At 72.2% G+C, this 113783-nt stretch carries 104 protein-coding genes and 1 riboswitch (2 of these 105 cut by a window edge); of the genes, 57 read left to right on the top strand and 47 right to left on the bottom strand.

The window, feature by feature from the left end; translation table 11 throughout:
• Nucleotides 1-58, top strand: partial view of a hypothetical protein gene (locus tag ACFZDA_RS25335; RefSeq protein WP_391085698.1) — the end only. It extends 728 nt beyond the left edge of the window; 58 of the gene's 786 nt are visible here — the last part of the coding sequence; its start codon lies off the left edge, out of view; its stop codon occupies nt 56-58.
• A 211-nt stretch (nt 59-269) separates the two neighbouring features.
• Here ACFZDA_RS25335 and ACFZDA_RS25330 read toward each other — a convergent pair whose 3' ends face one another.
• The 3 genes from ACFZDA_RS25330 to ACFZDA_RS25320 form a co-directional block, all read right to left on the bottom strand.
• On the bottom strand, nt 270-512 hold the full coding sequence (locus ACFZDA_RS25330; RefSeq protein ID WP_391085696.1) for a chaplin family protein: 243 nt from the start codon (nt 510-512) through the stop codon (nt 270-272).
• 156 nt (nt 513-668) lie between these two features.
• On the bottom strand, nt 669-1310 hold the full coding sequence (locus ACFZDA_RS25325) for a response regulator transcription factor (protein ID WP_086564108.1): 642 nt from the start codon (nt 1308-1310) through the stop codon (nt 669-671).
• A complete protein-coding gene (locus tag ACFZDA_RS25320) occupies nt 1303-2448 on the bottom strand; it encodes a GAF domain-containing protein (protein WP_391085694.1) in 1146 nt (381 codons plus the stop codon). Before ACFZDA_RS25320 ends, ACFZDA_RS25325 begins: the two co-directional genes overlap by 8 nt.
• Nucleotides 2449-2683: 235 nt before the next feature.
• Between ACFZDA_RS25320 and ACFZDA_RS25315 the strand changes: the two genes are divergently transcribed.
• The 3 genes from ACFZDA_RS25315 (at nt 2684) to ACFZDA_RS25305 (ending at nt 5517) form a co-directional block, all read left to right on the top strand.
• Nucleotides 2684-3382: an SDR family NAD(P)-dependent oxidoreductase gene (locus ACFZDA_RS25315; RefSeq protein WP_391085692.1), complete on the top strand. Its 699-nt coding sequence runs from the start codon at nt 2684-2686 to the stop codon at nt 3380-3382.
• Nucleotides 3379-4422, top strand: coding sequence for an S-adenosylmethionine:tRNA ribosyltransferase-isomerase (locus ACFZDA_RS25310; RefSeq protein ID WP_391085689.1), 1044 nt, complete (start codon nt 3379-3381; stop codon nt 4420-4422). Before ACFZDA_RS25315 ends, ACFZDA_RS25310 begins: the two co-directional genes overlap by 4 nt.
• 366 nt (nt 4423-4788) lie before the next feature.
• The gene (locus ACFZDA_RS25305; protein ID WP_391085688.1) at nt 4789-5517 is read left to right on the top strand and encodes a transglycosylase SLT domain-containing protein; all 729 of its coding nucleotides are present in this window, start codon (nt 4789-4791) and stop codon (nt 5515-5517) included.
• A gap of 107 nt (nt 5518-5624) precedes the next feature.
• Here ACFZDA_RS25305 and ACFZDA_RS25300 read toward each other — a convergent pair whose 3' ends face one another.
• Complete coding sequence (locus ACFZDA_RS25300; RefSeq protein WP_391085685.1) at nt 5625-8171, bottom strand: FHA domain-containing protein; 2547 nt, start codon at nt 8169-8171, stop codon at nt 5625-5627.
• 241 nt (nt 8172-8412) lie between these two features.
• On the opposite strand from ACFZDA_RS25300, the gene ACFZDA_RS25295 reads away from it, so the two are divergent.
• Nucleotides 8413-10392 (top strand): streptophobe family protein, encoded by a 1980-nt coding sequence (locus ACFZDA_RS25295; protein WP_391085683.1) that lies wholly within the window; start codon nt 8413-8415, stop codon nt 10390-10392.
• Between the two features lie 76 nt (nt 10393-10468).
• Nucleotides 10469-11683: a phosphoserine phosphatase SerB gene (gene serB, locus ACFZDA_RS25290; protein WP_391085681.1), complete on the top strand. Its 1215-nt coding sequence runs from the start codon at nt 10469-10471 to the stop codon at nt 11681-11683.
• Nucleotides 11684-11771: 88 nt separating this feature from the next.
• On the opposite strand, the gene ACFZDA_RS25285 is transcribed toward serB, so the two are convergent.
• The 4 genes from ACFZDA_RS25285 to ACFZDA_RS25270 form a co-directional block, all read right to left on the bottom strand.
• Nucleotides 11772-12290: a histidine phosphatase family protein gene (locus ACFZDA_RS25285; RefSeq protein ID WP_391085678.1), complete on the bottom strand. Its 519-nt coding sequence runs from the start codon at nt 12288-12290 to the stop codon at nt 11772-11774.
• Between the two features lie 65 nt (nt 12291-12355).
• On the bottom strand, nt 12356-12562 hold the full coding sequence (locus ACFZDA_RS25280) for a hypothetical protein (RefSeq protein WP_391085676.1): 207 nt from the start codon (nt 12560-12562) through the stop codon (nt 12356-12358).
• Nucleotides 12563-12750: 188 nt separating this feature from the next.
• On the bottom strand, nt 12751-12867 hold the full coding sequence (locus ACFZDA_RS25275; protein WP_086012488.1) for an SGM_5486 family transporter-associated protein: 117 nt from the start codon (nt 12865-12867) through the stop codon (nt 12751-12753).
• A 91-nt stretch (nt 12868-12958) separates the two neighbouring features.
• Entirely contained in the window at nt 12959-14809 is a 1851-nt protein-coding gene (locus tag ACFZDA_RS25270; RefSeq protein ID WP_391085674.1) for an MFS transporter, read from the bottom strand.
• A gap of 91 nt (nt 14810-14900) precedes the next feature.
• On the opposite strand from ACFZDA_RS25270, the gene ACFZDA_RS25265 reads away from it, so the two are divergent.
• Complete coding sequence (locus ACFZDA_RS25265; protein WP_391085672.1) at nt 14901-15593, top strand: FCD domain-containing protein; 693 nt, start codon at nt 14901-14903, stop codon at nt 15591-15593.
• Here the strand turns inward: ACFZDA_RS25265 and ACFZDA_RS25260 are convergent.
• The 3 genes from ACFZDA_RS25260 to fabG all read right to left on the bottom strand — a co-directional run bounded on the left by ACFZDA_RS25260 (nt 15571) and on the right by fabG (nt 17580).
• Complete coding sequence (locus ACFZDA_RS25260) at nt 15571-15921, bottom strand: hypothetical protein (RefSeq protein WP_391085670.1); 351 nt, start codon at nt 15919-15921, stop codon at nt 15571-15573. The genes ACFZDA_RS25265 and ACFZDA_RS25260 overlap by 23 nt on opposite strands.
• Before the next feature lie 181 nt (nt 15922-16102).
• The gene (gene fabI, locus ACFZDA_RS25255) at nt 16103-16870 is read right to left on the bottom strand and encodes an enoyl-ACP reductase FabI (protein ID WP_010037733.1); all 768 of its coding nucleotides are present in this window, start codon (nt 16868-16870) and stop codon (nt 16103-16105) included.
• 5 nt (nt 16871-16875) lie between these two features.
• Nucleotides 16876-17580 (bottom strand): 3-oxoacyl-[acyl-carrier-protein] reductase, encoded by a 705-nt coding sequence (gene fabG, locus ACFZDA_RS25250; RefSeq protein ID WP_391085667.1) that lies wholly within the window; start codon nt 17578-17580, stop codon nt 16876-16878.
• A 273-nt stretch (nt 17581-17853) separates the two neighbouring features.
• Here fabG and ACFZDA_RS25245 point away from each other — a divergent pair, with 273 nt between their 5' ends.
• From ACFZDA_RS25245 to tyrS, 3 genes are all read left to right on the top strand, one after another.
• Nucleotides 17854-19377, top strand: coding sequence for a metallopeptidase TldD-related protein (locus tag ACFZDA_RS25245; RefSeq protein ID WP_391085665.1), 1524 nt, complete (start codon nt 17854-17856; stop codon nt 19375-19377).
• Between the two features lie 82 nt (nt 19378-19459).
• Nucleotides 19460-20854: a metallopeptidase TldD-related protein gene (locus ACFZDA_RS25240; RefSeq protein ID WP_391085663.1), complete on the top strand. Its 1395-nt coding sequence runs from the start codon at nt 19460-19462 to the stop codon at nt 20852-20854.
• A 56-nt stretch (nt 20855-20910) separates the two neighbouring features.
• Nucleotides 20911-22179: a tyrosine--tRNA ligase gene (gene tyrS / locus ACFZDA_RS25235; RefSeq protein WP_391085661.1), complete on the top strand. Its 1269-nt coding sequence runs from the start codon at nt 20911-20913 to the stop codon at nt 22177-22179.
• A 92-nt stretch (nt 22180-22271) separates the two neighbouring features.
• Here the strand turns inward: tyrS and ACFZDA_RS25230 are convergent, their stop codons facing one another.
• Entirely contained in the window at nt 22272-22547 is a 276-nt protein-coding gene (locus ACFZDA_RS25230) for a GlsB/YeaQ/YmgE family stress response membrane protein (RefSeq protein WP_391085659.1), read from the bottom strand.
• Between the two features lie 244 nt (nt 22548-22791).
• Between ACFZDA_RS25230 and ACFZDA_RS25225 the strand changes: the two genes are divergently transcribed.
• Nucleotides 22792-23199, top strand: a complete 408-nt coding sequence (locus tag ACFZDA_RS25225; RefSeq protein ID WP_391085656.1) for a DUF3099 domain-containing protein — start codon at nt 22792-22794, stop codon at nt 23197-23199.
• Between the two features lie 216 nt (nt 23200-23415).
• On the top strand, nt 23416-23634 hold the full coding sequence (locus tag ACFZDA_RS25220) for a hypothetical protein (RefSeq protein WP_306968199.1): 219 nt from the start codon (nt 23416-23418) through the stop codon (nt 23632-23634).
• A 10-nt stretch (nt 23635-23644) separates the two neighbouring features.
• On the opposite strand, the gene moaA is transcribed toward ACFZDA_RS25220, so the two are convergent.
• From moaA to ACFZDA_RS25205, 3 genes are all read right to left on the bottom strand, one after another.
• On the bottom strand, nt 23645-24634 hold the full coding sequence (gene moaA / locus ACFZDA_RS25215) for a GTP 3',8-cyclase MoaA (RefSeq protein ID WP_391085654.1): 990 nt from the start codon (nt 24632-24634) through the stop codon (nt 23645-23647).
• A 171-nt stretch (nt 24635-24805) separates the two neighbouring features.
• Entirely contained in the window at nt 24806-26431 is a 1626-nt protein-coding gene (locus ACFZDA_RS25210) for a cation acetate symporter (protein ID WP_391085652.1), read from the bottom strand.
• On the bottom strand, nt 26428-26784 hold the full coding sequence (locus ACFZDA_RS25205; RefSeq protein WP_391085650.1) for a DUF485 domain-containing protein: 357 nt from the start codon (nt 26782-26784) through the stop codon (nt 26428-26430). The genes ACFZDA_RS25210 and ACFZDA_RS25205 overlap by 4 nt, the downstream gene beginning before the upstream one ends.
• Nucleotides 26785-27040: 256 nt before the next feature.
• Here ACFZDA_RS25205 and ACFZDA_RS25200 point away from each other — a divergent pair, with 256 nt between their 5' ends.
• From ACFZDA_RS25200 to ACFZDA_RS25185, 4 genes are all read left to right on the top strand, one after another.
• Complete coding sequence (locus tag ACFZDA_RS25200) at nt 27041-28570, top strand: S8 family serine peptidase (RefSeq protein ID WP_391085648.1); 1530 nt, start codon at nt 27041-27043, stop codon at nt 28568-28570.
• Nucleotides 28571-28629: 59 nt separating this feature from the next.
• A complete protein-coding gene (locus ACFZDA_RS25195; RefSeq protein ID WP_391085646.1) occupies nt 28630-30150 on the top strand; it encodes a S8 family serine peptidase in 1521 nt (506 codons plus the stop codon).
• A 77-nt stretch (nt 30151-30227) separates the two neighbouring features.
• A complete protein-coding gene (locus tag ACFZDA_RS25190; RefSeq protein WP_391085644.1) occupies nt 30228-30758 on the top strand; it encodes a hypothetical protein in 531 nt (176 codons plus the stop codon).
• A gap of 70 nt (nt 30759-30828) precedes the next feature.
• Nucleotides 30829-31875: a CopD family protein gene (locus ACFZDA_RS25185; protein WP_391085642.1), complete on the top strand. Its 1047-nt coding sequence runs from the start codon at nt 30829-30831 to the stop codon at nt 31873-31875.
• A 23-nt stretch (nt 31876-31898) separates the two neighbouring features.
• Here ACFZDA_RS25185 and ACFZDA_RS25180 read toward each other — a convergent pair whose 3' ends face one another.
• The 5 genes from ACFZDA_RS25180 to ACFZDA_RS25160 form a co-directional block, all read right to left on the bottom strand.
• Nucleotides 31899-32579: a lysoplasmalogenase family protein gene (locus ACFZDA_RS25180; RefSeq protein ID WP_391085640.1), complete on the bottom strand. Its 681-nt coding sequence runs from the start codon at nt 32577-32579 to the stop codon at nt 31899-31901.
• Nucleotides 32576-33460: a sterol desaturase family protein gene (locus tag ACFZDA_RS25175; RefSeq protein WP_391085638.1), complete on the bottom strand. Its 885-nt coding sequence runs from the start codon at nt 33458-33460 to the stop codon at nt 32576-32578. The genes ACFZDA_RS25180 and ACFZDA_RS25175 overlap by 4 nt, the downstream gene beginning before the upstream one ends.
• A gap of 107 nt (nt 33461-33567) precedes the next feature.
• A complete protein-coding gene (locus ACFZDA_RS25170) occupies nt 33568-34182 on the bottom strand; it encodes a hypothetical protein (protein WP_391085636.1) in 615 nt (204 codons plus the stop codon).
• Entirely contained in the window at nt 34179-34526 is a 348-nt protein-coding gene (locus tag ACFZDA_RS25165; RefSeq protein ID WP_391085634.1) for a hypothetical protein, read from the bottom strand. Before ACFZDA_RS25165 ends, ACFZDA_RS25170 begins: the two co-directional genes overlap by 4 nt.
• Before the next feature lie 37 nt (nt 34527-34563).
• Nucleotides 34564-39864: a caspase family protein gene (locus tag ACFZDA_RS25160; protein WP_391085632.1), complete on the bottom strand. Its 5301-nt coding sequence runs from the start codon at nt 39862-39864 to the stop codon at nt 34564-34566.
• Between the two features lie 257 nt (nt 39865-40121).
• On the opposite strand from ACFZDA_RS25160, the gene ACFZDA_RS25155 reads away from it, so the two are divergent.
• The 3 genes from ACFZDA_RS25155 (at nt 40122) to ACFZDA_RS25145 (ending at nt 42283) form a co-directional block, all read left to right on the top strand.
• The gene (locus ACFZDA_RS25155) at nt 40122-41123 is read left to right on the top strand and encodes a DEDDh family exonuclease (RefSeq protein ID WP_391085630.1); all 1002 of its coding nucleotides are present in this window, start codon (nt 40122-40124) and stop codon (nt 41121-41123) included.
• 79 nt (nt 41124-41202) lie between these two features.
• A complete protein-coding gene (locus tag ACFZDA_RS25150; RefSeq protein WP_082319948.1) occupies nt 41203-41436 on the top strand; it encodes a hypothetical protein in 234 nt (77 codons plus the stop codon).
• A gap of 49 nt (nt 41437-41485) precedes the next feature.
• Nucleotides 41486-42283 (top strand): SURF1 family cytochrome oxidase biogenesis protein, encoded by a 798-nt coding sequence (locus ACFZDA_RS25145; protein WP_391085627.1) that lies wholly within the window; start codon nt 41486-41488, stop codon nt 42281-42283.
• Nucleotides 42284-42412: 129 nt separating this feature from the next.
• On the opposite strand, the gene ACFZDA_RS25140 is transcribed toward ACFZDA_RS25145, so the two are convergent.
• Both ACFZDA_RS25140 and ACFZDA_RS25135 read right to left on the bottom strand, forming a co-directional pair.
• Nucleotides 42413-44551 (bottom strand): carbon starvation CstA family protein, encoded by a 2139-nt coding sequence (locus tag ACFZDA_RS25140; RefSeq protein WP_391085625.1) that lies wholly within the window; start codon nt 44549-44551, stop codon nt 42413-42415.
• Between the two features lie 44 nt (nt 44552-44595).
• A complete protein-coding gene (locus ACFZDA_RS25135; protein WP_391085623.1) occupies nt 44596-44808 on the bottom strand; it encodes a DUF3311 domain-containing protein in 213 nt (70 codons plus the stop codon).
• Between the two features lie 168 nt (nt 44809-44976).
• Here ACFZDA_RS25135 and ACFZDA_RS25130 point away from each other — a divergent pair, with 168 nt between their 5' ends.
• From ACFZDA_RS25130 to ACFZDA_RS25110, 5 genes are read left to right on the top strand one after another with little or no spacing between them, the layout of a single operon-like run.
• Nucleotides 44977-46524, top strand: coding sequence for a sodium:solute symporter (locus tag ACFZDA_RS25130; RefSeq protein WP_391085621.1), 1548 nt, complete (start codon nt 44977-44979; stop codon nt 46522-46524).
• Nucleotides 46521-47099, top strand: a complete 579-nt coding sequence (locus ACFZDA_RS25125) for a sigma-70 family RNA polymerase sigma factor (protein ID WP_391085619.1) — start codon at nt 46521-46523, stop codon at nt 47097-47099. Before ACFZDA_RS25130 ends, ACFZDA_RS25125 begins: the two co-directional genes overlap by 4 nt.
• Nucleotides 47096-47428 (top strand): hypothetical protein, encoded by a 333-nt coding sequence (locus tag ACFZDA_RS25120; protein WP_391085617.1) that lies wholly within the window; start codon nt 47096-47098, stop codon nt 47426-47428. Before ACFZDA_RS25125 ends, ACFZDA_RS25120 begins: the two co-directional genes overlap by 4 nt.
• Nucleotides 47429-47461: 33 nt before the next feature.
• Nucleotides 47462-49255: a glycoside hydrolase family 15 protein gene (locus ACFZDA_RS25115; protein ID WP_391085615.1), complete on the top strand. Its 1794-nt coding sequence runs from the start codon at nt 47462-47464 to the stop codon at nt 49253-49255.
• A 5-nt stretch (nt 49256-49260) separates the two neighbouring features.
• Nucleotides 49261-50016 carry an SDR family oxidoreductase gene (locus tag ACFZDA_RS25110; RefSeq protein ID WP_391085613.1) on the top strand — a complete coding sequence of 252 codons (756 nt, stop codon included), beginning with the start codon at nt 49261-49263 and terminating at the stop codon, nt 50014-50016.
• Nucleotides 50017-50068: 52 nt separating this feature from the next.
• On the opposite strand, the gene amaP is transcribed toward ACFZDA_RS25110, so the two are convergent.
• From amaP to ACFZDA_RS25085, 5 genes are read right to left on the bottom strand one after another with little or no spacing between them, the layout of a single operon-like run.
• A complete protein-coding gene (gene amaP, locus ACFZDA_RS25105; protein WP_391085611.1) occupies nt 50069-50647 on the bottom strand; it encodes an alkaline shock response membrane anchor protein AmaP in 579 nt (192 codons plus the stop codon).
• A 5-nt stretch (nt 50648-50652) separates the two neighbouring features.
• The gene (locus tag ACFZDA_RS25100) at nt 50653-51354 is read right to left on the bottom strand and encodes a DUF6286 domain-containing protein (RefSeq protein ID WP_391085609.1); all 702 of its coding nucleotides are present in this window, start codon (nt 51352-51354) and stop codon (nt 50653-50655) included.
• A complete protein-coding gene (locus ACFZDA_RS25095; RefSeq protein WP_391085608.1) occupies nt 51351-51734 on the bottom strand; it encodes a hypothetical protein in 384 nt (127 codons plus the stop codon). Before ACFZDA_RS25095 ends, ACFZDA_RS25100 begins: the two co-directional genes overlap by 4 nt.
• Nucleotides 51731-51913: a hypothetical protein gene (locus ACFZDA_RS25090; RefSeq protein WP_391085606.1), complete on the bottom strand. Its 183-nt coding sequence runs from the start codon at nt 51911-51913 to the stop codon at nt 51731-51733. Before ACFZDA_RS25090 ends, ACFZDA_RS25095 begins: the two co-directional genes overlap by 4 nt.
• A 48-nt stretch (nt 51914-51961) precedes the next feature.
• A complete protein-coding gene (locus ACFZDA_RS25085; RefSeq protein WP_391085604.1) occupies nt 51962-52435 on the bottom strand; it encodes an Asp23/Gls24 family envelope stress response protein in 474 nt (157 codons plus the stop codon).
• An 87-nt stretch (nt 52436-52522) separates the two neighbouring features.
• Between ACFZDA_RS25085 and ACFZDA_RS25080 the strand changes: the two genes are divergently transcribed.
• On the top strand, nt 52523-53239 hold the full coding sequence (locus tag ACFZDA_RS25080) for a nucleopolyhedrovirus P10 family protein (protein WP_391085602.1): 717 nt from the start codon (nt 52523-52525) through the stop codon (nt 53237-53239).
• A 579-nt stretch (nt 53240-53818) separates the two neighbouring features.
• Here ACFZDA_RS25080 and ACFZDA_RS25075 read toward each other — a convergent pair.
• From ACFZDA_RS25075 to ACFZDA_RS25065, 3 genes are all read right to left on the bottom strand, one after another.
• Nucleotides 53819-54622 carry an enoyl-CoA hydratase-related protein gene (locus ACFZDA_RS25075; RefSeq protein WP_391085600.1) on the bottom strand — a complete coding sequence of 268 codons (804 nt, stop codon included), beginning with the start codon at nt 54620-54622 and terminating at the stop codon, nt 53819-53821.
• A 106-nt stretch (nt 54623-54728) separates the two neighbouring features.
• Complete coding sequence (locus ACFZDA_RS25070) at nt 54729-54947, bottom strand: helix-turn-helix domain-containing protein (protein WP_010037790.1); 219 nt, start codon at nt 54945-54947, stop codon at nt 54729-54731.
• A gap of 335 nt (nt 54948-55282) precedes the next feature.
• The gene (locus tag ACFZDA_RS25065; protein WP_391085598.1) at nt 55283-56881 is read right to left on the bottom strand and encodes an ATP-binding cassette domain-containing protein; all 1599 of its coding nucleotides are present in this window, start codon (nt 56879-56881) and stop codon (nt 55283-55285) included.
• Between the two features lie 215 nt (nt 56882-57096).
• On the opposite strand from ACFZDA_RS25065, the gene ACFZDA_RS25060 reads away from it, so the two are divergent.
• Nucleotides 57097-57510, top strand: coding sequence for a VOC family protein (locus ACFZDA_RS25060; protein ID WP_391085597.1), 414 nt, complete (start codon nt 57097-57099; stop codon nt 57508-57510).
• A gap of 17 nt (nt 57511-57527) precedes the next feature.
• Here the strand turns inward: ACFZDA_RS25060 and ACFZDA_RS25055 are convergent, their stop codons facing one another.
• The 3 genes from ACFZDA_RS25055 to ACFZDA_RS25045 form a co-directional block, all read right to left on the bottom strand.
• Complete coding sequence (locus ACFZDA_RS25055; RefSeq protein ID WP_391085596.1) at nt 57528-58928, bottom strand: hypothetical protein; 1401 nt, start codon at nt 58926-58928, stop codon at nt 57528-57530.
• Nucleotides 58929-59150: 222 nt separating this feature from the next.
• Entirely contained in the window at nt 59151-60278 is a 1128-nt protein-coding gene (locus tag ACFZDA_RS25050) for an alpha/beta fold hydrolase (RefSeq protein ID WP_391085594.1), read from the bottom strand.
• A 629-nt stretch (nt 60279-60907) separates the two neighbouring features.
• Nucleotides 60908-61639: a class II aldolase/adducin family protein gene (locus ACFZDA_RS25045; RefSeq protein WP_391085591.1), complete on the bottom strand. Its 732-nt coding sequence runs from the start codon at nt 61637-61639 to the stop codon at nt 60908-60910.
• Between the two features lie 248 nt (nt 61640-61887).
• Here ACFZDA_RS25045 and ACFZDA_RS25040 point away from each other — a divergent pair, with 248 nt between their 5' ends.
• The 13 genes from ACFZDA_RS25040 to cobC all read left to right on the top strand — a co-directional run bounded on the left by ACFZDA_RS25040 (nt 61888) and on the right by cobC (nt 79219).
• Complete coding sequence (locus ACFZDA_RS25040; RefSeq protein WP_391085589.1) at nt 61888-63144, top strand: inorganic phosphate transporter; 1257 nt, start codon at nt 61888-61890, stop codon at nt 63142-63144.
• A 33-nt stretch (nt 63145-63177) separates the two neighbouring features.
• Nucleotides 63178-63399 (top strand): hypothetical protein, encoded by a 222-nt coding sequence (locus ACFZDA_RS25035; RefSeq protein ID WP_391085588.1) that lies wholly within the window; start codon nt 63178-63180, stop codon nt 63397-63399.
• 141 nt (nt 63400-63540) lie between these two features.
• A riboswitch (cobalamin riboswitch) is annotated at nt 63541-63680 on the top strand.
• 100 nt (nt 63681-63780) lie between these two features.
• Nucleotides 63781-64722: a cobalamin biosynthesis protein gene (locus ACFZDA_RS25030; RefSeq protein ID WP_391085586.1), complete on the top strand. Its 942-nt coding sequence runs from the start codon at nt 63781-63783 to the stop codon at nt 64720-64722.
• The gene (locus ACFZDA_RS25025; RefSeq protein WP_391085584.1) at nt 64719-66230 is read left to right on the top strand and encodes a cobyric acid synthase; all 1512 of its coding nucleotides are present in this window, start codon (nt 64719-64721) and stop codon (nt 66228-66230) included. The genes ACFZDA_RS25030 and ACFZDA_RS25025 overlap by 4 nt, the downstream gene beginning before the upstream one ends.
• Nucleotides 66227-69892: a cobaltochelatase subunit CobN gene (cobN, locus tag ACFZDA_RS25020; protein WP_391085582.1), complete on the top strand. Its 3666-nt coding sequence runs from the start codon at nt 66227-66229 to the stop codon at nt 69890-69892. Before ACFZDA_RS25025 ends, cobN begins: the two co-directional genes overlap by 4 nt.
• Nucleotides 69889-71904 (top strand): putative cobaltochelatase, encoded by a 2016-nt coding sequence (locus ACFZDA_RS25015; protein ID WP_391085580.1) that lies wholly within the window; start codon nt 69889-69891, stop codon nt 71902-71904. Before cobN ends, ACFZDA_RS25015 begins: the two co-directional genes overlap by 4 nt.
• Nucleotides 71904-72503, top strand: coding sequence for a cob(I)yrinic acid a,c-diamide adenosyltransferase (gene cobO, locus ACFZDA_RS25010; protein WP_391085578.1), 600 nt, complete (start codon nt 71904-71906; stop codon nt 72501-72503). The genes ACFZDA_RS25015 and cobO overlap by 1 nt, the downstream gene beginning before the upstream one ends.
• A complete protein-coding gene (locus tag ACFZDA_RS25005; RefSeq protein ID WP_391085576.1) occupies nt 72503-73879 on the top strand; it encodes a cobyrinate a,c-diamide synthase in 1377 nt (458 codons plus the stop codon). Before cobO ends, ACFZDA_RS25005 begins: the two co-directional genes overlap by 1 nt.
• Nucleotides 73876-74607 (top strand): precorrin-2 C(20)-methyltransferase, encoded by a 732-nt coding sequence (gene cobI, locus ACFZDA_RS25000; protein WP_391085574.1) that lies wholly within the window; start codon nt 73876-73878, stop codon nt 74605-74607. The genes ACFZDA_RS25005 and cobI overlap by 4 nt, the downstream gene beginning before the upstream one ends.
• Before the next feature lie 55 nt (nt 74608-74662).
• Nucleotides 74663-75481, top strand: coding sequence for a precorrin-4 C(11)-methyltransferase (gene cobM / locus ACFZDA_RS24995; protein ID WP_391085572.1), 819 nt, complete (start codon nt 74663-74665; stop codon nt 75479-75481).
• A 34-nt stretch (nt 75482-75515) separates the two neighbouring features.
• On the top strand, nt 75516-77198 hold the full coding sequence (gene cobJ / locus ACFZDA_RS24990) for a precorrin-3B C(17)-methyltransferase (protein ID WP_391085570.1): 1683 nt from the start codon (nt 75516-75518) through the stop codon (nt 77196-77198).
• A 40-nt stretch (nt 77199-77238) separates the two neighbouring features.
• Nucleotides 77239-78174: a CbiX/SirB N-terminal domain-containing protein gene (locus tag ACFZDA_RS24985; RefSeq protein WP_391085568.1), complete on the top strand. Its 936-nt coding sequence runs from the start codon at nt 77239-77241 to the stop codon at nt 78172-78174.
• Entirely contained in the window at nt 78164-79219 is a 1056-nt protein-coding gene (cobC, locus tag ACFZDA_RS24980) for an Rv2231c family pyridoxal phosphate-dependent protein CobC (RefSeq protein ID WP_391085566.1), read from the top strand. The genes ACFZDA_RS24985 and cobC overlap by 11 nt, the downstream gene beginning before the upstream one ends.
• A gap of 585 nt (nt 79220-79804) precedes the next feature.
• On the opposite strand, the gene ACFZDA_RS24975 is transcribed toward cobC, so the two are convergent.
• Nucleotides 79805-80896, bottom strand: a complete 1092-nt coding sequence (locus ACFZDA_RS24975) for an amidohydrolase family protein (RefSeq protein ID WP_391085564.1) — start codon at nt 80894-80896, stop codon at nt 79805-79807.
• 108 nt (nt 80897-81004) lie between these two features.
• Here ACFZDA_RS24975 and ACFZDA_RS24970 point away from each other — a divergent pair, with 108 nt between their 5' ends.
• The 6 genes from ACFZDA_RS24970 to thpD all read left to right on the top strand — a co-directional run bounded on the left by ACFZDA_RS24970 (nt 81005) and on the right by thpD (nt 86709).
• Nucleotides 81005-82129 (top strand): aminotransferase class V-fold PLP-dependent enzyme, encoded by a 1125-nt coding sequence (locus ACFZDA_RS24970; protein WP_391085562.1) that lies wholly within the window; start codon nt 81005-81007, stop codon nt 82127-82129.
• A gap of 504 nt (nt 82130-82633) precedes the next feature.
• Complete coding sequence (locus tag ACFZDA_RS24965; RefSeq protein ID WP_391085560.1) at nt 82634-83185, top strand: DUF664 domain-containing protein; 552 nt, start codon at nt 82634-82636, stop codon at nt 83183-83185.
• A 338-nt stretch (nt 83186-83523) separates the two neighbouring features.
• A complete protein-coding gene (gene ectA / locus ACFZDA_RS24960) occupies nt 83524-84030 on the top strand; it encodes a diaminobutyrate acetyltransferase (protein WP_391085558.1) in 507 nt (168 codons plus the stop codon).
• Nucleotides 84031-84080: 50 nt separating this feature from the next.
• Nucleotides 84081-85352 carry a diaminobutyrate--2-oxoglutarate transaminase gene (ectB, locus tag ACFZDA_RS24955; RefSeq protein ID WP_391085556.1) on the top strand — a complete coding sequence of 424 codons (1272 nt, stop codon included), beginning with the start codon at nt 84081-84083 and terminating at the stop codon, nt 85350-85352.
• 43 nt (nt 85353-85395) lie between these two features.
• On the top strand, nt 85396-85794 hold the full coding sequence (locus tag ACFZDA_RS24950; protein ID WP_059422332.1) for an ectoine synthase: 399 nt from the start codon (nt 85396-85398) through the stop codon (nt 85792-85794).
• Between the two features lie 6 nt (nt 85795-85800).
• The gene (gene thpD, locus ACFZDA_RS24945) at nt 85801-86709 is read left to right on the top strand and encodes an ectoine hydroxylase (RefSeq protein ID WP_391085553.1); all 909 of its coding nucleotides are present in this window, start codon (nt 85801-85803) and stop codon (nt 86707-86709) included.
• An 84-nt stretch (nt 86710-86793) separates the two neighbouring features.
• On the opposite strand, the gene ACFZDA_RS24940 is transcribed toward thpD, so the two are convergent.
• The 5 genes from ACFZDA_RS24940 to ACFZDA_RS24920 form a co-directional block, all read right to left on the bottom strand.
• A complete protein-coding gene (locus ACFZDA_RS24940) occupies nt 86794-87846 on the bottom strand; it encodes an aminotransferase class V-fold PLP-dependent enzyme (protein WP_391085552.1) in 1053 nt (350 codons plus the stop codon).
• Nucleotides 87847-87941: 95 nt separating this feature from the next.
• On the bottom strand, nt 87942-88664 hold the full coding sequence (locus tag ACFZDA_RS24935) for a DsbA family protein (RefSeq protein ID WP_391085550.1): 723 nt from the start codon (nt 88662-88664) through the stop codon (nt 87942-87944).
• 76 nt (nt 88665-88740) lie between these two features.
• Nucleotides 88741-89211, bottom strand: coding sequence for a GNAT family N-acetyltransferase (locus tag ACFZDA_RS24930; RefSeq protein WP_391085548.1), 471 nt, complete (start codon nt 89209-89211; stop codon nt 88741-88743).
• A gap of 3 nt (nt 89212-89214) precedes the next feature.
• Nucleotides 89215-89823, bottom strand: a complete 609-nt coding sequence (locus ACFZDA_RS24925; RefSeq protein WP_391085547.1) for a DUF1349 domain-containing protein — start codon at nt 89821-89823, stop codon at nt 89215-89217.
• 107 nt (nt 89824-89930) lie between these two features.
• The gene (locus ACFZDA_RS24920) at nt 89931-91460 is read right to left on the bottom strand and encodes an aldehyde dehydrogenase family protein (RefSeq protein WP_391085545.1); all 1530 of its coding nucleotides are present in this window, start codon (nt 91458-91460) and stop codon (nt 89931-89933) included.
• A 132-nt stretch (nt 91461-91592) separates the two neighbouring features.
• Here ACFZDA_RS24920 and ACFZDA_RS24915 point away from each other — a divergent pair, with 132 nt between their 5' ends.
• From ACFZDA_RS24915 to ACFZDA_RS24890, 6 genes are all read left to right on the top strand, one after another.
• Complete coding sequence (locus ACFZDA_RS24915; protein ID WP_020277261.1) at nt 91593-92366, top strand: IclR family transcriptional regulator; 774 nt, start codon at nt 91593-91595, stop codon at nt 92364-92366.
• 3 nt (nt 92367-92369) lie between these two features.
• Nucleotides 92370-92840, top strand: a complete 471-nt coding sequence (locus ACFZDA_RS24910; protein ID WP_391085542.1) for a GNAT family N-acetyltransferase — start codon at nt 92370-92372, stop codon at nt 92838-92840.
• A gap of 80 nt (nt 92841-92920) precedes the next feature.
• The gene (locus ACFZDA_RS24905) at nt 92921-93181 is read left to right on the top strand and encodes a hypothetical protein (protein ID WP_391085540.1); all 261 of its coding nucleotides are present in this window, start codon (nt 92921-92923) and stop codon (nt 93179-93181) included.
• Nucleotides 93178-94476 carry a histidine kinase gene (locus tag ACFZDA_RS24900; protein ID WP_391085538.1) on the top strand — a complete coding sequence of 433 codons (1299 nt, stop codon included), beginning with the start codon at nt 93178-93180 and terminating at the stop codon, nt 94474-94476. Before ACFZDA_RS24905 ends, ACFZDA_RS24900 begins: the two co-directional genes overlap by 4 nt.
• Nucleotides 94473-95135, top strand: coding sequence for a response regulator (locus tag ACFZDA_RS24895; protein WP_391085536.1), 663 nt, complete (start codon nt 94473-94475; stop codon nt 95133-95135). Before ACFZDA_RS24900 ends, ACFZDA_RS24895 begins: the two co-directional genes overlap by 4 nt.
• 55 nt (nt 95136-95190) lie before the next feature.
• Nucleotides 95191-96648 (top strand): penicillin-binding transpeptidase domain-containing protein, encoded by a 1458-nt coding sequence (locus tag ACFZDA_RS24890; RefSeq protein ID WP_391085745.1) that lies wholly within the window; start codon nt 95191-95193, stop codon nt 96646-96648.
• A 72-nt stretch (nt 96649-96720) separates the two neighbouring features.
• Here ACFZDA_RS24890 and ACFZDA_RS24885 read toward each other — a convergent pair whose 3' ends face one another.
• Entirely contained in the window at nt 96721-98178 is a 1458-nt protein-coding gene (locus tag ACFZDA_RS24885; protein ID WP_391085534.1) for a solute carrier family 23 protein, read from the bottom strand.
• Nucleotides 98179-98448: 270 nt separating this feature from the next.
• On the opposite strand from ACFZDA_RS24885, the gene ACFZDA_RS24880 reads away from it, so the two are divergent.
• From ACFZDA_RS24880 to ACFZDA_RS24860, 5 genes are all read left to right on the top strand, one after another.
• On the top strand, nt 98449-99054 hold the full coding sequence (locus ACFZDA_RS24880; protein WP_391085533.1) for a SigE family RNA polymerase sigma factor: 606 nt from the start codon (nt 98449-98451) through the stop codon (nt 99052-99054).
• A complete protein-coding gene (locus ACFZDA_RS24875) occupies nt 99051-99899 on the top strand; it encodes a hypothetical protein (RefSeq protein ID WP_391085531.1) in 849 nt (282 codons plus the stop codon). The genes ACFZDA_RS24880 and ACFZDA_RS24875 overlap by 4 nt, the downstream gene beginning before the upstream one ends.
• 84 nt (nt 99900-99983) lie before the next feature.
• Nucleotides 99984-100817, top strand: coding sequence for a pectate lyase (locus tag ACFZDA_RS24870; RefSeq protein ID WP_391085529.1), 834 nt, complete (start codon nt 99984-99986; stop codon nt 100815-100817).
• Between the two features lie 314 nt (nt 100818-101131).
• Nucleotides 101132-102553, top strand: a complete 1422-nt coding sequence (locus ACFZDA_RS24865) for a prolyl oligopeptidase family serine peptidase (protein WP_391085527.1) — start codon at nt 101132-101134, stop codon at nt 102551-102553.
• A 64-nt stretch (nt 102554-102617) separates the two neighbouring features.
• Nucleotides 102618-103481, top strand: a complete 864-nt coding sequence (locus ACFZDA_RS24860; protein ID WP_391085525.1) for a triacylglycerol lipase — start codon at nt 102618-102620, stop codon at nt 103479-103481.
• A 19-nt stretch (nt 103482-103500) separates the two neighbouring features.
• On the opposite strand, the gene ACFZDA_RS24855 is transcribed toward ACFZDA_RS24860, so the two are convergent.
• Nucleotides 103501-104655: a right-handed parallel beta-helix repeat-containing protein gene (locus ACFZDA_RS24855; RefSeq protein ID WP_391085522.1), complete on the bottom strand. Its 1155-nt coding sequence runs from the start codon at nt 104653-104655 to the stop codon at nt 103501-103503.
• Nucleotides 104656-104902: 247 nt separating this feature from the next.
• Here ACFZDA_RS24855 and ACFZDA_RS24850 point away from each other — a divergent pair, with 247 nt between their 5' ends.
• A complete protein-coding gene (locus ACFZDA_RS24850) occupies nt 104903-107110 on the top strand; it encodes a family 43 glycosylhydrolase (protein ID WP_391085520.1) in 2208 nt (735 codons plus the stop codon).
• 3 nt (nt 107111-107113) lie between these two features.
• Here ACFZDA_RS24850 and ACFZDA_RS24845 read toward each other — a convergent pair whose 3' ends face one another.
• The 6 genes from ACFZDA_RS24845 to ACFZDA_RS24820 all read right to left on the bottom strand — a co-directional run.
• Nucleotides 107114-108271, bottom strand: coding sequence for a dienelactone hydrolase family protein (locus tag ACFZDA_RS24845; RefSeq protein WP_391085518.1), 1158 nt, complete (start codon nt 108269-108271; stop codon nt 107114-107116).
• Nucleotides 108258-109511 carry a polysaccharide lyase family 1 protein gene (locus ACFZDA_RS24840; protein ID WP_391085516.1) on the bottom strand — a complete coding sequence of 418 codons (1254 nt, stop codon included), beginning with the start codon at nt 109509-109511 and terminating at the stop codon, nt 108258-108260. Before ACFZDA_RS24840 ends, ACFZDA_RS24845 begins: the two co-directional genes overlap by 14 nt.
• Nucleotides 109504-110541, bottom strand: coding sequence for a pectinesterase family protein (locus ACFZDA_RS24835; protein WP_391085514.1), 1038 nt, complete (start codon nt 110539-110541; stop codon nt 109504-109506). Before ACFZDA_RS24835 ends, ACFZDA_RS24840 begins: the two co-directional genes overlap by 8 nt.
• A gap of 1 nt (nt 110542) precedes the next feature.
• Nucleotides 110543-111670 carry a pectinesterase family protein gene (locus ACFZDA_RS24830; protein WP_391085512.1) on the bottom strand — a complete coding sequence of 376 codons (1128 nt, stop codon included), beginning with the start codon at nt 111668-111670 and terminating at the stop codon, nt 110543-110545.
• 110 nt (nt 111671-111780) lie between these two features.
• Nucleotides 111781-113097 (bottom strand): polysaccharide lyase family 1 protein, encoded by a 1317-nt coding sequence (locus ACFZDA_RS24825; RefSeq protein WP_391085510.1) that lies wholly within the window; start codon nt 113095-113097, stop codon nt 111781-111783.
• 32 nt (nt 113098-113129) lie between these two features.
• A protein-coding gene (locus tag ACFZDA_RS24820) for a GDSL-type esterase/lipase family protein (protein WP_391085508.1) crosses the window boundary here: on the bottom strand, nt 113130-113783 show its 3' portion. Its footprint extends 147 nt past the window's final position; 654 of the gene's 801 nt are visible here — the last part of the coding sequence; its start codon lies beyond the right edge, outside the window — the gene reads right to left on this strand; its stop codon occupies nt 113130-113132.

Genomic DNA, 113783 nt, shown 5'->3' with positions numbered 1-113783 from the left:
GGCGCAGGTCGCGGCGTACAACTCCGTTGTGGAGGAGCGGGAGCGGGGGGTGCGGTGACTGCCGGTTGTGAAGGTGCTCGGCCTCTGCGCCGGGGCCGGGTGGGTGCGCAGCCCGGCGCAGCGGGGTGCCGCTGCGCCCACCTGTACCGCCCCAGCGGCACGACTGCCCGCAGTTGAGCGGGACGGACGCCCCGCGGAATGAGCGGACCGGCCCCCCAGGAGATCCGGGAGGCCGGTTGTACCTCCGGCTCGGAGACGGAGGTGGGGTGTCAGTGGTTGACGGCGAGGTTGCCGAAGGCGGGGTTCAGGACGCCCACGACGTTCACGCTGTTGCCGGAGACGTTGACCGGGACGTGCACCGGGGCCTGGATGACGTTGCCCGACCCGACGCCCGGGGAGCCCGCGGCCTGGCCGTCGGCGTGCGCGCTGGTGGCGGAGGCCATGCCCGCGCCCGCGGCCAGCAGGCCACCGGTCACCATCGTCACGGCAGCGACCTTCTTCAGGTTCTTCACTTCTGAGCCCTCCTTGCGATTGCCGCGGCAGGCGCCGCAGCACGCACTGGAGAACGGCGGAGGTCCACCGAGGTTGCGCCATATGAGGGACATTCCCACGACAGTATGAATCTCGGTCCGGAAGGGAACCCTCCGTGTTGCCGTGGGAGGAGCGTGTCAGCCGGTCACGCCGTGGCGAACGGCCCACAGAGCGGCCTGCGTTCGGTCGGAGAGGTCGAGTTTCATCAGGATGTTCGAGACGTGGGTCTTGACCGTCTTCTCGGAGAGGACGAGGGCACGGGCGATCTCCCGGTTGGAGCGGCCGTCCGCTATCAGGCCGAGGACCTCGCGCTCCCGCTCGGTGAGCGAACCGGCCCGCCCCGGGCCCGAGTTGGCCTCCTCCTGGGACAACAGGGCGTCGGCGACCTCCGGCTGGAGGAGGATGTGCCCGGCGTGCACGGAGCGGATCGCGCCGGCGAGGGCGTCGGGGTCGACGTCCTTGTAGACGTAGCCGGCGGCGCCCGCGCGCAGGGCCGGGACCACCGTGCGCTGCTCGGTGAAGCTGGTGACGATCAGCACGCGCGCGGGGTTGTCCAGCTCGCGGAGTCTGCGCAGGGCGCCCACGCCGTCCATGCCCGGCATCTTGACGTCCATGAGGATGACGTCGGGCCGCAGCTCCTCCGCGCGGTCGACTCCCTCGGCGCCGTCCGCCGCCTCGCCGACGACCTCTATGTCGTCCTGTACCTCCAGGAAGGTGCGCAGGCCCCGGCGGACGACCTGGTGGTCGTCGACGAGCAGCACCTTGATTGCGTCAGCCACCGGGGACCTCCATCTCGATCGTGGTGCCCTTGCCGGGCGCCGATTCCACGGTCAGCGTGCCGCCGGCCCCGCTCGCCCGGTCCCGCATCGAGACCAGGCCCAGGTGGCGCCCCGCGCGGCGGACCGCCTGCGGGTCGAAGCCGCTGCCGTCGTCCGTGACCCGCAGGAGGGCTCCGCTGCCACGGCGGTCCAGGGTCACGTCCACGTGGTCGGCGCCGGAGTGGCGCAGGGCGTTGTGCAGGGCCTCCTGGGCGACGCGCAGGACGGCCTCCTCCTGGGAGGCCGGCAGGGCCTTCACCCCGCGGCCGGCGAAGGTGACACGCGCGGAGTGGGCGCGGTCGAGGACCTGGATCTGCGTCCGGAGGGTGGCCACGAGGCCGTCCTCGTCGAGGGCGGCGGGGCGCAACTCGACGACGGCGGCGCGCAGTTCGTCGGCGGCCTCGGCGGCGAGGGCCGCCACCTGCTGGAGCTCGCCCTTGGCGCGGGAGGGGTCCCGGTCCACCAGGCGGGCCGCGGCCTGGGCGGTCAGGCGCAGGGAGAAGAGCTTCTGGCTGACCGCGTCGTGCAGTTCGTGGGCGAGGCGGGAGCGTTCCTCGGCGATGGTGAGCTCGCGGCTGCGTTCGTACAGGCGGGCGTTGGTGAGGGCGATCGCCGCGTGCTGGGCGAGGATGCCGAGCAGTTCCTCGTCGTCCTGCGTGAAACCGCAGCTGCCTTCTGGTTTGAAGCAGTTCTTGTTGGCGAGGAACAGCGCGCCGATGACCTCGTCGCCGTCGCGGATGGGCAGGCCCAGGAAGTCGACCAGGTCGGGGTGGGCGCTCGGCCAGCCCTCGAAGCGGGGGTCCTTGCGGACGTCGGCGAGGCGCTCGGCCCTGGCCTCGTGGAGCATCGCGGCGAGGATGCCGTGCTGGCGCGGGAGCGGGCCGATGGCCTTCCACTGCTCCTCGCTGACGCCGTCCACCACGAACTGGGCGAAGCCGCCGTGGTCGTCCGGGACGCCGAGCGCGGCGTACTGCGCGTCGAGCAGCTCGCGGGCCGAGGCGACGATCGTCTTGAGGACGTCGCGCACCTCGAGATGCCTGCTCATGGCCAGCAGCGCGGAACTCACCGCGGCGAGGCCGGACCGGGGACGGTGGCTCATGACCTCACCGTACCGGCGGGCTGTGACAGCGCGGATCGGACCGGTGGCGGCGGGCGCCGGTCCGGTGGGCCTAGGTCGCAGGACCGAGGGGGCAGGCAGGGGTGGCGTACGACCGGGGGCGCCGGGCCGGTGGCGTAGGGCGAAGGGACCCGGTTCTCTGCGGCCCGCGTCCGAGGCGGTCCGGGTGGCCGCGTTCCTACGTTGAGGGCACACGATCACGACGAGGGAGCGGATCATGCCGGTTGCGATCATCACCGGGGCCTCGAAGGGGCTGGGGCGGGCGCTCGCGGAGGCACTGGCCGGGCGGGGCTGGGATCTGGTGCTCGATGCCAGGGGCGCCGAGGCATTGGGGGAAGCGGCGGAGGCCGTCGCCGCGCACGGCACGCGCGTGACCGCCCTGCCGGGGGACGTCACGGTCGCCGCGCACCGGGCGGCACTGGTGTCGGCGGCTGGGCGGCTCGGCGGCGTCGACCTGCTGGTGCACAACGCGAGCGCGCTGGGCGCCGAGCCGCTGGTGCGGCTGGAGGAGCTGCCGCTGGAGGGGCTGCGGCGGGCGCTGGAGGTGAACCTCGTGGCGGGTCTCGGTCTGGTCCAGGAGGCGCTGCCTCTTCTGCGGGCCTCGGGGACGGGCACCGTCGTGGCGGTCAGTTCGGACGCGGCCGCCGAGGCGTACGAGACCTGGGGCGGCTACGGGGCGTCCAAGGCGGCCCTGGAGCAGCTGGTGGCGGTGCTGGCCGTGGAGGAGCCGGGGCTGCGGGTCTGGGCGGTGGATCCCGGGGACATGGCCACGGACCTGTATGCGGCGGCCGTACCGGACGATCACGATCCGCGGCCGGAGCCGGCGGCTGTGGTGCCGGGGTTCCTGCGGCTGCTGGACGAGCGGCCGGCGAGCGGCCGGTATCGGGCTCCGGCTCTGGTGGACGGGGTCCGATGACACTGTCCGTGCGGGTGCCGGAGGAGCTGTCGGCCCGGGTGCCGGTCGAGCAGCGGGGGCCCGGTCTGGACCGGGATGCGGTGCGGATGCTGGTGTCCCGGGGTGCCGAGGTGGCGCATCACACCTTCACGGAGCTGCCGCGGCTGTTGCGGGCCGGGGATCTGCTCGTGGTCAACACCTCGGCCACGCTGGCGGCGGCCGTGGACGGGTGGATCGGGCACGCGCGCGTGGTGGTGCATTTCTCCACGCGTGGGGACGACGGCCGGTGGGCGGTGGAGCTGCGGGAGCCCGACGGGCGGGGCACCACGCGCCCGCGTGCGGGTGGGCCCGCGGGTACGCGGGTGTGCCTGCCGGGCGGTGGGCGGCTGGTTCTGCAGGAGCCGCTGAGCGGGCGGAGCGGCCGGCTGTGGTGGGCGCGGGTGGCCGGGCCGGGGGTGCCGGGGCTGCTGCGGGAGCACGGGCGGCCCATTCGCTACGCGTACACGGAGCGCGACCAGCCGTTGTCCGTCTACCAGACGGTGTTCGCGCTGCCGTCCGCGGACGGGGCGGGCAGCGCGGAGATGCCGAGTGCGGCGCGGCCCTTCACGGCGCGGCTGGTGGCGGAGCTGGTGAGCCGGGGCGTGCAGTTCGCGCCGGTCACGCTGCATACGGGGGTGGCGTCGGCGGAGGCGCACGAGCCTCCGTATCCGGAGCCCTTCGCGGTGTCCGAGGCGTCGGCGCGGCTGATCAACGCCGCGAGGGCCGGTGGCGGCCGGGTCGTGGCGGTCGGGACGACGGCGGTGCGGGCCGTGGAGTCGGCGGTGGGGGCCGACGGGGGCGTGCGCGCGCGTGCGGGGTGGACGGATCTCGTCGTCACACCGGAGCGCGGGGTGCGTGTGGTGGACGGGCTGCTGACCGGGCTGCACGAGCCGGAGGCCTCGCATCTGCTGATGCTGGAGGCGGTCGCCGGGCGTGAGGCGATCGAGCGTGGCTACGAGGCCGCGCTCCAGGGCCGTTATCTGTGGCACGAGTTCGGGGACGTGCACCTCGTCCTGCCGTAGGACGGGCCGTCGCGGGGGCCGTTCAGTCCCTCACGCAGAGCATCGCTTGTGCAACCAGCGGTGAGACCGCGCCCCTCCCGGTGTGAGCCCGCGCATAGGACCCACGTCACGTACGAAAGTACGTAGGAGACATACCCCCACCTTTTGAGCGGCACATACGGTCCAGTCTGCCCCGATTTGCCCCTCCCTGATCCACTATCGGGCATCGTACGTCACACCTTTGCCACGCGATTTTGCGGCCGCTAAGAATTGCTGGCGTCGCTCAGCGCCGTGGGTTCACCTCCGCGGCGTTCGTGTCGGAAACACACCGAGTCCAACGCCGGACGCCGAGCGACTCCCGCGCTATTCGAAGAGGTCCACACCAGCATGCCCAAGAACATCTTCAGCCGTGTTCAGAGTCGTAGCCTGACCCGTCACCACAAGATCGCCATGGCGGGTGTCGCCACCCTCGGCGCCGCCGCCATCGGTTTCTCCGCGGTGCCGAGCGGCGCTTCGACCAAGACCACGACCGAGGCCGCTCAGCCGGCTGCGGTGGCGTTCAGCACCGAGCAGATCAAGGACGTCAAGGCGAGCGTCACGGACCAGATGGCCAATGCCAGCCTGAAGGCGGAGCAGATAGCGGCGAAGAAGAAGGCCGACGCCGCGGCCGCCGCCAAGAAGCAGGCCGCCGCCGAGGCCGCGAAGAAGAAGGCCGAGGCCGCGCGCAAGGCCAAGGAGGCCGCGAGCCGGGCCGCCAAGCGCGCCCAGGTCAAGAAGGCCGCCGCCAAGAGCTACCCGAACAACCTCGACGGCTGGATCCGCGAGTCGCTCGACATCCTGAAGAAGCACAAGATCCCGGCGTCCTACGACGGCATCCACCGCAACATCATCCGGGAGTCCTCGGGCAACCCGCGGGCGATCAACAACTGGGACATCAACGCCATCAACGGCATCCCGTCCAAGGGCCTGCTCCAGGTCATCCCGCCGACCTTCAAGGCGTACCACGTCCCCGGCACCTCCTGGGACATCTACAACCCGGTCGCCAACATCACCGCCGCCTGCAACTACGCGGCGGACAAGTACGGCTCGATGGACAACGTCAACAGCGCGTACTGAGGACGGCGCGGACCTCTCTGCTTCGCTGAACGAACGCCGAAGGGCGGCACCCTCCTGACGGGGTGCCGCCCTTCGGGCGCGGTGGAGCGGTGACTACGTGCCGGTGACTACTTGCGCATGACCTCGGGCTCGTGGCGGCGCAGGAAGCGGGCCACGAAGAAGCCGCAGATCACGCCGAGGGCGAGGAGCGCGCCCATGTCCATGGCCCAGGCCCCGACCGTGTGCTCCCACAGCGGGTCGGTGTCGCCGGCCGTCTCGGGCGGGCTGATCTTGTTGAAGTCCAGCGTGGCGCCGGAGGCGGCGACCGCCCAGCGCGACGGCATCAGGAACGAGAACTGGTTGACGCCGATCGAGCCGTGCAGCGTGAACAGGCAGCCCGTGAAGACGACCTGGATGATCGCGAACATCACCAGCAGCGGCATGGTCTTCTCGGCGGTCTTGACCAGCGACGAGATGATCAGGCCGAACATCATCGACGTGAAGCCCAGCGCCATGATCGGGATGGAGAGCTCGACGAGGGTCGCGCTGCCGAGGACCAGGCCCTCCTCGGGGATCTCCCGGCTGGAGAAGCCGATGACGCCGACCAGCAGGCCCTGGAGGACGGTGATCATGCCGAGCACGAACACCTTCGACATCAGGTACGCCGAGCGCGACAGGCCGGTCGCCCGCTCCCGCTCGTAGATGACCCGTTCCTTGATCAGCTCGCGGACCGAGTTCGCCGCGCCCGCGAAGCAGGCACCGACAGCGAGGATCAGCAGGACCGTCGTGGCCGTGCCGTTCGGGATGATCCGGCCGGTCTGCGGGTTGGCCGGGTTGGGCAGCAGGCCCCGGTCCGCGTCGATGAGCAGGCTCACCGCGCCGAGCACGGCCGGCAGGATCACCATCAGGGCGAGGAAGCCCTTGTCGGACGCGATCACCGAGACGTAGCGCCGCACGAGCGTGACGAACTGGGACATCCAGCCCTGCGGCTTCGGCGGCTTCATCGCCTGCATCGGCGGAACCTGTACGGACTGCGGCGCTACGGCATCGATGTCCGCGGCGTACATCTGGTAGTGCTGCGAGCCCTTCCAGCGGCCCGCCCAGTCGTAGTCGCGGTAGTTCTCGAAGGCGGAGAAGACATCGGCCCAGGTGTCGTAGCCGAAGAAGTTCAGCGCCTCCTCGGGCGGGCCGAAGTAGGCCACCGAACCGCCGGGCGCCATCACGAGCAGCTTGTCGCACAGCGCCAGCTCCGCCACGGAGTGGGTGACGACGAGGACCGTACGGCCGTCGTCCGCCAGGCCGCGCAGCAGCTGCATGACATCGCGGTCCATGCCCGGGTCGAGGCCGGAGGTCGGCTCGTCCAGGAAGATCAGCGACGGCTTGGTGAGCAGTTCCAGGGCGACCGAGACGCGCTTGCGCTGGCCGCCGGACAGGGACGTGACCTTCTTGTCCTTGTGGATGTCCAGCTTCAGCTCGCGCAGCACCTCGTCGATACGGGCGTCGCGCTCGGCGGCCGTGGTGTCGGCCGGGAAGCGGAGCTTGGCCGCGTACTTGAGGGCCTTCTTGACGGTCAGCTCCTTGTGCAGGATGTCGTCCTGCGGGACCAGACCGATGCGCTGGCGCAGCTCGGCGAACTGCTTGTAGAGGTTGCGGTTGTCGTAGAGCACCTCGCCCTGGTCGGCCGGGCGGTAGCCGGTGAGCGCCTTGAGCAGGGTGGACTTGCCGGACCCGGACGGGCCGATGACCGCGATCAGCGACTTCTCCGGGACGCCGAAGGAGACGTCCTTGAGGATCTGCTTGCCGCCGTCGACGGTGACGGTCAGGTGGCGCGCGGAGAACGACACCTCACCGGTGTCGACGAACTCCTCCAGCCGGTCGCCGACGATCCGGAACGTCGAGTGGCCGACGCCGACGACGTCGGTCGGGCCGAGCAGTTGCGTGCCGCCCTTGGGGATCGGCTGGCCGTTGACGTACGTGCCGTTGTGCGAGCCCAGGTCGCGGATCTCCATGCGCCCGTCGGGCGTCGAGTGGAACTCGGCGTGGTGCCGGGAGACCTGGAGGTCGGAGACGACCAGCTCGTTCTCCAGGGCACGGCCGATGCGCATCACGCGGCCCAGGGAGAACTGGTGGAACGTGGTCGGGCTGCGGTCGCCGTAGACCGGCGGCGCCCCCGCGACGCCGCCGGGGCCCTGCTGCTGCGGGATGTGGGCCGCGTGCTGTTGCGGCTGCTGCTGCCAGCCGGCCTGGGCCTGCTGCTGCGGGGCCTGGGCCTGCTGGTAGGGCGCCTGCTGGGCGGGTGCCTGCTGGGCCCAGCCGGGGTTCGCGCCCTGTGCGGCGTACGGCTGCTGCTGCGGCTGGGCCTGCGGCGTGGCGACGGAGGCGGCGGCACCGGAGAAGTCCAGGCGCGGGCCGTCGGTCGCGTTGCCGAGGTTGACCGCCGAGCCTGGGCCGAGTTCCAGCTGATGGATTCGCTGCCCCTGCACGAACGTGCCGTTGGTGCTGCCATGGTCCTCGATGACCCAACTGCGGCCGTTGAAGCTGACCGTGGCGTGACGCCAGGAAACCCTGGCGTCGTCGAAGACGACGTCCCCCTGCGGATCACGTCCGAGGGTGTATGCCCTGGACGGATCGAGCGTCCAGGTACGTCCGTTTGATTCCAGTACGAGTTCCGGCACTCCATGCCCCACTGAGTTGTCCCCCGAGTTACCCCCGACATGGGGAGTCTAGGGATGTCGAACATCGGGAGGAACTATTTCAGTAGCGGCCGCCTGACCGAAAGTCGGGCCTTGTGAAGACCGCGTACGGAGGCATGTGCCGATTCCGTTGACGGGGTTGAAAACGGGCCGGAGAGTGGTATTTCGACGCGAGGGGGACATGCGCGGTGTTCCCGCCGCACAGCGGATCGGGGGGTCTGCCATGAGTGCCGGTACAGGTGTCGGGACGGCGGGGAACGGCACGCGCGTGCCGTGGGGGGACGTGCTGATGTCCGCGGTCGCCGCCGTGAGCTGGGCGTTGATCGGGATGGCGGGTACGGCCGCGCTGGGTCTGCGGCTGCTGGAGGCGGACGCGGCGGGCTCGTTGGGGCCGATGACCGCGGCGGTGGTGGCCCTTGGGGCGGGCGGTTCGGTCACGCCGTCCGGTGATGTGTCCGCGTTCGGCCTCACGGGTGCGCAGGCGGACACGGCCATCGAGTTCACGCCACTGGGGGTGAGCCTGGTCGGGGCGGTGCTGCTGTCGTACTTCTTTCTGCGGTCCTTACGGGCGGCGGGAGTTGTGATATCGCCGGCCGAACTCCTCGCGCGTGCGGGCACGGTGGTCGCGCTGTTCGTGGCGATGCTGGGCGGGCTGGCGTGGGCGGGGCACGACGTCATCACGATCGACGGTGGTGCGCTGGGCCTGGACGGCCTGACGCGCGGGGGCGGTGGAGACGGACTGGAGATTCCCGGTCTCGGGGACCTCGGGGGGTTGCTGCCGGACCGGCTCGGCGACCTGGTCGGCGCGCGGGCGGCGGTCGGATTCACGGTCGACACCGCGCCCACGCTGCTCGGCGGGGCCTGCTGGTCGGCCGGGATCCTCCTCATCGCCCTGCTGGCCTCGCGCCGCACGCCGCTGCCGCGGGGCTGGGAGGCCGTGCACCGGATCGCGCGGCCCGCCGTCTCCGCTGTGGTGACCGTGCTGCTGGTCGCGGTGGCGGCGGGACTCGCGGCGGCGGCGTACGCGGCGACCGGCGACGACCATCCCCGGCGCATCGCCGGCGCGACGCTGCTCGGGGCGCCGAACGGGGTGTGGCTGGGAGTCCCGATCGGCCTGTTCGTGCCGTGGGACGGGCGGGCGACGGGTGAACTGACCCGCCTCCTGCCGGACCCCCTGGACGATCTGCTCACAGTCCGCTCCGACCAGCCCGTGACGCTGGGGCGGCTGGCGGAGCTGGACGGGCGGGTGTGGCTGCTGGGGGTGGCGGCGGCCCTGATGATGCTGCTGGCGGGGGTGTTGACGGCGGTGCGGACGCCGGTGCCCGGTCCTGGGGACGTACGGGGTTCGGGCGCGCCCGGTTTCGCGGGGCGGTGTGCGCTGCGGCTGGGGGTGGTGACCGCGCTGGCCCTGCCGCTGCTCGCCTGGCTGACGGACGTGTCCGTGACCGCCTCCCTGTCCGTCCTCGGCTTCGACGCGTTCGGTGCGGGCATCGACCTGCACGGCCACCTCGGCATGGCCCTGCTGCTGGGCGCGGTGTGGGGTACGGGGGCCGGGGCGACGGGGGCGTTGCTCGCGTGGGCGAGCGGGGGCGCGGGGCGGCGGGCCGCGCGGTTGGCTCGGGGGGTGGAGGTGGCCGGACCAGGGGCGAGGCGGGGGGAGGCCGGGGACGACGCCGGTGCCGGGCGGTCCGGGGGATGGGGCGGGCCAGGTGCCGGTGCCGCTGCTGGTGCCGGTGCCGGTGCCGGTGCCGGGCATGCGACGGGGCCGGGGGCCGGCGCCGATGCCGGATATGCGGCGGGGCCAGGGGCCCGAACCGGCCCGACCGGGTACGACGGCGACGCCGGGCGGTCCCAGGGATGGGGTGGGTCCGGCTCCGGGCGGGTGTCGTCCGATGGGGAGGGGGCCGGGCCCTACGCGCCGGGAGTGCCGTATCGGCCGCCCAACCCGGACACCAATCCGTACCTCCGGGTGCCGGACGAAGTGCGAGAAGCGGAGGACGCGCGCCCGCGCCCCGGCGAACCCGGGGCATCTCACGCACCCCGGTCGGACAGTGACCTCGCTGCTCACCGGGACGGGGACGGGTACGGCGCGCCCACCGTGGCGCGGCCGGCCGGGCCGCCGCCGGTCCGGCCGGACGACGGGCCACCGCCTCCGCCACCCCCTCCCCCGCCGCCGCCCCGGAAACCGGGTGGAGGGAAGTAGGCCCCTCGGAGGGCGCTGTCCGCCAGGCGGACCTCACGGGCGGTACGGCCTGCCCGCCGGATACGGTGGAACCACCATGAGCGCTTCGCAGACCTCGTCCTCCGACGTTCCCACCCTCCTTGTCAAGATCTTCGGCAAGGACCGCCCGGGCATCACGGCCGGCCTCTTCGACACCCTCGCCGCCTACTCCGTCGACGTCGTCGACATCGAGCAGGTCGTCACCCGGGGCCGAATGGTGCTGTGCGCGCTCGTGACCGAGCCGCCCAAGGGGCTCGAGGGCGACCTGCGGGCGACCGTCCACAGCTGGGCCGAGTCGATGAAGATGCAGGCGGAGATCATCTCCGGCCTCGGCGACAACCGGCCGCGCGGGCTGGGCCGCTCCCTGGTCACCGTGCTCGGGCACCCGCTCACCGCGGAGGCGACCGCGGCGATCGCCGCACGGATCACGAAGACCGGCGGCAACATCGACCGGATCTTCCGTCTCGCCAAGTACCCCGTGACCGCCGTCGAGTTCGCCGTGTCCGGCGTGGAGACCGAGCCGCTGCGAACCGCCCTGGCGCCCGACGCGGCGAAGCTCGGCATCGACGTGGCGGTCGTCGCCGCCGGTCTGTACCGGCGCGCGCAGCGCCTGGTCGTGATGGACGTCGACTCGACGCTCATCCAGGACGAGGTCATCGAGCTGTTCGCCGCGCACGCCGGCTGCGAGGACCAGGTCGCCGAGGTGACGGCGGCCGCGATGCGCGGCGAGCTGGACTTCGAGCAGTCCCTGCACGCGCGCGTGGCGCTGCTGGAGGGGCTCGACGCCTCAGTCGTGGACAAGGTGCGCAGCGAGGTGCGGCTGACGCCGGGCGCCCGCACCCTGATCCGTACGCTGAAGCGGCTCGGCTTCCAAGTCGGCGTCGTCTCCGGCGGCTTCACCCAGGTCACCGACGATCTCAAGGAGCGGCTCGGGCTGGACTTCGCCCATGCCAACACGCTGGAGATCGTCGACGGGAAGCTGACGGGCAAGGTCACGGGCGAGATCGTCGACCGGGCCGGCAAGGCCCGGCTGCTGCGCCGGTTCGCCGCCGAGGCGGGTGTGCCGCTGTCGCAGACCGTGGCGATCGGTGACGGTGCCAACGACCTGGACATGCTGAACGCGGCGGGTCTGGGCGTCGCCTTCAACGCCAAGCCGGTGGTGCGCCAGGCCGCGCACACGGCCGTGAGCTTCCCCTTCCTGGACACCGTGCTGTACCTGCTGGGCATCACGCGTGAAGAGGTCGAGGCGGCGGACACGCTCGACACGGCCTGAATCGGCGACACGGGCCGCACCCCGCCAGGCGAGCCCGGCACCGCACCGGTGCCGGGCCCCACTCACGCCGAGTCGGTCGTGGAGTCGGTCACTCGGTCGGCGCCCAGTAGTCCCGCAGCGTGGCCACGCCCGGCTCAAGGCTCTTCCACGAGCCCGTGAAGGACAACAGGGCGAAGGCGGCGGCCGGGAACCCGCGGCGGCTCATCCGGTCGCGGGCATCGCCCTCGGCCGTGCCCCCCAGGATGTCGGCGAGGCCCTGGATGGCCGGGTTGTGGCCGATCACGAGGATGTTCTGCGCGTCGTCGGGGGTCTCGTTGAGCACGGCGATCAGTTCGCCCGGCGAGGCATCGTAGATCCGCTCCTCGTAGACGGTTTTCGGTCGCTGCGGGAACTCCTGGACGGCGAGCTTCCAGGTCTCCCTGGTCCGGACCGCGGTGGAGCACAGGGCCAGGTCGAAGGCGATGCCGGTGTCGGCCAGCCTGCGCCCGGCCTCCGCCGCTTCTTTTCGGCCCCGGTCGGCGAGCGGACGCTCATGATCGCTCACCTGTGGCCAGTCGGCTTTCGCATGGCGGAAGAGGACAATCGTGCGGGGTTCTGCGACGCTCATAAGATCCAGCTTCGCACGAAACAGGCCATGGGGCGCAGGGAGTTGACCACCGGCTTCTGCCGTGCTCAGCGGGCTATCAGCTGCCGGGCCCGCTCGAAGAGGTGGGTGATCACGGGGTCACCGCCGGCCGCCTGGGCATCCGACGGGTTAAGGATCAGCACGAGCAGCGCGACGAAGGCGAGCGTGGGCAGGGCGAGGGCCCACCAGGGCAGCCTGCTGCCGGCGCCGGCCCGGGCCGCCGGATGGGGCCGGGTGTGCGTAGGAGCCGGCATGGGTGCCTCCGCTTCTTCGGATGGTCCGTGGCCCGCGTCTCGCGGTCACACGTCGAAGTTACGGAATCCGGGGCGGCCGGCCCATCCGGAGATCCACCCACTTGACCCTGACCCTCACCCCCTAGGGGACAGGGGGCCAGCCCCACCATGGACGGGGCGGAGCCCGGTGATGGCGGGGCGGAGGCCGGTCACGGCGAGGCGATGGTCGCGATGACGCCGATGATGATGAAGATCGCGAAGAAGGCGCCGAACACGAGCAGCATCTTCTTCTGACCGTGCTGGGGATTCGGGTCGAGCACTGGCATGGGGCAAGTCTCGCACCCGCCGCGGGCACCGGGCGCCCCGGGGTGAGACCAACGGCTGCCCCGGGGCGAGACCAAAGGCTCCGGGGTGGGCTCAGCGGCCCGCCTCCTCCTCCACCGTGCGGTCCCGGCCCGCCAGGAAGCCGACCGCCATCTGCGGGATCATCAGGGCGCTCATCAGCGCGATCGGCAGGCCCCAGCCGCCGCTGTGCTGGTAGAGGACGCCCACCAGGAGCGGCCCCGGGATGGAGATCAGATAGCCGGTGCTCTGCGCGAACGCCGACAGCTGGGCCACGCCCGGGCCGGTCCTGGCCCGCATGCCGACCATGGTGAGGGCGAGCGGGAAGGCACAGTTGGCGACGCCGAGCAGCAGGGCCCATGCCCAGGCGCCGGCGGCCGGCGCGAGGTACAGCCCGGCGTAGCCGGCGAGGCCGCAGACGCCCAGGGCGAGCACGATCGGGCCCTGGTGCGGCAGCCGTGTGGCCAGGCGCGGTATGACGAAGGCCAGGGGCACGCCCATCACCATGGTGACCGCGAGCAGCAGCCCCGCGGTACCCGCGGGCACGCCGGCGTCCCGGAAGATCTGCGCCATCCAGCCCATGGTGATGTAGGCGGCGGTGGCCTGGAGCCCGAAGAAGACGGCCAGGGCCCAGGCGGTACGGCTCCGGGTGATCCGCAGCCGCGGCGCCTCCCCGGCTGCGGACCCGACGGCAGCCGAGCCCGGCTTCTCCCGGTCCCGCGCAGGCCGGTCGCCGTCGGCCTCGGGGTCCCACGCCAGCCGGTCACCGCCGACCTCCGGAGCCCACGCCACCCGGCCGCCGTCTGCCTCCGGAGCCCACACCGACCCGTCACCGTCGGCCTCGGGGTCCCACGCCAGCCGGTCACCGCCGACCTCCGGAGCCCACGCCACCCGGCCGCCTTCTGCCTCCGGAGCCCACGCCGGCCCGTCACCGTCGGCCTCGAAGTCCCACGCCAGCCGGTCACCGCTGACCTCCGGAGCCCACGCCACCCGGCCGCCGTCTGCCTCCGGAGCCCACGCCGGCCCGTCACCGTCGGCCTCCGGAGCCCACACCGACCCGTCGCCGCCGACCTCCGGGCGCACGGCCCGCTCCCCCTGACCGGTCTCCGGGCCCACCGCCCGCTCGCCCGGCCCTGTCTCCGAGCCCCGGCTCCACTCCCCCGGCCCGGACGCGACTCCTGCCGCCTCCCCCGGCCCGGACGCGACTCCTGCCGCCTCCCCCGGCCCGGACGCGACTCCTGCCGCCTCCCCCGGCCCGGACGCGGCCGTGCCCGTCGCACGCCCCCGTACGAACGGCAGCCACGGCAGCACAGCCGCCGCGGCCAGTCCCGCCCACAGGGCGAGGCCCGACTGCCAGCTGCCGCCCAGGGCGTCGGTCAGGGGCACCGTGACCGCGGCCGCGAGGGCCGTGCCCAGGGCGAGCGCCATGGAGTACAGGCCGGTCATGGAGCCGACGCGGTCGGGGAACCAGTGCTTGACGATGACCGGCATCAGGACGTTGCTGACGGCGATGCCCATGAGGGCGAGGGCGCTGGCGGCCAGGAAGCCGGCCGTGCCGCCGGCGTAAGGCCGGATCGCCAGGCCGGTGGCGATGGCGGCCATGCCGGCGCACACCACGGCACCGGCTCCGAAGCGGCGGACGAGCCGCGGGGCCATGACGCCGAAGACGGCGAAGCACAGCGGCGGCACGGAGGTGAGCAGCCCGGCCACGCTGCCGCTCATGCCGAGCCCGTCGCGGACCTCCTTCAGGAGGGCGCCGAGGCTGGTGATGGCGGGGCGGAGGTTCAGCGCGGACAGCACGATGCCGAGGACGAGCAGCCGCATCGTCCACGCACGCGTGGCGGTGCCGCCGGGTTCCCGGGCCTCGTGCGCGGCCGAGCTGCGTACGGTCGGGGGCGTCATCGTCCGGGTTTCCTCGCTAGCCATGCGGCCCATCATAGAATCATAGGATGATTGACTGTCCACTCCGTTCCCTCCGGGGCCGCACTCCGGCGCCCCGGTCGTGCGAAGGTGTGCCATGCCTCTGAGCCATCCCCGACGTTCGGCGCTCTCCGAGCAGGTCATCGCCGCCCTGCGTGCCCAGATCACGTCCGGCGAGTGGCCGGTCGGCTCCCGCATCCCGACCGAGCCCGAGCTGGTCGAGCAGCTGGGCGTCGCCCGCAACACGGTCCGTGAGGCCGTCCGCGCCCTGTCGCACAACGGACTGCTGGACATCCGCCAGGGCTCCGGCACGTATGTCGTGGCGACGAGCGAGCTGGCGGGGGTGATGCAGCGGCGGTTCGCCGGCGCCGACCCCCGGCACATCGCCGAGCTGCGGTCCACGCTGGAGTCGGCCGCGGCCAGGCTGGCCGCCGAGCGGCGCACCGAGAAGGACCTCAAGCAGCTCGACGCGCTGCTGCGGCGGCGTGAGGAGGCCTGGGAGTCGGGTGACGCGGAGGCGTTCGTGACGGCGGACGCGACCTTCCACCTGGCCGTGGTGTCCGCCTCCCACAACGACGTGATGACCGCCATGTACGCGGATCTGGGCGAAGTGCTGCGGGACTGGCTGCGCGAGGACGTCGGTGAGGAGCTGACGCCGGAGACGTACATGGAGCACGCGCGGCTGCTCGACGCGATCCGCACGGGCGACGCGGCGCAGGCGGCGGCGGAGGCCGCCCGCTATCCGTTCCAGTGCCGCCTGGGCGGTTTCAGCCCGCCCGCCGGTGACTGATCCACACGTCGCCGACTTCCTTCCAGCAACGTCCCGTCAGCCGCACGGTCTGCGCGGGCCCGGTCTCCACCGGGGAGCTGTCGGTGTCGATGTCCCACCAGCGGGCGCACTCGACGTGCAGGCTCACGCGGTCGGCCTCGGGGTACGGGTTGTGGCAGTACACGGTCACCTTGGAGCCGGTGACGCGGATGCGGCACGCGGCGCCGAAGGGACTGGCCGACTCGTGGTGGTCGGCGGGCACGCGCGCGTGAGACACGGCTTCGTACGCCAGGGTCAGGACGAGGGCGACGGCGAGGGACAGTGAGGCCGTTCGGCGGGACAAGCGCACAAGGGGACCTCCTCGGCCGTGCTGGGGAGGGGCTCGCGTGGTGAACGCGTACTCCAGGGTGCCCAGTTGTGCGCCTCCTCCGCCCGGCCGGATGAGCCGAACGAGTGACGCCCCGCTCCCCGCGCGCTGCGGGAAACGGGGCGGCGACGACGTACGGGGAGATCGGACTCCGTACGGGAGATCAGGCTCCGATGGCGTGCAGACCGCCGTCCACGTGGATGATCTCGCCGGTGGTCTTCGGGAACCAGTCGCTCAGCAGCGCGACGATGCCGCGGCCGGCCGGCTCGGGGTCCTTCAGGTCCCACTCCAGCGGGGAGCGGGAATCCCACACGGAGGCCAGCTCGCCGAAGCCCGGAATGGACTTCGCGGCCATGGAACCGATCGGACCCGCCGAGATCAGGTTGCAGCGGATGTTCTGCTTGCCCAGGTCACGGGCCATGTAGCGGCTGGTCGCCTCCAGGGCGGCCTTGGCCGGGCCCATCCAGTCGTACTGCGGCCAGGCGTACTGCGCGTCGAACGTCAGACCGACGACGGAGCCGCCGTTCTGCATCAGCGGGAGGCATGCCATGGTGAGCGACTTCAGGGAGTACGCCGAGACGTGCATGGCCGTGGCGACCGACTCGAACGGCGTGTTGAGGAAGTTGCCGCCGAGGGCGTCCTGCGGGGCGAAGCCGATCGAGTGGACGACGCCGTCAAGACCGCCGAGCTCCTCGCCGACGATGTCGGCCAGGCGCCCGAGGTGCTCGTCGTTCGTCACGTCGAGCTCGATGACCTTGGTGGGCTTGGGGAGCTTCCTGGCGATGCGCTCGGTCAGCGTGGGCCGCGGGAACGCGGTCAGGATGATCTCGGCGCCCTGCTCCTGGGCCAGCTTGGCGGCGTGGAAGGCGATGGAGGACTCCATCAGCACACCGGTGATCAGGACGCGCTTGCCCTCGAGAATTCCGCTCATGGTGATCAGTGACCCATTCCCAGTCCGCCGTCAACGGGAATGACGGCTCCAGTGATGTACGAGGCGTCGTCCGAGGCGAGGAACCGCACCGTCGCGGCGATCTCCTCCGGCTGCGCGTACCGGCCGAGCGGGACCTGCTTCACGATGCCGGTGCGCTGCTCGTCGGAGAGCACCGCGGTCATGTCGGTCTCGACGAAGCCGGGCGCGACGACGTTGAAGGTGATGTTCCGCGAGCCCAGCTCACGGGCGAGGGAGCGCGCGAAGCCGACGAGGCCGGCCTTGGAGGCGGCGTAGTTGGCCTGCCCCGCGGAGCCGAGCAGCCCGACGACCGACGAGATCAGGACGACGCGGCCCTTCTTGGCGCGCAGCATGCCGCGGTTGGCGCGCTTGACCACACGGAAGGTGCCGGTGAGGTTGGTGTCGAGGACGGACGTGAAGTCCTCCTCGGACATGCGCATCAGAAGCTGGTCCTTGGTGACACCGGCGTTGGCGACGAGGACCTCGACGGGGCCGTGGGCCTCCTCGATCTCCTTGTAGGCCTGCTCCACCTGCTCGGCGTCGGTGATGTCGCACTTGACGGCGAGGAAGCCCGCAGGGGGCTCACCCGAGCGGTACGTGATGGCGACCTTGTCGCCGGCATCGGCGAAAGCGCGGGCGATGGCGAGGCCGATGCCCCGGTTGCCTCCGGTGACGAGAACCGAGCGGCTCAACGGATCACCCTTTCGATAGCGGTCTGATACCCCGCCCGGGCGCCTGGACGACAGGCGGCGATGACAGGCGGCTTCCCCGAAAACCTATCGGTCCGGGCAGGCCCGCGGACAATCGGGCACCGACAGTGGCGTACGGGACTCACTGTCGGGTCCCTACAGAAACCCCGCGCGACCGGGTCACGAAACTCGTGGCCCGCGCGCGGGCCGAGACGACATGATCGGAGCAGTCACGAAGTACGGCGACCACCCTCACCCCGACAGAAAGAGACGGCGGTGCCTCATACCATCGACGAGGCCTTCACGGCCCTCCCCCTACGCGCCCTCGCCGACGCGGCCCTCGCACGCGCGCGTGCGCTGGGCGCCGAGCACGCGGACTTCCGGTTCGAGCGGGTGCGCAGCGCCTCCTGGCGGTTCCGGGACGCCAAGCCCGCCGGGTCGTCGGACACCACCGACCTCGGGTACGCGGTGCGCGTCGTGCACGGCGGCACGTGGGGCTTCGCCTCTGGGGTGGATCTCACTCTGGACGCCGCCGCCAAGGTGGCCTCCCAGGCGGTGGCCATGGCGAAGCTCTCGGCGCAAGTGATCAAGGCGGCCGGGTCCGACGAGCGCGTCGAGCTGGCCGACGAGCCCGTGCACGCCGACAAGACCTGGATCTCGTCGTACGAGATCGATCCGTTCACCGTGCCCGACGAGGAGAAGGCCGGGCTGATCGGGGACTGGAGCGCGCGGCTGCTGGCGGCCGACGGGGTCGACCATGTGGATGCCTCGCTGCTCACCGTCCACGAGAACAAGTTCTACGCGGACACCGCCGGGACCGTGACCACGCAGCAGCGGGTGCGGCTGCACCCGGTGTTCAACGCCGTGTCGGTGGACGAGTCGAGCGGCGAGTTCGACTCGATGCGCACCCTCGCGCCGCCCGTGGGACGCGGCTGGGAGTATCTGCGGGGCACCGGCTGGGACTGGGACGGCGAACTGGAGCAGATCCCGGAGCTGCTCGCCGAGAAGATGCGGGCGCCGAGCGTCGAGGCGGGCCTGTACGACCTGGTCGTCGACCCGTCCAACCTGTGGCTGACCATCCACGAGTCCATCGGGCACGCCACCGAGCTGGACCGGGCGCTCGGTTACGAGGCCGCCTACGCCGGCACCTCCTTCGCGACCTTCGACCAGCTGAACAAGCTGCGTTACGGCTCGGAGCTGATGAACGTCACCGGCGACCGCACCGCCGAGCACGGGCTCGCCACCATCGGGTACGACGACGAGGGCGTCGCGGCGCAGTCCTGGGACCTGGTGAAGAACGGCACCCTCGTCGGCTACCAGCTGGACCGGCGGATCGCGAGACTGACCGGCTTCGAGCGGTCCAACGGATGTGCCTACGCCGACTCCCCCGGGCACGTGCCGGTGCAGCGCATGGCCAACGTGTCGTTGCGGCCGGACCCGGCCGGGATGTCCACCGAGGACCTGATCGGGGGCGTGGAGCGGGGCATCTACGTCGTCGGCGACCGGTCCTGGTCGATCGACATGCAGAGGTACAACTTCCAGTTCACCGGGCAGCGTTTCCACCGCATCGAGAACGGGCGGCTCGCAGGCCAGCTGCGGGACGTGGCCTACCAGGCGACGACGACCGACTTCTGGGGCTCGATGGCCGCGGTGGGCGGTCCGCAGACCTACGTCCTGGGCGGCGCCTTCAACTGCGGCAAGGCCCAGCCGGGCCAGGTCGCGGCCGTGTCGCACGGCTGCCCGTCGGCCCTGTTCAAGGGCGTCAACATTCTGAACACGACCCAGGAGGCCGGTCGGTGAACGTCAGCTACGGGATCGGCTGGGGGTCCGGGGGTTATCCCCCGGGAAAGCACAGTCTGAACACGACCCAGGAGGCCGGTCGATGAGCGCGCGAACCAGCAAGCCGCACGAGGTCGTCGAGCGGGCCCTCGACCTGTCCCGGGCGGACGGGTGTGTCGTCATCGCCGACGAGCAGTCCTCCGCCAACCTGCGCTGGGCGGGCAACGCGCTGACCACCAACGGGGTCACGCGCGGCCGCACGCTCACCGTCGTCGCCACGGTCGACGGCAAGGAGGGCACGGCCTCGGGGGTCGTGTCGCGGGCCGCCGTGACGGCCGACGAGCTGGAGCCCCTGGTGCGGGCCGCCGAGGCCGCCGCGCGCGGCGCCGGGCCCGCCGAGGACGCGCAGCCGCTGGTGACGGGGGTGGCGCAGGCGCCGGAGTTCACGGAGGCGCCCGCCGAGACCTCCTCCGCCGTGTTCGCCGACTTCGCTCCGGCGCTCGGCGAGGCCTTCGCACGCGCGCGTGCGGGCGGCCGGGAGCTGTACGGCTTCGCCAACCACGAGCTGGTGTCGACGTATGTGGGGACGTCCACGGGGCTGCGGCTGCGGCACGACCAGCCGAACGGGACGCTGGAGCTGAACGCGAAGTCGCCGGACCGGACCCGGTCCGCCTGGGCCGGTCGCTCCACCCGGGACTTCAAGGACGTCGACCCGGCGGCGCTGGACGCGGAGCTGGCCGTGCGCCTCGGGTGGGCCGAGCGGCGTGTGGAGCTGCCCGCGGGCCGGTACGAGACGCTGCTGCCGCCGGCGGCCGTCGCGGACCTGCTGATCTACCAGATGTGGTCGGCCTCGGGCCGGGACGCGATGGAGGGCCGCACGGTGTTCTCCAAGCCGGGCGGCGGTACGCGGGTCGGCGAGAAGCTGACCGAACTGCCGCTGACGCTGCGCAGCGACCCGAACGAGCCGGGTCTGCAGTCGGCGCCCTTCGTGATCGCGCACTCCTCGGGGGGCGACCAGTCGGTGTTCGACAACGGGCTGCCGCTCACGGCCACCGAGTGGATGAGCCGCGGCGAGCTGCGGCACCTGACGACCAGCAGGCACAGTGCCGGGCTGACCGGCCTGCCCGTGGCGCCGGGCATCGAGAACCTGGTCCTGGACGGGGGCGAGGACCGCTCCCTGGAGGAGATGGTCGCGAGCACCGAGCGCGGGCTGCTGCTGACCTGTCTGTGGTATATCCGGGAGGTCGATCCGGCGACGTTGCTGCTCACCGGTCTGACCCGGGACGGTGTCTACCTGGTCGAGAACGGCGAGGTGACCGGCGAGGTGAACAACTTCCGGTTCAACGAGTCGCCGGTCGGGGTCCTCGGCCGGGCCACGGAGGCCGGGCGCACCGAGAAGACGCTGCCCAGGGAGTGGAGCGACTGGTTCACCAGGGCCGCGATGCCCGCGCTGCGCGTCCCGGATTTCAATATGAGCTCTGTCAGTCAGGGCGTATAACCTCGTAGTCGGCTGTCACCCGACTGCCCGAAGATCATCAAGGAGACACGAGAACCGTGACGGACATCGTCGACGAGCTGAAGTGGCGCGGGCTGTTCGCCCTGTCCACTGACGAGGACGCTTTGCGCAAGGCGCTCGCGGACGGTCCCGTCACGTTCTATTGCGGCTTCGACCCGACGGCGCCGTCGCTGCACGTGGGGCACCTGGTGCAGGTGCTGACCGTGCGCCGGCTCCAGCAGGCCGGTCACCGGCCGCTGGCGCTGGTCGGCGGTGCCACGGGCCTGATCGGCGACCCGCGTCCGACCGCGGAGCGCACGCTGAACGACCCGGAGACGGTCCGCGGCTGGGTCGACAAGCTGCGCGGCCAGATCGAGCCGTTCCTGGACTTCGAGGGCGAGAACGCGGCCGTCATGGTCAACAACCTCGACTGGACGGAGAACCTCTCCGCGATCGAGTTCCTCCGCGACATCGGCAAGCACTTCCGCGTCAACAAGATGCTGACCAAGGACTCCGTCGCCCGGCGCCTGGAGTCCTCCGAGGGCATCAGCTACACGGAGTTCAGCTACCAGCTCCTCCAGGGCATGGACTTCCTCCAGCTGTACCGGAGGTACGGCTGCACGCTCCAGCAGGGCGGCAGCGACCAGTGGGGCAACCTCACGGCGGGCCTGGACCTGATCCACCGCCTGGAGCCGGACGCCACGGTGCACGCCATGGCGACGCCGCTGATGACCAAGGCGGACGGCACCAAGTTCGGCAAGACCGAGGGCGGCGCCGTCTGGCTCGACCCGGAGATGACGACGCCGTACGCCTTCTACCAGTTCTGGCTGAACGTGGACGACCGGGACATCTCCAAGTACATGCGCATCCTGTCCTTCCGCTCCCGCGAGGAGCTTCAGGAGCTGGAGAAGCAGACCGAGGAGCGTCCGCGGGCCCGGGCCGCGCAGCGTGCGCTGGCCGAGGAGCTGACGACGCTGGTGCACGGCGCCGGCCAGACGGCCGCCGTGATCGCCGCGTCCAAGGCCCTCTTCGGGCAGGGCGAGCTGGCGGAGCTCGACGAGCGGACGCTGGCCGCGGCCCTGTCGGAGGTGCCGCACATCCAGGTCGCCGAGCTCGGTCCGGTCGTCGACCTGTTCGCCGAGGTCGGCCTGGTGGCCAGCAAGTCGGCCGCGCGGCGCACGGTCAAGGAGGGCGGTGCCTACGTGAACAACGTCAAGGTCGCCGGCGAGGACGCGGTCCCGGCCAAGGAGGACCTGCTGCAGGGCCGCTGGCTGGTGCTGCGCCGGGGCAAGAAGAACCTGGCGGCGGTGGAGGTCACCGGCGCCTGAGCGCGTCAGGACGCGAGGGAGGGGGGCGGTCTCCGGTGCCGGAGGCCGCCCCCCTCTTCTCCTGTTGCCCCGTTGTTACCTCGTCTGCCTCGTCATGCCCTTCGCCTGTCTCCCCTGGCCGCCGTCCAAGCCCGGTCGCCGAGACCGACGAGGATGATCGCCATCGCCAGTTGGAAGACATGCCGCCACCAGTCGATGCCCGCTGTGGCGTCGACACCGGCCGCCCGGGCGATCACGTTGCCGGCGATGCCGCCGATGATGCCCAGGATGACGGTCAGCCACAGGGGGATGTGCTGCTTGCCCGGAATGATCGCCTTGGCGAGCAGACCGAGTACCAGTCCCACGATGATCGCCCACAACCAGCCCATCGCTGCCTCCTCGTACGGCTCGACGTGAGCACTACGCCCAGTGTCGGCCCAGGTGCCCTACGCCGCATGCCGGGGCCGGCCGTACATATCACGGCCCAGGCCCTTCGCCCGGGCCGGACCGGCCCCGGTCTCGTAGCCGACGCAGGCGCGGCGTAACGTGGAAGCTGCCCTGGGCAGGGTCCCCGACCGGCCGAGGGCGGCTACGGGGCGGGGAGCGTGCGATACGGGCGGATGGTGGAATGCGATGCGGAAGCAGCATGGCGGCGGACACGTCCAGGTTTTCCGGATCACCGGCGCCCGGGCAGGGCTTCAGGACGACGTCCGCGGGCGGCAGCGCCGGTATGTGATCTCGATGACGGTCCGCACGATCTCCGTGATCCTCGCAGCCACGCTGTGGAACGTCGAACGGCACGTCGCCGTCGTGGCGTTGGTCCTCGGGCTGGTGCTGCCGTACATCGCGGTGGTGATCGCGAACGCCGGGCGCGAAAACGCGCCGTCTCTGCCGTCCACGTTCGTGGTGCCTCCGCTGCGGCCGATGATCGCGCCGCCCAAGACGCAGGACGGCCCCGCGGAATCCCCCGCGGAATCCGTCGCGGAAGACGCCGTGTCCGGGACGGTGCCGGGGGCACGGGCCGAGTCGCAGGAGCGGTAGGGGCGCTCGGGGGCGGGTCGGCGAGGGCGTCACCTTCCCGCCAAGCTCAAGAAAAGCTCAGATCAATCATGTAGTTCAGGTGCCGGGCTCGGGGTTACCCGTGACATACTTCGTACGCGCTCCGCATCCCCCGTCGGAGCGACGGACCGACGCCGGGCAGCTCCCCCCGTGGCTGCTCGGCGTCGCCTTTTCTGTGTGCAGTGGTGAGACGAAGCTGTGAGTGACGAGACGCCCATCTGTTCCGCGAAGGGCTGCCGTACGGATGCCGTGTGGGTGCTGGCGTGGAACAACCCCAAGATCCATACGCCGGAGCGGCGCAAGACGTGGCTGGCCTGCGAGGAGCATCGCGAGCATCTGTCGCAGTTCCTCGGGGTGCGGGGGTTTTTGAAGGACGTGGTTCTTCTCAAGGAGTGGGAAGAGACCGACCGCCCCTGAGGGCGATCCGCTAACCACCGATCGCTGACATGGGCCGGTCCGGCTGCACGAACGTCGGGTCGTCCAGGCCCGCTCCCGCCTTCTTGCCCCACATCGCCAGGCGCCAGATGCGGGCGATCTCCTCGTCCGGGGCGCCGGAGCGCAGGGCGGCGCGCAGGTCCGTCTCCTCCTGGGCGAACAAGCACGTGCGTACCTGGCCGTCGGCGGTGAGGCGGGTGCGGTCGCAGGCCGCGCAGAAGGGGCGGGTGACGGAGGCGATCACGCCGACGACATGCGGACCGCCGTCGACCAGCCAGCGCTCCGCCGGTGCCGAGCCTCGCGCCTCGTCGCCCTCGGGGGTCAGCTCGAAGCGCGTGCGCAGGGAGGTCAGGATGTCGCCCGCGGTGATCATGCCGTCGCGCTTCCAGCCGTGCTGGGCGTCCAGGGGCATCTGCTCGATGAAGCGCAGCTCGTAGTCGTGCTCCACGGCCCAGGCGAGCAGGTCGGGGGCCTCGTCGTCGTTGAGTCCCGGCATCAGGACCGAGTTGACCTTGACCGGGGTGAGGTCCGCGTCGCGCGCGGCGTGCAGGCCCTCGATGACGTCCTTGTGGCGGTCGCGGCGGGTGAGGGTCTTGAAGACGTCCGGGCGGAGCGTGTCGAGGGAGACGTTGACCCGGTCCAGGCCTGCCGCCTTCAGGGCCGCCGCGGTGCGCTTGAGGCCGATGCCGTTGGTCGTGAGGGACATCTGCGGGCGCGGTTCGAGCGCCGCGACGCGCTCGACGATGCCGACCAGGCCGGGGCGCAGCAGGGGCTCCCCGCCGGTGAAGCGGACCTCCTCGATGCCGAGGGAGGTGACCGCGATGTCGATCAGGCGGACGATCTCGTCGTCGTTGAGCAGGTCCGGCTTGGCCAGCCACTGCAGGCCCTCCTCGGGCATGCAGTACGTACAGCGCAGATTGCACCGGTCGGTCAGCGAGACCCTCAGGTCGGTGGCCACTCGGCCGTAGGTGTCGATGAGCACGTGGGCCCCCTCCCTCGACGTGGATCATGCCCGGAGCGCTTCTTCTCCGACACCTGAAAGCCTACGTGACCCCACTGACATCCCCACAGACCCGATCCCATGACGCGGGACGCGGCCGCGCCGCAGGGACCTGGAGGTTCCTACGACGCGGCCGCGCGAGGGGGTCGGTGCTCAGTGGGCGCCGGTGCCGGTCAGGGACCGGACCTCCAGCTCGGCGTACTTCTTGACGTCCGGCTCTTCCTTGGACAGGACCGTGCCGAGCCAGCCCATGAGGAAGCCGAACGGGATGGAGATGATGCCCGGGTTCTTCAGCGGGAACCAGGCGAAGTCGACCTCGGGGAACATCGCCTTGGGGTCGCCGGAGACGACGGGCGAGAACAGCACCAGGCCGACGGCGACGATCAGACCGCCGTAGATCGACCACAGGGCGCCCTGGGTGGTGAACCGCTTCCAGAACAGGCTGTAGAGGATCGTCGGCAGGTTGGCGGAGGCGGCGACGGCGAAGGCGAGCGCGACCAGGCCGGCCACGTTCAGGTCGCGGGCCAGGGCGCCCAGGCCGATGGAGACGACGCCGATGAAGAGGGTCGCCCAGCGGGCCGCGCGGACCTCCTCGGCGCCGGAGGCCTTCCCCTTGCGGATGACGTTGGCGTAGATGTCGTGCGCGAAGGACGACGACGAGGCGAGGGTGAGGCCGGCGACGACGGCGAGGATCGTCGCGAAGGCCACCGCCGAGATCGTGGCGAGCAGGATCGCGCCCCAGGTCGAGTCGACACCGCCCAGGTGCAGGGCGAGCAGGGGTGCCGCCGTGTTGCCGGACGGGTTGGACGCGATGATCTCTTCCTGCGAGATGAGCGCGGCGGCGCCGAAGCCGAGCGCGATCGTCATCAGGTAGAAGCCGCCGATGATGCCGATGGCCCAGTTCACGGACTTACGGGCGGCCTTGGCGTCGGGCACCGTGTAGAAGCGGATCAGGATGTGCGGCAGACCGGCGGTGCCGAGCACCAGGGCGATGCCGAGGGAGATGAAGTCCAGCTTGGAGGTGCCGGTCGCGCCGTACTGCAGGCCGGGCTCCAGGAAGGCGGCGCCCTTGCCGCTGTTCTCGGCGGCCGTGCCGAGCAGCTCGGAGATGTTGAAGTTGAACTTCAGCAGCACCAGGAACGTGATGAGGATCGTGCCGCCGATGAGCAGCACGGCCTTGACCATCTGGACCCAGGTGGTGCCCTTCATACCGCCGATGGAGACGTAGACGATCATCAGGACGCCGACGAGGGCGACGATCAGGATCTTGCCGGCGTCGGAGGTGATGCCGAGCAGCAGCGAGACGAGGACGCCCGCACCGGCCATCTGGGCCAGCAGGTAGAAGATCGACACGACGATCGTGGACGTACCGGCGGCGGTGCGGACCGGGCGCTGGCGCATGCGGTACGCGAGCACGTCGCCCATGGTGTAGCGGCCGGAGTTGCGCAGCGGCTCGGCCACCAGGAGCAGGGCGACCAGCCAGGCGACCAGGAAGCCGATGGAGTAGAGGAAGCCGTCGTAGCCGAAGATGGCGATCGCGCCGGCGATGCCGAGGAACGACGCGGCCGACATGTAGTCGCCGGAGACGGCGAGGCCGTTCTGGAAGGCGCTGAACTGGCGTCCGCCCGCGTAGAAGTCGGCGGCGTCCTTGGTCTGGCGGCCCGCCCAGATGGTGATGCCGAGGGTGGCCAGGACGAACAGCGCGAACAGGGTGATGATCAGCGGGCGGTGCTCGCTGGCCTCGTTCGCGGCGAGAAGGGTCTGCTGTGCGGTGCTCATGCGCCGCCCTCCATCCGGGACTTGATGGCCTCGGCCTTGGGGTCGAGCTTCGCGGCGGCGTGCCGCGAGTACCACCAGGCGATGAGGAACGTGGTGACGAACTGGGCGACGCCGAGGATCAGGGCGACGTTGATGTTGCCGAACAGCTTGGTGCCCATGAAGCCGCCCGCGTAGTTCGACAGCAGGACGTACAGCAGGTACCAGGCGATGAAGGCGATGGTCAGCGGGAAGGCGAAGGAGCGGTAGGAGCGGCGCAGTTCACCGAACTCCGCGCTCTCCTGCACCTCGCTGAACTCCTCGGGTGAGGGGAGTTTGTGTTGCTCTTTCGAGGGGGGCGGTGCGTCGGTGGCCACGGAGAGTCTCCTCGCGATGACGGAAGCGGTTGTGAACAGGGACGGAGGCGAGTGTCCTCGCGCTCCTTGTCCAACGTCACGGCGGCACGCGAGAACCGGTTCAACCGCGCGCCGTTCTTTCCGAAGTCGTTTCGGCAAAACGTTGCTGGCCAGCGAGAGCGCGGGATAGCTTCGCCCTGCACCACCTCGTCATGTACCTGCCCGAGCACCACCTGTGCCTCGGGCCGGTTTCGTTTCCGGAAGATGTGGAGACCCCATGTCTCACTTGCGTTCCAGACGCCGGCTCGCCCTCGCCGTGCCCGTCGTGCTGTCCCTGACGGCCTCGCTGGGCTTCCTGCCCGCCGCCGCGTCGGCGGCCCCGCAGGCGGAGTCGGCCACCCGGACGGCGGACGCGCCGCAACTGGCGTACGTCGTCAACACCAAGGTGGACCGTCACACGATCGCGTCGGTGAAGAAGGCGATCGGGAAGGCCGGCGGCTCGGTCGTGGCCACGTACGAGCGGATCGGCGTGATCGTCGTCCACTCCTCGAACCCCGACTTCGCCACCACCATCCGCACGGCCCGCGGGGTCCAGTCGGCGGGTGCCACGCGGACGGCGCCCCTGGCGGCCGCGGGAACGAAGGAGGAGGGCGCGGTCGAGTACCTGACGGCCGCTCAGGCCAAGCGCACGCAGGCCGCCTCGGCGAAGACGCCCGAGAGCGAGCCCCTGGAGGCCGACCAGTGGGACCTGCGCGCGATCGGCGCCGACAAGGCCGCGCGGATCAATCCGGGCAGCCGCAAGGTGACCGTCGCCGTGATCGACACCGGCGTGGACGACACCCACCCCGACATCGCCCCGAACTTCTCCGCGTCCCAGTCCGCCAACTGCGCGGGCGGCAAGCCCGACACCAGCGAGGGCGCCTGGCGGCCGTACACCGCCGAGGACTACCACGGCACGCATGTCGCGGGTGAGATCGCCGCCGCGCGCAACGGAATCGGCGTGGCCGGCGTCGCACCTGGTGTGAAGGTCTCCAGCATCAACGTGACCGACCGGGCGAACGGTCTCTTCTACCCGGAGAGCGTGGTGTGCGCCTTCGTGTTCGCCGCCGACCACGGCGTCGAGGTCACGAACAACAGCTACTACACCGATCCGTGGCTCTACAACTGCATGGACGACCCCGACCAGCGCGCCATCGTCGACGCGGTCAACAGGGCGCAGCTGTACGCGCAGAAGAAGGGCACGCTCAACGTCGCCGCGGCCGGCAACTCCAACCACGACCTGGCCTCGGACGCGATCGTCGACGACTCCAGCCCGGACGACTCCACCCCCGTCGAGCGCACCATCGACCCGCACGAGTGCTTCGACGTGCCGAACCAGCTGCCGGGTGTCGTCACGGTGAGCTCGACGGGCGTCGACAACGTCAAGTCGTACTTCTCGACGTACGGCGAGGGCGTCGTGGACGTCGCGGCGCCGGGTGGCGACCGGCGCTACCAGATACCCGACACGCCCTCGAAGGACGGCCGCATCCTGTCGACCCTGCCGAACGGCGCGTACGGCTTCCTCCAGGGCACCTCGATGGCCTCCCCGCACGCATCCGCCGTCGCCGCGCTGCTGAAGTCCAAGCACCCGTGGGCGTCCCCGGCCCAGCTCCAGGCCCTGATGAAGGCACAGGCCGACCGGACGGCCTGCCCCGAGTCGTACGACCAGGACGGTGACGGCACGCAGGACGCGGTGTGCGAGGGCGGCAAGCGCGTCAATGGCTTCTACGGGTACGGCATCGTCAACGCGCTGCGCGCCGTCAGGTGACGCGCGCTTCCAGGACTTTCCGCACAGCCCGCTCGTACCGCGAACGAACTGGAGACACCATGACTGCGCCGCACGCGCGCTACCGCCGCGCCGTCGCGATCCCGGCCGGGATGGCCATGGCCACGGCCCTCGCGTTCCTGCCGAACACCACGGCCACGGCCGCCGACGAGGCGCCCGCGCCGGTCTCGGCCGACGCGGCCCCGCTCAGCTACGTCGTCAACGTCAAGCCGGGTCACGGCACTTCGGCGTACGTGAAGAAGGCCGTCGGCAAGGCCGGGGGCACGATCGTGACGTCGTACGACCAGATCGGCGTCATCGTCGTCCACTCCTCGAACCCCGACTTCGCCAAGACGATCCGCACGGTGCGCGGGGTGCAGTCGGCCGGCGCCACCCGCACCAAGCCGCTGCCGTCGGCGTCGACGGGCGACCTGGGCACGCCGAAGGCGCTGAGCGCGGCCGAGGTCGCCCGGGCCGAGGCCCCGGCCGGGCAGGACCCGCTGGAGCCGCAGCAGTGGGACCTGCCCGCCATCAAGGCGGACAAGGCGCACGAGAAGTCGCTGGGCAGCAAGAAGGTCACGGTCGCCGTGATCGACACCGGTGTCGACGACACCCACCCCGACATCGCGCCCAACTTCGACCGGGGCGCGTCGGTCAACTGCGTCTCGGGCAAGCCCGACACGTCCGACGGGGCCTGGCGGCCGGGCGCCGCGGAGAGCCCGCACGGGACGCACGTGGCGGGTGAGATCGCCGCCGCGAAGAACGGCGTCGGCATGACCGGTGTCGCGCCCGGCGTGAAGGTCTCCGGTATCAAGGTGTCCAACCCGGACGGCTTCTTCTACACGGAGGCCGTGGTGTGCGGCTTCGTGTGGGCGGCCGAGCACGGGGTCGACGTGACGAACAACAGCTATTACACCGACCCCTGGTACTTCAACTGCAAGAACGACCCCGACCAGAAGGCGCTGCTGGACGCGGTCGGCCGGGCCTCGCGCTACGCGGAGAAGAAGGGCGCGGTCAACGTCGCGGCGGCCGGCAACGAGAACTACGACCTGACCTCGGACGAGATCACCGACCCGTCGTCCCCGAACGACTCCACGCCGGGCGACCGGGTCGTCGACCCGTCGAAGTGCCTCGACATCCCGACCCAGCTGCCGGGTGTCGTCACGGTCGCGGCGACGGGCGCGAAGGGCATCAAGTCGTCCTTCTCCAACTACGGTCTCGGCGTCGCCGACATAGCCGCCCCGGGCGGCGACTCGACCGCCTACCAGAAGCCGGAGGCGCCGGCCACGAGCGGCCTCATCCTGGGCACGCTGCCGGGCGGCAAGTGGGGTTACATGGCCGGTACGTCGATGGCGTCCCCGCACGTCGCGGGCGTCGCCGCCCTCATCAAGTCGACGCACCCGTACGCCTCTCCGGCCCTGGTGAAGGCCCTGCTGTACGCGGAGGCCGACGCCACGCCGTGCACGGACCCGTACGACATCGACGCCGACGGCAAGATCGACGCGGTGTGCGAGGGCTCGAAGAACCGCAACGGCTTCTACGGCTGGGGCATCGCGGACGCGCTGGACGCGGTGACCAAGTAGAGCTCGTGTGGAGGTAGTCCGGGCCGGGCGGGGGCACCCGCCCGGCCCGCTCCCTGCCTGGGGCAGGATTCCTTGTCATGGACGTGTACGTGGATCCCTCGACCTGGGCGGCTCAACCGGTACGGCCGAAGTGGCAGTTGGCCCTGCGGTTCGCGGGGAGCGTGGTGTGGTTTCCGGTGGTGTGTGTGCTGTGGGCGGCGGTGCTGGCCGTGTTTCTCGTCGTCGGCATGTTCGCCGAGGTGATCACGGTGTTCAGCAACACCCTCGAACGCGGCTACCTCCGCGCCACGGAGCTGACGATGAACAGGGTCGGGCGCCTGGCCTCCTGGTGCGTGTCCTGGCCGGAGCTGCGCCATGAGGGAGATGCCGAGTACTACAAGGCGCGCGTGGACAAGGCGGTCGCGAAGCGGACCGCCCGGGCCTCGGCTCCGGTCAAGAAGAACAAGCCCCGGCCGCCGGTCGAGTGTGCGATACCGCTGCGGGCCTACCGGGGCGTCGGCGGCTGGTACGTAGCCGAGGTCGCGCTCGCGCGGGGGTGGGAGCTGCGGCCGACGGATGTGCGCAAGGAAGTCCGCCTGTGGTGGTCGGCCGCGTCGAAGGCCGCCTGAGTCGTCAAGGCCGTCCGAGTTCGTTCCCGGGGATTTGCCCAGCCGTGTGAAGGCTGGTGAAGATCTCGGGGTGACCTTGACAAGACCCGTCGCCGTCCTGGTGCTGGCGGCACTGGCCGCGCTGATACCGCTGCTCGGCCCGTCCACCGCGCTGCACGGCACCGGGGAGGCCGCCGCGCCCGGCGCCGGTGGCGTGGCCCTGCTGCGCACGGCGCTGTTCGCGGCCCTGTGCGTACCGCTCGGCGAGCTGTTCGTGAACCGGCTGGCGCGTTCCGTGCCGGGTGCGTTCGTGAACCGGCCGGCGCGTTCCGTGCCGGGTGCGTTCGTGAACCGGCCGGCGCGTTCCGTGCCGGGTACGGAGGAAGCCGCCGGCCGCCCGGTCGTGCCGCGCGGCTGGTCACCGTTCGCGGCAGCCGCCGGCTTCGTCGCCGCGCTCGGGCTGGCCTCGGTCGTGGCGACGGGCAATCTCGTCCCCGACGGCCTGTCGGACATCGACGTCGGCGGGCTCTACGCGTCCCGGGACGGCAAGCTCGCCCTGCTGGAGGTCAACGCGTTCCTCGTGGCGGGGCTGTGTGCCCTCTCGCGCCGGCCGGGCACGCAACTGTGGCCGCTGGCCGCCGTGGTGGTCGCCGAGGCCCTGCGCGCGCACCCCACGACCGAGCACACCCCGCTGACCGGCTCCGCGCTGACGCTCGTCCATCTGACCTGTGCGGCGCTGTGGACGGGTGGTCTGCCGCACGCACTGCGGACCCTGCGGCGGTGGCACCGCCGGTACGGCACCGAGGCGGGCGCGGCCCTGCTGGGGCTCTACGCGCGCGTGGCGACCGTTCTGCTCGCCGCCGTCACCGCGACGGGCGTGTGGAGTTCGCTGCGCCGGATGCCACCGGAGACGGTGCTTCAGCAGCTGACGGCGACGGCGTACGGGCGGGCCCTGCTCGCCAAGGTGCTCCTCGTGGCCGCCGTCGCCGCCCTCGCCCTGTGGGCCCGGCGGCGGCTGCGCCGGGCGGCCGACCCGCTGACCGCCTGTGTGCCGGCCTGGGCGGAGGTCGTCGCGCTGGGCCTGGTGGTCGCCGTGTCCGGGCTGCTGACGGCCCTGCCGCCGCCCATCCGCTGGTGACGCCGGCCATCCGCCGGTGAGCCTCAGGCGGCGCGCATCTCTCCGTACGTGGCGGCCGGTGCCCTGCGTGCGTTGAGCGCCCCGAGCGTGCCGCCGGCCAGCAGGGCTTGGGCGGCGCTGTACGTGAGCATGATCCAGAAGTCGGACCCGGGCGGCTGCGGCCAGCCGGCGACGCCGGTCGCGATGAGCGTGTCGGACAGCAGGAAGAGCGCGCCTCCGAGTCCGGTGAAGAGGCCGAGCCGGATGGCGGCCCTGTACGCCATGGCGGTGAGCAGGAGGCTGTACCCGGCGACGGGCAGCCGCAGGTCCGCGGGCAGGTCCGGCCACAGCAGACCGACGGTGGCGACGAGGGCGGTGGCGTAGCCCAGGGCGAGGAGGGCCGCACGCGCGCGGGGGACGGCGTACCGGCTGCCGTGCCTGGCGAAGAGGACGAGGTAGCAGACGTGCCCCGCCGCGAAGCAGCCCATGCCGGCGAGGAAGGCCGGCTCGGCGCCGGACAGCAGCAGCACGTCCCCGCCCCAGCCGGACAGCAGGGCGGCCACGAGCGCCCGGGGTGCCCGGCGCAGGACGGCCCAGAGCGCCAGCAGCGGCATCAGCAGCGGCTTGGCGACGGCGTGCCCGGCGTCGAACCCGGCCGCGAGACAGACGAGGTCGACGACGACGGCGAGACCGAAGGCGCCGAGCAGGAGCCGGGAGCGGCTCACGCCGACGCGCTCTCGGCGGTCGTCCCGGCAGGGGACACCGGTGCCGCGGCCGGCGCGGGCCCCCACCCCGGCCCCCGGAACACGCGCCCCGCGCGCTCGCGCCAGTCGCGCGCCGCCTTCAGGTCCCTCGCGATGGCCACGTACTCGTGCGTCGCCACCTTCAGCGGGTTGTACGTGTCGATGTTCTTGGTCAGTCCGTACACGGGCCGCACGGTCTCGGCGACGAAGGACCCGAACAGCCGGTCCCAGACGATGAGGATGCCGCCGAAGTTGCGGTCGAGGTAACCGCCCTGGGAAGCGTGGTGGACCCGGTGGTGCGACGGGGTGTTGAAGACGAACTCGAACCAGCGGGGCATCTTGTCGATCCGCTCGGTGTGGATCCAGAACTGGTACACGAGGTTCGCCGAGGAGCAGAACGCCAGCGCGGCCGGGTGAACTCCGGCGGCGATGAGGGGGACGTAGAACGGCCACACGGTCAGAGACGTCCAGGGCTGGCGCAGCGCGGTGGTGAGGTTGAACTTCCGGCTGGAGTGGTGGACGACGTGGCAGGCCCACAGGATGCGGATGACGTGGTGGCCGCGGTGGGACCAGTAGTAGAAGAAGTCCTGCGCGAGCAGCATCAGCGGGACGGTCCACCACAGGACGGGCACGCGCAGGGGCGTGAGTTCGTAGAGGGCCGTGTAGACGGCGACGATGGGGATCTTCCACAGGACGTCGAAGACGAGACTGCCGAGCCCCATGCCGACGCTCGTCGCGGCGTCCTTCGCCTCGTAGCCCGCCGCGTCCTCGTCGGGGTGGAGACGGTAGCTCACCATCTCCACCACGGTGAGCAGCACAAAGGCGGGTATCGACCACAGCACGACATCGGGCAGGTTCGGCATGCCTGAACCGTAGAGCGGCCGTCCCGCCCCGACCAGACGTTGTTACCCACAAGTATGACCGACGGTACGCGCTTGCTTCTTGGCGATCTGTGCCAATGGCGGGGCGGTCAGCACCGCCGCGTCGGCGTGACCGACCGGACCGTGCCGATCGGGACGCTGCGGTACGCGCCGCCCTTCGCCGGTTTGATGGTGACCGCCGTGGCGTCGCTCATCACCAGCTCCCCGCACCGCACGCCGCCGTCCGTGGTCACCAGGACGTACGGCCCGCCCTCCGGGGAGTTCGCGGGATCGTCGACGGGCACGAGCCAGGAGACCGCGATCGCGGCGACGATGGCGCACAGCCCGGCGACGGACAGCCGCCGCGCCCGGATCAGGGCGGCCTGCGTGCGCACGACCTCGTCCAGGACGGCGGCGAGCAGCCGGTCACCGCTCAGCCAGGTCTGCCGGCCGAGCGGACCGTGGGCGGCCCGCACGGCTCCCAGGGCACCGGAGAGCAGCAGCACGAAGGCCAGCACCAGCAGCAGTGCCGTGGTCCAGCGCCAGGCGCCCGGCATGCCCGCGACGCTCTCGCGGCCCTTCAGGACGAAGACCACGCCGACCAGCCCCGTGAGCCCGGTCAGCCCGTTGCGCCAGCCCTCGGCCTGCCGGCGTACGGCGCCCAGCTGGTCGTACTGGAGCTGCTGCCCGAGCTGGGCGAACCGTTTCCTGGCGAGGTCGGTCACGACGCCGCCCCGTGCGCGGGCGGCGGCACCGGGACGTCCCAGAAGGCACCGCAGCCCGAGTCGGGGGACTCCGGCGGCCGCTCGGGGTGGGGGTAGCCGCAGGCGCAGTAGACGGGGATGCAGCCGGTGAGGGGTGCGGGCTCGCTCCGGTCCCGGCGCCACAGCCGCTTGGGCGGACCCAGCACTCCGTAGGCCACCCGGAAGACGGTTGCCGCTCGGCAGGCCGGGCACAGTCCCGTCACGGTGTACCAGCGGCCGTCCTCGGACCGTGCGACGGCGAAGGGCTCCTCCGGGTCGACGGTGACCTCTTGTTCACGGAACTCGGTCGGAACGTGGTCGGGCATGGGTCCTCACAGGGTCGCGTCAGGGGCCTGACGGTTGTCATCGAGCCCGGTAGGGCTCCGCCGGCGGCATCGGGGCCGGCTCGGCGGGACAGTCGGGCGGCAGGACGAGGCCGAACAGCGGCGCGTACCGGGCCAGCCGGTCGTACACCTCGCGGGTCGGCTGCCCGAACTCACGTGCGGCCACGGCGATGCGCTCGGCCGTCACCGCCCCGCTCAGCGCGGGCGCCCGCCCGGTGTACTGCTCGGTGAGCATGATCAGGTCCTGCCAGGCCGGCACCGTGTCCGCGTCCGGTCCCGGCCGTTCCACCAGGAGGGGGAGGCCGAAGGGACGATAGAGCGCGAGCCGGTCCCACGCCTTGGTCAGCGCCCAGCCGAAGCGGGCCGCGACACGCAGCAGTTCGAGCGGGCCCACGGGTCCGTCGCCGACGAGGCCGGGCCGGAACAGCGCGCTGTCGTGCTCGCCGGGCCGGTGCTCGCGCCAGTCGTCGGATCCGCCCTCGGCGGGTTCCCGCCAGGGGGCACCGAGGGGGGCGTAGCGGGCCAGGACGGCCACGCTCTCGCCGAGCGTCGCGTCGTTGACCCGGGCATGGGACACGAGGACGGCGGGGCTCGGACGAGGGCGCCAGCGCGGGGCATAGTCGCCCCGCCAGGGCTGGAGGAAGGCATTCTCCCGCTCCGTCCGCACCGGCGTGCAGCAGGCCAGGACGTCAGCGGCGGTGGGACGCAGATCGGCAGGAGCCTCATCGGCCGGCCGGTCCAGCGCCGAGACGTCGAGCCCGACCAGCGGGCCGAGCGCGGTGAGCCGTTCGATCGCGGAGCCGAGCGTGGTGCGGGCCATCGCCGCGGCATACAGAACGAAGAAGACGTCGAGGCCCTGGCGCACGGCGACGCCCCGGACCGCGTTGCCCAGGCTCATCAACTCCAGCGATCCCTCCGAGTCGTAGTACCCGCGGCGTGACGCCACGTCTCGCCCCGAGCACATGAGCAGGTCCCAGTCACCGGCCGAGACGGCACGCCACTGCTCCACGAGCGCCGGCGCGCGTTCGTCCACGAAGCCCGCCTCGGCGAGTTCCGTGAGCCGCTGCGCCACCAGCGCGCCGTCGGCCCGGACCTTCCGCACGGCCTGCGCCGTCTCCAGCAGGGGCGCGGGGCATCCGGTCGGGTCGTATGGCCAGTTGTCGGTGAATGGGTGGTCGATGACGGCGCCGAGGAGGTCACTGTCGAGCCTGGTGAAGACGCGGTCGGCCAGTTCCCCCGGAGGGGGGACGCGCAGCTGCTGCGCCGCGAGGACATCCGCGAACCGTTCGGGCACCTGGGCCACCGGGATCCCCAGCATCCCCGACGCCCTGGCCAGTTGCCGGAGCGACAGGTCCAGATCGTCGCTGTACGCGGCGATGCCGAGGCTCATCGCGAACTCGGTGCGCTGCTCCCTCGTCCAGGACCTGGGCGGGTCGAACCTGTGGGACCTGGCGGCGGGAACTGCCGCGGGAGCCGGTCCCTCCGCCGGCCAGCCGAGCCACGCATACCGCCGCAGGATCTCCTCGTACGTCTCCCTGGCCGGTGGCGTCCCCGCCTTCCGCATCCCCGGGGCCGTGAACCGGGGGTGCCAGGCCAGCACGTCGAGCTCCTCCTGGGTGGCGATGGCGTCGGCGGGGGCGGCATCGGCGCCTTCCGGCACGTGCAGGGGGAATCCTGCCGCGGCGAACCGCCTGGCCCGCTCCAGGGCCTCCCGCAGGGGCAGGCCCTCCACGACACTGAACCTCCGGAGCACCGCGACCACATCGTGGGCGAAGTGGCTGGCATAGTCCTCGAACAGCAACGCGTCATAGCGCTCACGGCCGAGGAGGATCCGGCGGTCCGTGGCGTCGAGCAGCATCCGGTGCGCCGCGTCGAGTCCGGTGACGGCGGGCACGTCCAGGCCGGCGATGGCGTACCGGCGCAACCGCCTCATGAGTTCTCCCAGCGTGATGCTCTCCTCCGGGGACTGCGGCAGAGCCGCCTGCCTCGTGGCATCGGACAGCCGCAGCTCCCGCGGGCTGACGCCGGCTTCCCAGGACTCGGGCGCGGGATAGCCGTCCACCGACTCCGGCAACGCCAGTGTCTCCCAGGCCCGGTCAGCCAGTTCGATCCCGGCGGCGCGCAGAACCGCCGCCCGCCAGGACAGCACCCCGACCTGCTCCGGCAGGACAGCAGTCATCCCGAAGTCCTTCAGCGGGACCAGCCCCACGTCCAACGGGAAGCACCCCACCCTGCGTAAGTCGAGGACCGTCGCCCGGTCCCAGCCGGTTCTGCTGGTCAGACGGGTATCGGCGGCCAGCAGCCGCGCCGTCACCCGGACCGCCGCGGCCGGGTGCAGACGGGCGAGGGCCCAGAGCCACTCCAGCGTCAGCCACTCCGGCGCCTCGAACGCGCGGGCGGCGCCGAGGAGTTGCTCGTCCACCCACGCGCGGTCGTACGAGAGGATCCTGGTCCTGTCGGTGCTGATGTCCGGAGCGTGCGTCTCGCGCAGGTCCATCACGAAGCCGAAAGGATGCCCGCCGAGGTCGTGCCAGTCCTTGCCGACTCTGTCGTGCCGGTCCAGCTTCCCGGCGCCGGTGCGGAGCCAGGCGACGGCGCTGCTGTCCTCCGAGAGCATGGACGCCGGATCCACGAGGATGCCGTCGGCCAGGAGGCACCCCTTTCCGTCCACCCACCACGCGTCGGGGCCTGCGGGAAGCGGGCGCCGGGCATCACCGAAGTAGTACAGCGCTCCTGGTTCCCACGTCCGCACGGCCTCCCCGTCCCGCTCCACCCGCAGCGCGAACTCGGACCGCCATACCCGCTTGGCCAGCTCCTCGGCCACGTCGATGTCGCCCGACTGGAGGTACAGCCGCACGCGGGTGCCGCCCCCGGGCTGCGCCCCGTCGTTCCTGCGGACCCGGAACAGACTGCCGGTCGAGGCCACGTCCACGCGCAGTCCGCCGTCCGCGTCCGCGCGCCCGTAGTCATCGGTCGCCCGGGTCCAGATGCTGATCTCGTCGGCCAGCATGAAGTAGCTGAACACACCGACGCCGAAACGGCTGTTGGGATAGACCCGCAGGGCCGGGTCCGCGCGGCGCCAGCGGGCCTGTTCCCTGCGGTACTCGCGGGACTGCTCGAAGCGGCGGCCGGCCCGCGAGAAGGTGCCCCGCAGGCTCTTGTGATCCATGCCGACGCCGTTGTCCTCGCACTCCACGTAGGCGCGGCCCTCCGCGTCCGTGCCCTGCCGGAAGACGATCTCGCCCTGCCAGGTGTACGGGACGCTCCCGTCGGCCTTTCCGTAACCCAGCCGGGCCTGCCGGTAGCGGCAGGCGTCCAGGGCGTTCTGGTACATCTCCCGCAGGGCGAGGACCGGGTCGCCGTACAGATGGGTGCCCATGAGCAGTTCGCGCATCTCGTCCTCGGCGAGGCTGAACCGCATCAGCGGGACACCGTAGGCGTCACCCTTGACGGCGCTGTCGTACCGCGGGCGCAGCCGACGGCAGGTGATCCGGTCGGGCACGTGCGCGAGGAGCGCGGCGGGCTGGGCGGAGGTGAGGTACCGGCGCACGGTCTGTACGGCTTCGTCGGCCCAGCCGGCCAGCGTCTCCAGAGCGGCGTGCACCGCGGGGTGCGGACAGGGCAGGTCCAGGTCGAGTGTCTTGCTCAGCCGGTCCCGCGCCCAGCGCAGCTCGCGCACGCTCGCCACGGCCTCGCCGGGCCGCAGCCCGTCGGCGACCCCGATGTTGTCCACCAGAACACCGGGCAGCTGCCGCAGGTCGCCGCCGAGCAGGCCCGCGACGCCGAGCAGCCAGGACAGCTCGCGGGGACGCCAGCGCTCCGTCGTGCCGTCCGCGCGGGCGAGCTCCTCCAGGCGCCAGTGGGCGTCGGCGCGGTCCCGCTCGCCCTGGTTCGGCTCGGTGGGGGCGACCGCGATCTGCCGGCAGACCCGCACGAGTTCGTCGGTCAGTTCCTCGGTGCGGGCCGGTGCGGAGCCGGGACCGAGCAGCGCCTTCGCGAGCGGAGCGAGCAGCTGGGGCGCGTAGGTGTCCCACAGTTGCTCCTTGCCTCCGACGTGCCGGTGCATCAGCCAGGCGGCGACGGCCGCGGCGTCCTCGGCCCGGCCGCGTCCGGCCAGCTCGCGGCCCTTGCGCCAGAGCAGGGCGTGCGCGGCGAAGGTGTGCTCCAGGTCGACGCGTTCGGGATCGCGCCCCAGGGGGCCGGCCTGCGGATCGAGCCGGAAGGGCTCGACCGCCGTGGTCTCCTTGACGCCCATGGCGTACACGGCCTCGCGGACGAAGGGTGCGGCGGCGAGCACCGCGAACTCGCCCGGGTCCAGGAGCGGGCCGCCCTGGGTCTGCGAGGGTGCGAGCAGGGGTCTGAGCCCGCGGGCCAGCACGCGCACCGGGTAGTCGTCGTCCGACCAGGGGTCGGGGACTGGCGCGAACGCGCTGCCGCGCCACTTGGCGCACTCGGCCGTCAACCGTACGAGGACACGCTGGAGTTCGTCGCGTCGCGCGTCACCGCCGCCCTCGACGGCCGACCAGAGTTCGGGGTCGCGGACCGCTGCGGCCCACTCCTCGTGGAGGGTGCGGCCGGCGCAGAGTTCGACCTTGTGGACGGCTTCCGGACCGCTGGGCGCGTAGTGGGCGGTCGGTGTCTGCCGCTGGCGTGCGGCGCGGGCGAACTCGGCGGTCCTGCGGACGGTGTGGGCGATGACGTCGGCGACCGTTCGGGGCGCGGTGTCCGGCTGCAGGGCGTCGGCGAGCGCGCGCGTGAAGTGGCTGCCGAGTTCCTTGTCGGAGCCGCAGGTCTGGCCGGGACCGCAGCCGAAGAGCACGGCCACCCGGTCCCGCCCGGCGGGGAAGTTCGTCGCGGGCCCGCCGTACGACGTGCCGCCCGGGGCGGCTTCCTCGCGGCAGGCGTCGACGGTCAGCAGGACCGTACCGGCCCGGCATCCCTGGAGCAGTTGGGCGAGGTCGAGGCCGATGAGGCTGTCCAGCGCCACCTGCGGGGGCGTGGTCGCCCAGGTGAGTTGGGCGTCCGCGGGCACGAGGTAGTCCGCGCCGTCCACGGACAGCCCGTGTCCGGTGAAGTGGATGAGGACCGTGCCGTCCTCGGGCGCGGTGGCGCAGACCCTGCTGATCGCACTGCGGATCCGGGAGCGCAGGGCGGGCTCGTCGGGGGTCGCCCCGATCCGTTCGACGCTGTACCCGGAGGAGCGCAGCGCCCCGGTCATCAGCTCGACGTCACGTCCCACCGTCTCCGTCAGATCGGGGAACCGCTCCGAGAGTTCGTACTGCGCAGCGGCGACGATCAGCGCCTGTCTGTTCTCCCCCATCAGCCCGCCCGTCCCCCTTCGGCCCCTGTGCGGCCCGGGCAAGAATGGCACAGGAGACCTGCGGCACATCCGGCTCCGCTCCTTGCCCCGCGGCCCCTTCGCCCTCCACCCGCCCCAGCGGACTTCCCGTCAACTGTATTCGGGATGCCCTCGGACCCGGGGACGGAATCCCCCGGTTCGTCTGGCCGGGCCACGGCGGAGGCGGCACGGCACCTGACGGACCTGACTGTCAGTCGCGGCCCGTATCCTCAGTGACCATGCTGGAAGACCTGACGACCGCAGCGTTCTCTCCCACGGCGTGGCCGGCCGCGTATCCCAAGGGGTACGCGGTCGTTGACGTGGAGACCACGGGCCTGGCCCGGGACGACCGCATCATCTCGGCGGCCGTCTACCGGCTGGACGCGCGCGGCGAGGTCGAGGACCACTGGTACACGACCGTCAACCCGGAGCGCGACCCCGGCCCCGTGTGGATCCACGGACTGACGAGCGAGGCACTCGAGGGCGCGCCCCTCTTCCAGGACATCGCCGAGGAGTTCACGGCCCGGCTCGAGGGGCGGGTGCTCGTCGCGCACAACGCCGTCTTCGACTGGCAGATGATCGCCCGGGAGTACGCACGCGCGCAGTGCGAGGCGCCGGTGCGGCAGCGGCTGTGCACCATCGCGCTCTCCAAGGAGCTCGGGCTTCCGCTGCCCAACCACAAGCTGGAGTCGCTCGCCGCGCACTTCGGCGTCGTCCAGCGGCAGGCGCACCACGCGCTGGACGACGCGCGTGTGCTGGCGGAGGCGTTCCGCCCCAGTCTCAGGGCCGCGGCGGCGAGCGGCGTACGGCTGCCGCTGCACGAGTGCCGGCCGCTGACGGAGTGGTCCGACCGCCCGGCCACGCCCCGCATCGGGCAGCAGGCGGGCCCGCGGGGCTACGGCGGCTACCGCCAGACCAGTTGGCGCCCCTCCCGCAAGCGCCCCGCCTGCCCCTACCCCAACCCGGGGCGCTACGAGTCGGGCGGGCGGCTCAAGCAGGGCATGCGGGTGGCCTTCTCCGGCGACACCTCGACCGAGCGGGAGCTGCTGGAGGACCGGGCGACCGAGGCCGGGCTGCATGTGGCGACCAGCCTGTCCCGGCTGACCAGCCTGCTCGTCACGAACGACCCGGACTCGGGCACGTCCAAGGTGGTCAAGGCCCGGCAGTTCGGCACGCCGATCGTGGACGAGGCGGCGTTCGGGCAGCTCCTCGGGGATGTGGAGCCGGCGTCGGAGGGATGACCGTACGGACGGGTGATTGGCGGGCGACTCGCCCGGTGGCCGCTCGCCCCGGCCGGGGCGACGGCTCACCCTGTGGCGCATGGCGACCTGTGAGGTATGTGGCAATCAGTACGGAATGACCTTCGAGGTGCACGCGCAGGGAGCGGTGCATGTCTTCGACTGCTTCGCCTGCGCGATCCACCGCATGGCCCCCATCTGCGAGCACTGCCGGGTACAGATCATCGGCCAGGGCGTGGAGGTCGAGGGCCACTGGTTCTGCGGAGCCCACTGCGCCCGCGCGGAGGGAAAGGTGGGAATTGTCGACAAGGTCTGAACCCGTACCCCGCTGAGAACACCCCACGACCGAGTTGTACGGTCGTGGGGTGTACCGCTTCCTGATGTCCCGGCAGTGGGTGATCCTTACGCTGATCGCCCTGCTTCTCATCCCCACGATGATCAGGCTGGGCATCTGGCAGATGCATCGCTACGAGGAGCGCACCGCCCGGAACCAGCTGGTCACCGACGCGCTGGCGGCCGAGCCGGTGCCCGTGGAGAAGCTCACCGCGCCCGGGCACACCGTCACCAGCAGCGAGCGGTACCGGACCGTGACCGCGAAGGGCCGCTTCGACACGCAGGACGAGGTCGTCGTCCGCCGCCGCACCAACTCCGACGACGAGGTCGGCTACCACGTCCTGACCCCGTTCGTCCTCGACGACGGCAAGGTGCTGCTGGTCAACCGGGGCTGGATCCCCTCGGACGGCCCGAGCCAGACCACGTTCCCGAAGGTCCCCGCACCGCCGGGCGGCCAGGTGACCGTCAAGGGGCGCCTGATGCCGAGTGAGACGACGGCGGCGAGCGGGATCAAGAACCTCAAGGGCCTGCCGGACCGGCAGATCATGCTGATCAACAGCGAGCAGGAGGCCCGCCGCCTGGACGCGCAGGTGCTCGGCGGCTACATCACGCAGACGGCGCCCGAGCCCACGGGCGACATCCCCGAACTGCTGGGCAACCCCGGCAAGGAGGACGCCGCCCTGAACTACGCGTACGCCATCCAGTGGTGGCTGTTCTCCGCCGCCGTCCCGGTCGGCTGGGTGGTCCTGGCCCGCCGCGAGGCCCGCGACAGGGCGCGGCAGGCGGCCGGGGAAGCCGACGCGAGCGAGGCGGAGCCGGCGGCGGTGTGACCCGCGCCGGCCACCCCCGGCCGCGTCAGCAGCAGCGCCCCTGCCGGCACTCCTCCCGGTGCGACCGGTTCAGGACCTCCGCCAGTTCCCGCACGTACCAGCGCACCGCCCGCGCCCAGCGCACCGCCCTCACGTACGGGCTCCCGCCAGCGGCTCGTCCGGCACGTCGAGGCGGGACTCGACGTACGGCGCCTCGGTGACCGGAGTCGAGCCCGGAGCCCGTACCGCCCGTACGCAGACCACCGCGGCGTTGCCGATCACCACGGCGACCAGCAGCAGGAACAGGGCGATCAGCACACCGTCGATCGTGGAGTTGGTGACCACGGTGTGCATGTCGCCGAGGTTCTTGGCGGGCGGCAGGACCTGACCGGCGTCCAGGGCGTCGGCGTACCGCGCGCGCTGGGCGAAGAAGCCGATCTTCGGGTCGGCGGAGAAGGTCTTCTGCCAGCCCGCGGTGAAGGTGATCGCGACGACCCAGGCGAGCGGGACGCCCGTGACCCACGCCCAGCGCAGCCGGCCGGACTTGATCAGGATCGTGGTGCAGACGGCGAGGGCGATCGCGGCGAGGAGCTGGTTCGCGATGCCGAAGAGCGGGAAGAGCTGGTTGATCCCGCCGAGCGGGTCGGTGGCGCCGGCGTGGAGGAAGTAGCCCCAGGCCGCCACGACCAGGGCGCTGCACAGCCAGATGCCCGGCTTCCAGTTGACCCGGCCGACCGGCTTCCACACGTTGCCGAGCATGTCCTGGAGCATGAAGCGGCCGACCCGGGTGCCCGCGTCCACCGTCGTCAGGATGAACAACGCCTCGAACATGATGGCGAAGTGGTACCAGAAGGCCTTCATCCCGGCGCCGCCGAAGACCCCGGAGAAGATCTCCGACATACCGACGGCCAGGGTCGGGGCCCCTCCGGAGCGGGCGATCAGCGTCTGTTCCTCCACGGCTTCGGCGGCCTGGGTGAGCTGGTCGGGGGTGACGGTGAAGCCGAGGCCGGCGACGGCGTGGGAGGCCGACTCCGCCGTCGTGCCGAGGAGGGCCGCCGGGGCGTTCATGGCGTAGTAGAGGCCCGGTTCCAGGGTCGCCGCGGCGATCAGCGCCATGATCGCGACGAACGACTCCATCAGCATGGCGCCGTAGCCGATCATCCGGACCTGGGACTCCTTGCGGATCAGCTTCGGGGTGGTCCCGGAGGAGACCAGCGCGTGGAAGCCGGACAGCGCGCCGCAGGCGATCGTGATGAAGAGGAAGGGGAACAGCGCCCCGGCGAAGACGGGCCCGGCACCCGACGAGGCGAAGTCGCTCACGGCGTCCGTGCGCAGGACCGGCGCCGCGACGACCACGCCGACCGCGAGCAGGGCGATGGTGCCGATCTTCATGAAGGTGGAGAGGTAGTCGCGCGGCGCGAGCAGCATCCACACCGGCAGGACGGAGGCGACGAAGCCGTAGCCGACGAGGCAGAAGACCAGCGTCGTGGGACTGAGCGTGAAGGCGGCCGCGAGCGAGGACCCCTGGATCCAGCTGCCGCCCACGATGGCGAGCAGCAGCAGGGCCACGCCGATCAGACTGGTCTCGACGACCCGGCCCGGGCGGATGACGTGCAGCCAGAAGCCCATGAACAGGGCGATGGGGATGGTCATGGCGACGGAGAAGGTGCCCCAGGGGCTGTGGGCGAGGGCGTTGACGACGACCAGCGCCAGGACCCCCAGCAGGATGATCATGATGGCGAACACGGCGATCAGGGCGGCGGCCCCGCCGGCCCGGCCGATCTCGTCGCGGGCCATCTGCCCGAGCGAGGTGCCGTCCCGCCGCATCGACAGGAACAGCACGACCATGTCCTGCACCGCGCCCGCGAAGATCACGCCCGCCACGATCCACAGGGTCCCCGGCAGATAGCCCATCTGGGCCGCGAGCACCGGCCCCACCAGGGGTCCGGCGCCGGCGATGGCGGCGAAGTGGTGCCCGAGCAGCACCCGGCGGTCGGTCGGGTGGTAGTCGACGCCGTCCTCGAGGCGTTCGGCGGGGGTGGCCCGGCGGTCGTCCGGCTCCAGGACCCGGCGGGCGATGAACCGGGAGTAGAAGCGGTAGGCGATGGCGTACGACCCGAGCGCGGCGATCACCAGCCAGACCGCGGAGATCCGCTCGCCGCGGGCCAGGGCGAGAACGCCCCAGGCGACCGCGCCGAGGAGGGATACGGCGATCCAGAGCAGAATCTGCCGCGTTCTGGACTTTTCCGGCACATCTGGTCCGGATTCGGGCAGGGTTGATGCGGGCATGGCGGCTCCTCACCTCGACGGGTGTGCACAACGGGGGGCGTGGATCAGCGGTGTCGGTCCGTCAGCGCGTACGCGGCGAGCAGGCACAGGCCGCAGCCCGGTACCCACGCGAGCTGGTACCAGTAGAAGAACGGCGTCCCCGCGAGCCGCGGACCGGCACCGGCGTACAGCGGGACCCACAGCAACCCGGCCGCGGGCGCGAGCAGCAGCAGGGCGACGGCGACGCGCCGTAGCCGGGGATACCCGGTGCGTGCCATGACCTGTACTCCTCTCCCGGTCGCTGTCGGTCTGTGCAAGAGTTGCGCGCTCGCCGGAAGTGGTGGACACGGCGTTCGAGAAATATTTCCCGCCGGTTTCCTGTCCTCCGGACGGGCCGTCCGCGCAACTCTCGCCCGAGGGCACAGGCACACCAAGGACGGTGACCCATGGCTGACGGCGCCATGACCGCGACGTTCCTCGCCGTGATCGGCGGGGCGTCGCTGCTCGCCGTCACCGCGCGTCGGCTGCGCCCGGTCGACCGGCTGCCCTCCCTGGAGGGCTGGGCCCTGGCCGACCGCTCCCTCGGCCCGGGCTGGACCTGGCTGCTGCTGGGCGGCACGATCTTCACCGCGTACACCTTCACCGCCGTACCCGGACTGGCCTACGGCAACGGCGCGCCCGCCTTCTTCGCCGTGCCGTACACCGTGATCGTCTGCCCTCTCGCCTTCGTGCTGCTGAGCCGGCTGTGGAGCGTAGCCCGGCGGCACGGCTATGTCACCGCCGCCGACTTCGTGCGCGGCCGGTACGGGTCGCCGCCGCTGGCCCTGGTGGTGGCGCTGACCGGGATCCTCGCCACGATGCCGTACCTGGCGCTGCAACTGCTGGGCATCCGCGCGGTCCTGACGGCTGGTGGCGTGTACCCGCGGGGCGCTGCCGGTGACCTGGTGCTGGTCGCGCTGTTCGCGGGCCTCGCGGTGGCCACGTACCGGCACGGGCTGCGGGCGCCCACGGTGATCTCCGCGCTGAAGGCGGTGGCGGTGTTCGTCTCGCTCACCGCGGTGACCTGGCTGGTCCTCGCCCGGCTGGGCGGGCCGGGCCCGGTCTTCGACGGCGCGGCGCGACGGCTGGGCGGCCCGGCGCTGCTCCTGTCCCCCGCGCAGCAGCCGGCCTACGCCACGCTCGCGCTCGGCTCCGCCCTCGCCCTGATGATGTACCCGCACGTGCTCACCGCCGGTTTCGCCGCCGACGGGCCCCGCACCCTGCGCAAGGTCTCGGTGGCGCTGCCCGCCTGGACCGGGCTGCTCGCGCTGTTCGGCTTCCTCGGCATCGCCGCCCTCGCGGCGGGGGTGCGGGCGCCGCGCGGCGGTGCCGAGGCGGCCGTGCCGATGCTGGTGGACCGGCTGATGCCGGCGCCGCTGGCCGGCCTGGTGTTCGCCGCGATCACCGTGGGGGCGCTCGTCCCGGCGGCGGTGATGTCGATCGCCGCGGCCACGAGTTTCGTCCGCAACGTGTATGTCGAGTACGTCCATCCGACGGCCACGCCGAAGCGCCAGGTCCGGATCGCCAAGGCGGTGTCGCTCACCGCGAAGGTGGGGGCCGTGGCGTTCGTGTTCGGGCTGCGCGATCAGGACGCCGTCAACCTCCAGTTGCTCGGCGGGGTGTGGATCCTCCAGGTCTTCCCTGCCGTCGCCGTCGGGCTGTTCACCGGCTGGCCGCACCCGCGCGCGCTGCTCGCCGGGTGGGCCGTGGGCATGGCGTCGGGGACGTACCTGGTGGTGCGCGAGGGGTTCTCCTCGATCGTGCCGCTCGGCACCGGTGCCCGGCCGCTGGAGATCTACGCCGGGCTCGCCGCCCTGCTGCTCAATCTGGCCGTCACGGTGACCGGCACCGCGGTGCTGACCCGCCTCGGTGTCCCGCGCGGCGCCGATACGACCGGCCTGCCGTCCCGCCTGACCGTCCGGCGACGCCCGGAGACGGGAGCGAACCACCCGTGAGACGCAGACAGAACCCCACGCTGCCACCGGCACCGGCAGCCGCACCGGCCGAGGCCCTCGCTCCCCCGGCCGGCGACGGCGCCGACCTGGAGCGCGAGGCGGGTGTCGCCCGCCTTTTCGAGCTGCACTACTCCTCGATGCTGCGCCTCGCCGTCCTGCTCGGCGCCGACGACCCGGAGAACGTGGTGGCCGAGGCGTACTACCAGATCTACCGCAAGTGGCGGCGACTGCGGGACGCGGCCGCGGCGGAGGCCTATCTGCGCTCTACCGTCTGCAATCTGACGCGGATGCGGATCCGGCACCTTCAAGTCGCCCGCAGACACGAGGAGAACCCGCCGGACGACACGGTCGCCTCCGCCGAGCACGCCGCGCTGCTGCGCGACGACCAGCGCGTGCTGCTCGACGCGCTGCAGCAGCTTCCGCCCCGGCAGCGCGAGGCGCTGGTACTGCGGCACTGGCTGGGTCTGAAGGAGAGTGAGATAGCCGCCGCGATGGGCATATCGGGCGGTTCGGTCAAGACGCACACGGCACGCGGCATCGCCGCCCTGACCCAGGCGATGGAGGCCCGGAGATGACGCATCGAGACGCGACCGGGTCGCACGGCACCAGTCCCGGCCGGTCCGGTCACGGCCGCACCGAGGAGGAGCTCCGCGAGGCGCTCCGGGCGCTGGCGGGCGGGGTGCTCCCCGACCCCGACGCGTACCGCACGGCACGCGGTGAGTGGCTGCGGCGCGAGCGCCGGCGGCGGCTCGTGCTCGCCGTGCTGATCGCCGTCGTCTTCACGCTGGCCACCCTGATCGGCCTGTGGGTGCTCAACCAGGCCCCGTCGGACCCGGGGGTGATCTTCTCCGGCACGCGGGCCCCGATCGCCGACGGCACGTCACTCCCCCGGCCCTCGCCCTGATTGCCGCGCCGACTTGCCGGGAACCCGCAGTGAGTGGACCCGAGCATCGAGGACTACGCGCTCATCGGCGACGAACAGACCGCCGCCCTGGTCGGCACGGACGGATCCGTGGACTGGCTCTGCCTGCCCCGCTTCGACTCGGCTGCCTGCTTCGCCAGGCTGCTGGGCGACGAGGACAACGGCTTCTGGCGCCTCGCCCCGTTGGGGGCGGACCGGTGCACCCGGCGCGCCTACCGCCGTGACACCCTCGTCCTGGACACCGAGTGGGAGACCGCGCACGGGGCGGTCCGCGTCACCGACCTGATGCCGCAGCGCGACCAGGCCCCCGACCTCGTACGCGTCGTCGAGGGCCTGGACGGCGAGGTGACGCTCCACAGCGTCCTCAAGCTGCGCTTCGACTACGGCTCGATCATCCCCTGGGTACGCCGGGCCGACGGCCACCGCGTCGCCGTCGCCGGCCCCGACTCGGCCTGGCTGCGCAGCGAGCCGGAGGTGCGCAGCTGGGGCGAGGACTTCGGGACGCACGCGGAGTTCACGGTCCGCAAGGGCGAGAAGGTCGCGTTCGTCCTCACCTGGCACCCCTCCCACGAGGAGCGCCCGCCGCTCGTCGACCCGTACGATTCGCTGCGCCACAGCGTCGACGACTGGCGGGCCTGGGTGGCGCGCTGCCGCTACGACGGACCGTACCGGGACGCGGTCGTCCGCTCCCTGATCACCCTCAAGGCGCTCACCTACGCCCCGACCGGCGGCATCGTCGCCGCCGCGACCACCTCACTGCCCGAGGAGCCGGGCGGGGTGCGCAACTGGGACTACCGCTACTGCTGGCTGCGCGACTCCACCCTCACCCTGGGCGCGCTGCTGGCGGTGGGCTACCAGGAGGAGGCCGAGGCCTGGCGGAACTGGCTGCTGCGCGCGGTCGCCGGCGACCCGGCGGACCTCCAGATCATGTACGGCGTGGCGGGCGAGCGACGGCTGCCCGAGTTCGAGCTGCCGTGGCTGTCCGGCTTCGCCGGGTCCGCCCCCGTACGCGTCGGGAACGACGCCGTGAACCAGCTCCAGCTGGACGTCTACGGCGAGGTCATGGACTCCCTGTCGCTGGCCCGCGAATCGGGCCTGTCCGCCCAGCCGGACGTGTGGGCGCTGCAGACGGCCCTGATGGACTTCCTGCGCACCCACTGGCGGCAGCCGGACGAGGGGCTGTGGGAGGTGCGCGGCGGCCGGCGCCAGTTCGTGCACTCGAAGGTGATGGTGTGGGTCGCCGCCGACCGCGCCGTACGCACCCTGGAGCGCCATCCGGAGCTGGACGGCGACCTGGACGGCTGGCGCGCGCTGCGCGAGGAGGTGCACCGCGAGGTGTGCGACAAGGGCTACGACCCCGCGCGCAACACCTTCACGCAGTCGTACGGTTCCCGCGAACTGGACGCCGCGCTGCTGCTCATCCCGCGCGTCGGTTTCCTGCCGCCCGACGACCCCCGGGTGATCGGCACCATCGACGCGGTCCGCCAGGAGCTGGACCACGGCGGCTTCCTGCGCCGCTACACCACCGACGGCGCGGACGACTCGGCCGTCGACGGACTGCCCGGCTCCGAAGGCGCCTTCCTGGTGTGCTCGTTCTGGCTCGCGGACGCCCTGCACATGACGGGCCGTACGAAGGAGGCCCGGGAGCTGTTCGAGCGGCTGGCGGGACTCGCCAACGACGTCGGCCTGCTGTCCGAGGAGTTCGACCCGGTGGCCGGCCGGCAGCTCGGCAACGTCCCGCAGGCGTTCAGCCACATCGGCCTGGTGAACACCGCCCTCGCCCTGTTCGGGGCGGACGGGGCAGGATAGGGACCATGGATCTTGGACTGAAGGACCGGGTGTACATCGTCACCGGGGCCACCCGGGGCCTCGGCAACGCCTGCGCGCGTGAGCTCGTCGCGGACGGGGCGAAGGTGGTCGTCTCCGGGCGGGACGAGAAGGGCGTGGCCGACGCGGCGGCCGCGCTGGGCCCGAACGCGGTCGGGGTGGCCGTCGACAACGCCGACCCGGACGCGCCGGCCCGGCTGATCGGGGCCGCGCGGGAGCACTTCGCCCGCTTCGACGGTGTCCTCGTCAGCGTGGGCGGGCCGCCGGCCGGGTTCGTCGCCGACAACACGGACGAGCAGTGGCAGGCGGCGTTCGAGTCGGTGTTCCTGGGCGCGGTGCGGCTGGCGCGCGCCGCCTCGGCCGAGTTGAGGCCGGGGGGTGTCATCGGGTTCGTGCTGTCCGGGTCGGTGTACGAGCCGATCCCGGGGCTGACGATCTCGAACGGGCTGCGGCCGGGGCTGGCCGGGTTCGCCAAGTCGCTGTCCGACGAACTGGGCCCGCGGGGGGTTCGTGTGATCGGTGTGCTGCCCGGGCGCATCGACACGGACCGTGTGCGCGAGCTGGACGCGATGTCGGCGGATCCCGAGGCGACCAGGGCGGCGTCGGAGTCGCGTATTCCGTTGCGGCGGTACGGGGCGCCCGAGGAGTTCGGGCGCGTGGCGGCGTTCCTGCTGTCTCCGGCGGCTTCCTATCTGACCGGGATCATGGTGCCGGTGGACGGCGGGGCGCGGCACGGGTTCTGAGCGGCGCCATTGTCGTCCCGGACGGTCAGCGTGGCGTTTGGGTCCCGGACGGTCAGCTCACCCTCTCCGCACCGTGCTTGACCCCCCGCAGCCGTACCTCCGCCGGCAGTGACGCGAGGCCCGCCGATGTTCTGGCGTGGGTCAGGGCGCCGGTCGTCAGGTCGTGCAGGGCCGTGCCCGGGTCCACGTGCGGTTCCAGGGCGAGTCGTACGCGGGCCTCGGGGGCGCTGCGGCGGCCCCTCAGGTGGGCGTGGGCCCGCTCGACGCCGTCGATCTGTGCCGCGTCCCGGGTGAGGGCGTCCTCCAGGGCCCGGCCGCGCAGCAGGGCTCCCTCGCCGTCGCCGGTGTCCACGAGGACCTCGGCGAGTCGGCGTCGGCGGAGCACCGCGACCAGCCACCACAGGGCGAGCAGCAACAGCACGGCGAGTACGGCGATGACGACCGGCCACCACCAGCCGTCGTCCCGCCAGCGGGTGCGTTCGGCGTTGCTGAGCAGCACGTCGTGGCGGCTGTCGTGGATCCACCACGAGGGCGCCGGAGCGCCGAGGCCGACGGCCAGCACCGAGCCGCCCAGCACCAGCAGGACGAGGCCGACGAGCCCCAGGAACACGCGGTTGACGACCCTGAGCATCGCGGTCACCCCTTCCGGCCGGGCCGCCGGACGCGCACCGACAGCGAGGGCGGCCGGGAGAGTCCCAGTCCGCCGATCGCGTCGGTGAGCACGGCGTCCAAGTCGGTTCGTACGTCGTCCAGTACACGGAAGTGGGACACGGCGCGGGCGTCCGCCCGCCTGCGGCGCACCCGCACCCGTACCGACTGCACGCCGGCCACCTCCATGGCCCGGTCGCGCAACGCGGTCGCGGCGGCGTCCCGGTCCAGTCCGGCGCGTACGTCGGCGTGCGTCCGCCGCATCGGGAGCACGTCGCGCAGGCCGGGCGTGGCGGCCAGGACCAGCAGCCAGAGCCCGAGGACGGCGGCGACCCCGGCTCCGACGAGCACCCAGGTGTCGTCGAGGGGCCGTCGGGCGAGTTGCCGGGCCAGCTCCCGGCGCCAGCTCATGCCGGGCCGGTCGGCGCGCACGGACACGATGTCGTAGAGGAACAGCCCTACGAGCCCCAGGAGCAGCAGGGCGACGATGCCCGCCGGGACACGGCGTGCCGACCAGAAGCGGCCTTCGCGGCCGCCCTCGCTCTCGGATACGGGCGGCGTTCCGTCCCCGCCTGCCCGCGCGGGGCGGTCGGGTCCGGTGCCGCTCTCCGGCTTCTGAAGGACGGGCAGCCGCTGTGTGGTGCTTTCGGGCTCGGGCTCGGGCGGTTCGGTGGCCCGGGGTTCGCTCATCGCGTCCTCCCCTGTACCGTGCCGGGCCCGGCGGCCATGTGCAGCCGCTCCACCTGGACGACGACTTCCGGCACCTGCATTCCCACCAAGGCGCCTACCCGCTCGACGACTCGGCGACGCACCTGGCGGCAGCGCGCGCCGACGTCGCAGGGGTAGTCGAGTTCGACGTGGACACGGACATGTGCGACCTCGTGGTGCACGACGACGGTGGCGGACGGTCTGCCGGCCTCGGACGGCAGCGTTCCGACGGCTTCGAGGGCCGCCTGCGAGGCGATCTTCGCGACGACCCGGTCGGCGATCCGGGTGGCGCCCCGGTCGCCCGGCGGGACGACGGTCAGGGGTCCGTCGAGCTCACCGGCCCCCGCGCTCACGGCCGTCACCGCCGCCGTTCACGGGAACGGAAGAAGTCGCCGAAGTCCATGTCCCCCTCCAGGAACCGGCCGACGACGAAGCCGACGGCGCCCAGCGCCGCCACCAGCAGAAAGGCGCCGAATCCGCCGAAATACCCGGCGAATGCCAGTGCCATGCCGGCGATCATGCCGACGACGGCCATGCTCATGCTGCGCTCCTCAGCTCCTCGGTCGCTGCGCTTGGCGGGGCGGGTGGCTCACTGGATCCGGCGCTCCGGTTCCTCTTCCTCCTCGTCCGGCAGCTTCACGTCGCTCACGGCAATGTTGACCTCGACGACCTCGAGGCCCGTCATCCGCTCCACGGCGGTGATGACGTTCTCCCGTACGTCCCGGGCCACATCGGCGATCGACACGCCGTAGACGACCACGATCTCCAGGTCGAGGGCCGCCTGCACCTCGCCGACCTCGACCTTCACACCGCGCGACACCGACTTCGCGCCGCCGGGCACGCGGTCGCGCACCGCTCCGAAGGTGCGGGACAGGCCGCTGCCCATGGCGTGCACGCCGTCGACATCGCGTGCGGCGAGTCCGGCGATCTTCTCCACGACGCCGTCCGCGATGGTCGTCCGGCCGCGGGAGCCGGGGTCTCCCCCGCCGCGTTTGGCCAGCGGACTCCTGCGCGCCGCCGACGTCTCGGTCTCCCCGCCCCGGTTCTCGGTCATGTCAGTCATCGCCGTTCGTCCTTTTCGGTTGTCGTCCTTCGACCACCGTAAGCACGGTTGCGTGGATACGCGCCTTTGATACGGCAGGCTGGAGGAATGACGGCCGACGGGTGGACGCGGGCAGTGAGACATCAGCTGGGCCTCGGCAGGCTGCTGCCGCTGGGTGATGCGCGGGACGGCGCGTGGATCGCCGAGCGGGCGGCCGAGGCGGTGCTGCGGCGCGCGGCGGGGGACGCTCCGGGCGTGCGCCTCGACGCGCTGCGTGTCGCGCTCGCCGATCCGGCGGACACCGGGAGTCCGGCCGTGCCGGCCCCGCCGAGCGGTCTGCCGCCCGGGCCGCTGCGGGTGACGGCGGAGTTCGCGGCCACGGCCGCGCAGCCGCTGCCGGCGACGGCGTCCCTGCTGCGGGCGACGCTGGCGACGGCCGCGACGCAGCGGCTCGGTCTGACGGTGACGGAGGTGGATCTGCGCGTGACGGGCCTGCTGGACGAGAGGGCGGAACCGCCCGGGCCCGCCGCGCCGCTCCCCGAGCCGCCGCACGCCGCCCAGGCCGGGGGCGGGGACGAGGGTCGCGTCGCCGCCGCCGCGCTCAAGGTCCCGGGCGTACTCCGGCTGACCGGCGCGCTGGGCCACCCCGTGCACATCGAGGAACTCCCGGGCGACACCGCCCTGGCGCACCGCCACGTCCGGCTGGAAGTCGCGCTGCGCGAGGACCACCGGGCGCGCGACGTGGCCCGCCAGGTCCGCACCGCGGTACGGACGACCCTGCCGGACCACCCGACGGTGGCGGTACTGGTGAGCGGGATCGGCTGACGCGAGCCCGGCACCCGGCGGCAGGGGGTGCCGTCGCGTCCGCCCGCGCCGGCCGGCGACAGCACGAGCACGGGTCCCCCGCGGGGCATCCGCCAGGGGGCGTCCACGCCCGGGCGGCGGGCTGGTGCCGTGCCCGCCCACACCGACTCAGCCGCAGCGCGGGCACCGCCTGCTGTGGCGCACCCGCTGCCGCCCGCCAGAGGGCGGGCCACCCGGCAACGCAAGGTTCCACCGCACCCGCCCACACCGGCCCAACCGCAGCGCGAGCACCCGCGCCATGGCGCACCCGTCACCGCCCGCCCGTCAAGGGGTGCGCCACCCGGTAGCGCGAACACCACAGACCGAGGGACACCCACCGCCAGCGCCTGCCAGAGGGCGGCGGCCGTCACCCGGCAGCACAAGGTTCCACCGCACCCGCCCACACCGGCCCAACCGCAGCGCGGGCACCCCGCCCCGTGGGGTGCCTGCCGGAGGGCGCAAGCCGCTCGGCGGCGCGAGGTGCTGCCGCGTCCGACCACGCCGTAACGCCGGGCATCGGGCAGTCGGCGACGGCTTCTTGGGGGCGCCCCGGGGTCCGGGTCAGTCCCCCAAGCCTGCGAGGTCGCGCAGGCGGCGGGACTGGGACTGGCGTTCCGCGGCGCGCTGGGCCTCGTAGGTGCGGTCCTGGGCGCCGCGCAGCAGTGCCTTGGTCTCGACGACCGCGTCGCGGGGCGCGGCGAGCACGGCCGAGACGAGGTCGCGGACCGTGTCGTCGAGCTGGTCGGCGGGCACGGCCACGTTGGCCAGCCCCGTGTGCACGGCCTCGTCGGCCGTGACGAAGCGCCCGGTCACGCAGATCTCCAGCGCGCGGGCGTAGCCGACGAGTCCCACCAGCGGATGCGTGCCCGTCAGGTCGGGTACGAGCCCAAGGCTGGTCTCGCGCATGGCGAACTGCGCGTCGTCGGCGACGACGCGCAGATCGCAGGCGAGGGCGAGCTGGAAGCCCGCCCCGATGGCATGCCCCTGGACGGCGGCGACGGAGACGATGTCGCTGCGCCGCCACCAGGTGAACGCCTCCTGGTACTCGGCGATGGTCGCGTCCAGCTCGGCGTCGCTGCCGCGTGCGAGGTCGATGAACGACGGTTCCCCGTCGAAGCCCTCGGGCGTGAACGCCTGCCGGTCGAGACCGGCCGAGAAGGACTTACCCTCGGCCCGCAGCACCACGACACGGACGGAGCCCGGCAGCTGCCGCCCGGCCTCGGTCAGCGCCCGCCACAGAGCGGGGCTCTGCGCGTTGCGCTTGGCCGGGTTGGTCAGCGTCACCGTGGCGATCGCGTCGTCGACGGTGAGCCGTACGCCGTCCTTGTCGAGTACGGGAACGAGGTCCTTGTCGGGCGAAGCCATGGACGCCTCCGATGTGTGCGGTCAGCTAAGTGACTGCACAGTAACCACCCGGTCGATCAGCCGACCGACCGGGTGGCCACCATCGGAGCCGAGGGGCCACCCGGGGTCAGGCCGTGGCCTTCTTGCCCCGCGTCGCCCCGCCACGCCCTCGCAGCGTGACGCCCGACTCACTGAGCATGCGGTGCACAAAGCCATACGAGCGGCCGGTCTCCTCGGCCAACGCCCGGATGCTCGCACCGGCGTCGTACTTCTTCTTCAGGTCTGCCGCGAGCTTGTCGCGCGCGGCGCCGGTCACCCGGCTGCCCTTCTTCAGAGTCTCGGCCACCCGTGCCTCCTCATGGGAAGTGCGCTCTGGTCTCCTCATGATCACCCCTCCGGGCCTTGATGGCCACCCATTCGGCAAGGTCCGTGAGACAAGGTTGTGACGACGGGAGCGCGTCCCCACAAACGGAATGCGAAATTCCGAAGAGTGATGTCCGTACGCCCGAACGGATTCCCCCGGGAAAGGCCAGGTCAGAAAGGCGTCACGGCCGAGCCCGGAAGAATCGGGGGCTCGGCCGCGAAATCGATGTAGGACACACCTCGGTACGAGGAGATCTCACACAGATGATGGATCACCGCTAGGCCGAATGATCCATACGCCGTTGATCACGCATTCGATCAAGCGAGGGCGACGAGATCCGCGTAGTCGGCGCCCCACAGGTCCTCGACGCCGTCCGGCAGCAGGATGATCCGCTCCGGCTGGAGCGCCTCGACGGCGCCCTCGTCGTGCGTGACGAGGACGACCGCGCCCTTGTACGTGCGCAGCGCGCCGAGGATCTCCTCCCGGCTGGCCGGGTCGAGGTTGTTGGTCGGCTCGTCCAGCAGGAGCACGTTCGCCGAGGACACCACGAGCGTGGCGAGCGCGAGGCGGGTCTTCTCGCCGCCGGAGAGGACACCGGCCGGCTTGTCGACGTCGTCGCCGGAGAACAGGAACGAACCGAGCACCTTGCGGACCTCGACGAGGTCCATGTCGGGCGCGGCGGAGCGCATGTTCTCCAGGACCGTGCGGTCGGGGTCGAGGGTCTCGTGCTCCTGCGCGTAATAGCCGAGCTTCATTCCGTGGCCGGGGACGACCGCGCCCGTGTCGGGCTGCTCGACGCCGCCCAGCAGCCGCAGCAGGGTGGTCTTGCCGGCGCCGTTGAGGCCCAGGATGACGACGCGGCTGCCCTTGTCGATCGCCAGGTCGACGTCGGTGAAGATCTCCAGCGAGCCGTACGACTTCGACAGGCCCTCGGCCATCAGCGGCGTCTTGCCGCAGGGCGCGGGCTCCGGGAAGCGCAGCTTGGCGACCTTGTCGGACTGGCGTACCGCCTCCAGGCCGGACAGCAGCTTGTCCGCGCGGCGGGCCATGTTCTGCGCGGCGACCGTCTTGGTGGCCTTGGCGCGCATCTTGTCGGCCTGCGAATGGAGCGCGGCGGCCTTCTTCTCCGCGTTGGCGCGCTCGCGCTTGCGGCGCTTCTCGTCGGCCTCGCGCTGCTGCTGGTAGAGCTTCCAGCCCATGTTGTAGACGTCGATCTGGGCGCGGTTGGCGTCCAGGTAGAACACCTTGTTGACGACCGTCTCGACCAGGTCGACGTCGTGGGAGATCACGATGAAGCCGCCGCGGTAGGTCTTGAGGTAGTCGCGCAGCCAGACGATCGAGTCGGCGTCGAGGTGGTTCGTGGGCTCGTCGAGCAGCAGCGTGTCCGCGTCGGAGAACAGGATCCGGGCCAGCTCGATACGGCGGCGCTGACCGCCGGAGAGCGTGTGCAGGGGCTGGCCGAGCACGCGGTCGGGCAGGTTCAGCGCGGCGGCGATGGTGGCGGCCTCGGCCTCGGCGGCGTACCCGCCCTTGGTAAGGAACTCCGTCTCCTGGCGCTCGTACTGCTTGAGGGCCTTCTCGCGGGTGGCGCCCTGGCCGTTCGCGATGCGCTGTTCGTTGTCGCGCATCTTGCGGATCAGTACGTCGAGGCCGCGCGCGGAGAGGATGCGGTCGCGGGCGAGGATGTCGAGGTCGCCGGTGCGGGGGTCCTGCGGGAGGTAGCCGACCTCGCCGGAGCGGGTGATGGTGCCGCCGGCGGGCACGCCTTCGCCGGCCAGGCACTTGGTGAGGGTGGTCTTCCCCGCGCCGTTGCGGCCGACCAGGCCGATGCGGTCGCCCTTGGCGACGCGGAAGGTGGCGTTTTCGATGAGGACGCGGGCACCGGCGCGCAGCTCGATACCGGAGGCGGAGATCACGGACAGACTCCAGGGCGGATACGGGGGCGGGATGGGCGGCTGAGGACGTTCCCGCCGTCTAATGCGCGAGGAGAAAGGCCATGAGGGACAGTCTAACGGGGCGGTGCAACCACTTTTTCTGCGTGCGGGTGTTCGGTTCGTCTCGCCGGGTCTCTTCCCGCCGGGCCGGTGTCAGTGGTGGGTGCCAGACTGGGCAGCGGAAGGGAGTGGTCGGTATGGCAGGCATGTCCGGCGGGCGTCCGAGCATCTGCCCCACGCTGCTGTACGCCGACGCGAAGGCGGCCATCCGGCAGCTCACGGAGGCTTTCGGCTTCACCGAGCTGTCGGTGTTCGAGGGCGAGGACGGCGCGGTGATGCACGCCGAGCTGACGCAGGGCAACGGCGCGGTGATGATCGGCAGCAAGGGCACCGGCAGCGTCTTCGACAAGGCGATGGGGCACGGGGGCACGACCGGGGTGTACGTCGTCGTGGACGACGTGGACGCGCACCACCGCCGCGCCGTGGACCACGGCGCGGAAGTCCTGATGCCCCCGACGGACCAGGACTACGGCTCGCGGGACTACATGGCCCGGGACCTCGAGGGCAACGTGTGGAGCTTCGGGACGTACGCGCCGGAGATACCCGGCTGACGGCCCGGCCCGGGGCCTCAGCTGCCGCCGGTGTGCACCTGGAAGGCGGCCCGGCGTACGGCCTTGGCCAGGGCCGGGTCGGGGTGTGCCGCGGCGAGGGCGACCAGGACCTGCACGGTCCGCGGGTGGCCCACGGCCCGCACCTCGTCCAGCAGCATCGGGACGGTCGGCTGTACGGCGGACTCCAGGTGGCGGACGAGCAGCGGCGCCTCACCGTGGTCGGCGACGGCGGCCGCGGTGTCCACCCACAGCCAGGTCGCCTCCTCCCGGGTGAGGACCTCGTGGGCGTCCTCGGGGTCGGTCCCGTCGTGCTCGGCCAGCCACAGCAGCGCGTACGGCCTGAGCGTCGGCTCGTCCAGCACGGCGCGGACGTCCGGCTCGGCGGGGGCGCCGACCACGCGCAGCGCCTCGAAGGCGAGGCCGCGCAGCAGGGCGTCCTCGCCGCGGGCGGCGCGGAGGAGTTCGGTGACGGCGCTGCCGACGGGGCGGGCGGCGAGCCAGGCCCGGTATTCGGCGCGGGCCGCGTTGGGGCGCAGCTGGGCGCAGCCGCGGAGCATGTCCTCGGCGGCCTGCTCGATGTTCCCGGCGGGGCTCTGCGCGGCGACGCAGATCTGTTCCAGCTTGACCCAGACGGCCCAGCTTCCGAGCGGGGTGAGCGTGGCCTGGCCGTCGCCGTAGGTGAGGGCGCCGACGGAGGCGAGGGCGCGCAGGGCCCAGTCGAGGAGCGGGGCGAGCGGGGCGTCGCTGGGCGCCGGTTCGGGCTGCGGCTCGGGCTGGGGGCCGTAGGGGATCTCGCAGCGTGCGGTGCGCAGCTCGGTGACGCGCTGCTCCAGCAGGTCGAGGAGCTGCTCCACGGGGACGGGGCCGGCGGACAGCTGGAGGAACGAGAGCACCTGCGGCATGGCCGAGACGACCTCGGCGACGGCGGCGGGCTCGTGGTCCTCGGGTTCCGGACAGGCGAGCGACCAGGCGTCGAAGAGGGCGACCCAGCCCCGCAGGACGGCACTGTCGTCGCGGTCCCAGGCGCGCAGCCGCCAGCCGGGGCGGGCGCTGTCGCCGTGCACCTCGACGAGACCGGCGAGCCGGGCGGTGTCCCAGTCGGCTCTGACCTGATCCGGGTTCAGGCCCAGCTCGTGGGCGGCCCGTTCGGCGGTCGGGGCGGAGAGGGTGGCCTTGCCGTCGGCGGTGGCGCTGCCGCGGCCGGGGCCGAGCTCGGTGTCGGCCCAGCGGGCGACGCGGGCCGCGTCGGCCAGACCTGAGCGTGCCATTCTGGCCAGCTCCGCCGGTGCCGGGGTGCCCTCCGGGGGGCGCGGCGCGGGGCGGCGCGAGCGCCGCTGGTTCATCGCTGGGGGGGCGGCGGCCAGGGGTCGCGGGCGGACGAGTCGAAGCCTGGAGTCGCGCGGGATACGGGACGTCACGAGGGCAGTCTTCCGGTTGACGGTCCGAAAACCCAAACGGAATGTCACGGCGGGCGACGGGGATGGCCAACGCACGGGGTCCCGTGAGTGGTCGAGGGCCGCGAACAGGCCAGTGGTACGACGCTAAACGGAATCGTCACGACCGGTCAGCGGGGAGGGGGACGGGGCATGGTTGCGACGGGGCGAAGGGCGAGTGAACGGGGGGTGCGGCGAAGCCAGGGGTCACATGAGAGGTGTCAGGAAGCGCCGCAGGGCCTCCTCGTAGGCCCGCGGGTCGGCGTTCCACATGGCTCCGTGGGGCGCGTTGCCGACGGTGCGGAAGGAGACCATGTCGGGGCGGGCGTCGGCGAGCCGGCGGGAGAGCTGCCAGGGGGCGACCGTGTCGTCCGGTCCGTGGAAGACGAGGGCCGGGACCTGGAGCCCGGTGGCGGGGGACGCGCCCGGGACGCGGTCGCCGTACAGGCCGGTGCGGCCCCGTGCGGCGCGGACCGCCAGGGGCAGCAGTACGCCCGGGGTGTGGCGGGCCGCGGCGAGGGCGCGCAGGGTGGTCTCCCAGCTGAGCACCGGGGAGTCCAGGACGAGCCCGGAGACACGGTCGCGCAGCCCCGACTGCGCGGCGGCGCGCAGGGCCATGGTGGCGCCGGTGGACCAGCCGTGCAGGACGACCTGCCGGGCGCCGTGGCGTACGGCGTGGCGGATCGCGGCGTCGAGGTCGCGCCACTCGGTCTCGCCGAGGTGGTTCAGGCCGTCGGGCGGGCGGGGTGCGCCCAGGTCACCGCGGTAGGCGAGGGCGAGCACCGGGACGTGGCTGCGGTGCAGGAACCCCATGACGTTCATGGCGAGTTCCCGGGTGGTGCCGAGACCGTGCACGGCGATCACCCAGGTGTCCCGGGCGCCGGGCACGAACCACGCGGGCAGGGCGCCGAGTTCGCCGGGGATGTCGACGTCGGTGTGTTCGATGCCGAGGGCGGCGCTCGGGTTGCCGACGTACACGTTCGGGGTGAGCCAGGCCTTGTCGCCGGGTTTCAGGGTGCCGTGCGTGACGCTCTCCAGGCGGCGTACGACGGTGTCGGCGGTGTCCGAGGCGCCTGCCAGGACGGGGCCGACGATCGCGTGGGAGCCGTTGCCGGACAGGCCGTAGCGGCCGGGCCGCAGGGCGGCCAGGTCCCGGGTGAGGCTGATCTGCCCCGCGGCGGTGCCGTGCACGGTGAGCCGGGGTTCGGTGGGCAGGGGCCGGCCGGGAGGCGCCTTGAGCGCTGCGTCACTCGCGAACCGTCCGGCGGCCACGGCGGCCGCACCGACTCCGAACAGGGCGGTGACGGCAGCGGCCGTCGCTCTGGCAGTGCGCACGTCCCCAGTGTCCCGGCGGACCGGGCGAGGGACCAGTGGGCGGCAGCGGCGGGGTGACCGTCGCGGGGAAGGGAGCAAGGTGGAGCACAGGGGTGGTCGGCGGTGTGCGGCTGCGCTTGGAGGGCGGGGCACAGGCGGGCGGGCGACGGAGAGAGGGCTGCGCCCGCACGGCGGACGACGGGGAGGCGGCTGCGCCCGCACGGCAGAGCACCGCGAGCGGCGGAGAGCCGGCTGCGCCCCGAGGGCAAGGCAAGGGCGGAGGAGGGAGAGACGAGCGCGCCCGGAGGGCAAGGCAAGGGCGGGCGGCGGAGAGACGGGCGCGCCCGATGGACGGAGCGCGGCGAGCGGCGGCGTGGTGGCAATGCCCGCGGCGAAAACGCTCAAGTCGGCGGCGTCCTCGGGCGCAACGCCGGGGTCAGCGGCGTGACCGGGGCGCCCGGGCTGCGGGGGCGAGGTCGGCCCACGCGCACCATGCCCCTGCATACCCGCGAGGCGGCGGCGCGAGCAGCGCTCGGGGCGGACGCGAGGGTCGGCGGCGCCCCGTGGCATCCCCGGCCGGTGCGCCGAGGCGGCCAGGTCAGAGCGGGCGGCAGAGCCGGCGCTGCGGCACCGGTCGTCCGGGCAGGGCGTCAGCCGCGTTGTCCGTAGCCCCGTAGCCGTTCCTGGACCTGCGCCAGTTGCTCCCCCGACAGCAGGCTCGGGGACAGGCCCGGGACCGAGGTGGCGGTCAGCCACAGGCGGCACATCCATTCCAGCTGGGCCGTGCGGTCGTAGGCCTGGTCCAGGGACGCGCCGTAGGTGATGGTGCCGTGGTTCTTCAGGAGGCAGCCCGAGCGGTCGGCGAGGGCGTGGAGCATGTTCTCGGCCAACTCGTCCGTGCCGTACGTGGCGTACGGGGCGACCCGGACGGGTCCGCCGAGCGCGGCGGCCATGTAGTGGATCAGCGGCAGCTCGCTCACGAGCGTCGAGACGGCCGTCGCGTGCACGGCGTGGGTGTGGACGACGGCACGGGCGCCGGTCGTGCGGTAGACCGCGAGGTGCATGGGCAGCTCACTGGTGGGGACGAGTGTGCCGAGGACCTGGCGGCCGTCGAGGCCGACGCCCGTCACGTCGTCCGGCTCCAGCCGGTCGTAGGGCACGCCCGACGGCGTGACCAGCACCGTGTCCCCGACGCGCACCGAGACGTTCCCGGACGTGCCGACGACGAGTCCGTCGGAGACGGTCCGGCGGGCGGTCGTGACGAGCTCCTCCCAGGCGCGCGCCTCCTCGGGGCGCACATCCCTGCGCCGCGTCTCCCCCACGTCCTGTCCCCCGTCCCGGACGTCCCCCGTGCCCCGCCCGTCGCCTCGTTGCTCAGCCATGCGGCGATCCTGCCAGGCAGGCCCTCAACGCGCGGCCGGGCGGGTCCACTTCAGGCCGGAAGTCGCGCCTACGAAAAGGCGCATACCGGGACAGATAGCGTTGACGTGTATACGAACGCGGTCTCACCCCCAGGACGGAACGGCAGTCCTCGCTTGCGGACACCCCTGCGCCCCTCCCAGTTCATCTTCCGTTCACTCGGGTTACCTACGTTCGACTGGCCAACGACCTCGAACGATTGCCTGGGTAAATGGAAAGCTTCTCGCTGATCCTCGCGATTGTGGTGGTAACCGCACTCGCGTTCGATTTCACGAACGGTTTCCACGACACCGCGAACGCGATGGCCACGACCATTTCCACGGGCGCCATGCGGCCCAAGGTCGCCGTCGCCATGTCGGCCGTCCTCAACCTGGTCGGCGCCTTCCTGTCCGTGGAAGTCGCCAACACGATCTCCAAAGGCCTCGTCGACGAGGCCGGCATCCGTCCCGAGGTCATCTTCGCCGCCCTGGTCGGCGCGATCCTCTGGAACCTGGTGACCTGGCTGGTCGGCCTGCCGTCCAGTTCCTCGCACGCCCTGATGGGCGGCCTGATCGGCGCCACGATCGCCTCGGCGGGCGTCGGCGCGGTCCACGGTGACGTCCTGGTCACCAAGGTGCTGATCCCGGCGATCGCCGCCCCGCTGGTCGCCGGCGTCGCGGCGCTGCTCGCCACCCGGCTGACGTACTCCCTCGGCAAGAAGGCCGACGGCAAGGCCTCCGAGAAGGGCTACCGCGCCGGCCAGATCGCCTCCGCAGGCCTGGTCTCACTGGCCCACGGCACCAACGACGCCCAGAAGACGATGGGCGTCATCACCCTCGCCCTGGTCGCCGGCGGCGCCGTCGCCCCCGACTCCGACCCGCCCACCTGGGTCATCCTCTCGGCGGGTCTCGCCATCGCGCTCGGCACCTACCTCGGCGGCTGGCGCATCATCCGCACCATGGGCAAGGGCCTGACCGACCTCCAGCCGCAGCAGGGCTTCGCCGCCCAGACCAGCGCGGCCACGGTCATCCTGGCCTCCTCGCACATCGGCTTCTCCCTCTCCACCACCCACTCCGTGTCCGGCTCGGTGATGGGCGCGGGGCTCGGCCGCAAGGGCGGTGTCGTCCGCTGGTCGACGGCCACGCGGATGTTCGTCGCCTGGGCTCTGACGCTGCCGGCGGCGGCCCTGGTGGGCGCGCTCGCCGAGTACGTCACCGGCTTCGGCAGCTGGGGCACCGCGGTGGTGGCCGTCTTCCTCGTCGCCTCCAGCGCGGCGATCTGGAAGCTCTCGCGGCGTGAGGTCGTCGACCACACCAACGTCAACGCCGCAGACGAGGCGGAGCCGGCCGGTGTGGTGACCACGGCGATGGCCGCGGTGACCCCGCCGCCGGTGGGCGGCACGGCCGCGGACGAGCCGAGCGCCACGATCCCGGCACCGGAACCGACCCCGGCCGAACGCCGGCCCTCCACCACGACCACCCCGGTCTGATCCGCCCGCTCGGTCACAAGGAGAACCTCTGCCATGAACATCGACTGGGCGGCCCTCGGCTCCGTCTTCGGCGTCAGCCTCGTGGTCACCGTGGCCCTGGTGGGCCTGTTCACCCTCGGCATCACCGGCCTGTCCCGCCGCGAGCGGGCGGCCGCCGAGGGCGGGTCCGCGGGGCTCGCGGTGACGGGCGCGTACGCGTGCTTCGCGGCGTGCGCGGCGGCTGTGGGCTACGGGATCTATCTGATCGTGGCCTGATCACGCTCGATTCCACCGGGCGGCACGGGACTTGGGTCCTGTGCCGCCCGGTTGTCGTGCGGCGGGGGCGCCAACTCGGCGTCGGGGCGCCGGTGTGGGCTTCTGCACACTCTCCCCTCGCAGGTCAACGGCAAGTTGACGGCTGATCCCGGCCGTGGTGGACTGCCGGGGCCAGTACGGCGGCAGGAGAGGAAGCCGGTGGAAGTCCGGCGCGGTCCCGCCACTGTCACCGGGGTAGTGATCCCCGGGAGCCAGGAACTCTCACCGCCGGTCTAGTCGAACCAGGGCGTGGACACCCTGAGTGAGGACATATCGCCATGCGCGGCTGCCGATCGAGGTTCAGTACCCCACCCCTGCCCGCCCCCGCGGCCGGCTGAGCCGATGGGTGCCGGTCGCGTCTTCGCGTACGGCGCCGCCGCCGGTCTGATCGGTGACCTGCTGCTCGGCGATCCCCGCCGGGGGCATCCGGTCGCCGTGTTCGGGCGGGCCGCGGAGGCCGTGGAACGGGTGTTGTGGCGGGACCACCGCGGGTGGGGCGCGCTGCACACCGCGCTGTGCGCCGGAGGTGCCGTCGCGCTCGGGGGTGTCGCCGCGCGTGCCGTACGGGACTCCGCCGTCGCCTCCGTCGTACTGACCGGTGCCGCCACCTGGGCCGTGGTCGGGGGGACTTCGCTCGCGCGGGAGGCACAGGCCATCGGGCGTGCCCTGGAGGCGGGGGACGTCGAAGGGGCCCGGGCGCGGCTGCCGCATCTGTGCGGGCGGGATCCTCAGGCGCTCGACGCCGACGGGATCGCCCGGGCCGTGGTCGAGTCCGTCGCCGAGAACACCTCCGACGCCGTCGTGGGGGCGCTCGTGTGGGGGGCCGTCGCCGGTGTGCCGGGGCTCCTCGGCTTCCGGGCCGTCAACACCCTCGACGCCATGGTCGGGCACAAGTCGGCCCGGTACCGGCGCTACGGGTGGGCCTCCGCGCGGCTGGACGATCTCGCGGGCCGGCCGGGGTCCCGGCTGACCGCCGTGCTCGCGGCTCTGGCAGGAGACGATCCACGGGGAGCGGTGCGCGCCTGGCGTGCCGATGCCGGCCGGCATCCGAGCCCCAACGCCGGGCCCGTGGAGGCCTCGTTCGCGGGGGCGCTCGGGGTGCGGCTGGGCGGGACCCTGTCGTACGGCGGGCGCGTCGAGCACCGGCCCGTGCTCAACGGCGCCGGACGCCCCGTCGCCACCCGGGACATCGCACGGGCCGTACGGCTGTCCAGGCGGGTCGGCTGGCTCGCGCTCGGCGTCTGTGCCGCCGCGCGCCGTATCGCGAAAGGGCGTACGTCATGACGGGCGGTGGGCTTCTCGTCGCCGGTACCACCTCCGACGCCGGCAAGAGCGTCGTGACCGCCGGGATCTGCCGGTGGCTGGCGCGCCAAGGCGTCAAGGTCGCGCCCTTCAAGGCGCAGAACATGTCCCTCAACTCCTTCGTGACGAAGGAAGGGGCCGAGATCGGGCGGGCGCAGGCCATGCAGGCGCAGGCCTGCCGCGTCGAGCCGACCGCGCTGATGAACCCGGTGCTGCTCAAGCCCGGCGGCGAGCGCAGCAGTCAGGTCGTGCTGCTGGGCAAGCCGGTCGGGGAGCTCAGCGCACGCGGGTACCACGGCGGACGGCAGCAGCAGCTGCTCGGGACCGTGCTGGACTGCCTGGAGCGGTTGCGGGGCACGTATGACGCGGTGATCTGTGAGGGGGCGGGCAGTCCCGCCGAGATCAATCTGCGGCGGACCGACATCGTCAACATGGGGATCGCCCGGGGCGCCGGGCTCCCCGTGCTCGTCGTCGGCGACATCGACCGGGGCGGTGTCTTCGCGTCGTTCTTCGGAACCGTCGCGCTGCTGTCGCGCGAGGACCAGAGCTGCGTCGCCGGGTTCCTCGTCAACAAGTTCCGGGGGGACGTCTCCCTGCTGGAGCCGGGTCTCGACATGCTCCAAGGGCTCACCGGGCGGCGTACGTACGGCGTCCTGCCGTTCCGGCACGGGCTCGGCATCGACGAGGAGGACGGGCTGCGCGTCTCCCTGCGGGGCACGGTCCGGGAGTCCGTCGTCGCCCCTCCGGTCGGCGAGGACGTGCTGCGCGTCGCCGTCTGCGCGGTTCCGCTGATGTCCAACTTCACGGACGTCGACGCGCTGGCCGCCGAACCCGGTGTCGTCGTGCGGTTCGTGGACCGGCCCGAGGAACTCGCCGACGCCGACCTCGTCATCGTGCCCGGGACCCGGGGGACCGTCCGGGCCCTGGAGTGGCTGAGGGAGCGCGGGCTCGCCGACGCGCTCGTGCGCAGGGCCGCCGAGCAGCGGCCCGTCCTCGGGATCTGCGGCGGCTTCCAGATCCTCGGCGAGCACATCGAGGACGACGTGGAGAGCCGCCGGGGCCATGTCGAGGGACTCGGGGTCCTGCCCGTGCGGGTGCGGTTCGCCCGCGAGAAGACCCTGACGCGGCCGGCGGGCGAGGCCCTCGGGGAGCGCGTCGAGGGCTACGAGATCCATCACGGCGTCGCCGACGTCACCGGAGGCGACCCCTTCCTGGACGGCTGCCGGGTCGGCCCGGCCTGGGGCACGCACTGGCACGGCTCGCTGGAGTCGGACGGGTTCCGGCGGGCCTTCCTGCGCGAGGTGGCGGCCGCCGCGGGGCGCCGCTTCGTGCCGGCGCCCGACACCTCGTTCGCCGCGCTGCGCGAGGAGCAGCTCGACCGGCTCGGCGACCTGATCGAACAGCACGCGGACACCGACGCGCTGTGGCGGCTCATCGAGTCGGGCGCGCCGCGAGGACTGCCCTTCATTCCACCGGGAGCACCCGCATGAGCACTGTGTTGTTGTTGTCGACCGCCGACACGGACCTGCTGGCGGCCCGGGCCGCCTCCGGCGCCTCGTACCGGATCGGCAACCCGACCCGCGTGGACGTCGCGGAGGAGCTTCCCGCCCTCCTCGACGGCGCGGACATCGCCGTCGTACGGCTCCTCGGCGGCAAGCGGGCCTGGGAGGACGGGCTCGCCGCGCTGAAGGCCTCGGGCGTGCCGACCGTGCTGCTGGGCGGCGAGGCGGTGCCCGACGCGGAGCTGATGGCCGAGTCGTCGGTGCCGGCCGGTGTCGTGGCGGAGGCGCTGAAGTACCTCGTGGAGGGCGGGCCCGCCAACCTCACCGAGCTGGCGCGGTTCCTGTCCGACACCGTGCTGCTCACGGGCAAGGGCTTCGCCGCGCCGCAGCGGATGCCGGAGTACGGCGTCCGGGGCGAGCGCGCGCTGGTCGAGGGCCGGCCGACCGTCGGCGTGCTCTTCTACCGGGCGCACGAGCTCAGCGGCAACACCGCCTTCGTCGACACCCTGTGCGACGCGATCGAGGCGCGGGGCGCCAACGCGCTTCCCGTGTACTGCGGTTCGCTGCGCGGGGCCGACGCGGGGCTGTACGAGATCCTCGGGCGGGCGGACGCCCTCGTCGCCACCGTCCTCGCCGCCGGCGGCACCCATGCCTCGCAGGCCTCGGCAGGCGGTGACGAGGAGGCCTGGGACATCGGCGCCCTCGCCGAGCTGGACATCCCCGTGCTGCAAGGGCTGTGCCTGACGTCCTCGCGGAGCGCCTGGGAGGCCTCGGACGCCGCCCTGTCCCCCATGGACGCCGCGATGCAGGTGGCGATCCCGGAGTTCGACGGGCGGCTGATCACCGTGCCGTTCTCCTTCAAGGAGCGGGTCGACGACGATACGGCCGACGTGCCCGTGTACGTCGCCGACCCGGAGCGGGCCGCGCGGGTCGCCGGGATCGCCGTACGGCACGCGCGGCTGAAGCACATGGCGAACGCCGAGAAGAAGCTCGCGCTCGTCTTCACCGCCTACCCGACCAAGCACTCGCGCGTCGGCAACGCCGTCGGGCTGGACACCCCGGCCTCGGCGGTGCGGGTGCTGGACGCGCTGAAGGAAGCGGGGTACGGGCTCACCGAGTACCCCGCGGGCGGCGACGAGCTGATCCACCGGCTCATCGAGGCCGGCGGGCACGACGTGGAGTGGCTGACGGAGGAGCAGCTGTCCGCCGCGCCCGCGCGAGTGCCGCTGGCGGACTACCGGGCCTGGTTCGACAAGCTCGACCCGGAGCTGAGGGACGCCATGACCGAGGCGTGGGGCGAGCCGCCGGGCAGCCTCTACGTCGACGGGGACGACATCGTGCTGGCGTCCCTGCAGTTCGGGAACGTCGTGGTGATGATCCAGCCGCCGCGCGGCTTCGGCGAGAACCCCATCGCGATCTACCACGACCCGGACATGCCGCCGTCCCACCACTACCTGGCGGCCTACCGCTGGCTGGAGAACAGTTTCGGCGCGGACGCGGTCGTGCACATGGGCAAGCACGGCACGCTGGAGTGGCTGCCCGGCAAGGGCCTCGGGCTCAGCGGCGGCTGCGCCCCCGACGCCGTGCTCGGGGAACTGCCGCTGATCTACCCGTTCATCGTCAACGACCCGGGCGAGGGCACCCAGGCCAAGCGGCGCGGGCACGCCACGGTCGTCGACCACCTGGTGCCGCCGATGGCCCGCGCCGACACCTACGGCGACCTGGCCAAGCTGGAGCAGCTCCTGGACGAGTACGCGCTCGTCTCCGACCTGGACCCGGCGAAGGCCCCGGCGGTGCGCGCGCAGATCTGGACCCTCGTCAAGGCCGCCGAGCTCCATCACGACCTGCATGTCGACGAGCAGCCGGACGACGAGGCGTTCGACGAGTTCGTCATGCACATCGACGGCTATCTGTGCGAGATCAAGGACGTCCAGATCCGCGACGGCCTGCACATCCTGGGCGGCGGCCCGGTCGGTGAGCCGCGCGTCAACCTCGTGCTGGCGGTGCTGCGCGCCTCGCAGGTGTGGGGCGGGCAGGCCGCCGCGCTGCCCGGGCTGAGGGCGGCGCTGGCGCAGCACTTCGGGCTGGTGGAGAAGGAGCTGCTGGCCGAGCCGGGCGCCGCGCTGAAGGTGCCGGCGCGGCTGTCGGAGCTGGTGGCGGGCCCGGCGCGCACCGCCGCCGACGCGATCGACCTGCTGGAGCAGCTGTGCCGGCGGATCGCGGAGGGCATGGAGGAGCGCGGCTGGGCGGTCGCCGAGGCCCCGGCGCTGGTCCGGGAGGTGCTCGGCGGGGAGGTCGCCGACGCCGTGGCGGTGCTGGAGTTCGCCTGCACGGAGGTCGTGCCGCGGCTGGCCAGGACCACCGACGAGATCGGGCACATCCTGCGGGCCCTGGACGGCGGTTACGTCCCGGCGGGTCCCTCGGGCTCGCCGACCCGCGGACTGGTCAACGTCCTGCCGACGGGACGCAACTTCTACTCCGTCGACCCCAAGGCGATCCCGTCCCGGCTGAGCTGGGAGGTCGGGCAGTCGCTCGCGGACTCGCTGGTGCAGCGGTATCTGACCGACACGGGTGAGTACCCGACGTCCGTCGGCCTGACGGTGTGGGGCACCTCGGCCATGCGCACCCAGGGCGACGACATCGCCGAGATCCTGGCGCTGCTGGGCTGCCGGCCGGTGTGGGACGACGCCTCGCGCCGGGTGACCGGGTTCGAGGTGATCTCCCCGGAGGAGCTCGGCCGGCCGCGCATCGACGTGACGGTCCGGATCTCCGGCTTCTTCCGGGACGCGTTCCCGCACGTCGTGGGGCTGATCGACGACGCCGTGCGCACGGTCGCCGAGCTGGACGAGCCCGCCGAGCAGAACTACGTGCGGGCGCACGCGGACGAGGACACCGCCGAGCACGGCGACCGGCGCCGGGCGACGGCCCGGATCTTCGGCTCGAAGCCGGGGGCGTACGGGGCCGGTCTGCTGCCGCTGATCGACGCGCGCAACTGGCGCTCGGACGCGGACCTCGCCGAGGTGTACGCGGTGTGGGGCGGCTACGCCTACGGGCGGGGGCTCGACGGGCGGGCCGCGCGCGGCGACATGGAGACGGCGTTCCGGCGGATCGCGGTCGCCGCGAAGAACGTCGACACGCGGGAGCACGATCTCGTCGACGCCGACGACTACTTCCAGTACCACGGCGGCATGGTCGCCATGGTCCGCCATCTGACGGGCGCGAGCCCCGAGGCGTACGTCGGCGACTCGGCCACCCCGGACCAGGTGAAGACCCGCACGCTGGGCGAGGAGACGCACCGGGTGTTCCGCGCCCGGGTGGTCAACCCGCGCTGGATGGCGGCCATGCGGCGGCACGGCTACAAGGGCGCCTTCGAGATGGCCGCGACGGTGGACTACCTGTTCGGGTACGACGCCACGGCCGGGGTCGTGGACGACTGGATGTACGAGAAACTCAGCGCCGAGTACGTCTTCGACCCGGAGAACCGGGACTTCATGAAGACGTCCAACCCGTGGGCGCTGCGCGGCATCACCGAGCGGCTGCTGGAGGCCGCCGACCGCGGACTGTGGGCGGAGCCGGACGCGGAGACGCTGGAACGGCTGCGTGCCACGTACCTGGAACTCGAAGGCGACCTGGAAGGTGAGGACAAGTGAGCACCCCGTTCCCGTTCACGGCCGTCGTCGGCCAGGACGACCTGCGGCTCGCACTGCTGCTGAACGCCGTGTCGCCGGCGGTCGGCGGTGTGCTGGTGCGCGGGGAGAAGGGCACCGCCAAGTCGACCGCCGTGCGGGCGCTGTCCGCGCTCATGCCGGCGGTGGACGTCGTCCCCGGGTGCCGCTTCTCCTGCGACCCCGCCTCCCCCGACCCCGCCTGCCCGGACGGGCCGCACGCGCCGGGAACCGCCGGGCAGTGCCGTCCGGCCCGGATGGTGGAACTGCCCGTCGGTGCCTCGGAGGACCGGCTGGTGGGCGCGCTGGACATCGAGCGGGCGCTGTCGGAGGGCGTGAAGGCCTTCGAGCCCGGCCTGCTGGCCGACGCGCACCGCGGCATCCTCTACGTGGACGAGGTCAACCTCCTCCACGACCACCTGGTCGACCTGCTGCTGGACGCGGCGGCGATGGGCGCCTCGTACGTGGAACGCGAGGGCGTCTCCGTACGGCACGCGGCGCGGTTCCTGCTCGTGGGCACCATGAACCCCGAGGAGGGCGAGCTGCGGCCGCAGTTGCTCGACCGGTTCGGGCTGACCGTCGAGGTCGCCGCCTCGCGGGAGCCCGAGCAGCGGGTGGAGGTCGTCCGGCGGCGGCTCGCCTACGACGCCGATCCGGACGGTTTCGCGGCCCGGTGGGCGCACGAGGAGGCCGAGGTGCGGGCGCGGATCGTGGCGGCGCGGGAGCTGCTGCCGTCCGTGCGGCTGGGCGACGGGGCGCTGCGGCAGATCGCGGCGACCTGCGCGGCCTTCGAGGTCGACGGGATGCGCGCCGACATCGTGATGGCGCGCACGGCGACCGCGCTGGCGGCGTGGGCCGGGCGTACGGACGTGCTCGCGGAGGACGTCCGGCAGGCCGCGCTGCTCGCGCTGCCGCACCGGCGGCGGCGCAACCCCTTCGACGCGCCGGGTCTTGACGAGGACAAGCTGGACGAGACCCTGGAGGAGTTCTCCGGGGACGACGACCCGGACCCCGACCCGGACCAGGGGCCGGACGGGCCCGGCGGAGGCGGCGGGGACGGCGGGCAGCCGGAGCCCGACGACGGGCCCCGGGGCGATGACACCGGGGCCACGCCCGAGGCCGGGGAGAACGGGCAGCCGCAGCCGTCGGGCGCCGGTGAGCAGTCGGCCGTACGGGCGGCCGAGCCGTTCAGGACCAAGGTGCTGAGCGTGCCCGGGATCGGCGAGGGTGCCGCCGGGCGGCGTTCGCGGGCGCGGACCGAGCACGGGCGCACGACCGGGGCGCGGCGCCCACGGGGCACGCTCACCAAGCTGCACCTGGCGGCGACCGTGCAGGCCGCGGCACCGCACCAGCGGGCGCGCGGGCGGTCGGGGCCGGGTCTTGTCGTGCGCCGGGACGATCTGCGGCAGGCGACCCGCGAGGGGCGCGAGGGCAATCTCGTGCTGTTCGTCGTGGACGCCTCCGGGTCGATGGCGGCGCGGCAGCGGATGAGTGCCGTGAAGGGGGCCGTGCTGTCGCTGCTGCTGGACGCGTACCAGCGGCGGGACAAGGTGGGGCTGGTGACGTTCCGGGGTTCGGGCGCGGATGTCGCGCTGCCGCCGACCTCGTCCGTGGACGCGGCGGCGGTCCGGCTGGAGTCGCTGCCGACCGGCGGGCGTACGCCGCTCTCGGCCGGGCTGCTGCGGGCGCACGACGTGCTGCGGGTGGAGCGGCTGCGGGATCCGGCGCGGCGGCCGTTGGTCGTGCTGGTGACGGACGGGCGGGCCACCGGGGGTCCGGAGCCGGTCGCCCTGGCCGGGCGGGCGGCACGGCTGTTCGCGGCCGAGGGCGTCGCGTCCGTCGTCGTGGACTGTGAGTCGGGGCCGGTGCGCCTCGGGCTCGCCGGGCAGCTCGCCGGTGAGCTGGGCGGCACCGCCGTGACGCTGGACGAGCTGCGGGCCGACTCGATCGCCGGGCTGGTCAGGGATGTGCAGGGGACTTCGAGGAGGGCCGCGTAATGCCGCAGGGACAGCCGAGTGTCATTCCGGACGACGGTCTGACGACCCGACAGCGCCGGAACCGGCCGCTGGTGGTCGTGCACACGGGCGTCGGCAAGGGCAAGTCAACGGCCGCCTTCGGGCTCGCGCTCAGGGCCTGGAACCAGGGCTGGCCGATCGGGGTGTTCCAGTTCGTCAAGTCGGCGAAGTGGAAGGTCGGCGAGGAGAACGCGCTGCGCGTGCTCGGCGCCTCAGGCGAGGGCGGGTCCGTCGCCTGGCACAAGATGGGCGAGGGCTGGTCCTGGGTGCAGCGCGACGCGCAGCTGGACAACGAGGAGAAGGCCCGGGAGGGCTGGGAGCAGGTCAAGCGTGACCTGGCGGCGGAGACCTACCGGCTGTACGTGCTGGACGAGTTCGCCTACCCGATGCACTGGGGCTGGGTCGACACGGACGAGGTCGTGGACGTCCTGCGCAGCCGGCCCGGCACCCAGCATGTGGTGATCACGGGGCGCAACGCCCCGGAGAAGCTCGTGGAGTGCGCCGACCTCGTGACCGACATGTCCAAGGTGAAGCACCCCATGGACGCCGGGCAGAAGGGGCAGAGGGGCATCGAGTGGTGATGTCCTCGTCCGTGCCCCGGCTGGTCGTCGCCGCGCCCTCGTCGGGCAGTGGCAAGACCACCGTCGCCACGGGGCTGATGGCCGCGTTCGCCGCGCGGGGGCTCGCCGTGTCCCCGCACAAGGTCGGGCCGGACTACATCGACCCCGGGTACCACGCGCTCGCGACCGGGCGGGTGGGGCGCAACCTCGACGCGTATCTGTGCGGGCCGGAGCTGGTCGGGCCGCTGTTCCTGCACGGGGCGCGCGGGTGCGACCTCGCCGTCGTCGAGGGCGTGATGGGGCTGTACGACGGGGCCGCCGGGGAGGGGGAGCTGGCCTCCACGGCCCATGTCGCGAAGCTGTTGCGGGCGCCGGTGGTGCTGGTCGTCGACGCGTCGTCGCAGTCGCGGTCGGTGGCGGCGCTGGTGCACGGGTTCGTCTCCTGGGATCCGGAGGTTCGGGTCGGGGGCGTGATCCTGAACAAGGTCGCGTCGGACCGGCACGAGGTGATGCTGCGGGAGGCCCTGGAGCAGACGGGGGTGCCGGTGCTCGGGGTGTTGCGGCGGGCTCCGCAGGTGGACACGCCGTCGCGGCATCTGGGGCTGGTGCCGGTCGCCGAGCGGCGGGGCGAGGCCGTGGAGGCGGTGGCGGCGATGGCCGCGCAGGTCTCCGGCGGTTGTGATCTGGACGCGTTGGCGGAGCTGGCCCGGAGTGCGGGGGTGTTGTCGTGCGAGGCCTGGGATGCGGCTGAGGCCGTTTCCGCGCCCACCCACCACCCGACGCGGCCGGACGGGAAACCGAGGGTCGCCGTCGCCGGTGGTGAGGCGTTCACCTTCTCCTACGCCGAGAACACCGAGCTGCTCGCCGCCGCCGGTGCCGACGTCGTGACCTTCGATCCGCTGCGGGACGAGGAACTGCCCGAAGGGACGCGGGGGTTGGTGATCGGGGGCGGGTTCCCCGAGGTGTACGCCGCCGAGCTGTCCGCCAACGAACCCCTGCGCAAGGCCGTCGCCCACCTGGCGGAGAGCGGTGCGCCCGTGGCCGCCGAGTGCGCCGGGCTGCTGTATCTCTGCCGGGAGCTGGACGGGCGGCCGATGTGCGGGGTGCTGGACGCCGAGGCGCGGATGACCGGGCGGCTGACCCTGGGGTACCGGGACGCCGTCGCCGTCGGCGACAGTGTGCTCGCGGCGGCGGGGACGCGGATGCGGGGGCACGAGTTCCACCGGACCGCCGTGGAGCCCGGGGCGGGGGCCGAACCCGCCTGGGGCCTTCGGGCCCCCCAGCGCCGGGTCGAGGGGTTCGTACGGCGCGGTGTGCACGCCAGCTATCTGCACACGCACTGGGCGGCACAGCCCGGTGTCGCCCGTCGGTTCGTGGAGAGGTGCCGGACGTCATGAGCAGCAGGCTGGTCGGGGTCGGGGTCGGGCCCGGGGATCCGGAGCTGGTGACCGTCAAGGGTGTGAACGCCCTGCGGGAGGCCGAGGTCGTCGTCGTGCCCGTCATGGACACGGGCGAGCGCGGGCGGGCCGAGGCGACCGTGTTGCACTACGTGCCCGAGGAGAAGGTCGTCCGGGTCGTGTTCGCGCTGAACGAGCGGAGCGACCGGGCGCGGCGTGAGGCGGCCTGGGACGCGGCGGGCGAGCGGGTCGCCGAGCTGCTGCGCGCGCACGGCTCCGTCGCCTTCGCGACCATCGGGGACCCCAACGTGTACTCCACGTTCACCTATCTCGCGCAGACGGTCGCCGCGCTGGTGCCGGGGACCGTCGTCGAGACGGTGCCCGGGATCACCGCCATGCAGGACCTCGCCGCGCGGTCGGGCGCGGTGCTGACGGAGGGGACCGAGCCGCTCACGCTGGTGCCCGTCACGGCGGGCGCGACAGTCCTCAAGGAGGCTCTCGCCGGGCCCGGGACCGTCGTCGCCTACAAGTTCGGCCGGCAGGCGCGCGAGGTCGCCGAGGCGCTGCGGGAGACCGGGCGGATGGGCGACGCGGTGTGGGGGTCGGCGCTGGGGCTGACGGAGGAGTCGATCCGGCCGGCCGCTGACCTGGACGGCACTCCCCTGCCCTATCTGTCGACGCTCATCTCCCCCGCGCCGCGCGACGGCGGACGGGGCGGAAAGCTCTGACCCGCCCGTGCATCACCCCGCCTGCCAGAACCCCCCTGTACGAGAGGACCAACCCATGGCCGACGCCCCCACCGGCAAGGTGACCTTCGTCGGTGCCGGCCCCGGCGCCGCCGACCTGCTGACGTTCCGTGCCGCGCGCGCCATCGCCGAGGCCGACGTGGTGATCTGGGCGGCGAGCCTGGTCCAGGCGGAGGTTCTCCAGCACGCGCGCGAGGACGCGGAGATCCTCGACTCGGCGGCCCTGTCCCTGGAGGACGTCGTGGCCGTGTACCGGCGGGCGCGTCAGGAGGGTCTGCGCGTCGCCAGGATCCACTCCGGCGACCCCGCCCTGTGGGGCGGCACCCAGGAGCAGCTCGACCGGTGTGCCGAGATCGGCCTGGCGACCGAGGTCGTGCCCGGGGTGTCCGCCTTCTCCGCCGTCGCCGCGCTCGCGCAGCGCGAGCTGACCATCCCCGAGGTCGCGCAGTCCGTGGTCCTGACCCGGCTCGGCGGCGGCAAGACGCCCATGCCGCCCGGGGAGGAGGTCCGCGAGTTCGCCCGGCACGGCACGACCATGGCGGTCTTCCTCTCCGCGGCCCGCAGCGGGCAGCTCGTGCGGGAGCTGCTGGAGGGCGGTTATCCGACGACGACCCCGGTCGTGGTGGCGTACCAGGCGACCTGGCCGGAGGAGCTGGTCGTGAAGTGCACGATCGGCACGCTGGAGGAGACGGTCAAGGAGCACAAGCTCTGGAAGCACACCCTGTTCCTGGTGGGTCCGGCGCTCGACGCGCACGGGACGCGGTCGCACCTGTACCACCCGGGTCACTTCCACGGCTACCGCAAGGCCGACCCGGAGGCCCGCAAGGCCCTGCGCGAACGGGGCACCCGCACATGAAACGTGTCGAAGACATCGCAGAAGGAGTCGCTCAGTGATCGGCCTCATTTCCGCCACCGCGGCGGGCACGGCCGCGCGGGACCGGCTGGCCGCCGCGTGGCCGGACCGCACGCGCGTGTACGAGGGTCCCGCCGGGGAGGCCGTACGGGCCGCGTTCGCGCAGTGCGAGCAGCTCGTGTGCTTCCTGGCGACGGGCGCCGTGGTGCGGCTGGTGGCGCCGCTGCTGTCCGGCAAGACGGCCGACCCGGGCGTGGTGTGCGTCGACGAGGGCGGCCGGTTCGCGGTGTCCCTGCTGGGCGGGCACGCGGGCGGGGCCAACGAACTCGCCCGGGAGGTCGGGGAGGTGCTGGGCGCCGAGCCGGTCGTGACCACGGCGACGGACGCGGTGGACCTGCCCGGTCTGGACACCCTCGGCCTGCCCGTGGAGGGCGATGTCGCCGGGGTCTCGCGGGCGTTGCTCGACGGTGAGGCGGTGGCGCTGCGGGCCGAGGTGGCCTGGCCGCTGCCGCCGCTCCCGGTGGCCGCCGAGGGGGCGTACACGATCCGGCTGACCGACCGGCTCGTCGAGGCGGCCGAGGGCGAGGTGGTGCTGCGCCCGCCGTCGCTGGTCGTCGGGGTCGGGGCGTCGAAGGGTGCCCCCGTCGAGGAGGTGCTCGGGCTGGTCGAGGGCGTCCTGCGGGAGGCCGGGCTGTGCGCGGCGTCGGTCGCCGAGCTCGCCACCGTCGACGCCAAGGCCGAGGAGCCCGGCATCGTGGAGGCGGCTCGGCGGCTCGGTGTGCCCCTGGTGACGTACTCCGCCGGTGAGTTGGCCGGGGTCGAGGTGCCCAACCCCTCCGACGCGCCGCTCGCCGCCGTCGGCACCCCCTCGGTCGCGGAGGCCGCCGCCCTGGTGCGTGGGGGCGAACTCCTCGTCCCCAAGCGGAAGTCGGCCGCGAGTCCCGCCATGGCGACCTGTGCCGTCGTACGGCGCCCGGGGCGCGGTCGGCTCGCGGTGGTCGGGCTCGGGCCGGGTGCCCGGGACCTGCTGACGCCACGGGCGAAGGCGGAACTCCGGCGCGCTGCCGTGCTCGTCGGACTCGACCAGTACGTGGACCAGATCCGCGATCTGCTGCGGCCCGGCACCCGGATCCTGGAGTCGGGGCTGGGAGCCGAGGAGGAGCGGGCGCGCACAGCCGTCGAGGAGGCACGGGCGGGGCGGGCCGTCGCGCTGATCGGCAGCGGGGACGCGGGCGTGTACGCCATGGCCTCCCCCGCGCTCGCCGAGGCCTGCGACGACATCGACGTGGTCGGTGTGCCCGGCGTGACGGCGGCGCTGGCGGCCGGGGCGATCCTGGGCGCGCCGCTGGGCCACGACCACGTGTCGATCAGCCTGTCCGACCTGCACACGCCGTGGGAGGTCATCGAGCGGCGGGTACGGGCGGCGGCCGAGGCCGACATCGTGGTGACGTTCTACAATCCCCGTTCGCGCGGCCGCGACTGGCAGCTGCCCAAGGCGCTGGGCATCCTCGCCGAGCACCGGGCGCCGACGACGCCGGTCGGAGTCGTGCGCAACGCGTCACGGCCGGACGAGTCCGCCCGGCTCACCACCCTGGCCATGCTCGACCCGGAGACGGTCGACATGATGACGGTCGTCACCGTGGGCAACACCGCGACCCGCGAGATCGCCGGGCGCATGGTGACGCCGCGCGGCTACCGCTGGCAGGAGGAGCCCGAGTGAACCGCGCCGTCCACCACCCCACGTCCGCCGAGGAGAACCTGTGACCACCCCGCCGCCCGCCCTGCTCATCGCCGGCCACGGCACCCGTGACGACGCCGGAGCCGAGGCGTTCCGCGACTTCGTGCGGGAGCTGGGGGCCCGCCACCCGGAACTGCCCGTCGCGGGCGGCTTCATCGAACTGTCCCCGCCGCCGCTGGGGGAGGCCGTCACCGAACTGGTGGAGCGGGGCGTGCGGCGGTTCGCCGCCGTGCCGCTGATGCTGGTGTCCGCAGGGCACGCCAAGGGCGACATCCCGGCGGCGCTGGCCCGCGAGCGGGAGCGCCACCCCGGGATCTCGTACACGTACGGGCGTCCGCTCGGTCCGCACCCGGCGTTGCTGAACGTGCTGGAGCGCCGGCTGGACGAGGCGCTGGGCGGCACGGCGGGGCGCAGGCCGGGTGACCGGGCCGATGTGACGGTGCTGCTGGTGGGGCGCGGGTCGACGGACCCGGACGCCAACGCGGAGGTGCACAAGGCGGCCCGGCTGCTGTGGGAGGGGCGCGGGTACGCGGGGGTCGAGACGGCGTTCGTGTCGCTGGCGGCGCCGGACGTGCCGAACGGCCTGGACCGGTGCGCGCGGCTGGGCGCCCGCCGGATCGTGGTGCTCCCCTACTTCCTGTTCACCGGCATCCTGCCGGACCGGGTGCGGCTGCAGACCGAGGGCTGGGCGGCGGCGCACCCGGAGGTCGAGGTGCGCTCGGCCGACGTCATCGGGCCGGAGCCGGAACTGCTGGACCTGGTCTGGGAGCGGTACACGGAGGCCGTCGAGGGCGATCTGCGGATGAACTGCGACTCGTGCGTGTACCGCATCGCGCTGCCGGGCTTCGAGGACAAGGTGGGGCTGCCGCAGCAGCCGCACTTCCACCCGGACGACGACGGCCACGACCACGGGCACGGGCACGGGCACCACCATGGGGCGCACTCCCATGCCCACTGACGGCGGGCACGATCTGCGGCACCACGGGGACGCGGAGGTCCGGGACGACGGCGGCTCGCTCGTCGACCTCGCCGTGAACGTCCGCGCGGACACCCCGCCGGCGTGGCTGCGGGAGCACATCGCCGCGTCGCTGGACGGGTTGGCGGCCTACCCGGACGGGAGGGCCGCCCGCGCGGCGGTGGCTCAGCGGCACGGCCTGCCGGTGGAGCGGGTGCTGCTGACGGCGGGGGCGGCGGAGGCGTTCGTGCTGCTGGCGCGGGCGCCGAAGGTGCGCCGGCCGGTCGTGGTCCACCCTCAGTTCACGGAGCCGGAGGCCGCGCTGCGGGACGCGGGGCACACGGTGGACCGGCTACTGCTGCGGGAGGAGGACGGCTTCCGGCTGGACCCGGCTGCCGTCCCCGAGGCCGCGGACCTGGTGGTGATCGGCAATCCCACGAACCCGACATCGGTGCTGCACCCGGCGGACGTGATCGCCTCCCTCGCCCGGCCCGGGCGGCTGCTGGTGGTGGACGAGGCGTTCATGGACGCGGTGCCGGGCGAGCGGGAGTCCCTCGCGGACCGTGTCGACGTGCCCGGCCTCGTGGTGCTGCGCAGCCTGACCAAGACGTGGGGTCTGGCCGGGCTGCGGATCGGGTACGTGCTGGCGGCGCCGGAGACCGTCCAGGACCTGGAGCGGGCGCAGCCGCTGTGGCCGGTGTCGACACCGGCGCTGGCCGCGGCGCGGGCGTGCGTGGGGCCACGGGCGGTGGCGGAGGCGGCCCACGCGGCGCACCGCATCGCCGCGGACCGGGCCCACCTGTTGACGGGCCTGGCCCGCTTCGCCCCGGCCGGGCTGCGGGTGGTGGAGCCCGCGCAGGGCCCGTTCGTCCTGATCCGGCTTCCGCACGCGGCGGCCGTACGCGGCCGCCTGCGCGATCTCGGCTACGCCGTGCGGCGCGGGGACACCTTCCCCGGCCTGGACGGGCAGTGGCTGCGGCTGGCGGTGCGAGGCCGCGCGACGACGGACGGGTTCCTGCGGGCGCTGGAGCGTGCGGTGGCGGGCTGACGGCGGCGCGAAAAAGGGTGGCCGGGCCGGTGCCCGGCGGCAACAGGGCCATGCCGCCGACGAGGACCACCCGGTGCAGCCGGCCGCCGCCCGCGGGTACGGGCTCGCCCACCTCTGGACCTGGCCGATCGCGAGGCGGCCGCCGCGCTGGCGCGCCGGCGATCGAGGCCGTCCGGCCCGGGTTCGAGTGCCTCGATGAGATCGATCACCATGGTGGCTCCCGCGCGCCGGTTGCGCTGCATCGTCTCCCACAGGTCGGCCGGCTCGGGACCTTCGTCGGCGGCCCGGCGCACCACCTCGAAGACCTCCGCGGCGCGCCCGCCGATGATGCGGCAGACCTCGGCATAGGCGTTCAGGGTCGCCCGTGGAGTCCGCCCTTCCCGCACCGGCCGGAACCAGGGGCGCTCGGCCACCGGCACGGGCTCGTCGTCGCCCGCCAGTGCCTGGTCCACCACCTCGCGAAGCAACGCGGCCTTGGAGCCGAAGGCGGCGACGGCGGTCGGCCGCGCCACGGCGGCGTCCGCGGCGCATAGTGTTCTTCTTCGCGGCGAGGGGCCGCAGGCCGCCTCGGCCGGCCCCTGGGCCCTACCCGACCACGCGCCCGTTCAGCACCACCCGGCGCGGGGCGGTCAGCACGCTCACGTCCTTGCGCGGGTCCTCGTCGTAGACGACGAGGTCGGCCGGGGCGCCCTCGTCCAGGCCGGGGCGGCCGAGCCAGGCCCGGGCCGTCCAGGTCCCCGCCGCCAGGGCGTCGACGGGCGGGATGCCGGCCGTGACCAGTTCGGCGACCTCCGCCGCCGCGAGGCCGTGGGCGAGTCCGCCGCCGGCGTCGGTGCCGACGAAGACCGGGATCCCGGCGTCGTAGGCGCTGCGTACGGTGTCGTAGCGGCGCTCGTGGAGCCGGCGCATATGGGCCGACCAGCGCGGGAACCTGGCCTCGCCGCCGTCGGCGAGCTGTGGGAACGTCGCGATGTTGACCAGGGTCGGGACGATGGCGACGCCCCGTTCGGCGAACAGCGGGATGAGGTCCTCGGTCAGGCCCGTGGCGTGTTCGACGCAGTCGATGCCCGCCTCGACGAGGTCCTGGAGGGAGTCCTCCGCGAAGCAGTGCGCGGTCACCCGGGCGCCCAGGCGGTGCGCCTCGGCGATCGCCGCCTGGACCGCCCCGCGCGGCCAGCAGGCCGACAGGTCGCCGAGGTCGCGGTCGATCCAGTCGCCGACCAGCTTCACCCAGCCGTCACCGCGCCGGGCCTCCTGGGCGACGTAGGCGACCAGGTCGTCCGGCTCGATCTCCCAGGCGTAGTTGCGGATGTAGCGGCGGGTGCGGGCGATGTGCCGCCCGGCACGGATGATCTTCGGCAGGTCGTCGCGGTCGTCGATCCAGCGGGTGTCGGAGGGCGAGCCCGCGTCGCGGATCAGCAGCGTGCCCGCGTCCCGGTCGGTGAGCGCCTGCTTCTCGGCGACGTCCTGCGGGACCGCGCCGTGCCGGTCGAGTCCCACGTGGCAGTGCGCGTCGACGAGGCCGGGCAGGGCCCAGCCGCGGACGGTACGGATGTCGCGGGCGCCGGCGGGACGGTCGTAGGAGACCCGGCCGTCGACGACCCACAGCTCCTCGCGGACCTCGTCGGGCCCGACGAGCACCCGTCCCTTCACATGCAGCACCGTGCGATCGCTCATGTACGGCACCTTAGTGAGCCGCCGGCCGGCCTGGCCCACCTGGTCCGGGGTCCTGCGGGGGCGGTTACGCTCGTTGCCGTTGTTGCCGCGAGTGAAGAGAGCGCCACCGTGACGCACCCGTTTCTGGACCTGGCCCCGCTCGGTGCGGACCGTTTCGCCGCGATCGAGGACCGTGTGGCCCGGCTGCTGGGCACCGAGCAGGACGTCCTGATCATGCAGGGCGAGGCACTGCTGCCGCTGGAGGGCGCGATCCGTGCCGCGGCCGGTCCGGGCACGACGGCCCTGAACGTGATCACGGGCCCCTACGGGCAGACCTTCGGCGACTGGCTGCGGGACTGCGGGGCGACGGTGGTCGACCTGGCGGTGCCCTTCCACACGGCGGTCACGGCCCAGCAGATCCGGCAGGCCTTCGCCGAGCACCCGGAGATCGACTTCGTGTCGCTGGTGCACGCGGAGGCGGCGACCGGCAACACCAATCCGGTCGCGGAGATCGGCGCGGTGGTACGGGAGCACGGGGCCCTGTTCTATCTGGACGCGGTGGCGTCGATCGGTGCCGAGCCGGTGCTGCCGGACGCGTGGGGCGTGGACCTGTGCGTGATCGGGGCGCAGAAGGCGATGGGCGGGCCCGCCGGTGTGTCGGCCGTGTCGGTGAGCGAGCGGGCCTGGGCGCGGATGGCGGCGAACCCGCGGGCGCCGCGCCGGTCGTACCTGTCGCTGCTCGACTGGAAGGAGCGGTGGCTCGACGGCGGCCGCAAGGCGCTGCCGCACGCTCCGGCGCAGTTGGAGATGCTGGCGCTTGAGGCGTGCGTGGAGCGGATCGAGGCGGCGGGGCCGGACACCGTGATGGCCCGGCACGCCTGTGCCGCGGCGGCCACGCGGGCCGGGGCGGTCGCGCTCGGCGGCGGGCTGGAGCCGTATGTGTACGAGGCCCGGGACGCGGCGCCGGTCGCCACGACGCTGAGGGTGCCGTCCGGGGTGGTGGCGTCGCAGCTGGTGGCCAGGGCGCTCCAGGCGGATCCGGCGGTGCCGCTCGCTGCGGGCGGGGGTGCGCTGGCCAAGGAGATGATCCGGGTCAACCACTACGGGGCGGACGCGACGCCGGGGGCCGTGCGGGCGAGCCTGGCGGCCTTGGGGACCGCGCTCTCGGAGTCGGGCCTGTCGGTGGATGTGACGGGAGCACTGCGGACGGCCGAGCAGACGTGGCAGCAGCCCACGCCCACCACCGGGCGGTAGCCCGGACCCGCCACCGCCAATCCGCGCCCGGCGCCAGGCGAGAGCCCGGATCCACCGTCGGCACCCCACGCCCGCCACCAGGCGAAAGCCGGGCCCCGCCGCCGACAAACCGCGCCCGCCACCGGGCACGAGCCCGGACCGACCCACCGCCGACAACCCGCGCCCGCCCGCCACCAGGCGGCAACCCACGCCCGCCACCGGGCGAAAGCCGGGACCCACCGTCGACAACCCACGCCCGCCGCCAGGCGAAAGCCCGGACCCGCCGTCGACAAACCGCGCCCGCCACCGGGCACGAGCCCGGACCGACCCACCGCCGACAACCCGCGCCCGCCCGCCACCAGGCGGAAGCCCACGCCCGCCACCAGGCGAAAACCGGGACCCACAGCCGGCAGCCCACGCCCGCCACCAGGCGGAAGCCCGGACCCACCGCCGCCAGACCACGCCGCCGCCAGGCGAAAGCCCGGGCCCACCGCCGTTGTCAGTGCACCATGGCATCCTCCCCGTATGACCACTGACACTCCCACCGACACCTCCGCCGACGCCCCCCACACCCTTCCCGACGGCCGTCCCGTCCCGCACCTCACGGGTGGCGAGCGGGACATGCTCGAGAGCTGGCTGGACTTCCACCGGGCCACGCTGGAGCTGAAGTGCGCCGGGCTGGACGACGCGCAGGTGCGGACGGCGTCCGCCGAGCCGTCCGGGCTGACGCTGCTCGGGCTGGTGCAGCATCTCGCCGAGGTCGAGCGGAACTGGTTCCAGCGGGTGGCCGCCGGCCTCGACGTGCCACCGGTGTACGAGGACAGCACCGGCTACACGCTGGACCCCGGGCGGGGGCTCGACGAGGCGCTCGGGATCTGGCGACGGGAGATCGCGCGGGGCCGCGAGCTGTGCGCCGGGCTGCCGCTGGACCACATCGGGCGGGTCGCCGAGGGGCCGGTGCCCGGGATGGAGGTCAGCATGCGCTGGGTGCTGATCCACATGATCGAGGAGTACGCACGGCACAACGGCCACGCCGATCTCCTGCGCGAACGCATCGACGGAGTGACCGGGGCTTGAATTGCCGTGCTTTCCGAAGCGACCCATATGTAAGCTGGCACACAATTAAGAATTCTTCCAAGAACAGCTTCCCGTATTCTTCTGCCCGCTTTCTCCGATCCTAAACCCAAAGATTTTGAGAACACTCGGAGAGGGAATTCGGGAAGATCTCGTGGGGATTACATGGCTGTGACGCGTTACACACCGTGACCATTATGCCCGGTATTATCCGGGCAATATCGGGCATAATTCCGCCCCATGGCGTGAAGCCTCGCGCTCGCGCGATAACACAGACCCGGCTCATCCGTAACCCCTCTCGGCGATGCAATTTCGAATTTCGCTGGGTAAGTTCAATTCGCATGACTGCCGTACAAGCAGATCCGCAAATCGACCGCCCCACGGCGGCTGACGGAGCCGCACTGTGGCGGATGGCGAAGGACTCGAAGGTTCTCGACCTGAACTCGTCCTACAGCTATCTGCTGTGGTGTCGTGACTTCGCGGCCACCTCGGCCGTAGCGCGTGACGAGCACGGCGAGCCGATGGGTTTCATCACCGGGTACGTGCGGCCGGCCAGCCCGCGCACCCTGCTGGTCTGGCAGGTGGCTGTGGACGTGGCGCACCGCGGGCGCGGGCTGGCCGCCACGCTGCTCGACGGTCTGGTCGCCCGGACCGTCACCGAGCGCGGGGTGACGACGCTGGAGACCACCATCACCCCGGGCAACACCGCCTCGGAGCGCCTGTTCACGTCGTTCGCCGAGCGGCACGGCGCCCGGCTGGAGCGCGAGGTGCTGTTCGACACGGCCATGTTCCCCGACGGGCCGCACGACCCCGAGGTCCTGTACCGCATCAGCCCGCTGGCCCCCTGACTTCCCCCGACTCCCGCAGACTTCCCCCACGCATCGAGGAGCGATTCGTCGTGACCATCACCCAGCCCGACCTGAGTGTCTTCGAGACCGTCGAGTCCGAGGTACGCAGCTACTGCCGCGGCTGGCCCACCGTCTTCGACCGTGCGGTGGGCAGCCGCATGTACGACGAGGACGGCCATGAGTACCTCGACTTCTTCGCCGGAGCCGGGTCACTGAACTACGGGCACAACAACCCCGTCCTGAAACGCGCCCTGATCGACTACCTGGAGCGCGACGGCGTCACGCACGGGCTCGACATGTCGACCACCGCCAAGCGCACGTTCCTGGAGGCCTTCCAGAACCTGCTGCTGCGGCCGCGCGACCTGCCGTACAAGGTCATGTTCCCGGGCCCGACCGGGACCAACGCCGTGGAGGCCGCGCTGAAGCTGGCGCGGAAGGTGAAGGGGCGCGAGTCGATCGTGTCGTTCACCAACGCCTTCCACGGCATGTCGCTGGGCTCGCTGGCCGTGACCGGCAACGCCTTCAAGCGGGCCGGCGCCGGTATCCCGCTGGTGCACGGCACGCCCATGCCGTTCGACAACTACTTCGACGGCACCGTCGAGGACTTCCTGTGGTTCGAGCGGCTGCTGGAGGACCAGGGCTCCGGCCTGAACAAGCCGGCCGCCGTGATCGTCGAGACCGTGCAGGGCGAGGGCGGCATCAACGTGGCCCGGCCCGAGTGGCTGCGCGCCCTGTCGGAGCTGTGCGAGCGGCAGGACATGCTGCTGATCGTCGACGACATCCAGATGGGCTGCGGCCGTACCGGCGCCTTCTTCTCCTTCGAGGAGGCGGGCATCACGCCGGACATCGTCACCGTCTCGAAGTCGATCAGCGGCTACGGCCTGCCCATGTCGCTGTGCCTGTTCAAGCCTGAGCTGGATGTGTGGGAGCCGGGCGAGCACAACGGCACCTTCCGCGGCAACAACCCCGCCTTCGTCACGGCCACCGCGGCCCTGGAGGCGTACTGGGCCGACGGCTCCGCGATGGAGAAGCAGACCCGCAAGCGCGGCGAGCAGGTCGAGCAGGCGCTGATCTCCATCACCGAGGAGAACCTGGCCGACGTGAAGGAGTACCGGGGCCGCGGCCTGGTGTGGGGCATGGAGTTCCACGACAAGGACCGCGCGGGCAAGGTCGCCAGGCGCGCCTTCGAGCTCGGGCTGCTCATCGAGACGTCCGGGCCCGAGAGCGAGGTCGTGAAACTGCTCCCGGCCCTGACCATCACGCCGGAGGAACTGGACGAGGGCCTGTCGACGCTGGCCCGCGCCGTCCGCGAGACCGCCTGACCGAAGCACCCGCACCACCCCATTGAGGAGGCATCGCAGCACCGTGATTGTCCGTTCGTTCAAGGAGATCGAAGGTACCGACCGGCACGTGAAGTCGGCGTCCGGCACGTGGGAGAGCAAACGCATCGTCCTCGCCAAGGAGAAGGTCGGCTTCTCCCTGCACGAGACGATCCTGTACGCGGGTACGGAGACGTCGATGTGGTATGCGAACCACATCGAGGCCGTCGTCTGCGTGGAGGGCGAGGCCGAGCTCACCGACCGCGAGACCGGGAAGTCGTACACCATCACGCCCGGGACCATGTACCTCCTGGACGGGCACGAGAAGCACACGCTGCGGATCAAGAAGGACTTCCGCTGCCTCTGCGTCTTCAATCCGCCCGTGACCGGACGGGAGGACCACGACGAGAACGGCGTTTACCCGCTGCTCACCGAGGAGGTGTGACGTTTCATGACCGCCACCACCGACACCACCACCGGTATCCCCGACCTCTATCCCAGTCGGGGCGCCACCGAGGTGCTCACCCCGCGCCAGGACCCGGTCGTCTGGGGCGCCCCGGACGCGCCCGGCCCGGTCGCGCCGGCCGACCTGCTCTCCTTCGAACGTGACGGCTTCCTCGCCATCGACGAGCTGATCACCGACGACGAGGTCGCCGTCTACCGGAACGAGCTGAACCGGCTGGTGAACGACCCGGACATCCGTGCCGACGAGCGGTCGATCGTCGAGCCGAAGTCCAAGGAGATCCGCTCGGTCTTCGAGGTCCACAAGATCAGCGAGGTGTTCGCGCGGCTGGTGCGGGACGAGCGGGTCGTCGGCCGGGCGCGGCAGATCCTCGGCTCGGACGTCTACGTCCACCAGTCGCGGATCAACGTCAAGCCGGGCTTCGGGGCCAGTGGCTTCTACTGGCACTCGGACTTCGAGACGTGGCACGCCGAGGACGGTCTGCCGCGGATGCGCACGGTGTCGGTCTCGATCGCGCTGACCGAGAACTACGACACCAACGGCGGGCTCATGATCATGCCGGGGTCGCACAAGACCTTCCTCGGGTGCGCGGGGGCCACGCCGAAGGACAACTACAAGAAGTCGCTGCAGATGCAGGACGCGGGCACGCCGTCGGACGAGGCGCTGACCCTGCTGGCCTCGCAGCACGGCATCAAGTTGTTCACGGGCAAGGCCGGTTCGGCGACGTGGTTCGACTGCAACTGCATGCACGGTTCCGGCGACAACATCACGCCGTTCCCGCGCAGCAACGTGTTCATCGTGTTCAACAGCGTGGAGAACACGGCGGTGGAGCCGTTCGCGGCGCCGGTGCGGCGTCCGGAGTTCATCGGAGCGAGGGACTTCACTCCGGTGAAGTGACCGCTGCCGCCGGTGAAGTGACCGGGTGACACAGCTGCCGGGTGGGGCCTCCTCGTGTGGGACGGGAGGCCCCGCCCGGTTCTGTCATGCGGCCAGGACTTCGAGCAGCCGGTCGACGTCCGCCGTGGTGTTGTACAGGTGGAACGCCGCCCGCAGGTTCCCCGCCCGGGCGGACACCTCGATGCCCGCCCGGCTCAGCTCGCCCTGCCGGTGGCCGAGCCCCGGCACGGACACGATCGCCGAGCCCGGCGCGGGCACCGGCGCGTGACCCAGCTCGGCGAGCCCGGCGCGGAAGCGGCCCGCGAGGGACACGTCGTGCGCGTGCACGGCGTCGATGCCGATCTCCTCCAGCAGCTCCAGGGAGGCGCGCAGCCCGGCGTAGCTGAAGAGCGCGGGGCTGATGTCGAAGCGCCGTGCGGAGTGGGCGAGTTCCTCGACGGGGCCGTAGCAGCTCTCCCAGGGGACCTCACCGGCGGCCCAGCCGGCGAGCAGCGGTGTGAGGCCGCCGAAGTCCCGCGGGGCGACGAAGAACGCGGCCCCGTGCGGTCCCAGGAGCCACTTGAAGCCGACGGCGGCGAGGAAGTCGTCCGCGTCGGCCTCCATCGGCAGCCAGCCGGCCGACTGGGAGGCGTCGACGTAGGTACGGGCCCCGTGCGCCCGGGCCGCCTCCCGCACGGCCGGCAGGTCGGCGAGCCGGCCGTCGGCGGACTGGACGGTACTGACGGCGACGAGCGCGGTGCCGGGGCGGACGGACTCGGCGAGCCGCTCCAGGGGCACGGCGCGCACCTTGAGGTCGCCGCGCGCGTGGAACGGGTTCACCAGGGAGGCGAAGTCGGCCTCCGCGGTGAGGACTTCGGCGCCCTCGGGCAGTGAGGCGGCGATCAGCCCGCCGTACTCGGCGACCGAGGCGCCGGTGGCGACCCGCTCGGCCGGCACGCCGGCCAGCCGGGCGAACGACGCTCGGGCGGCCTCGACGTCCTCGTACAGGGGGCCCAGGGGCACGCCCTCCGCGCGCATCCGCACCGCCTGGTGCAGGGCGGTGACGGTACGGGCGGGCAGGAGCCCGTTGCTCGCGGTGTTCAGGTAGGTGTGCTTCGGGGCGAACTCGGCACGGACGAGGTTCTCGAAGGTCTCCATGGAACCACTCTGCGTCCCCTGGATGTCCCCGTCCATCGCCGATTACTGCGTGATGTCGCTAAGAGGCGCTTATACATACGCCCCGACCTGCGGCTTCAGCGCTGGGGCACCGCACAGCCGTCCGGGCCGCAGGCGTCCGAGTCCCCACTGTCCCCGCTGTCGACGATCGTCAGGGGCGAGCGCTCGCCGTACGCCCGGGTCAGGGCCTGGGCGAAGACCTCCGCGGGCTGGGCGCCGGAGACGCCGTACGTGCGGTCGAGCACGAAGAACGGCACACCGCTCGCGCCGAGCTGCGCGGCTTCCCGCTCGTCGGCGCGGACGTCGTCGGCGTAGGCGCCGGGGTCGGCGAGCACCGCGCGGACGGCTGCCGCCTCCAGCCCGGCGGCCACGGCGAGCTCCACGAGCCGCTCGTCGTCGTTGAAGACGGAGCGCTCCTCGGCGAAGTTCGCCCGGTAGAGCAGGTCGAGCAGCCGCTCCTGGTGCCCCTGCTCCTTGGCGAAGTGCAGCAGGCGGTGCATGTCGAAGGTGCTGCCGTGGTCGCGGCCCCGGGTGCGGTAGTCCAGCCCCTCGGCGGCGGCCTGCGCGCCCAGGTTGTCCTCACCGGCCTCGGCCTGGGCCTCGCTCATGCCGTACTTCATGGTGAGCATCGTGATCACGGGCTGGATGTCGTCCTTGGCCCGGCCCGGGTCCAGCTCGAAGGAGCGGTGCACCACCTCGACGTCGTCGCGGTGCGGGAAGTCCCGCAGCGCCTTCTCGAAGCGGGCTTTGCCCACGTAGCACCAGGGGCAGGCGATGTCGCTCCAGATCTCGACGCGCATGTCTTCGGCTCTCTCCAGCTCGTACGGGGTGCGGAGGCTCCCTCCGCCGAGTTGGTGAACGTTCAAGCAGCCGGGTTCATTCCGCGGGGAGGGGGAGCCGCATCGTCAGGTGGTGATCCCCCGGCTCGGCAGGTTCCGGCACCCACCCGTGCCGCCGGTAGAACCGCTGCGCCCGCCGGTTGTCGACGTGCACGTCGAGAACGGCCGTCCGCTTGCCACCGGATGCCCACGCCTCGGCGCAGGCCGCATGCAGGGCGCTGCCGACGCCGCGGCGCCAGTGGCCGGGGTCGACGTGGAACTGGAACAGCTTCACCGTCTCCGCCGGGGCGCCCTCGGGGGTGCGGAAGGAGGCCAGGCCGACCATGCGGCCCTCCTCGACGGCGCACAGCACCCGGCCGTCCGGTCGCGCGAGGGCGCTGCGCCAGGCGGCGAGCCAGTCGGTGCCGTCCTGCGGCGGCCCGTCGGGGTAGTAGGTCGCCCGGGCCCGCGCGTGCAGGGCGACGATGTCCGCCACCTCGTCGGGCAGAGCGGTACGGATCACGGCCATGCCTCAGCTGCCGTCGCGCAGGTCGTTCGGCCAGTGGGGCCGGAACTCGATGTGGTCGTACGTCACCACGCAGCCCTCCCCCATCGGCGACTGGGTCATGAAGCCGATCAGGGCCGCGCCCGTCTCCTTCTCGTCGCCGAGGGTGAAGAGGCGGACGAAGGTCCAGCGCTCACCGTCACGGGAGGCGTGGAAGGCGAAGGCGCGGCCGGTGCGGCTCACCCGGAGCCAGACGGAACCGCCGTCGACGGTGAAGGAGTTGGCGTCGTCGGAGTGCCCCCGGGTGACCACCGTGCAGACGGTGGGCACGTCCGGGGAGTACTCCAGACAGAGCTTGGCCCAGGCGCGCTCGCCGACATGGACGTAGAGCACCCCGGCGTCGAAGGCCGCGCCGAACCCCACCGTGACCCTGGCGATCAGCTGAAAGTCCCCTTCGGGCGCCCCCAGCAGCCGCGGCGCGTCGGAGGCGGGGTCCAGCCCCTCCCCGGTAGGCGGCACAAACCGATCCTGCCGGGCCCCGGCCCACCCGCTCAGCACCCCGCCCTCATGGGACCAGTGGGCCTCGGGCCCGTAAGAGCGCAGGGGGAAAGGAAGTTCGGGAAGTTCGAGATCCATTCGACCAAGTCTTTCAGGTCCGGCCTCCAGGGGCGCGGGGAACTGCGCGATCAACCACAACGAACCGGCAGCCCGCAGATCACCCGCACCCCTACGGCGCTACGCGATCAACGCTCAAGTCGCCCGTTGAACCGCCGAGGCAGCCCCAACGGGTTCTCATCCCGCAGCTCCGCCGGAAGCAGCGCCTGCGGAGCGTTCTGATAGACAACCGGCCGCAGCCACCGCTCGATCGCCGTCCCGCCCACCGACGTGGACGTCGACGTCGTCGCCGGGTAAGGCCCACCGTGATGCTGAGCCGGCGCGACGGCAACCCCCGTCGGCCACCCGTTCACCAGCACACGCCCGGCCAGCGGCGTCAGCTCCTGCAGCAGCTCCGCGCCCCGGCCCTCGCCCGCGGCCTCCTCCTCGGACAGCTGCACGGTCGCCGTGAGGTTCCCCGGCAGCCGCGACAGCACGGCCTTCACCTCGTCCTCGTCCTCGTAGCGGGCCACCACCGTGACCGGCCCGAAGCACTCCTCCAGGAGCAGGTCGTGCTCGCCCTCCGCCGCCAGCCTGCTCGCCGGCACCGTGAGGAAGCCCGCGCTGACGGTGTGCTCGCCGCCCGCGCCGGGGGTGACCGGGGAGTCGACGTCGGGCAGCTCGGTCCGCTCGGCGACACCGGCCACGAAGTTGTCGCGCATCCGGTGGTCGAGCAGCACCCCGGCGTCGGTGTCGCTGACGGCGTCGGTCAGCGACTTCAGCAGGGCGTCACCGGCGGCGCCGGACGGCGCGAGGACGAGGCCCGGCTTCACACAGAACTGGCCGACGCCCAGCGTCATCGAGCCGGCGAGGCCCGCACCGATCGCCTCGGCCCGCTCGGCGGCGGCGGCCTCGGTGACGACGACCGGGTTCAGCGAGCCCAGCTCGCCGTGGAACGGGATCGGCACGGGACGCGCGGCGGCCGCGTCGAACAGCGCACGCCCACCCCGTACGGAACCGGTGAAGCCGGCCGCCGCGACCAGCGGGTGCTTGATCAGCTCGACGCCCGCCTCGAAGCCGTGCACCAGCCCGACGACGCCCTCGGGGATGTCGTGCCGGGCGGCGGCGCGGCGCAGCACCTTCGCGACGTACTCGGACAGGGCCGGGTGGTCCGGGTGCGCCTTGACCACCACGGGGCAGCCGGCCGCGAGGGCGCTCGCGGTGTCGCCGCCGGCGACGGAGAAGGCGAAGGGGAAGTTCGACGCCGAGTAGACGGCCACGACACCGAGGGGCACCTTGTAGCGGCGCAGGTCCGGGATCGGCGGGGTCGCGGTGTCGTCGGGGTGGTTGATGACGACGTCGAGGAAGGCGCCCTCGTCGACGATGTCGGCGAAGGCCCGCAGCTGGTAGCAGGTGCGGGCGAGCTCGCCGGTCAGCCGGACCGGGCCGAGCGCGGTCTCGGCGTCGGCGGTCTCGACGAGGCCGTCCTTGGCCGCCTGGAGCTCCTCGGCGGCGCTGCGCAGGAAGGCCGCGCGGACGGTACGGTCCGCGAGTGAGCCACGCGCCTCGTGCGCGGCACGGACGGCGGCGTCGACCTCCTGGGCTGTGGCCTCCACCGCAACCTGTTCACGCTGCTTCCCGGTTCGGGGGTCGACACTCCAGACTGGTGCTGCTGCCACCGCGGGTCCCTCCACACATGTAATGCCGCAGTACTGGGTCACCCACCAGGGACGTTCGATATACTGAACGCTGTCTCTGATGATGAATATGCTGTGGAGACTATTTCCCGTCGAACGAAGGGGTCAAGGGCGATGTCGGCTGGCGAGACGGGCGGCGGGGCGCAGGTCAAGTCCGCGGTACGAACGGTTGAACTGCTCGAATACTTCGCCGGGCGTCCCGGTATGCACTCCCTCGCGGCGGTCCAGGAGGCCGTCGGATACCCCAAGTCCAGTCTTTACATGCTGCTGCGCACGCTCGTCGAGCTGGGCTGGGTGGAGACGGACGCGACGGGCACGCGGTACGGCATCGGGGTGCGTGCCCTGCTGGTCGGCACGTCGTACATCGACGGTGACGAGGTCGTGGCGGCGGCCCGCCCGACGCTGGACCGCCTCTCGGACGACACGACCGAGACGATCCACCTCGCCCGCCTCGACGGCACGAACGTCGTCTACCTCGCCACCCGCCAGTCGCAGCACTACCTTCGCCCCTTCACCCGGGTCGGCCGCCGCCTGCCCGCGCACTCCACCTCCCTCGGCAAGGCCCTGCTGAGCACCTACTCGGACGAGCAGGTCCGCAAGATGCTCCCGGAGACCCTGCCGGCGCTGACCGAGAACACGATCACCGACCGCGAGAAGCTCATCGAGGAGCTGGCCCAGGTCCGGGAGCAGGGCTTCGCCGTGGACCGCGAGGAGAACACGCTGGGGCTGCGCTGCTTCGGCGTGGCCATCCCGTACCGCACGCCGGCGCGGGACGCGATCAGTTGCTCGGTGCCGGTGGCACGGCTCACGCCGGCGCACGAACAGCTGGTGAAGGACGCGCTGTTCGACGCGCGGGACCGGCTGACCCTGGCCACCCGTAGGCTCTGAGGCATGAACGTCGAGCTGCGCGAGGTCCACGACAGCGATCTGCCGGTCTTCTTCCGGCAGATGAACGACCCCGAGGCGCTCCATATGGCGGCCTTCGTCCCCAAGGACCCGGCCGACCGGGACGCCTTCGACGCCCACTGGGCCAAGATCCGGTCCTCGTCCGACGTGGTGCGGACCGTCCTGGCCGACGGCGACGTGGTCGGCAGCGCGGCGGTGTACGGCGTGCCGGGCGAACGCGAGGTGACGTACTGGGTCGACCGTGCGTACTGGGGCCAGGGCATCGCCACGGCGGCCCTGCGGGCGCTGCTGACGGAGGTGCCCGAGCGTCCTCTGTACGCACGGGCGGCGTCGGACAACGCGGGCTCGCTGCGCGTCCTGGAGAAGTGCGGCTTCCGTGCCGTCGCGACGGCCAGCGGGTACGCCTCCGCGCGGGGCGCGGAGATCGAGGAGACGGTGCTCCTGCTGGAGGGCTGAGCCGCCCTCCCCCGTCCGGAGGAGGAGAATCGTCATCGCGCAGGAGGTGCCGCCGGCCTGCCGCGCGGGAGCCTGATCGCATGACGCGGTCACCTCGTATGACACAGGCACTCGCTCCCGCCGATGAGGGCGGCTTCCACATGCTGGAAGCGGTGTTCGTGCTGTTCCTCCTCGCGGCCGTCGCCGGCGGCTTCCCGCCGGCCTTCCGGCGGGACCGGGCGCTGCCCGTGGTGGTGCCGGTCGGCCTGGCCTGGGCCGGCCCGGGCGCCGTGGCCTGCCGGGGCGGCCGGCGGTCGCTCGCCTCCCTCGGCGGTGCCGAGCGCTCGGCCAGGGCCGCGTGAGGCAGGTCGCCCGGGCCCTGTTCGGCCGGCGGGCCCGGCTGCGCTGGGTGCATCTGATCCTCGGCGGCGCGCTCGCCATGCCGTACGTCCTGGTCGGTTCGGTGATCATCGGTCCGGCCACCGGCGACACGGACGTCTTCGGGTCCTTTCCCCTCCAGCTCGCCTCCTTCGGCGTGGGGCTGCCGCTCGCCGCCGTGACGTCCCTGTTCCCGCTGACCCGGCCGCTGGAGGCCGCCGCCGTGCGCTGGCTGTGCGGTGTCGACACGGACCGGCTCGCCTTCGGGCCGGCGCGGACGCGGGGCGAGAAGGGCCGTACGGCGGGCTGGTTCACCCTGCATCTCGGGGTCGGCGGGATCATCGCCGGGATGTCGCTGGCCCTGCCGCCGTTCGCCGTCGTGCTGATCGCGCTGCCGGTCGTCGCGGGACTGGGCGGCACCCGGCTCGGGCTGCCCGGAGTCCTCGGCCACGCCTGGGCGCCCGCGCTCGCGCCGGTCGCGGGCGCGGCGATGCTCGTCGCCCTGGCGGGTTGCGCGGCCGGCGGCGGCGCGCTGCTGGCCCGCTGGGCACCGGCGTTGCTCGGCCCGTCCGCCGAGGGCCGGCTCGCGGCCGCCGAGGCACGCGCCGCCGACCTGGCCGTACGCAACCGGCTGGCGCGGGAGCTGCACGACTGTGTCGGCCACGCGCTGAGCGCGGTCGGTCTCCAGGCGAGCGCGGCGCGCCGCGTCCTCGACTCCGACCCGGAGTTCGTCCGCGAGGCCCTCGCCGCGATCGAGGACACGACCCGGCGCACCGTCGGCGAACTCGACGCCGTGCTGGGCGTGTTGCGCGAGGGCGACGGGCCCGGCACCGCCCCGGCGCCGACCCTCGCGGCCGACCTCGACGGGCTGCTGCGCCGCACCCGGGCGGGCGGACAGCGCGTGACGGCCACGGTCGGCCCCGACCTGGGGGTGCTGCCCGCGCTGCTGTCCCGGGAGGGCTACCGGATCGTGCAGGAGGGGCTGAGCAACGCCCTCAGGCACGCGGGCGGCCGGGTCGCCGTGGACGTGCGGATCGAGGTGGCCGACGGGGAGCTGGCGATCACCGTCGAGAATCCGGTGACCGGCCTTGCCACGGTCACGGGTCCCGCGTCCTCCCGCCCCGGCGGCGGCCACGGACTGCGCGGCATCGCGGACCGGGTCAGGCTGCTGGGCGGGACCATGACGGCCGGACCGGCGATCGGTTCGGCCGGATCGGCCGGATCGGCCGGGAAGAGCTGGCGGTTGCACGTACGTCTGCCGACGAAAGGACCCGCATGACCCGCCCCTCCCCCGTCCGTGTCGTCCTCGCCGACGACGAGCGCATGGTCCGCACCGCGCTGCGCGCCATCCTCTCCGCCGAGCCCGACCTGGAGGTGGTGGGCGAGGCGGCCACCGGCGCCGAGGCCGTGTCGGTCGTCCGGGACCTGCGGCCGGACGTCGTCCTCATGGACGTCCGCATGCCGGAGGTCGACGGCATCCGCGCCACCGAGCAGATCCTCGCCACGCTGGACGAGCCGCCCCGGATCGTCGTCGTGACGACCTTCGAGAACGACTCCTACGTGTACGACGCGCTGCGCGCGGGAGCCGCCGGGTTCCTGCTGAAGCGGGCGGACGCCGACGCGCTCGTGCAGGCGGTCCGGCTGCTGGCGCGCAGCGACAGCCTGCTGTTCCCGGCGGCGGTCCGCACACTGGCGACGGAGCACGCACACGCGCACCCGGCGCCGCCGGAGTGGGCGGCTAAGCTCACGGGCCGCGAGCGGGAGGTGCTGCGGCACATGGCGGAGGGGCTGACCAACGCGGAGATCGCCCGCCGGATGGAGGTCGGCCCCGCCACCGTGAAGTCGCACGTGGCGGCGGTACTGGCCAAGACGGGCACCCGGGACCGCACGCAGGCGGTCATCGCGGCGTACGAGGCGGGCTTCCTGAACGCCGGATGAGAAAAACGGACGGGTGGGAACGATCCACCCCACCTGGCTCGTCCTCATGTTCGGGATGAACAAGACGATCAGGCGCGCCTCGGTCTTCACACTGCTGCTGGTGTTCTCTCTGCTGGTCAGGGCGACCTGGGTGCAGTACTACGAGGGCCAGGCGCTCGCAGACGACAAGGACAACCGGCGGAACGCGATCGAGACGTACTCGGCGCCGCTCGGGAACATCATCGTGGGCGGCCGGTCGGTCACCGGCTCGGCCTCGACGAAGGGCAGCGACCTCAAGTACAAGCGCACGTACACGGACGGCGAGCTGTACGCGGCGGTGACGGGCTACGCCTCGCAGGCGTACGCCCCGACCCAGTTGGAGGGCATCTACACCGACCTCCTCAACGGCACGGACAGCCGTCTGAAGTCCGTGATGGACACCATCACCAACCAGCGGGCCGCCCCGGGCAACGTGGTCACGACGATCGACCCGGACGTGCAGAAGGCGGCGTACGACGCGCTCGGCGACAAGAAGGGCGGGGCCGTCGCCATCGACCCGAAGACCGGGAAGATCCTCGCGGTCGTGTCGACCCCGTCGTACGACCCCTCGTCGCTGACCGACGCCAACACCGCGGGGGCGGCCTGGGAGAAGCTCACGGCCGACCCGGAGAAGCCACTGGTCAACCGCGCGCTGCGGCAGCCGCTGCCGCCGGGTTCGACGTTCAAGCTGGTCGTGGCGGCGGCAGCGCTGGAGGACGGGCTGTACTCGTCGGTGGACGAGAAGACCGCCAGCCCCGACCCGTACAGGCTGCCGGACACGACCCGGGACCTGTCGAACGAGAACCCGAACGCGCCCTGTACGAACGCCACGATCCGTACGGCGCTGGAGTACTCGTGCAACAACGTCTTCGCGAAGATGGCCGTCCAGCTGGGCCAGGACAAGGTGAAGGCGATGGCCGAGAAGTTCGGCTTCGACGACGACAAGCTGGACGTGCCGGTCCGGGCCTACACGAGCGTGTACCCCTCGGACATGTACCCGTCGCAGACGGCCCTGACGGGCATCGGCCAGTTCGACGTCACCGCGACGCCGCTGCAGATGGCCATGGTGTCGGCGGCCATAGCCAACGGCGGCAAGCTGGTATCGCCGCATATGGTTTCGCAGATCACCAACAGCGGCGGTGATGTGTTGCAGGACTATGACGACGAGGCGGGCTCGAAGGAGATCGTCAGCTCTTCGACCGCCGAGCAGTTGCAGTCGGCGATGCAGACGGTCGTGGAGAAGGGCACGGGCACGAACGCCCAGGTTCCGGGCGCGACGGTGGGCGGCAAGACGGGTACGGCCCAGCACGGCGAGAACAACAGCCAGGTGCCGTACGCCTGGTTCACCTCGTACGGGAAGTCGGACTCGTCGGGCAAGGAGGTCGCCGTGGCGGTCGTCGTCGAGCAGTCGAACGCGGCCCGCTCGGAGGTCAGCGGCAACGGCCTGGCGGCACCGGTCGCCAAGGCGATGATGGAAGCGGCGCTGAAGGACTGAACCCCGGCCGCACGAAAGCCGTCTGTAAAGACAGACGGGCCGCCCCCTTCCCCCCGGGGGCGGCCCTTCGCGCTACTTGGCTCCCAGGAGCTGCTCGACCGGGTCGATCGCGAAGTACACGAGGAACAGCACCGAGGTCCCCCACAGCAGCCAGTGGATCTCCCTGGCCTTGCCGAGGACGGTCTTGATGACGACGTAGGCGAGGAAGCCGGCGCCGATGCCGTTGGTGATGGAGTAGGTGAACGGCATCACGGCGATGGTGAGGAACGCCGGGATGGCGATGTCGTACCGGTCCCAGTCGATGTGCTTGACCTGGGTCATCATCAGGAAGCCGACGGCGACCAGGGCGGGGGCGGCGGCCTGGAGCGGGACGATGGTGAGCAGCGGGGTCAGGAACAGCGCGAGGCCGAACAGGCCGCCGGTGACGAGGTTGGAGAAGCCGGTGCGCGAGCCCTCGCCGACGCCGGCCGCCGATTCGATGTAGGAGGTCGCCGAGGAGGCCGAGGCCGCGCCGCCCGCGACCGCCGCGGCACCGTCGATCAGCAGCACCCGGCCGAGGTTCGGGACTTTGCCCTCCTCGTCGAGCAGGCCTGCCTCGGCGCTGATGCCGACGACGGTGCCCATGGTGTCGAAGAAGTCGGACAGGATCAGGGTGAAGACCAGCAGGACGACGGTGATGACCCCGACGCCGGGGGCGCTGAAGGCCCCGAACAGGTCGAAGTGGCCGATGAGTCCGAAGTCGGGGGCGTCGACGAGCTTGTCGGGCCAGGACGGTGTGGTCAGGCCCCAGGTCTTGATGTCGGCCATGGAGTTGATCACTATCGCCAGCGCCGTCATGGTGACGATGCTGATCAGGATGGCGCCCTTGACCTTGCGGGCGAGCAGGCCGATCGTCAGCAGGACGCCGAGGCAGAAGACGAGCATCGGCCAGCCGGTGAGCGTTCCCGTGCCGCCCAGCTGAACCGGCACGGTGGTGTTCGCGGCGTCCGGGATGCGGCTGACGAACCCGGCGTCGACGAAGCCGATGAAGGCGATGAACAGGCCGATGCCGACGCTGATCGCCTGCTTGAGCGGCTGGGGTATGGCGTGCATGACGGCCTCGCGCAGGCCGGTCACCACCAGCACGCAGATCAGCAGGCCTTCGAGGACGATGAGGCCCATCGCGTCGTCCCAGCTCATCAGCGGGGCGATCTGGAAGGCGACCACGGCGTTCAGGCCGAGTCCGGCCGCGAGGGCGAGGGGCAGATTGCCGCCCACACCCATGATGATCGTCATGACCGCGGCCACCAGGGCGGTGGCGGTGGTGAGCTGGACGGCGTCCAGCTGGTGCCCGAACTTGTCCTTGGCGCTGCCCAGGATGATGGGATTCAGGACAAGGATGTAGGCCATCGTGAAGAACGTGGCGAAGCCGCCGCGTATCTCACGGCCGAAGGTGGATCCCCGCTCGGAGACCTTGAAGAACCGGTCGACGCTGTTCACCGCCGGTGGTGCGGCGCCGGGCCGGTCGGCCACCTTCTGCGATTCGGACATGGCGAGTGCTCCTCGGTGCCTGGGTGATCGGTGTGCGGATGCTGGCTGGATTGTCCCCGCGTTGAACCACGTTCAGGTTTTCTTCGTGTTACGGAATCGGAGTCCGGCCCGCCATACGCTGTTCGAAGCTCCGTACGAACCGTCCTGAGAACGCTGCTACGCTTCCCGATCTCGTCCGGGCCTCCCCCGGATGATCACATGTCATCAACATGACACTCACAGGCACCCCGGCCCCGGAGTGCCCGAAGCCGCTGCGAGGAGAGGTCGCCCGTGGGCACAGTCGTCGACGACGCCGCCTCCGTGGAGTTCCACGCCTTCTTCGAGCGTCACTACGCCGAACTGTCCCGGCTGGCCTATCTGCTGACCGGCGAGTCGGACACCGCCGACGATCTGGCGGCGGACGCGTTGCTGGCGCTGTGGCACCGCTGGGACCGGGTGCGCGCGGCCGACCATCCGGCGGCCTACGCGCGCGGTGTGGTCGCCAACCTCGCCCGCACCCGGATCCGCAGCGCCGTGCGCGAGCGGCGGCGCATCGCCCTGTTCTGGTCGCAGCGCGAGGAGAACACCGAGAACCCGGACGTCGCGGGTGTCGTCGACGTCCAGGAGGCGTTACGCAGGCTGCCGTTCCGCAAGCGTGCCTGTGTGGTGCTGCGGCACGCCTTCGACCTGTCGGAGAAGGACACCGCGCTCGCCCTCGGCGTCTCGGTGGGTACGGTGAAGAGCCAGACCTCCAAGGGAATGGCCGAACTCCAGCGGTTGCTGGGCACACAGGGAGTACCGCAGCGGATGCACGCGGCGGTGGGCGCTCCCCGTTGCTCGCCGGTCGTGGAAGGCTTGCGGGCGCGCACCGGTGAGGGCGGAGGAAGGGACCGATGACGATGCGGCGGGACGTGCACGAGGAGCTGCGCGCCCGGCTGCACGAGGCGGCCGGGACGCACGAGCCCGACCGGGAGCAGATCCTGGCCCGGGTGGAGCGCGGTATGGCCGGTCCGGCGGTCTCCGGCCACCGGGCGACGCGTTCGCCGGTGGTCGGGTGGATGCGGGTGGCCGGTGCGACGGCCGCGGTGGCGGGTGTGCTGGCGGTGGGCGGGTACGCGGTCGCGTCCGCGGTGAAGGAGGAGACCGCCGCCCCGCAGCGGCAGGACGTGGCGACCTCGCCGACGCCCACGCCGTCGCCGGAGGCGACGAGCCGGGCCCCCGCGCCGCCGGTGGATCCCACCCCGTCCACGCCGCCGCAGCGCCGCGAGTCCGCTCCGCCGCCCTCGCGGATGCCGAGCACCTCCGTCACCGGGCGCCCGCCGGCCGCCACCGAGGACGGTCCCCTGTGGTCGGACGGCTCGGTCGACCCGCACAGCAACGACTTCTGGGCGCAGAGCAACGTCACGATCAAGACGCGCACGGAACTGACCGCGCTGACCGTGCGGTTGAGCGTCGCCCAGACCGGCGGGGTCTCCGACGCGGGCGCCTGGCGGTCGCTGCCCGAGCAGGACTTCACACTCACGGTCGGAGAGCGGGACGGCTTCCTCGTCTACACCTGGACCCTGAAGGAGGGCCGTAAGGTCCCGGCGGGCGCGTGGGTGTTCGCGGGCCAGTTCGACCACGAGCGCGGCGGCCGGGACGCGGGCGCCGACCGCTACGCGGTGACGGCCGCCGCCGGCTCGGAACGGCTGTCCGTGGGCGGCGGTTTCGCGGCCGTGGACGACACCGACGACGACTCGTGAAAAATCTCTGAAGACGCGGCAACCCTTCCCTCACGGGTGGCGACCACCAGGCGCAAGAGTCACCCCCCATTGAGGAATCGGTACATGACTGCACCAGCAGAACAGCGCGTCAGCCACCGCCGCGGGGTCACGAAGCGGCGTGCCGTGATCACCGGGTTGGCCGCCTTCGGCATCACGGGAGCGGCGATCGTCACCACGTCGATGCTGTCCACCGCGGGCGCCGCGACCCCGTGGCCCACGGACAAGGGCAAGACGCCCGTGTCGAAGACCATCCCGGTCTCCGGCGTCCGCGACGGCGGCATGAAGATGTTCTACGGCACCGGCGCGCTCGGCGGCGGCAGCCAGGACGAGGGCCAGGACCCCATCTTCGAGCTGGCCGACGGCGCCGTCCTCAAGAACGTCATCATCGGCACCCCGGCCGCCGACGGCGTGCACTGCAAGGGCAGCTGCACGCTGCAGAACGTGTGGTGGACGGACGTCGGCGAGGACGCCGCCAGCTTCAAGGGCAAGTCGTCGTCGGCCGTGTACAAGGTGATCGGCGGCGGCGCGAAGAACGCCGACGACAAGGTGCTGCAGTTCAACGGCGCCGGGACGCTGAACGTGTCGGGCTTCCAGGTGCAGAACGCCGGGAAGCTGGTGCGCTCCTGCGGCAACTGCAAGACGCAGTTCAAGCGCACGGTCGTGCTGAACGACATCGACGTGACGGCGCCGATGAAGGCGATCGTCGGCGTGAACGCCAACTACGGCGACACGGCGACGCTGTCGAAGATCCGCATCCACGGCGACACCAAGAAGAAGATCAAGACGTGTGTGCGCTTCGAGGGCAACAACACGGGCAAGGAGCCCAAGGAGCTGACCCCGCCCGGACCTGACGGCAAGACCTGCAAGTTCAAGGCCTCGGACATCAGCTACCAGTGACGCCGCGGCACGTGTGAGCTCCGGCCGGCCCTGATCCCCCCTTGGGCCGGCCGGCTGCCGGGTGTCCGGGCCCCCAGCCGGACGTCCCGGCGCCCCGGCCCTCCGGAGCCCCCCTCCGGACGGCCGGCAGTCGCCCCCGCCGGTGCGAACCGGCGGGGGCGTCGTCGTACCTGTCCGCGCACCCGCTTGAATTGATGCGCCTATCGCATGGACAGATCTCGGTTTGATGCTGGACACGGATCCCGTGGCGCTCCGAAACTCTCGCGTAACACCTCGGCCCGCCCCCCCCAGCTCGATGACCGAGACGAGGACCCATGAGATCGATCCCCAGACGTACGGTGCTCGCTGTCACGGCGGGCGCGGTCGCGGCGCCGGCCGTGAGCACGGCGACCGCGGACGCTGCCCCGACAGCCCTGCCCGAAGGACGGCAAGCCACCCCAGGGCCCAACCCGGTCCTGCGGACGGACCTCCTCACGCAGGTGACTCCGAGGAACAACTGGCTGGTGACAGCGGTCGCCCTCCAGTACGCGCACCCCATCGACTTACGCGGCGGGACGGTCCCGCCCACCGCCTTCCAGGTGCGGGCCACCGTGGGCGGGCGGACCGCGGCCCGCACGGTGACCCGGGTCTACACCCACACCTCCGCCGCGGTGGACGACCGCTCCCGCCCCGGACGACCGGGGGACCGCCTGATCATCGAGCTCGATCCGAACGACTCCAACGCACGGGCGGTCGGCACCACCGATCCCCTTCCGCTCGACCGTGCCTACTCCGTCGGACAGGTGGCGGACGTGCGCACCCCGGAGGGTGAACCGGTACTCGAAGCGGGCCCGTTCGCGCACCGCAACGACGACGTCATCACGCCCGTGGTCGACGACTTCGCCGCCGGTTCCTTCACCGACTCCGCGGGCTTCGAACTGGACTTCCGGCTGTACCGGCCTGCGGGATTCCTGCGGAACCCGGGGACCCGCACCCGCTATCCGCTCGTCGTCACCCTGCACGGCGGTGGCGAAGTCGCGGACAACAACATGACCCAGCTCACTTCCAACCGGGTCGCGGTCACGTTCGCCAAACCCGAACGACAGCGCCGCGACCCCGCGTTCGTCCTCTCTCCGCAGATCCCCCTGCCCCGTCCCATGGACGGACCCGACGGCACGGACTGGACCGACGCGAAGGTCCAGGCCGCGCTGATCGAACTCATCGACACCTTCGTGCGCGAGCACGCGGGCCACGTGGACACCGACCGGCTCTATCTGGTCGGCCTGTCCTCAGGCGGTCGCGGCATCTACAGCCTGCTGGCCGAGCGACCCGACGTGTTCGCGGCCGCCCTGCCCACGGCCGGCTGGGGCGACCCGGCCACCATGGACAGGATCGCGCACATCCCGATCTGGGCCGACCACTCGGTCGACGACCCGGTCGTCCCCTACCGGGAAGGCCGGTTCGGCAACCCCGGCACCTGGACGTTGATGAACGCGCTGGAGACCGCCGGTGCCCGGGTCACCCGTGGGGAGTGGGCCAACGACCTGCCGAAGGCACAGTTCGAGGCCCGGTCACGGGCCCTCCTGAGGCAGGCCCGGGCCACCCGCGGCCACACCCTGTTCACGAGCTACACGGCCGGAACGACACCGGTGAGCCCCCACCTGGCGTGGGCCCAGACGTACGAGAACGACGTGGTCATCGACTGGCTCTTCGCACAGTCCCGTTCGCACAGTCCCGCCAGCGCCTTCCGGAGGTAGAGCAATGCGTCCCCGCAGTGGTTCCACCCGCACCAGCGCGCCGTTACCGACCCGGTCCCGTCCCATGACGGCTCTGATCGCACTCGCCACCAGTATCGGCCTGGCACTGACCCTGCTGACGGCCACCGCCACGCCGGCAGCCGCCGCCGGGATCCCGGGCCCGACGACCGCTTCCCTGGAGGCCGCCGACGGGCCGCTGACCACCGCCACCTACACCGTTCCCCGCCCGAGCGGGTACGGCTCGGGCACGGTCACCTATCCCACGGCCAGGGGCTCGTACCCGGGCGTCGTGCTGATGCCGGGGTACCAGGGCACCCAGCAGAACCTGAAGTGGCTGGCACCCCGCCTCGCGTCCTGGGGCTTCGTCGTCATCAACGTCGGAACGAACACACTCACCGACGATCCCGAATCGCGCGGGCGCCAGATCAGTGCCGCCGGCACCCAGTTGCTCACGCTCGGCAGGACCCCCGGCAACCCGGTGTCGGGGAAGCTGAACGGCACCCTGGGCGCCGCCGGTCACTCGATGGGCGGCGGTGGCGTCATGGCAGCCCTGAGGGACGACCCCCGCTTCCGGGCGGGCGTGCCGACCGCCCCGTACCACCCGAACGGGAACTTCTCCTCGGTCACCGAGCCCACCTTCTTCCTGACCTGCCAGAGCGACCCCGTCGCGCACGGCGACACCTTCGCCGTGCCCTGGTACAACTCCATGTCGCGGGCCGAGAAGCTCTACATCGAGGTACCGGGCGACCATCTGTGCCCGATGACGGGCTACGGCGACAAGGCCAGGCAGGGCAAGTGGATCGTGTCGTTCTTCAGCCTCTGGCTGCGTGCCGACACCCGCTTCGGCCCCTTCCTGTGCGGTCCGGCTCGTGACGCCGACAAGAACAACACCGCCCTGGTCACCCGCTGGATGGACACCTGCCCGTGACCCATGGCGAGGGCCCGCGCTAGTCCATCGTCGAGCCGATGGTCGTGGAGCCGGTCGTCAGGAACGTCGTCGCGGGGAGGGAGCCGTCCGCCCCGCGCGCGGCGTACGCGCTTTTCGCGTCCGTCGACCTGAAGGGCGGGGTGGCGACGCCGCTGTCCCAGTTGTTGCCGGCGGAAACGGCCGCCGAGCCCAGCTTCGCGGGGCCGCCCTGGCCGCCCACGGCGAGGTTCTTGCCGAGGCGGGCCCTGCCGGTCGCGAAGTAGAAGCCGCTCTGGGCGTTGGCGTACGCGGTGTTGCGGTTCAGGGCGATGGCGCCGGTGTTGGAGTTCTCGGTGAAGCCGTGCAGCGTGTTGTCCCAGGCGGCGTTGTTGTTGACGACGTGGGCGACGGAGGCTCCACCGCCGCCCAGTTTGAAGCCGTTGCCGTTGCCCTCGAAGGCCGGGTCGCTCCAGTGGTTCTCGCCGTTGCCGAAGGCCCAGGAGTGCTCGATGGTGACCGGCGAGGAGAACTGCCACAGGTCGAGGCCGTCGTCGGAGTTGTCGTACAGCCGGGCGCCGGTGATCCTGTTGCCCGTCCCGGAGCCGAACTTGACCGCGATGCCGTCGGCGTTCTGGCCGTGGCCGGCCGGGTCGTAGTTGCCGTGGCTGTCCAGGTTCTGCACGAGGTTGCCGGTGGTGCCGTCGCCGCGCAGGGTGAAGCCGGAGTCGCCGTTGTCCGCGGTGACGAGGTTCCTGAAGACGCCGCCGGCCGAGGAGGTGGCGACGAAGCCCTGGGCCGGGGAGTTGACGAAGGCGAGGTTCTCGACGGTCCAGTAGTCGCCGTGGATGCCGGCCAGCCAGGAGCCGTCGGGCAGCTTGGAGCCGTCGATCCGGACCTTCTCGGCGCCGTGGGCGCGCAGCGTGATGCGTGCCGAACTCGTGCCGTTCGCGGTGGACTTGAGGGTCGCGGCCGGATGGTAGGTGCCGCCGCGGACCTGGATGACCATGCCTGCGGTGGCGTTCTTCACGGCCGTTTCGAGCTGGGCCGTGGTGGAGACGGTGACCGTCGACGAGGCGGCCTGCGCGCCGCCGCCGGAGAGCCCGAGATAGACGCCGCCCGCCCCCGAGGCACAGACCACCGCGGCGGCGATGGTGAGCGTACGGGTCCTGCGGTGGCGTCCGGTGCTGAGCAGCACGGAGCGTTCCTTTCCTGGGCGATGGGGACGGAAACGGTCCGGAGGGGCCCGCTCCGGCCCGTTTCCCACCAGCAGTCGCCGCCGAGCCCCGAAAGGGTTGCCGCCGTCACGTGCACGGGCGTGCCCGAGCCTCCGAAAGTTTCGGAACCACCCGCCTCACGCACACCCGTTGACGCCCTGTCCCCGTCCGGTGAAACTCCGAAGGCCGCTACCCAACAGAATCCCCCAGACTCCGACAGGAAGTGTCATGCGCCCCCGCACGCTCCTGCTCCCGTTCGTGGCCCTGACCGGCCTCCTCCTGACCCTTCTCACCGCGCCCCCCAGCACCGCGGACCCCGGAGCACCACCCGTGAAGCACTCCAAGTACGCCGGCTATCTCTTCGCCTACTTCACGGGCGAGGGCACCGCCGACGGCGAGCAGATCCGTTACGCCCTGAGCCGGGGCAACGACGCGCTGCACTGGCGTGAACTGAACGCCGGCAAGCCGGTCCTGACGTCGACGATCGGCGAGAAGGGCCTGCGCGACCCGTTCGTGATCCGCTCCCCTAAGGGCGACAAGTTCTATCTGATCGCCACCGACCTGCGGATGTACCAGAACTCCAGCGGCAGCTGGGACCAGGTGCAGCGGCACGGCAGCAAGTCGATCATGGTCTGGGAGTCCACCGACCTGGTCCACTGGACCGACCAGCGCCTGGTGAAGGTCTCCCCGGACAACGCGGGCAACACCTGGGCCCCGGAGGCCTACTGGGACGACGAGCTCGGCCAGTACGTCGTCTTCTGGGCGTCGAAGCTGTACGCCGACGACGACCCGGACCACAAGGGCAACACGTACAACAAGATGATGTACGCGACCACCAAGGACTTCCGCACCTTCAGCGCGCCGAAGATCTGGAACGACCCGGGCTACTCGGTGATCGACTCCACGGTCGTGAAGTACCAGGACGAGTACTACCGCTACACCAAGGACGAGCGGGACCCCAGCTCCTCCAGCCCCTGCTCCAAGTTCATCACCGGTGAGAAGTCGACGTCCCTGACCTCGACGAAGTACGACTTCGTGGCCGACTGCATCGGCAAGGGCGCGATGGACCGCGGCGAGGGCCCGACGGTGTTCAAGTCGAACACCGAGAAGAAGTGGTACCTGTTCATCGACGAGTACGGCGGCCGCGGCTACGTCCCGTTCGAGACCACCGACCTCTCCTCCGGCAAGTGGACCCCGTCCACCGACTACCAGCTCCCGGCGAGCCCCCGGCACGGCACGGTGCTGCCGGTGACGCAGCAGGAGTACGACCGGCTGCTGGCGGCCTACCCGTCCACCTCGACCTCCGTGATGGACGCGACGGCCCCGCACCAGAAGGGCTACTCGATCGTCACGGAGAGCGCCTCGAAGGTCGTCCTCCCGATGCAGCCGGACGCCGATCTGCGGGGCCTCGCCCCGAAGCTGTGGGTCGGTGAGGGCGCCACGCTGAGCCCGAAGTCCGGGACCCGGCGCGACTTCCGCACGCCGCAGCAGTACACCGTGACGGCGGCCGACGGCACCCGGCGCACCTGGACGGTCGAGGCGGTCCGCACCCGCAGCCCCCTGCTGCCCGGCCTGAACGCCGACCCGGACGTCCACTACCTCGACGGCAGATACTGGATCTACCCCACCACCGACGGCTTCCAGGGCTGGAGCGGCACCCGGTTCAAGGCGTACTCGTCGAAGGACCTGGTCCACTGGAAGGACCACGGCGTCATCCTCGACCTCGGGCCGGACGTGAGCTGGGCCGACAAGAACGCCTGGGCGCCCGCGATAGCCGAGCGGAACGGCAAGTACTACTTCTACTTCTGCGCCGAGCAGCAGATCGGCGTGGCCGTGGCCGACTCCCCCGCCGGCCCCTTCAAGGACGCGCTCGGCAAGCCGCTGGTCGCCAAGGGCGGGGCGCTCAAGGGCCAGATGATCGACCCGGCGGTCTTCACGGACGACGACGGCCAGGCGTACCTGTACTGGGGCAACGGCCACGGATACGTCGTGCCGCTGGGCGACGACATGGTCTCCTTCGACGCGTCGAAGGTGAAGGACATCACCCCGGACAACTTCCGCGAGGGCTCCTTCGTGATCAAGCGGAAGGGCACGTACTACTTCATGTGGTCGGAGGACGACACCCGCAGCGAGAACTACCACGTGGCGTACGCGACGGGACCGTCCCCGCTCGGCCCGTGGACCAAGCGCGGGACGATCCTCCAGAAGCGGCCCGAGTACGGCATCCTCGGCACCGGTCACCACTCGGTGGTGAACACCCCCGGCACCGACGACTGGTACATCGTCTACCACCGCTTCGCCCTCAACGGCCCCGGCCGGCCGGGCGGTGACGGCATGCACCGGGAGACCACCGTCGACCGCATGGAGTTCGCGGCCGACGGCAGCATCAAGCCGGTGGTGCCGACGCTGGAGGGCGTCAAGCCGGTACGGCGATGAGCCTCACAGGACGTCGTCGAGCCAGCTGAAGACCTCGTCCTGCATCTCGCGGGTGAAGACGTGGCCGAGCTCCGGCCACGTCTTCGTCCGTATCCGGTCCTCGGCGTGGCGCGACCGCCACACGGCGCGCAGCTTGTCGTACGCGACCCGTACGCCCTCGGCCGGGAACAGCGTGTCGAGCCCGCCGTCGAAGAAGAGCATCGGCCTGGGGGCGGCGATGCTCGCCACGTCGGGGATGTCGAGGTGCCGGGCGAGGCCCGGGTGCAGCATGTAGTACGCCGACTGCCCGCGCAGCGTGTTGTTGCCGGGCACCATCATCTCCTTCAGGCCGGTCATCCAGCACACACTCGCGGCGGCCGCGATGTGGTCGCTGAGGGCCGCGGTCTGCCAGGCGCGGTAGGCGCCCATGGAGAAGCCGACGGCCGCGACCCGCCGGGCGTCCACCCGGTCGAGTCCCGCCAGGAAGGCGGCGGCCCGCTGGTCCTCCCGGGCCATGAGCCCGGCGAGCGAGGAGCCGAGGTTGTAGAAGTTGGCGGCGAGGGCCTGCTGCTGCTCGTAGGCGAGCGGCCCGCGGTCGCCCCAGCCGAGCGCGTCCAGGCACAGCACCACATAGCCGCGCCGGGCCAGTTCGTCGCCGACGAACCGCCCGCTGAAGTACTTGTCCGCCCAGGCCCTCGCGGAGGCGAGCCTCGTGTCGTCGTACCAGGGCCGGACCAGTTTCTCCTTCCCGATGTCGAACGTGGCCCCGTGGTCGTGCAGGAGCAGCACGGCGGGGAAGGGTCCCCTGCCCTGCGGGGTGAGCAGGACACCGCGCACGCGTTCGTGGCGGGTGAGGGAGACGGTGACCAACTCCCTTGTACAGCCCTCCCCCTGGGCACGATCGGCGACCTCCGGGTCGTACGGCGTCCTGTCCTCCCTTTCGACGAGGAGGTGCTCCTCGACCGTGGCCCGGGCGGCGTGCCGCCAGGCGCGGAAGTCACGGACCGGGGATCTCCCCCAGGCGAGCGGAAAGGTCAGGGCGTCCTTCAGCGCCGGGTGGAAGTCGGGCAGCGGGCCGTCGACGACCGCGGCCTCAGCCCCGCTCGCCGCGCCTGCCGCCAGCAGCGCCGTGCCCGCCCCGACCACGAACGTCCGCCGCCCGAGCGGCTCATGGGTGCCCATACGACCTCCCGGTTCCGGAGTGGCTCAGGACATACCCCTCGACGGCCGACGGGGACCTCAGGGCGCGGTAGTCGTAGACGTCGGCGGGGTCCCAGCCGACATCGTCGGTGAGTCCCAGCCGGCTCGCCACCGCGTTCAGACCGGCGGGCCGGCCGTCGAACCAGGAGCCGGTGTCGTGGAAGTGCTCGCCCCCGTAGGCGGCGACGGTCTGGGACGGCCGCGGGAAGCGGAACACATTGCGCTCGGAGAAGATCGCGGACTCCACGCCCACGCCCAGGGCGTACAGGGGAGCCCTGCCGCGGTAGACGTTGTTGAGGACGTGCACCTGCCCGAAGCGGACCCGCGGGGCGCGCTGCACGACGCCGCTGAACAGGTTGCGGACGAAGGTCACCTTGAGGTGACCGCGGTCCCGGTCGCCGCGGCCGTCGCCCGAGCCGATCAGGATCGCCTTGTCGTGGTCCTCGAACCGGCTCCCGGAGACCGTGACGAAGTCGGAGCCGTCCTCGATGTCCAGCAGTCCGTCGTGCCGCTGCACGCGCTCGCCGTGGAAACCGAGGGGTGCCTCGCGGTCGGGGAACCGGCCGTCGGTGAAGGTGCAGTGGTCGATCCAGATGTTCCTGCCGGTGATCACGGTGAGGGCGTCGAAGCGGGCGTTCCAGCTGCCCCGCGTGCCGTCGTCCGGGGACCAGCTGGTGAAGTGGTCGACGGGGGCCTCCAGATACAGGTTCCGCACGACGATGTTGCTGCCGGTGTCGACCGTCAGGAACACCCCGAGCAGCCGGGCGCCTGGGCCCACGCCGACGAGGGTCGTGTTGCCCGGCACGGTGAGCTGGATCTGCGCCTTCTCCTTGTTCGAGCCGGTCTGGCGCAGTTGCCGCTGCTGCTTGCAGTAGTCGAAGCGGGTGTCGGACCATGCGGCGCCGTCCTCGCCGAAGCAGGACATGTACCGGCCGAGGTCGTATCCGGGCGCGTAGTCCTGCTCGCCGAGCAGGGACCCGTCGTCGCTCTCGTGGCCGTTGACGTCGCCGACGACCCGGATGACCTTGGGTGCGGTAGGGGCGCCTTCGTTGGCCAGTGCCTCCTTGAGCTCGGCGCGGGTGTGCACCGTCCAGGTCGTGCCTCCCGCGCCGCCGGTGGTGCCGGCGCCCCAGCCGAGGGGGCCTCGCTCGGCGGCGGCGGAGGCCTCGGGCGCCCAGAGCAGGCAGACACCGGCGAGCAGGGCGGCGGCCGCCCTACGCACGGGGTCGCCAGTCGCGCAGATACATCGCCTTGGTGTGCGACGCAGCCTCGTCCGCGGTCAGTTGGGGCCGGTTCTCCGGCACCGTGATCACCGCACCCGGTCCCGAGTTGCGGTACTCCCGGAACCGCATGGTCTGCCAGGGATAGGCATCCCGCATGTTGGTGTAGGGAGCGACGGGGTCGATGCCGGGCCCGATCCGGGTCTCGCGCACGACGAGGGACGGCCAGGCGGTGGTCTCGTACGACGGGACCCAGGGCCGGGCCAGCTTGTACGCCGCGTCCTCGGCGCCCGAGGTGATCCGGGAGCGGACGGCGAGGATGCCGTAGGGGTTGGCGCGGGCGGTGGACGGGGCGAAGACCATGCCCTTCGGGGTGAAGTCGACGGCCCGTTGCAGCGTGTGGAAGTGGCAGTCCTCGAAGACGGCCGTGGCCCGGCCGAAGACGAAGTCGACGTCGCCCTCGATGTAGCAGCGGTGGAAGTACTGCCGGTCGAAGGCGTCGAGCGCACTCGTGTCGACGAAGAGGGTGTCCTGGTGGGCGAGGAAGCGGACGTTGTCGAAGGCCGACCGGTCGCCGGTGATGTACGCCGCCACCGCCTGCGTACCCGTGATGTCAGGGTGGTCGGCGCGCAGCCAGTCGTTGGCCAGGGTCAGGTCGCGCACGGTCAGTCCGGGGGCCGCCGCGGTGAGGGTGGCGGAGCCCGCGGTGCCGTAGGTGCCGGAACCGTCGGGCTTCGGGGTGCCGTTGGCGTTGTCGTACACGATCACGGCGTCACGCGGGTCGCAGGTGGCGCCGCACAGCGTCAACTCGGCTTTGTCGGCGGGGACTTCCACCACCTCGCGATAGGTCCCCGGGTGCACGACGATCGTCCAGCCGGGCCCGTCCACCGCGTCCACGGCCGCCTGCACGGAGTCCCCGGGCCGGACGTGCAGGACGCGGCGGCGGGGGTCGGCGACGGCGGGGGTGGCGCCGGCGGCCACCAGGCCGCCGGCGATGCCGGTCATTCCGGCGAGCAGCGTGCGCCGCCGCATCTCAGCAGTCCTTCCACGGCGCCCAGTCGCCGAGGTAGGTCTCGCGGGTGTGCGCCGCGGCCTCCTCGTCCGTCAGCTGGGGCCGGTTCTCGGGGACGGTGATCTCGGCGCCGGGACCGGTGTTGCGGTACTCGGCGAAGCGCTGGTGCTGCCAGGGGTGCTCGGCGCGCATGTTGGCGTAGGGCGCGACCGCGTCGATGCCGGGGCCGAGCCAGGTCTCCCGGACGGTGAGCATGGGACGGACCGTGGTGCTGGAGCTGGGCACCCAGGGGCGGGCCACCTTGTAGTGGGCGTCGGGGGCCTCGCTCGTCACCCGGCCGCGCAGGACCAGGTAGCCGTGCGGGTTGGCGCTCTCCGTGGAGGGGGCGAAAACGAATCCGTACGGGGCCGAGGAGAGGTCCGTGCGGTTCAGCGTGCGGAAGTGGCAGTGTTCGAAGACGGCCGTGGCCCGGCCGAAGACGAAGTCGACGTCGCCCTCGACGTAGCAGTGGGAGAAGTACTGGCGGGCGAAGAGGGTGCCGGCGTTGGAGTCGGCGTACAGAGTGTCCTGGTGGCCGAGGAAGCGGCAGTGGTGGAAGGCCGACCGGTCGCCCTGCACCTTGAGGGCGACGGCCTGGGTGCCGCTGATGCCGGGGTGCTCCTCGCGCAGGAAGTCGTTGGCGAAGGTGATCCGGTGGGCGGTGAAGCCGTCCCCTCGGACGGTGGTGGTGGCCGAGCCGGTGGTGCCGTAGGTGCCCGAGCCGTCGGGCTTCGGGGTGCCGGCCGCGTTGTCGTAGACGATGACGACGTCGCGCGGACCGTCGCCGGCGCCGAGCCAGGTCATCTCCGTGCGGGCGCGGTCGACCGAGACCGTCTCCCGGTATGTCCCCGGTGCGATGACGAGCGTCCAGCCACTGCCGGTCGCGGCGGTCACGGCGGCCTGAACGGAGGTGAAGTCACCCCGGCCGGAGGCGTCGACGTAGAGGGTCTGCGGGGTCAGGCGGGCGGCCGGTGAACCGTAGCGGCCGAAGGGGCGGGGCCGGGCGGCGGCCCGTGCGGGGGGCGAGGCGAGGGCGAGCGCGGCGCCCGCGGTGGCGCTCGCGACGAGGAAACCCCTGCGGGTCAGGGGGCGGTGGGACTGCGAGAGCATGCGGCTGCTCCTTCGCGGTGCGGCTCGTGCGGGGTGAGGGGGCGCGGGGAGGCCGGGCCGGGCACGCCTCGTGGGTGCGCCCGGCCCGGCCCGTTCTCGGGGAAGGGGCGTCAGCAGATGCGGCCGGCGCCCGCGCGGTGGTCGACGATCCCGGGCACGGCCTTCGCCGGGTCGACCTTGGTCCGCAGGGTCGGCGTCCAGCCGGCGCCCGAGCGGAGGGTCTCGTCGGGGATCTCCGCGTTGTGCACGGCGATCAGGTCCACGGCCTTGCCGTTGACGTAGTTGTCGGCGGCGGTGACCGGCGCGTCCATCCACTTCTTCAGGATCTTCGCCGGGCTGATCCCGCTGGGCAGCGTGAAGGCGTTGTGCTCGGCGACGAGCTGGGACTCCTTGCCGATGCCGTAGCTGTAGACGTAGTCCTGGCCGGCCACGAAGTGGTTGTTGTAGGAGTCGACCTGCCCGAAGCGGACGCGCGGCGCGCGCTCGACCAGGTTGCGGAACAGGTTGTGGTGGAGCGTCACCTTGAGCTTGCCCCGGTCACCGACGGCCGTCGACTCGCTGTCGCTGTTTCCGATCATGAGCGTCTTGTCGTGGTCGGCGAAGACGTTCCAGGAGACGGTGACGTAGTTGGATCCCCGGACGATGTCCAGCTCGCCGTCGTGCTGCTGGTACAGCGTGCCGAAGTACGTCGGTGCCGCGCTGTCGGGGTGGCTGCCGTCGGTGAAGGTGTTGTGGTCCATCCAGACGTGGGTGGAGCCGTAGACGACGGCGGTGTCGTACTCGGAGTTCCAGGCGCCCGTGGAGGTGTCGGTCGGGTCCCACTGCGGGAAGCAGTCGAGGGGGCTCTCGAAGGTGAGGTTGCGGACGATGACGTTGTCGACGCCCTTGATCTGGAGGCTGGCGCCCTTGAAGCCCGCGTTCTTCCCCACCCCGATGATGGTGGTGTTGGCGGGCACGCTCGCCTTGATGGCCTTGTCCTGGTTGTCGGCGGAAGCGCGACGCAGCCCCTCGGGGCTGTCGGCGGGCTCGCCGCTCAGGTCCTTGTCCAGCCCCCATGTCTCGGGCGCGTACTTCTTCAGGTAGGCGTCGAAGTCGTATCCGGGCGCGGCGAAGGCGTCGCACCCCTCAAAGACCGCGTCGATGGTCCCCTTCACCTTGATGATCTTCGGTGCGCTGCCGCCCGCGGCGAGGGCGGCCTTGAACTGGGCCCAGGTGGTCACGGTGTACACGTGCGCGGCGTCGGCGGCCGAGCCACCGGTGGTGCCGCTGCCGTACGACCCCCACCCGTCGTTCGCCCCGAGCGTCTGCCGGGCGGGGTCACGGGAGTCGGCCTGGGCGGCGGTGCCGGTGAGGGACAGCGCCAGTGCGGTGCAGCCCGCGAGAGAGGCAACCTTTATGGCATGCCCATGCCATCTACGTGCGTGCATGGTGCGGATCTCCTTTTCCAGGGGCGGGGGTGTTACGCGGCGGCCTGCGGCCAGGTGATCCAGGACTCGGGAATCGTCTCGTCCAGCCGGCGCACATCGCTCGGCCCGAGCACCCGCGTGCGCAGCAGCTCGCGCGCCACGAGCCGCGCCACGGCGATCGCGCCGGGCGGGTTGAAGTGCGTGTTGTCCTGCTCCGTCGCGGTCCAGTTGAAGTACTTCTTCGTCTCCTCGACCCCCAGCCGCTGCCACAGGGCGATCGACAGCGCCTGGATGTCGAGCAGCGGCACGCGCTCCTCCTGGGCGAGCGCGCGCATGGCCGCCGGGTACTCGCCGTGCGTCGGCAGCGCCTTGCCGCTCGCGTCGAACTTGCGCCGCTCGACGGACGTGGCCAGCACGGGCCGCGCCCCGCGGGCCCGGGCCCCGTCGAGGTACATCCGCAGGTAGTCCTGGTACGTCGTCCAGGGCTCGGTGTACCGGGTGGGGTCCTCGGACTTCTCGTCGTTGTGCCCGAACTGGCACAGCAGGAGGTCGCCGGGCTGGATCACGGCGAGGATGGCCTTGAGCCGGCCTTCGTCGACGAAGCTCTTCGAACTGCGCCCGTTCTGGGCGTGGTTGGCGACGTTCCAGCCCTTGAGGAAGAACGGGAGCGCCATGCCCCACCCGGTCTCCGGGGCGTTGTTGGTGTA

The organism is Streptomyces sp. NPDC007991 (assembly GCF_042958445.1).
Classification (GTDB): Bacteria; Actinomycetota; Actinomycetes; order Streptomycetales; family Streptomycetaceae; genus Streptomyces.
This window is presented reverse-complemented; position numbering and strand designations above follow the sequence as displayed.

Coding starts and splice junctions, on each gene's coding strand:
- ACFZDA_RS24915 (WP_020277261.1), top strand. CDS start 91,593: ATGTCGGCTGGCGAGACGGGCGGCGGGGCGCAGGTCAAGTCCGCGGTA.
- cobC (WP_391085566.1), top strand. CDS start 78,164: ATGCCCACTGACGGCGGGCACGATCTGCGGCACCACGGGGACGCGGAG.
- ACFZDA_RS25175 (WP_391085638.1), bottom strand. CDS start 33,460: ATGCCGAACCTGCCCGATGTCGTGCTGTGGTCGATACCCGCCTTTGTG.
- ACFZDA_RS25285 (WP_391085678.1), bottom strand. CDS start 12,290: ATGAGCGTCGCAGAACCCCGCACGATTGTCCTCTTCCGCCATGCGAAA.
- ACFZDA_RS25060 (WP_391085597.1), top strand. CDS start 57,097: ATGGCAGGCATGTCCGGCGGGCGTCCGAGCATCTGCCCCACGCTGCTG.
- ACFZDA_RS24865 (WP_391085527.1), top strand. CDS start 101,132: ATGAGATCGATCCCCAGACGTACGGTGCTCGCTGTCACGGCGGGCGCG.
- thpD (WP_391085553.1), top strand. CDS start 85,801: ATGACCGCCACCACCGACACCACCACCGGTATCCCCGACCTCTATCCC.
- ACFZDA_RS25130 (WP_391085621.1), top strand. CDS start 44,977: ATGGCTGACGGCGCCATGACCGCGACGTTCCTCGCCGTGATCGGCGGG.
- ACFZDA_RS24875 (WP_391085531.1), top strand. CDS start 99,051: ATGACGATGCGGCGGGACGTGCACGAGGAGCTGCGCGCCCGGCTGCAC.
- ACFZDA_RS25075 (WP_391085600.1), bottom strand. CDS start 54,622: ATGGCTTCGCCCGACAAGGACCTCGTTCCCGTACTCGACAAGGACGGC.
- ACFZDA_RS24850 (WP_391085520.1), top strand. CDS start 104,903: ATGCGCCCCCGCACGCTCCTGCTCCCGTTCGTGGCCCTGACCGGCCTC.
- ACFZDA_RS24825 (WP_391085510.1), bottom strand. CDS start 113,097: ATGCACGCACGTAGATGGCATGGGCATGCCATAAAGGTTGCCTCTCTC.
- ACFZDA_RS24965 (WP_391085560.1), top strand. CDS start 82,634: ATGACCACTGACACTCCCACCGACACCTCCGCCGACGCCCCCCACACC.
- ACFZDA_RS25200 (WP_391085648.1), top strand. CDS start 27,041: ATGTCTCACTTGCGTTCCAGACGCCGGCTCGCCCTCGCCGTGCCCGTC.
- ACFZDA_RS24975 (WP_391085564.1), bottom strand. CDS start 80,896: ATGAGCGATCGCACGGTGCTGCATGTGAAGGGACGGGTGCTCGTCGGG.
- ACFZDA_RS25040 (WP_391085589.1), top strand. CDS start 61,888: ATGGAAAGCTTCTCGCTGATCCTCGCGATTGTGGTGGTAACCGCACTC.
- ACFZDA_RS25005 (WP_391085576.1), top strand. CDS start 72,503: ATGTCCTCGTCCGTGCCCCGGCTGGTCGTCGCCGCGCCCTCGTCGGGC.
- ACFZDA_RS25035 (WP_391085588.1), top strand. CDS start 63,178: ATGAACATCGACTGGGCGGCCCTCGGCTCCGTCTTCGGCGTCAGCCTC.
- ACFZDA_RS25100 (WP_391085609.1), bottom strand. CDS start 51,354: ATGAGCGAACCCCGGGCCACCGAACCGCCCGAGCCCGAGCCCGAAAGC.
- ACFZDA_RS24910 (WP_391085542.1), top strand. CDS start 92,370: ATGAACGTCGAGCTGCGCGAGGTCCACGACAGCGATCTGCCGGTCTTC.
- ectA (WP_391085558.1), top strand. CDS start 83,524: ATGACTGCCGTACAAGCAGATCCGCAAATCGACCGCCCCACGGCGGCT.
- ACFZDA_RS25295 (WP_391085683.1), top strand. CDS start 8,413: ATGAGTGCCGGTACAGGTGTCGGGACGGCGGGGAACGGCACGCGCGTG.
- ACFZDA_RS25045 (WP_391085591.1), bottom strand. CDS start 61,639: ATGGCTGAGCAACGAGGCGACGGGCGGGGCACGGGGGACGTCCGGGAC.
- ACFZDA_RS25025 (WP_391085584.1), top strand. CDS start 64,719: ATGACGGGCGGTGGGCTTCTCGTCGCCGGTACCACCTCCGACGCCGGC.
- amaP (WP_391085611.1), bottom strand. CDS start 50,647: ATGCTCAGGGTCGTCAACCGCGTGTTCCTGGGGCTCGTCGGCCTCGTC.
- ACFZDA_RS25090 (WP_391085606.1), bottom strand. CDS start 51,913: ATGAGCATGGCCGTCGTCGGCATGATCGCCGGCATGGCACTGGCATTC.
- ACFZDA_RS24860 (WP_391085525.1), top strand. CDS start 102,618: ATGACGGCTCTGATCGCACTCGCCACCAGTATCGGCCTGGCACTGACC.
- ACFZDA_RS25315 (WP_391085692.1), top strand. CDS start 2,684: ATGCCGGTTGCGATCATCACCGGGGCCTCGAAGGGGCTGGGGCGGGCG.
- cobI (WP_391085574.1), top strand. CDS start 73,876: ATGAGCAGCAGGCTGGTCGGGGTCGGGGTCGGGCCCGGGGATCCGGAG.
- ACFZDA_RS25080 (WP_391085602.1), top strand. CDS start 52,523: ATGACGGCCGACGGGTGGACGCGGGCAGTGAGACATCAGCTGGGCCTC.
- ACFZDA_RS24890 (WP_391085745.1), top strand. CDS start 95,191: ATGAACAAGACGATCAGGCGCGCCTCGGTCTTCACACTGCTGCTGGTG.
- ACFZDA_RS25085 (WP_391085604.1), bottom strand. CDS start 52,435: ATGACTGACATGACCGAGAACCGGGGCGGGGAGACCGAGACGTCGGCG.
- ACFZDA_RS25265 (WP_391085672.1), top strand. CDS start 14,901: ATGCCTCTGAGCCATCCCCGACGTTCGGCGCTCTCCGAGCAGGTCATC.
- ACFZDA_RS25240 (WP_391085663.1), top strand. CDS start 19,460: ATGAGCGCGCGAACCAGCAAGCCGCACGAGGTCGTCGAGCGGGCCCTC.
- ACFZDA_RS25230 (WP_391085659.1), bottom strand. CDS start 22,547: ATGGGCTGGTTGTGGGCGATCATCGTGGGACTGGTACTCGGTCTGCTC.
- ACFZDA_RS24845 (WP_391085518.1), bottom strand. CDS start 108,271: ATGGGCACCCATGAGCCGCTCGGGCGGCGGACGTTCGTGGTCGGGGCG.
- serB (WP_391085681.1), top strand. CDS start 10,469: ATGAGCGCTTCGCAGACCTCGTCCTCCGACGTTCCCACCCTCCTTGTC.
- cobM (WP_391085572.1), top strand. CDS start 74,663: ATGGCCGACGCCCCCACCGGCAAGGTGACCTTCGTCGGTGCCGGCCCC.
- ACFZDA_RS25135 (WP_391085623.1), bottom strand. CDS start 44,808: ATGGCACGCACCGGGTATCCCCGGCTACGGCGCGTCGCCGTCGCCCTG.
- ACFZDA_RS25270 (WP_391085674.1), bottom strand. CDS start 14,809: ATGGCTAGCGAGGAAACCCGGACGATGACGCCCCCGACCGTACGCAGC.
- ACFZDA_RS25165 (WP_391085634.1), bottom strand. CDS start 34,526: ATGCCCGACCACGTTCCGACCGAGTTCCGTGAACAAGAGGTCACCGTC.
- ACFZDA_RS24895 (WP_391085536.1), top strand. CDS start 94,473: ATGACCCGCCCCTCCCCCGTCCGTGTCGTCCTCGCCGACGACGAGCGC.
- ACFZDA_RS25160 (WP_391085632.1), bottom strand. CDS start 39,864: ATGGGGGAGAACAGACAGGCGCTGATCGTCGCCGCTGCGCAGTACGAA.
- ACFZDA_RS25225 (WP_391085656.1), top strand. CDS start 22,792: ATGCGGAAGCAGCATGGCGGCGGACACGTCCAGGTTTTCCGGATCACC.
- ACFZDA_RS25190 (WP_391085644.1), top strand. CDS start 30,228: ATGGACGTGTACGTGGATCCCTCGACCTGGGCGGCTCAACCGGTACGG.
- ACFZDA_RS24835 (WP_391085514.1), bottom strand. CDS start 110,541: ATGCGGCGGCGCACGCTGCTCGCCGGAATGACCGGCATCGCCGGCGGC.
- ACFZDA_RS25140 (WP_391085625.1), bottom strand. CDS start 44,551: ATGCCCGCATCAACCCTGCCCGAATCCGGACCAGATGTGCCGGAAAAG.
- fabI (WP_010037733.1), bottom strand. CDS start 16,870: ATGAGCGGAATTCTCGAGGGCAAGCGCGTCCTGATCACCGGTGTGCTG.
- ACFZDA_RS25280 (WP_391085676.1), bottom strand. CDS start 12,562: ATGCCGGCTCCTACGCACACCCGGCCCCATCCGGCGGCCCGGGCCGGC.
- ACFZDA_RS24885 (WP_391085534.1), bottom strand. CDS start 98,178: ATGTCCGAATCGCAGAAGGTGGCCGACCGGCCCGGCGCCGCACCACCG.
- ACFZDA_RS24905 (WP_391085540.1), top strand. CDS start 92,921: ATGACGCGGTCACCTCGTATGACACAGGCACTCGCTCCCGCCGATGAG.
- ACFZDA_RS24935 (WP_391085550.1), bottom strand. CDS start 88,664: ATGCGCGTCGAGATCTGGAGCGACATCGCCTGCCCCTGGTGCTACGTG.
- ACFZDA_RS24940 (WP_391085552.1), bottom strand. CDS start 87,846: ATGGAGACCTTCGAGAACCTCGTCCGTGCCGAGTTCGCCCCGAAGCAC.
- ACFZDA_RS25305 (WP_391085688.1), top strand. CDS start 4,789: ATGCCCAAGAACATCTTCAGCCGTGTTCAGAGTCGTAGCCTGACCCGT.
- ACFZDA_RS24870 (WP_391085529.1), top strand. CDS start 99,984: ATGACTGCACCAGCAGAACAGCGCGTCAGCCACCGCCGCGGGGTCACG.
- ACFZDA_RS24830 (WP_391085512.1), bottom strand. CDS start 111,670: ATGCTCTCGCAGTCCCACCGCCCCCTGACCCGCAGGGGTTTCCTCGTC.
- ACFZDA_RS25320 (WP_391085694.1), bottom strand. CDS start 2,448: ATGAGCCACCGTCCCCGGTCCGGCCTCGCCGCGGTGAGTTCCGCGCTG.
- ACFZDA_RS24930 (WP_391085548.1), bottom strand. CDS start 89,211: ATGGCCGTGATCCGTACCGCTCTGCCCGACGAGGTGGCGGACATCGTC.
- ACFZDA_RS25155 (WP_391085630.1), top strand. CDS start 40,122: ATGCTGGAAGACCTGACGACCGCAGCGTTCTCTCCCACGGCGTGGCCG.
- cobN (WP_391085582.1), top strand. CDS start 66,227: ATGAGCACTGTGTTGTTGTTGTCGACCGCCGACACGGACCTGCTGGCG.
- cobO (WP_391085578.1), top strand. CDS start 71,904: ATGCCGCAGGGACAGCCGAGTGTCATTCCGGACGACGGTCTGACGACC.
- ACFZDA_RS25210 (WP_391085652.1), bottom strand. CDS start 26,431: ATGAGCACCGCACAGCAGACCCTTCTCGCCGCGAACGAGGCCAGCGAG.
- ACFZDA_RS24925 (WP_391085547.1), bottom strand. CDS start 89,823: ATGGATCTCGAACTTCCCGAACTTCCTTTCCCCCTGCGCTCTTACGGG.
- ACFZDA_RS25120 (WP_391085617.1), top strand. CDS start 47,096: ATGACGCATCGAGACGCGACCGGGTCGCACGGCACCAGTCCCGGCCGG.
- ACFZDA_RS25030 (WP_391085586.1), top strand. CDS start 63,781: ATGGGTGCCGGTCGCGTCTTCGCGTACGGCGCCGCCGCCGGTCTGATC.
- ACFZDA_RS25310 (WP_391085689.1), top strand. CDS start 3,379: ATGACACTGTCCGTGCGGGTGCCGGAGGAGCTGTCGGCCCGGGTGCCG.
- ACFZDA_RS25195 (WP_391085646.1), top strand. CDS start 28,630: ATGACTGCGCCGCACGCGCGCTACCGCCGCGCCGTCGCGATCCCGGCC.
- ACFZDA_RS25275 (WP_086012488.1), bottom strand. CDS start 12,867: ATGCCAGTGCTCGACCCGAATCCCCAGCACGGTCAGAAGAAGATGCTG.
- ACFZDA_RS25110 (WP_391085613.1), top strand. CDS start 49,261: ATGGATCTTGGACTGAAGGACCGGGTGTACATCGTCACCGGGGCCACC.
- ACFZDA_RS25150 (WP_082319948.1), top strand. CDS start 41,203: ATGGCGACCTGTGAGGTATGTGGCAATCAGTACGGAATGACCTTCGAG.